Origin of the sequence: Vibrio agarivorans (assembly GCF_030409635.1) — a bacterium.
GTDB lineage: Bacteria > Pseudomonadota > Gammaproteobacteria > Enterobacterales > Vibrionaceae > Vibrio > Vibrio agarivorans.
Map to the genome: position 1 here is coordinate 461372 of NZ_JAUFQF010000001.1, position 115343 is coordinate 576714.

Below are 115343 nucleotides of genomic sequence, written 5' to 3' on the forward strand. Positions count from 1 at the left end.
CCTGAAAGACTGCCATCTCTCGCTGCCTCTTCGAGTTTCTTTAGATTGGGTGTAATTTCAAACTCACACAAGTTATTGAGCGTCCCGTACAGCGTGTGACAGATAAAGAAGAGCTGTTCAAAGTCGCCCTGCGAGGTGTATGTCTCTACTTTTTTATGTGTCGTCGAGATACGCTAAGAAAAGCGCTTGTATCAACTCTTCGTCCCCTTCAAACATCTCTTCTAGCTGCGTTATATCGATCATGTTTGTATCCTTACATTTTTCCTCTAGTAGTAGAATAGAATAAATCTGTTGTTTTCAAAGTAAAATATAGTGTTCGTTTCCCGCAAGTCAGCAAAGTGTTAATTCGATCTCCTAACAGTTGTTTTTTCTTCTATCGGTCCTAGTTTATTTACAATAATCGTCGTTAGGAGTGAGGAATGTACAAGTACGTATCGTGTCCGAGAGCTTTACATTACATAAAGCCTCCGCCTGTTGACGTAAGCCTATCTCCAGCGGATGTCCCCGAAGCAGAATTAGAGATCCGTGAGGTGTTTGTAGAGTGGATAGAGCATGGGCTTGGTGCGGTTGTTGACAAGCCGATATCGGTCATAACTGAACGCGAGCGTGTCCGTTTCGATAACTTAAATCATGTGCTCTGTACCTTGTTTAAAAATCCTGACTACTATTGTGCGGCGATGAGAGTTGTTAATCAGTGGAAAGACAACACGGTAGCCAAGACTTATGTTCGTTATTTGTTGATCTTGAGCCAAAAAAATACTCTTCTACTGTAATATCAAACTAATCAGTGTCTTATTTGGGTTTAGCAATTAATGTGTCCTAAAATGATTTAAGCTGCATATATTTGGATGATGTATGGATTTAGAAATCACCTTACCGCCAGGTTCTGTTATTGAATGGAAGTTACTTAGACAGAGTATGGAAGTTGAATACTCGATGGTAGACCAAACAAACCACCGGTTTGGCCCGGTAGAGTTGAAAAAATTTCTGTCACGAATGTCCAAGCGCACTCGTACTCGATTACTCTCTCTGCTTAAAGCGCCATCCACAGAACACAAAAGCAAAGGAACACTGATTTTTGATATGGACGTTTCGCGTAGAGCAATTGTTCACGTAGACGTGATGTCCTGCAATGACACAGAAGTTGTTGGTCGCGCTTGTGTAAAATCGATTATTCCGCAGCAGGTTGACTCTGAATGGATTTTGATGAGCTTTCTCAAAGACCACCGCAAAGGGGTCGTCGTTACTGACTCTGAAATGAATATATTGTGTGTTAATGATCATCTTCTTGGTACTTTTGGTACGACAGAAAGTCACATTGTTGGTCAGCATCTCTCATGTTTAACCAACAGTAGAGAAACTAAAACAGCCATAGAGCGCCTGTGTGATAGCCATAATGGTGAAGACGGGTGGGGAGGTGTTGCAGAATTCGTGACGCATGATGGGAAAAGCACAACACAAGATATCGACATCAAAAAGCTATACTGGTGTACCGAAAATTTGGTGTATTTAATTAGGCTGACTGAGGTGAGTGGCCGTCAGTTTAATTTAAGCCATGAAAAGGAAGAACACTGGCAAACAACATTAGAGATGCCAAACAAGCAATTTTTATTAGAACAGGTGAATCAGTCTGAATGCAAAGATCAAGTCTTACTGGTGGCCTGTATCCAACCCGATTTCTTTAAGTCTGTACGTAAAGAAGCCAATCGCCGCTTAGCACTTGCTCTAAGACAACTGACCTTAGCCATTACCATGGCACGACTCGAAGACGGCGTGTATTGTGTGGTGGCAAAGTTGTGTCCAGATAACTTTAAAGATACCCATGCAGTCACTAAAGTGCTCAGGAAGCTGCGCAAAGACTTAAAGTCAAACGTGCATGACCTGATCTATCGCGACATCGTAAATGGCTTATGGGGTGTCGATATTTATGGCGTCGATGGACACTCCATAGAACAAGTTGTCGATCGCGCTTACCAGACGATGAAGATACATGATCGCCGTAAAAGCCCTTACTCTTTTTTTAACCCAGAACTGATTGAAATTGCGACTAAAGAACAGCAGCAAACGTCACTGGTGCTTGAAGCTGTACGCTTGAGAAAACTCGACATAGCTTATCAACCGATTGTTGATTTAATGACAGGGAAAATACACCGCTTTGAGGCCCTTTGCCGTTTTTGTGACGCAGGTGAGACGTTCTCGGTACAAAGTCTAATTGAAACAGCAGAGACATTGGGTGTCGTACACGTATTAGACAAAATAGTGGCAGAAAAAGCGCTACAAGGGTTCACGCAAATTCAACAAAAGTTTTCTGGGCATCAAAACATCTCACTGAACTGCTCCTTAGTTGATTCAGATGAGAAGCTGCGAATCTTTGATGAGCTGTGCGCGGTGATTCAAAAATTTAAACCTGAACACACCAATGTAACTGTTGAAATTACAGAGTCCGCCTATTTTGATAACAGCCTAATGGACTCCAAAGAGGTGATTAAAGCGCGAAAAAATGGGATCGATATTGCTGTTGATGACTTTGGATCCGGCAACTCGTCTTTTCAGTACTTTAACAACCTGCGTTTTGATTGTATAAAAATCGACAAGAGCTTTATTTCAGACATTGATACTATTCGTCATAAATTTTTGGCCGTTAAAATGCTTACCCAGTTGGCGCACGAGCTCAATGTGAAAGTCGTCGTCGAAGGGGTAGAGACTGTATCTGAACTAGAGACGGTTAAGAGTTTAAGTGTGGATTATGTTCAGGGCTATATCTTTAGTAGACCACGGCCACTGGACGAGATTCTGGCCTGTGACACACTCGATAGTCTGATCCAAAATCAAGTGCTTAACAACGGTGTTATCGTGATGTCATAAAGCACTATCTCGTTAACGGGCTTCCAAAGTTAATACCAAAACAGGTATATTGCTAACAACGACCGTTCTTCAAGGAGGTAGGGGTGAACGTTGTTATTCTTCACGGTTTGTATATGCATGGCATCGTTATGCAGCCTTTAGCGACCAACTTAGAAAAGCATGGCTATAAAACACGGCTAATTACTTATAACTCGGTCGCAATAGATACTCAGCGCATTTTTAGGCGGATTGATAGAGCCCTTGACGAAAACGGACCAAATGTGTTGGTCGGCCATAGCCTCGGTGGGCTTATGATTCAGCGTTATCTGGACGACAGACAACATGGAACTGACAGAGTTTCTCACGTTGTAACGATAGGCTCTCCATTGCAAGGCGCATCCATTGTCTCGGTGATAGAAGAGATGGGGATGGGGGTATTTCTTGGCAACTCCCCACAACATGGGTTAGCAACCCAAGATAACCGGTGGAACCTCCCACAGCCGCTAGGCAGTATTGCAGGTAATTTCGATGTCGGCGCGCGACGTCTATTATTGGGAGAGATGGAAGCCTCTGACGGCACTGTCACCGTTGAAGAGACTCGTATAGAAGGAATGACTGACCACATCATTACACATTTCAGCCATACAGCGCTGATATACAGTCAGGTCGTCCCTAACCAGATCGATCATTTTATCCAAAAAAACCAGTTTCAGCACGCCAGCTAATGTGGCTGGCGCCTGTCTATCAAAGATTGTCACCTTATAAAGTCAGAGCTTTTAACTCACTCAATAACACATCAATTTTATTTCGATTGACGTCTTGATGAGTAACAAAGCGAATCGGGTTACTTGCTGACACAAGAATCCCTTTTGCTTCGAGTGACTTTGTTAATAGGTCAATATCAATGCATTCGTCTACTTTGGCGAAGACAATATTGGTTTGTACGAAGTCTACATTTACGTTAAATCCATCAATGTTATCTAGCTGATGCGCTAAATATTGAGCATTGCTGTGGTCTTCTGCAAGGCGTTTGGTTTGTTGGGTAAGGGCAAGTTTTCCGGCCGCGGCAAGGATACCCGCTTGACGCATACCTCCTCCAAGCATTTTACGAATTCGACGCGCTTTGCTAATTAACGCTTCGCTACCCAATAGTAGCGAGCCGATCGGTGCACATAGGCCTTTAGATAGACAAATGGTCATCGAATCAAAGTGCTGTGAAATTTCGTTGATGTCGACGTTTAGCGCTGCAGATGCGTTGTAGACGCGTGCGCCATCTAAATGAAGCGATAGCTTGTGGTGGTCACAGAACTCACGTGCTTGGGCTAAGTAATCGAGAGGGAGTACTTTACCATTAATAGTATTTTCTAAACTCAAGAGCTTAGTGCGCGCAAAATGGAAATCGTCTGGCTTGATGGCGGCTTTCAATTTTTCGAAACACAAAGTACCGTCAGGATTGTTCTCAATGGGCTGTGGTTGAATAGACCCTAATACTGCGGCACCGCCGGCCTCGTATTTGTAGTTATGAGCTTGCTGACCACAAAGATATTCATCACCACGTTCACAGTGCGCCATTAGCGCCAGTAAGTTGGCTTGTGTGCCTGATGTGGTAAAAAGCGCAGCTTCAAATCCGTGTCGGTGCGCGGCATAAGACTCTAGGTCATTAACGGTTGGGTCGTCGCCATAAACATCATCGCCAACAGGTGCTGACGCCATGGCGTCTCGCATTAGTTGTGTGGGACGCGTTACCGTATCGGAACGAAAGTCGATCATAATGAAATCCTTTGATTAGAGAGCTTGCAAAATCGCTGTCAGTCCACTCACGGCACACAATACAAGTGCGCCAATACGAATCTTCTCTTTGGGAAGTGACTGCGTGGTTTTATTTGCGATTATATAACCGAGCCAAGCTGCGGGTAGCAGTGGCAATGTCATATAGAGGTGATACCAACCAAAATACCCAGTAGGGATTAAGATCATGAGAGATATCATTGAGCTAAACACAAAAAAGGCTGACAAGTTACCTCGTAACTTACCGGCATCCTGATGCTGCAATAGTAAAGCCATTGGTGGTCCGCCAATAGCGGAACTGGTACCAAAGAAACCAGAAAAGAATCCAGCTATGCCCATACGTGTTGGCGTGGGTTCGATACGAAATGGCAGTAAACTGATGACCACCGCAAGCAATACAATAACCCCAAGCAATAGAGAGAGTTGCTCGCCTGACACAACCACGAGTAGCCATGCACCCGCGAGCGAGCCAGGCACTCGTCCTATCAATGCCATTTTAAGCCCGCCAATTTCAATATTGGCTCGGTTCTTCATCGCATTGACTACCGATAAACATAACGCGACAAAACAAATTGGGCCGGGTACATAGGTCGGGTCTATTTGAAACAATAGTGGTGCTGCGACAATCGCAAGGCCGAAGCCGATCGCGGTTTGCACAAAAGCACCGAGAAATATAAGGCCGAATGCAATCAGCGCGCTGGTGGTAAACCAATCGTCAAACATCATGTTAAGTAAACCTACAGCGGCATGACGCGATTTCGACCAAGCTGCTTAGCTTCATACAGCAGGTGATCGGTGCGCTCAACGATGTTTTCAGGTTTATCCCCGGGCTGAAATTCACTGACCCCGAAAGAGGCGGTGATGTTACTGACGGTTTTACCTGTTCTGCGATCCTTGATGCTGATCTTCTCGATGGAGCGGCGCAAGCTTTCAGCAAACTGACGAGCGATACGAACAGATTTATTTGGAATGATCAGCGCAAACTCTTCACCACCATAGCGATAAGCGTTGATCCCGTCGCGGCTCGCTTGGCTAAGACGCTTAGCAATCGCTTTGATAACGGTATCACCTAATAAGTGCCCATATTCGTCATTGAACCCCTTAAAGTGGTCGATATCGAGCAGGACAAGAGACATTGGCTGTTCACTATCACACAGTGCATGAATATCGGCATCAAAGGCGCGGCGGTTATACAGGTGTGAGAGGCAATCGAAGAGCGCATCTTGCTGTACCTGTGCGAGTTGTTCTTTGAGTCGGCTAATTTCGTCACTCGCCGTGGAGAGTTGATTATTTAAAAAACTTGTGGAATGACGAATTTCTCGCGAGTCTTTAACCAAACTGCGCACTACCGTCATCACTTCATCGAATGAAAGGCTCTCTTTCTCAACTCTTTCTAGTTCAGAAAATGACTTATCCAGTGAACGAGAAAACTCGCTGGTATCATTGATGGTGTCAGTCATCGATGCATCGAGCTCACCCACCAAAAGTTCTACACTCGCTTTGAGTTCGTTAATGTCAGTTTCAGATTTTAACGCAATGTGTTTCTGATAGATTGATTTAGCCTGACTCGGAGGACACTCCCCATAGCTCTCCAGTATGGAGTCCATTTCGGAATTGAGTTGAGGATTAACATGATCAACATAGGTGTACCAGAGTGCATAGTTCGCTGGTGTGGTGGCTACCTTGTTTTTCATCATCAATGGCACGGCTTTTTTAAGGTTTTCCGTGGCCTTTACAAATTCATCTTTGCTCATCGATTTCTTCGGTCAATGTGTCCTATCTTTAGACAAAGAGCATACCTAATTTGCTGATAAATTACTGCTAATAAATAGGGTTATAACGATGTTTGATGATCGTAAACAGCTCTTTGTCGTAACGAAAACTGTGTCGCAACTAAAATAGTGTCGGGCTCTAGGTTAGGGAAGTCTGCGAGAGGCATAAGACATCAAGTCACAATATAAATAACGAACACTTGGAGAAGGAATATTGAAACGTATCGCTTTGTATTGCTTTACTCAAGACCTGCGCATTGAAGATAACTTGCAACTACAACGAGCGTTGAGTGAGTGTGATAGTCTGCTTTTTGTCTATATTCATGCTTCTCAAACGCACTTTCATCAGCACTTCTCCCCTCATCAACGGGAGGGAGAACACAAGCGCGCTTTTCGCCAACAGTCTTTGCAACACCTAAAAGCATCTGTCGGTGAATTTGGGCATGTTCTGCACCAGTTTGTTGGTCAACGCAGCAGAATCATCACTCAGCTTCTCTCATTAAACGAGGCCATTACTGACGTTTATCTGTGTACGGGTGCCGATTGGGATTTACTTCGTTTAAAAGAGTATGTCGAGAATAGACACTCTAACATCGCAGTTCACAGTGTGTGTAGCAATGCACTATTTAATCAGTCTGACCTACCTTTCGAGATTGAACTATTGCCGAGTAGTTTTTCGTCGTTTCGAAAAATAGTTGAAAAGATACCAATTTTACGACCTCTAGAGTCGCCAACACTCAATGATGTAGAGCCTTATGTTTGCAATATTCAAGGCATTGAGCCGTTTAGCGATAGCAACGAGAGTGCAAACCTGATTTTTTCAGGCGGTGAGTCATCAGGTGCTGACCATTTAAAAGCATACTTTGAAACTAACAAAGCATCCTCTTACAAAGAGACACGGAATCACTTTGATGAGTGGCAACATTCAACGGTATTTTCGTTATGGCTAGCATGGGGTTGTATTACGCCACGACAAATCGTTTCAGCGCTCAAACAGTATGAGCATGAAAATGGACAAAACGACTCTACTTATTGGATCTTGTTCGAGCTACTGTGGCGCGAGTATTTTCGCCTCTATGCTGAAAAACACGGCGCTAAGTTGTTTGCTTTTGATGGTATTCAACAAAAGCGCCCCCTTACTACGTTTTATGCTGAACAGTATCGTGCGTGGTGTGCGGGCCGTACCGGCTATGATGTGGTGGACGCGTGTATGCGTCAGCTAAATCAAACAGGCATGATGTCGAATAGAGGACGTCAGTTAGTGGCTAGCTGTTTCGTGCATGAACTCGGCTTAGACTGGCGTTATGGCGCGGCTTACTTTGAAGCGATGCTCATTGACTATGATGTCTCTTCAAACTGGGGCAATTGGCAATATCTCGCGGGGGTAGGGGCTGACCCTAGAGGTCATCGCAAGTTTGATTTAGAAAAACAAACCCAATGGTACGACCCAAACAGAGAGTTCATAAAGAGATGGGTGGAAGCGTAACATGACCAAAATACGTGATATTAAGGCTTACACTCACATTAAATTCATATTGGGCGACCAACTCAATAGCCAGCACTCTTGGTATCAACAACAGGATGACACCGTTTTATTTGTTATCGCTGAACTAAAACAAGAGCAAGCTTATGTTCATCATCACGCTCAAAAACAAGTGGCATTCTTCGCAGCAATGAAGGCATTTGCTGACGGGCTCATTGAAGAAGGGCATCAGGTATTGCATCTCACCTTAGATGACACTCATACATATGCTGTGTTGCCTGAATTGCTAGATGCTATTTGCAAGCAAACGGGCGCGTCATACCTTCATTATCAACGTCCAGATGAATACCGTTTATTAGCGCAGTTGCGTCAGCTTACATTGACTGATGTGGCAAAAATCGAAGCGGACACCGAGCACTTCATGTGCGATTTTGATGGGTTACTAAAGCAATTTCCGAGCAACAAAGCTGTCCGATTAGAGAGTTTTTATCGCCGAATGCGCAAGCAGCATCAGATTCTATTGGAGCAAGATGGAGAACCAGTGGGAGGTAAGTGGAACTATGATGTTGAGAATCGGAAAAAGCTCAAAAAAACCGACATTGATGCCGTTCCTGAACCGCTTGTTTTTGCCAATGACGTTAGTGACATTGTTTCGCGCTTGAAGAGTCATAACGTTCTTGGTTTTGGACATGTTGATGATCATCTTTTGTGGCCGATAAATCGCAATCAATCACTGAATATACTGGCGAACTTTTGCCAAATTTGCTTACCCTTATTCGGCACCTTTCAAGATGCAATGACACAGAATACACCCAACCAATGGAGCCTCTACCATAGCCGACTTTCGTTTTCTTTAAACAGTAAAATGCTTTCTCCAAGAGAGGTGTTCGATGCTGTGCTCGCGGTTTATCAAAGAGCTCCAAGCCGTGAGCTACTCGCGCAAGTAGAGGGGTTTGTACGTCAAATCCTAGGCTGGCGAGAGTATGTCAGAGGGATGTACTGGGCTAACATGCCCAATTATGAGTGTAAAAATCACTTAAACCACACAAACTCATTGCCGAGTTATTTTTGGGACGGCCATTGCAAAATGAGTTGTGTAAAACACGCGATTGATCAATCGTTGGAATATGCTTACGCGCATCATATACAACGGTTGATGATAACGGGTAATTTCAGTTTATTAGCAGAAATCGATCCGAAAGCAGTGCATGAGTGGTATTTGGGGATCTATATCGATGCGATAGAGTGGGTCGAACTCCCCAATACCATCGGGATGGCGCTTTATGCCGATGGTGGTTTAATTGCTTCAAAGCCTTATGTTTCGTCGGGGGCCTACATCAATAGAATGAGTGATTACTGTAAAGGTTGTCACTACAACATTAAGCAACGCAGCGGTGATGGGGCTTGCCCATTCAATGCGCTCTACTGGCGCTTCATGGTTAAGTATCGTGATACCCTCACCAGAAACCCACGAATGAATATGGTATTTCGTAACTGGGATAACTTAGCGCCCCAAGAGCAACAAAACACGCTTCAAACTGCAGAGACATACTTGCAAAACTTAGAGGATTTGTAGGACTGTAGCAATATGAACTATCGAGCACTCGCGCAGCGTTTAGAGCAATAGATAACCGTGTCCCAGTTCAACCGCCATTTTTTACGCCACGTAAAAGGCCTTTGGCAAACCGGACAGGTTTTTTGGGGTAGATTGAGTTTCTTGTGAGTCATAACGCTTACTTTCAGTTGAATCGTAAGCGTTATACGCAGATCAAGCCATCATCTGATCATTGATGGTTTTCGCGCCAATAAGCATCGCCTTAACCAGTTCTGCCGCATTAAATTTCTCAAGTGCATCATGTGCGCCAACCTGATGGGCGCGATCAACCGAGATTTCACTTGATAAAGAGGTATGGAGAATACGGTAACAGTGGTTTAGCGCTTTATCATTTTGTACTTCAAATGCCAGTTCGTAACCATCAAGACCCGGCATTTCAATGTCACTAACCAGTAAATCAAAGGCTTGGCCATCAGCAGCGGCTTTGCGCATTCGCTCTAGAGCATCCATACCATTATGCGACATTTGGTAGCTAATATTAATGCTATCAAGGGCATCGGATAGCTGTTTACGTGCGATAGTTGAGTCATCAACCAATAAAATATTCATCTGCTTTAAACGCTCACGTTCTACATCGGTAACGATTGGAATCGAAGCAGATTCATACTGAGGATAAATTTTTGAGAGCAACAGCTCGACATCGAGCATTTGCACAATGTGATCTTCAAATCGAGCGATACCCGTAACAAATACATTCTTGCCGGCACTTTCAGGCGCTGGTTCAATAGAACGCCAATTACACTCAATAATTTTTTCTATCGAGCGCACCATAAACGCAACAACGGTACGTAAGCAATCCGTGACGATCAGATAAGTCGATTCATACTCGTCTGGCTGGATAGGACGAAATCCAATAGCCGCAGGCATATCAATGACAGGTATTGTCTTACCGCGAATGGTCACTGTACCAACTACATGGTGATGGGAGTAGGGAATCTGAGTGGTTGGCATATAGGGTACAATTTCTCGTACTTTGAGTGTACCGATAGCGAACAGCTGTTTTTGCATGTTCAAGGTAAACATCAACATACCTTGCGACTGATTCGCTTTGCTTTCTACTTTTGCCATATTGATTCGTTCCTCTACTACGAACGCCTAATTGTATTACTTTTTTCAATGTATTGCGTTACAGATTTCGATAACTATTCAAAATACCTCAACCTTGTTTCAGCTAGAGAGTCAGACATGAAAAATGATATAATGATCACACATTTTTATTAAGGGCTTCTTACCATGGCGAACACCGCAGCAGCACTTCACATCTTGGTCAAGCACAAAGAGCAGGCTGAAGACATTATTAAGCAACTAAAAAAGGGCGCAAAATTTCAAACGTTAGCGCGCAAATACTCGACTTGTCCATCAGGCAAAAAGGGCGGTGATTTAGGTGAGTTTAGACGCGGCCAAATGGTTCCACAATTTGATAAAGTCTGTTTCTCGGGTGAAACATTAGTTCCGCATCTTGTAAAAACTAAATTTGGTTGGCACGTTGTGAAGGTGCTATATCGAACATAAATTAATCAAGTTTGGGTAAATGATGAATTCGGTAAATATGCTCGACTCATCTGTAATATATTGCCCAAATCATTAGAGTGATTGCTCTCACAAATCTCTTACAATAAATGACGCATTTTTGGCGTCATTTTTTTGTTGTATTTTGTAGCTTGCTGATTTGTATGAATTAATGTGTAAATTGGTGGTATTTCTGACATTCGTCAAATAAATGGGTGATATTTTTATCAAAATAGGCCTTTTTTTTACCAACTGCTATCTGATATATTTCGATTTGTAACAATGTGTACTGAAACAATAATAATATTTAAACATTTGTCGTATCGATAAATGTTCCAAAGGCAGTTAAGGAAGACTATGTTGTCGTTGTCTATTAAGAATAAGATCGTAGGATTGTGTCTACTATCGGTTGCTGGTTTTGGCGGGGTTTTAACGGTTGGTGGTAATGCGCTATTAAGCAATACTGACCAAGTTACCGACATTGATAAAGTTTATTACCCAGTAATGAACTCGGCATCATTGAACAGTGTTCTCATCAATCAGCTCGCTGAGCGTTTTAATCTCGCCGTTACTATTGGTGATGAAGAGATGCTTGAGGCGAACCGCAATACTGTTGAACAAATTGTGCGTAATTTCCAGTTGCAGCAAAAACTGCAACCAACACTGTCTTCTCAAGTAAATCAGCTAGAGCGTGAAATTAACGTCTATTTCGAGTCAGCCTATAAAGTGGCATTTGGTATGATTGAAGGTGATATTAACCTTCAACAAGCGGCAAAGCTTGCAGCTGATAACAGTGTCATGCTTGAACGTATTACTACAGCAATGGACGATTTTTCAATCGCTCGTCAGGCCGATTTTGAAACTTCTGTAGCGACACTAGAAGCAAACAACTCCCAAGCGCAGGCATTGATGCTGATTCTGGGTGGTTTAGCCTTGTCTCTTATTTCTGTCATGAGTTTCTTTGTTGTGCGTGGCATTCGTGCTGACCTCGGTTCAATCACCGACAAAATGCATGATATTGCCAAAGGCGAAGGGGATCTTACTGTACGCCTAGTGCACGACAAGAAAGATGAGTTGCGTGACCTAGTTGACTCATTCAATGCTTTTGTTGAAAAACTACAAAATAACGTGACTAACACGATTCAGAACGTGAGTCAGTTAGATATGATCTCAAACTCATTGGTGGACTCAAGCCGTTCAACCAGTGCGTTAACCGTAAAACAAAACCGTTCAATTGAAGAAGTCTCTGATTCATTAGGTCAGCTTTTTGCGGCAGCACGTAATATCGCCCAAAACGCTAATGATGCCTCCACCTCTGCAATGAGTGCAAGTGAGCAAGCATCTCACGGTGAAGAGCAAGTTAAGAGTACGATTACTGCGGTTCAAGAGCTAACTAACGATGTGCGTAACGCCTCTGAAGTAGTACAGCAGCTCGACCAGAATACCCAGAGCGCGGGCTCAATTCTTGATGCCATCAGTGCGATTGCTGAACAAACCAACCTATTGGCGTTGAATGCAGCGATTGAAGCGGCGCGAGCGGGTGAGCAAGGTCGAGGCTTCGCGGTTGTTGCCGATGAAGTACGTACGCTTGCATCGAGAACTCAAACGTCTACTCAAGAAATTCAAACCGTTCTGCATCAATTGCAAGAACAGACAAAAACTGCCGCTGCGATCATCGCAGAGAGCGCAGCTAAAGCTGAAGAGTGTGTTGATAAATCACTGGTAGCGGAACAGTCATTGATCCGTATTACTTCTGATGTAGCTGAAATCAGCCAACGCAATGAAGTGATTGCCGCTGCAACAGAAGAGCAGCAGCAAACCTCGTCGACCATTGAAAGCTTTGTTGATGATATTCGCCATATGGCTCAAGGCACAGCCGCGAGTGTGGGTGAATTAGATCAAGTTGCAAATGATATTAACAATATCACGGCGAACCTATCTGAATTAACGGGCCACTTTAAAGTCGGTTAATTCAAGCTCAACCATCCCCCTACGTATTTATTATGTGTGACATGAGGTTGCGCAGGGGGTTGTCTATTCAAAATTCGTTCATAGAACGACAAAACAATAAAAACTATTAACGTAGTGGAGTTACAAAATGAAAAGAACGCTTGTTGCGGCTCTAGTGGGTTTATCACTGGGCGCGAATGCTGCTGGATGGGATGATCTAAGAATCAGTGGTTTCGGCTCGGTTGGTATTGGTCAATCAGATAATGCGGTTGGCTATGCAGGTTACACAGACGAGAAATTGGATTGGGAACAAGAGACGCTTGCAGGTCTACAATTTGATTTCCGTATTAATGACCGTGCAAAGTTCGTTACACAAGTTGTGGCTAACAGCCGTTACGACTACGAGCCTAAAATTGAAATGGCTTACGCTAGCTACGCGTTTGATTCTTTCACTGCGCGCGCAGGTAAACTGCGTCTTCCGCTGTTCTTCTACTCAGATTACACGGATGTAGGTTATGCATACCCAATGATTCGTCCATCGCAAGAGCTATATGAGAACCTTGTTCTTAAAGGCTATACGGGTGCGGATCTACTGATTCCAGTTGATTTTGAAAACTCAACACTTCTATTCCAACCGGTAGTTGGTATTGCACAAATTGATGAAGATGACTCAGAGCTCGGTGAAGTTAAACTAGACAACATGTATGGTCTGAGTGCTCAGTGGATTTATAACGACTTTATGCTTAGAGGCTCTTACTTTGCTGCTGAAGCGAATCCAACCAATAGTGTTTATAACGGCACTTCAACGGATATGATTGCTGGTAAAGATGGTCAGTTTATTTCGATCGGCGCCCAATATGATAATGGCGACTTCTTAGCGAATGTGGAAGCTGCTGACGTTCAACTGGACGGGGAATTTTATGATTATCGCTCCGTGAACGGCTTGCTAGGTTATCGAGTAGGGAACTTTACACCTTACCTTGCAGCTGGCTGGGTAGAAACTACTGATGATGAAGAACGTAGTGGATTAAGCGCTTTAGTCATGAATTATGAGCGTATGTCATATTCGGTTGGTTCTCGCTGGGATTTTACAAAGAATATGGCACTTAAATTGGATGTTACTTACGTTGACTACAAAGACACCAGTGGTGGATTTGCTTCAAACCTAGAGTTGGTCGAAATGGGCGGGGGGTCTATAGTACCGACGGGCAATTTTAATGAAGATAGCTCACTTGTCTACTCAGCACGTCTAGACTTCGTATTCTAAGGGGAAGGGAACTATGAAAAAACTATTGACTCTTCTTGCAACAGCAGCACTAGCGTTTAATGCAACAGCGGGTATGGTTGTGATTGGCAACAGCGCAGGTGTAGACGCACTGAGCGAAGGCGATGTTAAGAAGCTATTTATGGGTAAGAAGACTCAGCTGCCGAACGGTCAAACAGCAAAAATTATTGAGCTGAATGACGGTGCAGAAGGCCGCCTAGCATTCCACTCGGTTTCAACTGGCCGTAGTGAATCTCAACTGCAGTCTGCTTGGTCTCGCCTCGTGTTTACGGGTAAAGCAGAAGCGCCAATCCAAGTCGCAGATTACTCGGCCGTTATCAACGCGGTGAAGAGCGATACAAACGCGATCGGTTATGTTGATGCATCAGCTGTGACAGGCGATGTAAAAGTGCTGACTCAATACTAATTGAAGTCAAAATAAAACCTTAAAGCGTTTTAGTTGTCACAAGACCAGTTGGGAAACCGAAAGGTCAGATGTATCACTTTGTTCTATACTAAAGGCAAGCCAAACGGCTTGTCTTTTTTTGTATCTAACCAATAGGAACAACATGAAACCAACCCTTATTAGCTATTCGAGGGTATCCAGTGCCAAGCAGTTAGAAGGTACAGGTATCGAGCAGCAGCAAGACTATAAATTACTGAACCAGTTATCCAAAGAGTACGGTTTGCCGATTGATGAGCGTACTTTCAGTGATGAAGGTCTATCTGGCTTTCACTCTCACAACCTCCAAGGTGAGTTTGGTCGGATACTTCAGCTTATCTCTACTGGTTCAATCATCAAGGGCTCTATCCTTGTCATAACGTCCCTAGACCGTCTATCGAGAGCCAAAACCAACGATGCTATGGAACTTATGTTATCGGTGATTAACCGAGGCATACGTATCTACACGGCTATGGACAGTAAGCTCTATTGTAGTGATTCCCCAAACCTTACTGCTGACCTTATCGTGTCTGTCATCATCATGGCACAAGCTCACGAGGAATCACTGAAGAAGTCGAAGAGAACCAAGGGTAATGCACTTGCCTTGATTGAAAGGTTTCACAAGGGGGAACGTGCTGCTGATGGCAATCCGATTGCAATTAAGTCGGTAGGCTCCTTGCCTTGGTGGGTGGAATCATCCGATGGTTCAGTAAAACCACATCCGTATTACTTTGGTGTAGCTCAGTGGATTGCTCAACAGTCTCTGAGTGGTGTTGGTACTACAAAGCTGCTTAGTGACCTTAACGAGCTGTACACACCTCCGAATGGTAAGGGATGGTATCGAACCACTGTTACTAGGTTCACCAAGAGCAAATCTCTAACTGGTTTAGCTGTGTTTACTCTTGATGGTGTTGAGCACGAATTATCAGGTTATTTCCCTCAGGTGATTACTGAGGATGAGTTCTATCAAATCCAAGCTAGGAAGAAGACTGCTACGCATTCACGAACCAGTAAGAACAAGCCTACTATCTTGAATGGGTTGCAGGTACTGAAGTGTCGTAGCTGTGGTGGTGGTATGAACTACTACACTGCTGGTGGACGTAAAGCCTATCGCTGCATCAATGGCATGACTAATCGAGCCAAGTGCAAAGGTATGAGCTGTAGCTCAGAGCCGGTACACGAAGCTGTGAAGCGTTCTCTGACTTGGTTCTCTGTTCAGCCTAAACCAGTGAAGGAAGACAAGGTTACGCCTGTGGTAGCGCGACTGGATGAAGCACAAGCTAAACTTAACCAGATGGAAGCTGACTATATGGAGAGTCCATCTAACATCATGGCTAAGATGCTTGCTCAAGTTGAACAGGATGTAGAAGCCCTACGCATCGAACTCGAAGAAACAAGACTGTCACAGGCAAGCACAGACGACTTTGGTACGTTTGATGAACCAGAGACAACTGACGAGTACAGGGATGTGATTGTTCGGTCTGTTAATACCGTGCAGGTCCACAAGATGGGTAGGAAAGAGATGCTAATCAGCATCTACTTCAAGTCTGGTTTGAACAAGCACTACTACATTAAGAACAACGAGGTTCTGCAAGAGGGTATTCTGTACTATGAACCACAAGCAGAGCTAGACCTACTGGATAAAGCCAACTGGATGCTGTTTGTTGCCGATGGTCGATTGAACCAATGGATTGATACAGGTAAGCCGTTGGATGTGTTACCTGACCCTTGGGAAGAGTGAACCAGATATAAGTAAGGCTACCGTTTGGTAGCCTTTTTTCATTACAGATTACCTGCGGTGTTGCCTCTACGGACTTCATCATAGGCTGCACTCTGTGCATCTCTACGGTCTCGTTGGTATTCATAATCTGCGCGTTGAAGAGCCCAAGCATCTTGCTGCATTGCCAATCGGTCTTGTGCAATACCTAAGCCTTGGAAGCCAAGCCAGCTATTAGCTAACACACCTGCACCTTGAATAGCCGGAGATACCCAACCAGATGAACGATTGCCTTGACCATCACGACCACCGAACATTCTATCGAAGCTGAACCATGAGTCACTTTGGTTGCCCGGTAAGTTAGCAATGTTGTTTTGCTGCTGGGTAGTAAACTGTAGTGGTTGTGTGTTCTGTGCCAAGGTATTGGCTGAATACATGTCTGCTGGATTGCCTCCACCATACATTGAACCAAATTGTTGTGGTTGCATTGGATTGTAGTTTGGGTCCCATTGACCAGTTGTTGGGTTAATTCCCGCCATAGTTAAGTTTCCTGTGTTGTATCGATACTAGTTCATTATGATACAGGCAAGCGTACGGTTAAATACCCATCGATAAACTCACTCAGGTATACGAGAAACAAACACAGGTTAATGTGGATGTGAGTGAGTTTATCCATAGGTATGAAAAAGCCAACCCGAAGGTTGGCTAATCACGTGAGTTCACTACGCTCACTAGGGACTGCCATCTGTCTAGGAATGGCAGGAGTGTTCATTATGTTAAGAGATGAACCATAGAGCAATAGGTCATGGGGTAGATTTCTCGACCATTCTCCAATATTGCATCACTCGTCCTCGTTTGACTGGTTCAATGGTTCTGTCCAGTTGCATCTTGAACTCTGCTAGCTGCTCATCAGATAGGTTAGGGTAGAGCTTCTTCAACGCGTCTGTATGGTCTCTGTCGTGGTTGTATGACCTAGGACGACCATTTGTCCTATTATCTCGTTCACGTTGCTTACGTTGCTGCTCAGTTAGCTTTTGCTGCTTACGTTGGAGGACTTCTTCCGGTAATGACAAGTCTAGGTAGGTTAGATCTGTCATTTGGTGAACCATGGTTTATCTAATCCGTTGGTCTGTTCCGTGTAGTAGCGGTTCGCTTTAACCGTGTTGTTTGCTTGTAGGCAACTCGCAGGATCTAAATCGATAGTACCTAATGTGTTGCGTGCTGCTTCGATGAACTCTGCAGGTGTGAACCATAAATCGTTCTTGTTGGTAGAGTGTTGCCCTACCATTACTGCTTTAGTCATTGGTACGTTCCATTAAGATCTGGGTAAACTTCATCTTCTTGAACTTGAGGGTAGCCCCTCCTGAAAATGAACCAACGAGCTCTAGGGCTGCGATAAGGTCTAGTTCGACCATTGGCATCATTCCAGTCTTGTTGCCTTGGTAGAAGCTGTCTCTGGTTTGATTGGCTTGGTAGATACCTTCCTTTTGTCGTGCACGAACCAGAGAGATAACGTGACGATGTTGCTTGCCGAAGTAATCAGCTATTTCTTTTGTGTTGGTAATCATTTGGTATGTTGCCTCATTGCGTGCTCTGCTAGTCGCAGTTTCTCACGAAGTTCGTTAAGCTGCTCTGCTGTTAATCCTGCCGAAGGCAATAACGTTGGTAGGTTAACCTTGTAGTGGTCAACTAAAATTGGCCACCGCTTTATAAGTTTCCCAGTACTGCCTCTCCGATTCATTCGGTGTTAGGCCACCATTGTACTGGTGCGGTCTGATTTGGCTGTAATATCTAATGATGTAGCCAACAATGCTCTTCCAAGCTTCGGATAAACTACTGTAGCCACAAGCTGGCACCCACTCAGTTTTTAGGCTTCTAAAGAAGCGCTCCATTGGACTGTTATCCCAGCAATTTCCTCGTCGAGATAGACTCTGTTTTATCTGATATCGCCAGAGCGTTTGGCGGTACTTACGACTCGTATAGTGACTGCCTTGATCGCTGTGAAATAACACATTAGAGGGCTTACCGCGTGACTCATAGGCCATCTTAAGTGCTTTTCCTGTCAGTTGGCTATCGGGTGAAAATGACATCGCCCAACCGATTGGCTTACGTGCAAAGAGGTCGATTACAACGGCAAGATAACTCCAACGATTTCCAGCCCACACATAGGTCACGTCACCAACCCAGACCTGATTAGGCGCAGTCACAGCGAACTGTCTATCTAAATGATTTGGGATTTCAATGTGCTCCTGAGCTGCTTTGCTGTAGCGGTGTTTGGGAAGTTGTCGGCTAACTAGCCCAAGCTTTTTCATCAGTTTAGTGGCTCTGTAGCGAGAGAACTTGATGCCCGAGTTCGTTATGATACTCGCAATAGTTCTAGCACCGGCTGAGCCATTACTAACGCTGTGAGCTTCTTGAACTAGGGCTCGTAGACGAACATCTTCTTCAGATTGAGTCTTGGGCTTCTTACACCAATACTTAAAACTGCTTCGATGGATACCGAACACTTTACACAGCTTGGCTACGCTGTAGCTCTGTTTGAGTTTCTCGATTATCGAGAATTGTTCAGTGAGTCCGACATCAACAGAGCAGTAGCCTTTTTTATGATTTCATTGTGCTCTTCCAGCTCAGCAATCCGCTTTTTAAGCTCACGGATCTCGATCTGTTCGGGGGTGAGCGGTGAAGCTTTTGGCGTGACACCTTGCCTCTCTTGCTTGAGTTGTCTCACCCACTTGTCCATGGCTGACTTGCTTACGTTCATCGCCTTCGCTGCTTCAACAACGGTATAGCCCTGGTCAGTGACTAACTGAGCGGCCTCTAGCTTAAATTCGGGACTAAAAGTTCTTCTTGTACGTTTTGTCATAGTTTCACCTGTTGTGTACGAGGTGCATTCTAACACCTCTAATCAGGTGGCCAAATTAACTATGCCACTACAAACACACATCTCGTTAAGATAATGGATACGTGTCACAAGAACTACAGCCCTAAGATCTTCACTCAAGTCTCTTCAAATATAAATCTACGACTTTCATTGACTGGTCATCTTCGGTTAGATTTTTTGTGCCTATTTCCCCTCGATTGTTCGGTCTCTTTTTATTCTTAAACGAATAGCATTCATCAACGAAATTCAAAAATACAAGCGGTGAAAAAGATATTGGTGTGGGGTGTTATTCCATATGGAATAGTTGATATTCAGATAAGAATATTTGTTGCCTGTATATTGCTCTGCTCTCGTCATAGATAGGCTTAAATCATGAACAAACGAATCACACTTATCCTTGCATCACTTGTACTTGTTGGTTGTGGTAGCGATAGCTCATCATCACCCGAACCACACTGCTCAGACGTGAACCGTATTGATGCTAGCGGGAATACTCACCTATTTAGGGTTAACGAGTGTAATGATGTTACCTCGTACCGCATCAAGTATGACTACTACCATCAAGTAGGTGCAGCTGGCGATAGCCTTACATTCTCAGACACTACAGGAACCCTCAAGCCTTACTACATTGTTAAGCGCGGTAATTGGTATCACTGGACAATCCAGTACTCAAACAATTCACTATGCTTTACGGAGACTTACCAGAAGTCATATGAAGATGATCGAGAAGTAAATCACTACTGCGATGACCACATGTACTATCACCAAATCATGAGCGAGTACGACTATGGTCATTGGGCAGATCAAGTAGATATTGCACGTAAAAACGCAAAATATTTTTAACCATGCGGGTACTTCAGTCCCAAAATTGATGAAATAAAATAGAGAATTAATATTCGCCTTGAGCATGGGTAAGACAGCATCACTTGCTCTGTAACATTGTCGAATTAAAACGAGAAATAATCATGAAAAAACTAATCACACTTGCACTATCACTCGTACTTGTTGGCTGTGGTAGCGATGACGCTACTAGCTGTAGTAACGAATGTCACGTACCAGAACCACCTAAACCAATGCTTCCTATTGAAGCTGTACCTGTGCCACCTATCGAAGAGGCAGAGCCTGTCTTACCTATGGAGCACTGCTCGCTGTACAACCACTACACCGTAAATAAGCACACTGACCTCATTACATTCGTGAACAATGAGTGTAATGGTGTGACTCTGGCAAGCTTTCAAGATGTACGAGGAACGTCTAAGTTAATACAAGGAACTTACGTAATTGAAGATGAAGATGCTCAATACGAGATTATCATCCAGCCGGTGTATTCAGCAGGTGAGCTGCTCAGAACTACTTACTACTACTATACGTTCCCACACGGTCAGGAATGCTATAGTAACTTCGTTAGCATCACTCACCAAGCACAGTACCATAACTTCCTAAGCGGTACTCACTACACTCAAGATGAGTGGTGTGATGGCGGTGAAACAATCTCACTACCAACTAGTATGGAAGGTGATGAAGGCCACGAAGAGAAATTAGCATTCTTTACTAGACAACGTGAAGACATGGAAGACTACGCGCGTGAAGCACTATTCATGGCAACTGAACTGTAAACCAACCTTGAGGGTACTTCGTACCCTTAAACTGAAATACGCGCACATGTGCTCAAGGCTCGTTTCTCTCTCTAAAAAAGAGCCACCTAAATGGTAGCTCTTTTTATAATTGAAATAGTTTGTGTTCTCTTTCCCAGTACCAGAGTATCCGGTCTCGTTTGCCAGAATCTTTGGTGCCATCCAATTGATGAAGGACATCTTCAATCTGTTCATCATCAAACTTAGGGAACATCTTCATTAGAACGTCTGTGTAGTCCCGTGAAGGGTCATAACTCTTTGGTCTACCGTTGGCTCTGTTTTCTTTCTCTCGTTCTTTCTGAGCTTGTTTACAAAGCCTCTGTGCCTTGGTTCTGGCAATACGCTTATGAACTTCTAGCGGTAGTGCCAGATCAATGTTCATTACTTCTGCTCCTCTGCGTAGATACCGGTCTTATTTAGGTAATTGGTAACAGTCACCCGACTTTTACCGATAACTCTAGCAATCTCTGCTTTGGACTTACCTTCAGCATTAATTTCGTCTGCGACTGCGAACCATGAAGGATTAGCGCGTTTACCCTGTAGGTCTCTCACTTCCTCTCTGAGTACTTCTACATCCTTAGCAAGTGTATCGTTGATAAGGTACTGCTCGCCTAGGCGCTGCATTACTTGGAATAGTAGAACCTCAACACCTTGCTCTTCTATTGCTTGTTGGTAGTTTTCAGGTAGGTCTTGTAGGTTCATGCTATTTCTCCTGCTTCACGTAGTGCTGCGATGTCTCGTTCAATGGTTCTAGTTGTTGCGCCAAAGGCTTCTGCCATTTGGGCTATTGTCATTCTTGAGTGGTGCTTTACTACCTGCTCTCTGCGAGTAATCTTGTTCAACTTGCCCATTGAAGCAACATTTGATTCAACTGAATCCATTCTCGCTCGTAGGTCTTGGACCTCGTGGGTAAGCTCCATGTTACCCATCGCTCTAAGTCCTGCATGAAAGTTACCGCTGTGCTGCTTGGCAAAGGTGATTGTTTGGTTCAATTTACGTCCTACTCGTGTTCGTGGGTTGTCGATGGCAGACACCCAGAGGTCGCCAAGATGTGACTGGTCGAGCTCATTAAGGAAAGGGGATATTTTCGCTGCTTCTTTTGCACAGGCATAAGCTCTTGTGTAAGGGTAACCAACAACTCTCAAGGCGTAGCGTTCCGGGTCAGGTATTTCGTGATGGATTGCTGTAGCTATCAAAGCGTCAACGGCTGTCGCTTCGTAATTACCCTGAGCTACGTGCTCACCTGCAACAGCCAAGGCTGTAATCATATGTTCGTGAAGGAACTGAGGTGCATACGCTGAACCAGTGGGCTCTGCTGCTTCGTGCTTGAGGTATTCCTCGTCTGTTTGGCTATCGATTTGTGCAATCCAACTAGATAGTTGAAGTTCCTTCTCAGTAGTGCGGTCAACCTTAGTGCGCATCTCCTGACGAGATTGCTTTAGGTGGTCCAGCATTGCCTGACGTTCACTGATAAATGACATTTAAGTCTCCAAGTCGTTCTTGTTGTCGATGGAGTAATTAAACCTACACTTAGGTATAGGTGTAAAGTAAAATAGTATAATTATTTTACTGTATTTGTTTGTGTCGGAAAAATGTCGGGTTTTTGTCGGTTTACTATATGAGTACCCTTACTAGGTATTAATCACAGGGGTAAGGTTAGGCTGGTGGAGAGGTTGGTAGATGTACATTCCTACATAGAGAAACATGCTTGTCCACGGCTGTTCACTCTGTTCAGTGAAACTGAACAAAACCCAAGATAGACGCGAAAAAAAAATAATATAACCCCTATATTACCAAATTGGTTCAGTTGGCAGATGTACGCTCCTCTATAGAGAAGAGGGTAAAGAGGTTTTCAGACCTTCGGACAGTCGAGTGCTGCTTTAGGGCTTCACCTACAGACTACGCCTCGACTGTGCGAGTCTACTGACTCACTCGGGTAGCCTTCGGCTTGTCTCTGCTACGCAGAGCCACCCCCTTAGTGAATCAGAATCCTCACCCATTCGATTCCCCTGTAGGATTGCCCTACACAGCCCTCTCAGGGTAGTGAGTGTGTTAGTTGAGCCATCACACCCCTTAGCTATTCCCAAGGCGTAAGGACAAGCGAGAATGTTCTACGATGGTTCTACCGATCTGAACCCGAAGACGGTGCCGGTGCGAAGCACTGGCAATGCGACAGCATAGTATTCTGGTTCGGGTTAGGTAGGTTCTCGTAGGTTATTCGAGTGCAGTCCTGATAGCCGCAGGGAATATTCGGACGAACCATTACTTACATCAAATATTAATCAGTCGGTACTGTAAAAAAGCAGTTCTCGTAAAACACGAGAACTCACGACAGGCAGGTAAAATAATCCCAACCCGTCCATTTAACGGGTTAGGTTGGATCGAGCATGAAGGCAAACCATACTTCATCGGTAAGGAAGTAGCTGAGAAGCTTGGATACTCGAATACAGCAAAAGCAATCAGCACTCACTGTAAGAGGGCTGAAATCCTACCATCCCAAAATGGGATTTTAGAATCAGCATCAAATCGAGGCACACAGATCATCCCAGAAGCAGACCTTTACCGATTGGTTATCAAGTCAGAGCTACTGTCGCGATTCGCGACGGCAGATAGCTGCCCCGTCAAATTGACGGGTTGGGAAATGCAGAACTTAAAATCAAAGGCATGAGCACATTAGAAAGAATAGCTAATAGGCTAGTGATTGAACCAAAATAAGAGAGGAGCATCCTTGCTCCTCTTCTTTAACCCTTCACGAGTGAACCAGATGTAAACCTGATAGGTTATTAACCTAGCTCTCTCTTCAGTAGTGTAACGCATACTAAATCATCGATATGTACTTTCAGCTTAGATGCTAACTGTATGCCCTTCCAAAGAGGGTCTTCGCCTTTAACGTGGAAGGCACAGTATTCACGTATAGTCATGGTAGCCTCCTATGGCTCTCTACAAGGTGTAAATGCTTAGTTGCTTATATTGTATAGCATTCTGTATGCAAATGCATACAAGCCCATACAGAGCCATATAGCACCCACAAAAAAGCCTCCGTACTGTGAGGAGGCTGATTCGTTCGATGAGCAAGGTAGTTTAGGTGTCTAGACAAAAGGCTACCTTGCATCAATCGAGTCCGAAGCCAGTGTAGTGAATGTGAACCATAGGTGCAATAGGGTCTGTTTTCGTTAGGAGAGAGAAACCACACTCTGTTAGTCAGAGTCAGGCTGTTGATTTTGTATAGGTGGTATTATTAACCCATCAGCCAAGCAAGCAATGACCTAGAGTTACCTTCGTATTGGCTGTAGCGAACCATCAAGCTCTCCTGAAGAAGTAGGTGGTTATCATTGGTCATCGAACCAATGAGTATCAACTTGTAAGTTGCAGAGTCCCTTAAGTGTAGGAACGTAAGCCGACCTCTTGAAAGATTGATAGCCCTAGATACGAGAAACCCCCTGAACCATATTGGCTAAGGGGGCTAAGTTCAACAACTGGGTAATCGCTGAATGAAGTCAGAATACTTCTCCGTTACCCTGCTTGCAATAGGGTAATCCGAATGAATAACCAATTAACTACAACAGTTCTAAACAATAACCTAACTATGTCGTCTGTAGAGATTGCAGAGCTGACAGGTAAGATTCACAAGAACGTACTTGTAGACATCCGTAAGATGTTTGATGAGCTTGAAATTGACTCGGCTGAATTTTCAGCCCAGTACAAAGATGGCTCAGGTAAGTCGAATGTAATGTTCAATCTTGACCGTGACCTAACTGATTGCCTACTAACTGGCTACTCCGCAATCCTTCGTATGAAAGTTATCAAGCGATGGAAAGAGCTGGAGAGGCAACAACAGTTCCAACTACCCCAGACAAAGGCAGAAGCTCTACGTGCTCTTGCTGATAGTGAGGAAGAGAAAGAACGTCTACAGCTTCAACTGGCTAAAACTGAACGTGAGAAGCATGTGTTAGCAGTCGAGAACGCAGACCTGTTCTTCGATGGTTCAAAAGCAGTGAACCAACTTATCAGCAGCATCGAAGATTACGAGTCATTCATCAACGATAAGTGCGACAGCATTGCCAAGGCAGTAGCAGATGCATTTAAACCAGAGTTCTATGGTGAAGCACGTTGTTCATCTATCGGTGTTAATCGTGCTCTTGAAGCTATCGGCTTCATCCAACGTAGTCCTGATGGTTCAATTCGCATCTGTCGCCAAGTAGTTATGACAAACATCGGTAATCACGAGCATGACGGCTACCCAGTATGGAACATTAATGCTCTTAAACGTTGTGAACCATTCCGTGAAGCTCTTGAGGCGTACATCAACAAGGAACTGAAATAATGAACAAAGGTATGAAGATTCGACTAGCTATCATCGAGCAACTAAAGAAAGCACATCAAGACATTGCTGATGAGACAGGTATGCCTCTATCAGTAGTTAACAGTATCGCAATTCAGCTGGTGGAAGATCAGGATGAAGAAGACTATGACTATTCGTAAATACCAACCCCCTAAGGGTGAACCAAAGTTCGCAAATGGTAAGTCAGTTGCCACGCATCAACGAGAATACCTAAATCCAAGAGGCATCTTTGACGATTTGCTCGATAGCGTCTTTAACTAAACAAAAGGCTCCTAAACAGGAGCCTTCTTTGTATCTACGAGTGGTTCACTTTACTTGAACACTACTGCCTTATCCGTGAAGCCTTTGTGCTTGGCAGCGAACATCGATGCCTGTTGCTTCTGATACTCGAAGTATTCAGCAGGATAAGCTACATCACCTAACTTGGTTTGAACCTCAAGAGAGTAAGGTAGCTTCACTACTTTACGTTGAACCATAGATAGTAGTTGGTCGCCTTTGTGCTCGAAGTACCACCAAGCAAGTGCTGGACCCATTGTAGCCTTAACCTTCTTCAGTGCTTCTGGTTTCCATACCTTCTCGAAGTATGCACCATCTGCACCAAACTTCTTCTTATCCTCGAACATATCCTTGGTCAACTTAACTACCACTGGTTCTAGCTTATCAAGCTTCTCTTGGGACTCATCACTGAGCTTAACCAAGAACTCACCAAGAGTCTTGATTGAGTGTACTTCTGGGTCTGCACCCTCGAAGAACTGCCTCATACGTTTGTATTCGTCTTTGTTTAGGGAACTGCTGAATACAGCAGCTACAAACTCGTTTAATTCTTTAGTCATGTCTCTAATCTCGTTCACTGGTTTAGATATGGAATAGCATACGGTATTGCTTACTATCTGTGCAATAGGGTAGGCTTACCTTACTCGGCTAGGTTTAGCGACTGAAAGACTGGAAACGTTCACTGGTTTGCCGAGTATCTTCCCTGAACGCATAGCCAAGAACGAGGTTATTACATGGCTAAACAAAGAACTCCTTCAGAGGCTCGTCCTCACACTGCCGTAGCTCTACAACCATTCAGCTATGCGATTCTATCTACCTTAGCTAAAGAGCGTGATATGAGCGTACAGCAGCTCATTGAAAGCCTGTGCGATACATATGCTCAACGTTGGATTAGTCAGCAAGCGAAAGGTTGAGCCAGATGTCAGTAGGTGAGATTCATTACGTTGATGATGACAAGTGTATGGTCATCAGTCAGGAAGGGCAGACCCTAACACTACGTTCATTCAAAGATGGTTCACTCTACACGGTTGGGGCAGAGCCAGAGCCAAAGAAAGATGTGCTTGATGTAGGTCGTATTGGTGATGGTCCATTCAAGACGGGTGGTGAGCATAGAGGTATGTATAAGCGTTGGTACAAGATGATGTACCGATGCTACATCACTGAAGACATCACACAGATTACCGGGGTTGAGGTTGTCCCTGAGTGGCATGACTATCAAGTTTATGCTCAATGGTTCGTTGATGCATGTGCTGGTCTTGAGGACTCTATTCATACTCCCCGTGCCACTGTGAAGAGACATAGAATCAATGCTGACTTTGGTCCTGCCAACTGCTTTGTTAATGCTCCCGAAGCCCCTGCGCCATATAAGCCAAAGCCTAAACCAAAGACAAAGAAGTACACCTACTACTACAAAGGTGCCAAGCTAGTGGTTAAGGACATCGATGCTTTCTGTGAGTATCACGGTCTAAGCCGCAGGTGTATGGTTGCTGTTCACAATGGCAACTACAAGTCTGACACATACAAAGGCTACTCTCGATACCTTGAGAGCTATTCAGTAGTAAGCCAAGGTGAAGTAATAACAATCACTGGTTTGTATTCGTTCTGTAAGCAACACGGACTTAGATACGAGACCATGCATAAGTTGTGTACCGGTAAGCGGAAGACTGCCTACAAAGGCTTCTCCCCTGTTGAACCATAGAAGATGAGGCTCCCGATTAAAGGAGCCCTTTTAGTAGTTGGCGTGGGGTTGCTTCACCTGCAGTGTTCTGTGCTGCCACATTTGAACCACCTACAGTGAACGTGTTGAAGAATGTTCTTAGTACATCTGTTGGCACCTTCTCGAACTGGAACGAGAAAATGTTATTGATGTATTCATTCTGTGTTGCACGATCACCCGGTAATGTCTGATATAGCTCCTTCTGCATTTCACGGTATACACGTTGCTGTGAGATTTGTGATGCTTCAGTCGCAATAGCGCGGTTAACCATCCAAGGAACAGCTACAAGGTTAGGGCTAGCAAGACCTGCCATAACTGTAGCCATTGCCAAGTCATCTTGACCTAGAACAGTACGTAGAGCACTTTCAGCTTCTGCACCAAGACCTTTGGCTGTAGTGATGTCAGCTAGTGCCTGTGTTCGAGCCATACGAGCTTCAGTGTTAATCAATCGACCCAAGGTAGACTGCTGTGCATTCCATGCATCTGGTTCAAGTAAACGAGTGTAATTGTCTACTTGCTGCTGTGTAAGGATGGCTCCATCAGCTGTACGGGCACCAGAATCAAGGATGTCAGAGATTTCACGACCAATACTTATGGATGCAATATCAATATCACCTTTCGCCACGTCAGTGATTACATTCGATGCATCTTCTGCGTTCATATTGAAGTAGTTGCGAGAGTTCTCGAACTGGTTGATGTACTGCTGACGGTAGGTAGATTGAATGGTGTTCGCGTTAGCAAAGTCAGGTGATGCTGTTTCCATCACTTGGTTCAGTTGATTACGGATTGCTACCAAGTCTGCACGAGTACCTCCATCTGCACGTCTAATCTGCTCATCTAGAGCACGTTTGGTGTAATCGAGCTCTTGGAACTGTGATGGGTTAGAACGATTATTACGTGCTGCCTTGCGTCCTGCATTCCATGCTTCTTTGAATGCTGGTGTATTGGCTAGGTCATTTGGCACTTCTTGTGGTGGAAGATTACGACTGTTATTACCTGCCTGAGTCTTACGAGGAGTTAGCGTAGTGTTGTACGCATTCGTGTAGAGATTGCTTGTGTAGTTGTTCAGATCACTCTTCATATTGCCTTCAAGCTGAACCAAGTTAGGCATTGCTTCATCAACAATCATGGTTTCGTTTACGCCTTGAGAGTTCTGGAATACACGAGAGTTATCTGGTGTAGCAATTAGCTCATCATTCGCAATAGGACGAGTCTGACCTGTATTACCTACGGATGGGTCCACTTGTGCTGGTGTTGGAACCACAGAATCACCGGGCATTACTTGGTTTGGTGTTAGATCATCACTTACACGTAGAGCACGAATACCTTCTTGTTGAACTTGCTGGCGATTAGCTAGGTCATCTACAAGTGAACCATAGGTAGGTGATGTGCCTCCTGCTTGTAGGTTTGCTTGGTCAGCCGGAGTTAGGCTCGATGGTCTACCTGCTTCTTGGTTCACTCGTGCGGTTAGTGCTTGTAGTGCGTTTAGGTCTGCCAAGCTAATGTCAGCACCCTCAACAGCACCAGAACGTAGCTGGTCAATCTCAGAGAGGATTTGATCACGGTTCATTCGACCTGCATCAACTTCACCTTGGATGTATCTGACAAGACTGTTCTGTGCTCTTTGACGCTCTGTGCCTTGGAGTCTATTCAAGCCAGCAAATGGTAAGCGCGATAGGGTACGAATACCTGCATCAGCAGCACCACCAATAACAGGAGCAGCTAAACCACCGATAGCAGCACCAACACCAGTATCGATAGCTGCTTGACCAACTTCACCTTGAGTAAGGTCTGCTTCACTGCCACCTAAGGCAGCAATACCACCTTCAACGGCACCAACACGAGCAAGGTTTAGTAGGTTGCTTCCTAGGCCTACACCTGTTGCCGGAGCTGCAGGGAGTGCTGCACCAACACCACCAACCACTTCCCCGGCAATACCTGCTGCAGGAGCTGCTTCATTGGCTGCTGCTACATTGGCACGAGATTCATCACGAGCTTCACGGTAGTTATCACCTAGAGAGCCTTCACCAAAGATTGTGTTGATTAGACCACGAACACCACCACTCATCTCATCAGCAAAACCAAAGGTAGCACCTTGCGATACACCACGTTGGAATGCTTCACGAGTCTCACCTGAGAACAGATTTCCTTGCTCTAGGGCATCGTTTAGCTGTGTATTGTTGTTTAGTCGGCTACGCAATGAACCAGTTTGAGTGAACTCCTCAACCATGGCATCAGCTTCTGCTTTCACTTCTGCTGTTGCCTTAGGCATATTGTTTTGGTTTGCAGCATGAATAGTATGAGCATTTGCAGGATTGTTGATTTGCATCTGATTCAACTTCTCCTGAGTCTTATTGCCTACCTGTTCTACACGCTGGTTCTGTGCAAATGCCTTGAGGTCTTGCTCTTGCTGGAATGTTGTGTAGTCGAAGTTCTCTAATGTACCGCCATTGCCTAGGTGTGTCTCAAGTGCTTCTAGTTGTGCACTACCATCCTGTAGGTCTTGGGCTACTGTGCGTTGCTGTGTTGGCTGTTCGGTAGATGGTTGAGCTTGTGATTGTGGTTCATCAAACTGATCGAAGACGTTGCCAGAAGCCCCCGAATGGGCATCCACTGCGTTAGTATTAATAGCTGGTTCATCGAATTGGTCAAAGATATTGGCCATATTAGAAGCCCTCCGGTCTGTAGCCGTACTTGGCTTCAAACGCATCAATCTGGTCTGGGTTAGCAGTTAAGTAGTCCAGTGCTCCTTGTGGTGCCGTGATCTGTGCACCTACTGGTTCAGGTTGTTGCTGTGGCTGACCACCATTGGCTGCACGAGATTGAAGGTCTGCAGCAGTAGCCTCTGCATTACCGATTGCTTCATTGGTCTTCTGTTCAACTTCAGCCTTGGATTCGTACTGTGGTTTGGTCCAGTTAGGAATGTCTGGGGCTAGATGGGCTTCAGCTACATCTAGTTCTTCAGCAGTCTTAACCAGTGAGTTATGTCCAGAAGCAATATTGTCACGAGTAGCTTTTACGGTTTGTAGTTGCTCTGCCAGCGTATTCCCCGACAGAGAATCGATGGTTAGACTCATTGCTGTATCTGATACAGGAGCAAATGCACGTACAATACTGCGAACGACCTCCAGTTTGCGAGATTCACTCTGTGCGTACAGGTCGTTAACTTCTGCATCACCAAACTGCATACCTAAAGGTTCAGCATACTTGTTGAGTAGTTGTCGTAGGCTATTACCAAATCGGGATGAGTCAGATTCCTGCAGCAGACTGATAATCTCAAGACTTTCATCGAGGAACTGTATATCACTTTGGATGTTGTTCCTTTCTGTCACGTAGTCTACAAACTGAGACTGACTGTACTGACCACGGTTACTAGCTAGAGCTGACTCAGCATTCAAGAATTCACGAGAAGCTGCTACTTGTTCTGCAGAGTAGTCTTGTTGGTTTGCTAATACTTCAGAGTGGAAGTCTACCATCGTAGGCTGTACTTCCTCGAAGTCCTCACCCATCTCGACTACCTGACCATTACGGTCATAAACACGTCCGTCTTTGCCTTTTGACCCATTGAGTAAGTTACCTTCACCATCACGGTACTTAATGTCAGTGGCAAACACATCTGCACCAGTTCCATTTAAGCCGGGTACTGACCACGCACCAACCTGCTTAGTTTCACCAGTAACATTGTTGGTTTGGGTCATTACTTGGCTATCACCGTATGTCTGTGTCACTGGGTCACTCCATTGAGGACGTAAACCTCGGTCTACTTCTAGCTGTGTAGTGTACTGCTGTAGTGCAACTTCTTTAGCCTGAGGAGACATGGTTTCGTCATTTCGTAGCTGTGTGCGAACGTAGTTCAACTTAGCATTGTCTGGTAGGTTTGCTACGGTTTCAGGCAGTTCAAGGTTGCTTACGTATTCTGTAGCTGCTGATTGAGCACCTACTTGCTGCTGTTCTTGGTTGAATCGCCACTGGTTGATGGTGTTGTTGGTAGCTTGTAGTTCAGCTGCGTTTACACGGTCTAGGTCAATCTGATTACCGTATTGAGCCAAGTCCTGACGGAATGCCTCAACATCTAGCTGACCATCACCTTGAGCTGCCTCTGCTGCCAATTGGTTCAATCGAGCGACTGCTTGAGATGTGTTCTGAGCTACACCTGTTTCGTAGTTCTGTTGAGCAATGTCTGTCTGCTCTCGCGCCATATCACGTAAGCCTTGGACTGCTTGGTTGATGTTCTTACCTGCTTGGTTTAAACCCTGCATAGGGTTCTGACTAGCAGCAATTCTGGATAAGTTGTTTAGTGCGTTATTCACACCTCGGGTAGCCATGGTAGTAAATTCCTTGTGTCTTTTTGGATGCATATCATCTTAATCGGACAAGGTAGGAAATGCGATAGGGTAGAGGGAAACAGATGTGAAAAAGCCGACACTAAGGTCGGCATTCTCAAGGAGCTTTGAACCATAGAGAAGTCAGCACGAGCTTCCCTACGTTCCGGTGTACTAACTGAGTGCTAATCAGCTACTAAAACCTACCTTCTAGGCTCACAGCGATAGTTTGGCTTGGTTGGTTCAACTATGGGCAGGTAGCTACTCCTACGTACATGGTATCGGCAATTCCACCCCAATATGCTCTTGGTCATTGGCATTAAGCATAACCGTCTAGAGCTCCATTGGTTTGCGTATCTAACTTGGTCCCTTGCTGATGAGCTAAACCAGAAGAAACAACTATGAGTTTCAGGCTATCTACCTACGTATGGTAGAGGTCAATCCAACACACCTATACAAACACTGGTTTGAGAAGCTATCTCTGCACAGAAGTCTATACGTCTGCGTTGGTATGGCTACATCCTACAAGGACAGGGAACCGGAGTGCAATAGGGTAGGGTGAAATAGAAAGCTATACCCTATAGCGTTCTGTAAGTGGGTTTGAGATGATTAGGATTCAATCGATTGAAGGAGTTTTACCGATGAAAGAAGCTAAACATATCGAACTTTCGCAGAAGGAAGTTTATACCCAACTACAGGAGCTATTGAGCCAGTCTCAATCACAAGCTACTGCTTACCAGACATACGTTCGTAATCTGATGACTCGTGCAATGTATAAAGGCGATGTAGATGTATCAGAGATTCCATCTCGTCCAACACCTGACTTCTCTGTGCCATACTGTGTTGTTCAGCCAGCAGACGTATCTGGTGCCGATGGTTCAACTCAAACCATGACTACTGAGTGGATTGGTGAGAAGGCTGTTCGCTTCCAGTGGTTCTTTAATGATGGTGGTGGTACGGACTTCCGTCCTATTGCAGATGGTGCAACATATACCGGTACAGATACTGCAGAACTGACCATTAACAATCTGTCTGCTACTTCAGAAGGCAACTACTTCTGTCGTGCATTCTCTCGCTTTGGTAATGCTGACTCGAACACAGCCAATGCTGCTGTAGTCTAATATGGTTCAATTAAGGAGATCCCCAATGAAAGACATCTTTGCTATGAGCGATGACGAGTTTGAAGCAGCTAAACCAAAAGACCTAATGAAGTTAGAGGTGGCTATCCGTGAAGCATCGGAAGATGAAGACGAAGTGGTAGTTGAGCCATGGTCTGTTACACAGGAGTTCAACACCCTGACTCTAGAAGACCAAGCTAAGTTTGGTGAAGCTCTCGGTGTAGAGAAGTCAGACGATGTTTATGCTGTTGTCGAAGAGATGGACAACAATGAACGTAAACACCTACTGAAACAGCTACTGCAGAAGCGTCTAGAGATGCTAGGCTAGCCTATCGCATTTGAACCAGTAGTTAGATAGACTGGTGATGTCGTAGTAGTACATTCCCCTTGGATTAGATAGGCACCTTTCGAGGTGCCTTTTCTATTTATGCCCATAAAGCTGTGTAGCCTTTGTATTGGGGGATGCTGCCCATCATTAGGTCTCGGATAACTTTTGTTGGTAGAGGTAGTTCGTCCATTAACTTCATGGCAACCTCTGTTCGAGCTGTTGAACCATCTGGCTTCATTACTGCAACTACCTTACTCTCTTTCCGGTATTTCCTGTCCTTGTATTGGTGCAGGTAGCCTACTTTACCGTAGCGACCGTCAGTCTTGAGTTTTGAACCAGATTGGTAAGTCTCCTCGAACTCGTACTCATACATAGCCATGTCCAAGGTGTCTTGGCTTGGTGTGTTATTCTCCACCCAATGTGAACCAGTATCGATGAAGAACAGCACCTTGTTTGGGGTGATGATGTAGGCTTCATTCTTGTATGTAAAGCAGTTCTGCCATCCGTGTAATTGAACCAATTCTTGTGTGGTATGCGTCATGCGAATGCCCTCTGTGTTTGCCTAAGTAATCCCATCTCTTGCTGTTCAATAGCATCAGTATCTTTCTGTGCTCGCACTGCTGGGTCCATAACGCGCTTGTGGTAAAGGCGTTCCTCGTTCACCTGCAGAATTGAACCAGTGTTGATGAACTTGATTGTGTAGATTGAGCCTTTGCCTCGGTAGCGTGGAGCCTTTAGAACCATATAGCTACCACATGTATTGGTCCCATGCTTAGTGCCTTCATCAAATCTATGCTTTCTCACGCTATGTCTCCTTTTGGCTATGAACAGTAGTGTAAATGCTACTTAAACCGAATGGTATAGGGTGAAATGCAGGAAATTTCGAGGGTGTGAGCGCAATAAGCTACCTAATACAGAGACTATATTCTGTTCATAATTTTACACACCCTGTTCATATTCTTTCACATTCAACACCCACATAGCATTTTGATTTAAATCAAGTTATTACCTACACCCCCTACATTAACTCGACTTCTAACTATCCCAATATCACTACTTTGCTCACTATCAGTGCCATAAGCTATAAGCCTCTGTAGAGCCCTCTACGAGGTGAAACCAGAAAGAGATACAAATGCTCGGATGTAGGGGAAATAAGCCTACATTGAGTCTTATGGTTCGCAGGTTTTGACGAATATCTCTCATATTATTTTGCAGGTTTTTCTCTCATCTGAAATCTAGGTGTGAGTGTAGTACTTATAGATATATCTTGGTGAGAACTTTATACCCCCCCCCCTATCAACTTCTCAGCTCCTCAATATCGAACCCCATAGCTACCCCAACTATCTAGTAAGCCTTGATACATAAGGGCTGGCTCAATCGTGAGAACGTTTCATATCTCTTTACTACCTTTATATGTGTATAGCAAATACTATACATCCATACCAACGAGGTGAGCCAACGGGCTAGAGAGGATAGGGAGCAAAACCTTATCAGTCACAGACACTCTCAATGATGCAACGACCTGACCTCAAGTGTACTGCTCTTTAACAATCTGAACCATTAGGAACAAGTATGGACTTAGACCAAACCAAGCGACTCACAGAGTCAAAGGAACGTTGGGACGAGGCAAAGCAAACGATACTGACCAACATACAGCGTAGAGCTTTGGACGTGATTAGACGTGCGGAGATTGCCTACGTTGAGGGACGTATCGACCATGTACCTGACTATGGCTATGTGATTGAACCAAACATCATTCAGCACCGTGACATAGACAGATACGAACAGCGACTCAATACGCTGATTGCCAAGTCTCAAACCAAGTAGGGATTTATTCATAGGCATTGGCTAACAGTGTCTATGGCTGAATGAACCAACAGAGAAATGAACCAATGAAACGAATAGGCGAACGCATTGCATGCTGGCTTAACCGTAAGGCCATTGAGCAGTACTTGTTTGAATTAGCCGAAGCTAAGTACCCAGACAGACACGTCACGGAATATCGAAGGTATGTGCACAGTGTTTGGAGTAACACCTCAAACCTTAAATACCGTCCAGACATGCTACCAATGACACGTTGGGCAGCACTACACCTTTACAGCTTGAACCGCTAACTAATAGGGCAATCCTGCCCTCATTTGAACCAAAGAGGAAACGATATGCGAATAGCACGAACACTGGCTCACGTAGCGTTAGAGCTACATAGGCAAGGAAGCACAGAGCAAGCAGAGAGGATATGGCAGGAAGCCAAGGGAATATTTGAAAGAGAGCTTAGGCTGACCAACTCCAATCAGACAGCCTAAGCAGTACCAACCTTAACCAAAAAGTCAGTATGCGAGAGTGTACTGACTTCCTTAACCAAAGGAAAGTCGAATGACTACCATGAACAACCTTCTAACTAGCCTACGAACCTCACTTGAAGATGCATACAACTATACGAACGAAGTAGATACATACTCTGTTGTTTGCGAATGGGCAGACCGTGAAACCATCCAGAACCATGATTGCAGAAGCATTATTGACGATACAGAGCTTTACCGACTTATCGACTTCTCAGATGAGCAAGAAGCTATGCAAGGTGCAGAGAGCATCAACGAAGCAATCACAGCAGTAGCTTATCGAATCGTTAGAGAGCTTGGATTAAATAAAGCTGACTCAATCCTCACAGACATTAAAGGGGGGAACGAGTAATGCACAGTTACGAGATACCAACAGAGAACGACTACGAACTAAACGAGTTCTGGGACAACTTCTTCGAGGATGACGAAGAGTGAACCAACCAACTGTACTACTTATCGCACTTGTCCTTGGCATTGTGTGGGCTGCAATTGTCATTCGTAGCAGTGGTGACTAACCTTAACCAATGAGTAAAACATGAACAAACTACTACCACTTTCCCTAATCTTCACAGCACTAAGCGCACAAGCAACAGAATACGAACCAGAGAACGCTATCTCTGTTGCCTACGGTGACAAGATGTTCAGCACTACCTTCTACCTTAATAATTCCTTTTACTTGGGTGTAGCGACTAATCAAGAAAGCACAGATTCGATACAGCCAACACTTAGCCAAGAAAGGTAAGTGAACCATATCAAAGAAGGGAGCTACGGCTCTCTTTTTTATTACCTAATGTGTATAGTGTGGGCTATACAATGAACCAGAGGAAAGAATATGCTCGATGTGAGTGACGAAGCTATCAAGGTGTTCTTAGCGAACCTGAGCGATAGTCAGAAGAAGAAGCTACAAATAGTTGATGACCTGCTTGCAGGTGAACCAGTGAAAGATATTACTGTCAGACGTAGTGTTACGCGTGACTACGTGTACCAAGTGAAGCGTAAGCACAAAATCAACTAATGAATCAGGAAGATACCTACACATAATCTGATAAATATCTTAGACTCGAATGTGTGGGTAACTACTGAAAAACCTCCGAATTTTATACACAAGTGATACAACGTATCATCGGTGAAACCAACTGGTCTTTTTCTTTTTCAGTAGGTTATACTCAAATTCTATCCCTGAAGGAACATAAGGAATGATATATGGGAAAAATGAAACAGGTGGTGTTGGGTGTGTCAATGACACTCGTTGCGTTGTCGGTTCATGCACAAGACCAACAACCCCAAATTATAGAAACCACACGCCTTGTTGGTTTTGGAGAGGCTAAGTATCCAGCCGATTTTTCTCATTTCGATTATGTTAATCCGCAAGCACCTAAATACGGCAAAGTGACCTATGGGCAAGTAGGGACGTTTGATAACTTTAACCGCTACGCATCACGCGGTGTCGCAGGTGCGGCAACCGGTCAGCTTTATGACACCTTAATGTTTAGCCCAGCAGATGAAGTCGATGCGTACTACCCACTCATCGCCGAAAAAGTACGCTATGCCGATGACTACTCATGGCTAGAGGTGGATATCAATCCAGCGGCAAAATTCCACGATGGTCAGCCGATCACGGCACACGATGTTGAATTTACCTTCCAAACCTTTATGACTAAAGGGGTTCCGCAATATCGTGTTTATTATCAGGACATTGAGAGCGTCAAAGCCATCAGTGATACTACGGCACGAATAGAGATGAAAAATCCCAATCGTGAAAAGCTGTTTAGTTTAGCGCAGTCAATGACCGTACTTCCAAAGCACTTTTGGCAAGACAAAGATTTTTCAGAGCCTCTAGATACGCCTCCAGTAGGCAGTGGTGCTTATAAAGTGGCAAGCTATAAATCTGGCCAGTCACTGACTTACGAGTTAGTTGAGGATTACTGGGCTAAGGATTTACCGGTCAATGTTGGTCGTAATAACTTTAAACACGTTCAGTATGATTACTACCGCGATGAAACGGTAATGCTTGAAGCGTTTAAAGCGGGTGAATTTGATTACCGTGAAGAATCATCTGCTAAGTTTTGGGCAAACTCCTATACGGGTGCTAACTTTGACCGTGGCTTCATAAAAAAAGAGGAGATCCCGCACTCCAAGCCAACGGGTACTCAATCTCTTGTGTTTAATATTCAAAAACCGGTTTTTTCCGATCCGAAAGTGCGTGAAGCCCTCAATTACGCTCTCGATTTTCAGTGGATGAATGCAAACATGTTCTACAACCAGTATGAACGTACACGCAGCTATTTCCAGAACACAGAATATGAAGCTAAGGGTTTACCAACAAAAGATGAAATCGCGGTACTTGAACCTTTTGGCGACAAGATTCCACCACGTGTGTACAGCGAAGATTATCAACCACCAGTCACCGATGGCTCAGGTCGTATTCGAGCGCAAATGCGCACTGCATTTGCTCTGCTAAAAGAAGCAGGTTGGGAGTTACAAAACAAAGTAATGACCAATGTTGAGACTGGCGAAATAATGAGCTTTGAGCTGCTTATTTATAGTCCAACCACGGAACGTATCGCGATCCCAGTGCAAAAGAACCTGAAGCGCATGGGTATTGACATGAAAATCCGTACCATCGATACCACGCAATACATCAAACGCTTACGTGAACGTGATTTTGACATGGTGTCATCCGCGTACCCAGCGTTCACCCATCCAAGCCCTGATATGATGATCGTTTGGCACTCTTCTTATATTGATTCAACCTATAACCGTGCGGGGGTTTCTGACCCAGTGGTGGATGCGTTGACAATGGAGATTGCTGACAATCAAGAAAACCCAGAAAAACTGTTATCGCTTGGTCGAGCGCTTGACCGTTATCTCCAGTGGAACTTCTATATCATTCCGCAGTGGCACAGCAGTATCTATCGCGTCGCGACTTGGGACAAATTTGAACGCCCAGAGATCACACCGAAATACGATTTGGCGATTGATACTTGGTGGGTATCGAAAGAGAAAGCCTCAAAACTCCCAGCTAAACGCCAATAAGGAAGTGACGCACAATCATGGCAGCTTATATTTTTCGAAGATTGATTTTGGTGATCCCCACGCTTTGGGCGATCATCACCATCAACTTCTTTATTATCCAAATTGCACCAGGTGGGCCGGTTGAGCAAGCGATTGCCCAATTAGAAGGCCACTCCTCTGGGATCATGGAGCGATTCTCTGGTGGCGGGGCAGAAGTGGATCTCCCTTCCGGTCAAGATACTTCAGCTACTGGTTATAAAGGCTCTCGTGGTTTAGACCCCGAAGTGGTCGAAGAGATAAAAAAGCAGTTTGGTTTTGATAAACCCATACTAGAACGCTATTGGGACATGTTGAAAAACTACGCCACCTTCAACTTTGGCAACAGCCTGTTTAAAGGCGGTAATGTCATTGACCTGATTATCGAAAGGTTGCCAGTCTCGATCTCATTAGGGCTTTGGAGTACGTTGATAATCTATATCGTGTCGATACCGTTAGGCATTATGAAAGCGATTCATCATGGTTCTCGCTTTGATATTTGGTCAAGTGCGGTGGTGATTGTCGGCTATGCAATACCTGGGTTTTTGTTCGCGATTATCCTGATTATCTTCTTCGCCAGTGGAAACTATTTTAGCTGGTTTCCGCTTAGAGGCTTAGTCTCTGATAATTTTGAACAGATGACGATGCTGCAACAAATCGGTGACTATTTCTGGCACTTGACACTACCAACGTTAGCAATGGTTATTGGTGGTTTCGCGACTTTAACTATGCTGACAAAAAACTCGTTCCTTGATGAGATCAATAAGCAGTATGTGGTTACCGCTCGAGCCAAAGGGCTCGATGACAACAAGATTCTTTACCGACATGTTTTCCGTAATGCGATGCTGATCATTATCGCAGGCTTCCCGAGTGCGTTTATCAGTATCTTCTTTACCGGATCAATGCTCATAGAAGTGATGTTCTCTTTGGAGGGGATTGGGCTGCTTGGTTTTGAGTCTACGATTCAACGTGATTATCCAGTGGTGTTCTCGTCTTTGTACATAATGACGTTACTAGGTTTGATTCTCAGCATTATCTCCGATTTAACTTACACCTGGGTTGACCCACGTATTGATTTTGAGGCACGTTAAGATGCTATTGAGTGGTAAAAATAGACACAGAAACCCTATTTGGGAGGCTCGTTGGGCAACGTTTCGCTGCCATAAGCGCGGTTTTTATTCGCTATGGATTTTCTCGATATTGTTCTTCTTTAGTCTCTTTGCCGAGCTTATCGCTAATGATACGCCACTTGTGGTTAATTATGACAGTGGATGGTATTTCCCTATCGCGACACAATACGCTGAGACAGAATTTGGTGGCGAGTTTGAGACCGAAGCGGATTACACCGACCCTTATGTGATTGAGCTCATTGAAGAGAAAGGCTACTTAATTTGGCCGCTTATTCGATTTAGTTACGACACGATTAACTTCGATGTTGTTGGCTCAGTACCATCAGCACCGAGTGACGTGAACTGGTTAGGAACGGATGATAAAGGCCGTGATGTTCTAGCTAGGGTTATTTATGGCTTTAGAATATCGGTCTTGTTTGGTTTTGTGTTAACCATTGTTTCTAGTGTTATTGGTGTTGCCGTTGGGGCCAGTCAGGGGTATTACGGCGGTTGGCTCGATCTCTTCGGACAACGATTTATAGAAGTGTGGTCGGGGATGCCCACACTCTTCTTGTTGATCATCTTGAGCAGTTTTGTAGAGCCTAACTTTTGGTGGTTGCTGGGCATCATGGTGCTGTTTAGCTGGATGGGCCTTGTTGGGATCGTTCGAGCAGAGTTTCTTCGTTGCCGTAATTTTGATTATGTTCGTGCAGCGCAAGCGATGGGTGTTGATGATAAACGTATTATGTGGCGACACATGCTTCCTAATGCGATGGTTGCCTCCCTTACGATGATGCCGTTTATTTTGTCTGGTTCTGTTACCACGTTAACTTCACTCGACTTTTTGGGTTTCGGTTTACCAGCAGGCTCGCCGTCTTTAGGTGAATTACTTGCACAGGGTAAAGCTAATTTACAAGCGCCTTGGTTAGGGCTCTCAGCCTTTGCCGTACTATCTATCATGTTAACGCTGTTGGTCTTTATTGGTGAAGCCGTACGCGATGCATTCGACCCACATCAAAAAGGACACTAAGCCCATGAATGATTCTTTACTTAGCGTCTCAAATCTGACGGTTGGCTTTAAGAGTAAGGGCGGAACTCGTACCGTTACTCAAGGCGTATCACTCACCATTTGTAAGGGAGAAACGCTTGCGTTGGTGGGAGAGAGTGGCTCGGGCAAATCCGTTACTGCTAATTCGATTTTAAAATTGTTGCCTAAATCTACGGTCGAATATCAAACGGGTGAAATTCATTTCGATGGTAGTGACATGCTGAGTTGTTCAGAGAGACAACTACGTGGTATCCGTGGTGGACGCATTGGAATGATATTCCAAGAGCCAATGGTCTCTCTTAATCCTCTGCATAAAGTTGGCAAACAGCTGGTTGAAACCTTAGAGATTCACCGAGGCATGCGCGCAACAAAGGCGAAAGTAAGAGCATTAGAGTGGCTAGGAAAAGTCGGTATTCGCAATCCAGAGCAGAAAATTGAAGCTTATCCACACGAATTGTCGGGTGGTGAGCGTCAACGTGTGATGATTGCGATGGCACTGATTAATGAGCCAGAACTGTTGATTGCCGATGAGCCAACAACGGCACTCGATGTCTCGGTTCAGGCACAGATACTTGATCTTTTGAAGTCGCTACAGCAAGAGCTTGGCATGGCGATGCTGTTCATCACACACGATCTCAGTATTGTTAGGCAGATTGCGGATCGCGTCGCTGTTATGAAATCCGGAGAGCTGGTTGAGGTGGGTGAATGCAAGCAGGTATTTCACTCACCGACACACAGTTATACAAAAATGCTTATCGAATCAGATCCAAGAGGCGAGCCTGTCGCGCTGGCAGAAAATGCAAAGACGCTGATGCGGGTAAATAACCTGAAAGTTTGGTTCCCGATCAAAACCGGGATATTTAAACGCACAACTGATCATGTAAAAGCCGTGACTGATATGCAGTTTGAGTTGAAGTCTGGCCAAACCATCGGCGTCGTCGGTGAGTCAGGCTCAGGCAAATCAACTACAGGGCTTGCGATCCTAAAGCTGGTTAATTCTGAAGGTGAAATTTACTATGACCAGCAGGATATTCAGACACTAGACCGGAAAGGCATGCTACCTTATCGAAGCCGTATGCAGGTGGTGTTTCAAGACCCGTTTTCAGCTCTCAATCCAAGAATGTCAGTAGCGCAAGTGATTGGTGAGGGGGTGCGTGTTCATCAAGAGATCGGCGAGGTTGATCTCGATGAGCAAATTAAAGGAGTGATGCTGGAAGTGGGGCTTGACCCTGAAACACGTCATCGTTACCCAAATGAGTTCTCGGGAGGCCAGCGTCAGCGGATTGCGATTGCTAGGGCGCTCATCTTAAAGCCAGAGTTTATCTTGTTGGACGAGCCGACTTCCTCACTCGATCGAACTGTACAGGCGCAAGTCCTTGATTTGCTCAAATCACTGCAAGAGAAATACGGCCTGACCTATTTGTTTATCAGTCATGATTTAAACGTGGTGAAGTCTCTGTGCCACTATACGATAGTGATGAAAGCCGGTGAGATTGTTGAGCAGGGTGATACTCAAACCTTGTTTGCGACCCCTAAACACGATTACACTAGAACGCTTGTGTCGCTTTCAGCGATGTAGTTAGATAATTTTTGAGGTTTAGTGTGGAAGAAGAGTACCAAGAAGAGATAGAGATTGAAGCGATTGGTGTAGAGGTCTCATCTCAGCCGATAGAGCTGTATAAGGTGCTTAAATTGGCTAACGTCGTCGACGGAGGCGGTCAAGCGAAACACTATATCGCTGAGGGCTATGTCGCGGTTAATGGCGAGCTTGAAGTCCGTAAACGTCGCAAAATGTATGATGGCGACTTCCTAGAGTTTAACCAAGAATACTACGTTGTTGTTTGTGATCAGCCGCCGATCGAAGAGGTAGAACAGCCTAAAGCTCAAGTGCAACCTAAGGCTGAAAAGAAGCGCAATGAGAAGAAGGCTAAACAGAGCCAGTCTCGTGCTTCTTCTAACAAGCCAGCTGAGAAGACGAATAGCGAAACCTCTGCCGAGCAAGATAAGCCGAAAAAAAGCAGTGGCGGGCGAGGGGAGATCAATTTCTTCTAGTCGCTGTAACGATACTAACGGGGTCAGATAAATAACTGACCCCGTTTCTATTTATTGTGTCTTTATATGAACTAAAATCACTCAAAACAGTGAAATTGCTTGCTCCGAAGTGCGAGCCTATCGATGGGTCAAGTCATCCATGATCGGGCATTCACTTCCTTCATCTCCTGGGCAGCTCATCACCCAAGCTTGCAGTTGACTGCGAATAGCTTCGAGTTGCTGAATTTTTGTTTCCACTTCTTTTAGTTTTTCTTCGGCATGAGCACGCACCTGTTTACTGGTTCTATTTGGGTTTTCCGCAAGTTGTACGAATTCTTTGCACTCGACTAATGAGAAGCCCGCAGTTTTTGCTCGAGCTACCAGAATGAGCTGCTGAATATGTTTGTCGCTATAGTCGCGATAACCACTTTCTGAGCGTGAAGGTGGAAGAATAAGGCCCTTTTCTTCGTATAGACGGATGGATTTCGCTGTCAATCCCGTCAACTTTGCTACTTCTCCGATATTCATCGTAGTAATTACGCTCCTTGATGCTATGATAGAAGGCGAGTGTTCATATTGTCATACAACTCAAATTATTTTGAATTCAAATTGTGAGTTATTAGCGGCATGCAATTGTGTTCACACCACAGTGTTTCTTGGCGCAACCGATTGCGCAGTATTTATATAATTTGAGGTGTGAAGAAATTATGAATTTGATTTATGTCAAAAAAAGCTGTTAACTTTTGTTGATATCACCAAATAAAAGTTGAAACACTCAAAAATTATTGAATAATAGGCTCAACAACACAGGGTGCTCCACACCTTTCTATATTACAGGATTATACTCATGTCGAAATCTTTTGTACTGGTTATCAACTCAGGTAGTTCATCTCTTAAGTTTGCTGTTATCGATGCAGCAACAGGTGATGATGTTCTTACTGGTTTAGGTGAATGTTTTGGTCTTCCAGAGTCTCGCATGAGTTGGAAATTCAACGGTGAGAAAACTGAAATCGCTATCGAAGGCGATGACAGCCACCACAAGATTGCTATCGGCAAGCTAGTTGGTCTAACTGAAGAGCTTGGTTTCTCAAACGACATCGTAGCTATCGGTCATCGTATCGTGCACGGTGGTGAGAAATTCACTACGACTGTACGTATCGACGAAGAAGTAACTGCAGAGATTGAAGCACTTTCTGATCTTGCTCCTCTACACAACCCTGCAGGCGCTATCGGTATTCGTGCAGCGATGGAAGCTTTCCCAGCACTTCCACAATTTGCAGTGTTTGACACAGCCTTCCACCAAACAATGCCAGAAAAAGCATTTACAGGTGCTATTTCTAACGAGCTGTACACTAAGTACGGTATCCGTCGTTACGGTTTCCACGGTACTAGCCATTACTACGTATCTCGTGAAGCAGCTAAGATGCTGGACAAGAACATTGACGAAGCAAGCTTTATTTCTGTTCACCTAGGTAACGGCGCATCAGTGTGTGCGATTGAAAACGGTAAGTCAGTTGATACCTCAATGGGCTTTACGCCACTCGCTGGTCTTATGATGGGTACACGTTCTGGTGACCTTGACCCAGGCGTTATCGAATTCCTAATCAAGAAAGGTTGGTCAACTGAACAAGTATTTGACGCACTAAACAAGAAATCTGGTTTCTTAGGTGTTTCTGGTCTAACTTCTGATGCACGCGGTATTCTAGATGCGATGGAAGAAGGTCACGAAGGCGCTAAGCTAGCGTTTGAAGTCTTCACATACCGTGTAGCAAAATACATTGGCTCTTACATGATCCCACTGTCACATCTAGACGCAGTAATCTTTACTGGTGGTATCGGTGAGAACTCACTCCCAATTCGCCGTGAAATCTTGAACAACCTAAAACTTCTAGGTTTTGTTGAAGACGAAAAAGGAAACGAGGCAGCTCGTTTCGGTGACTCAGGCATTATTGCAAAATCTGACATTTTGGATGCGGTAGCGATGGTTATCCCAACAAATGAAGAGTTTGTAATTGCACAGCAGTCTGTAGAGCTTCTTTAATCTCTCGTACTGCGCCAAACCTACTTAGGGAAGTCATGCTCCCTTAGGTTTTACCTCGATTTAGTATTGATAGTTTTATTTTATCCTTGCCCAAGCGGTCTTTGCTTGGGCTTTTTTTTATTCAAAATGCCTGTCTATTGACCTCGCCAAAGACAAACGACCAAAAATTGCTTTTCTTAAGCTAATCAAATGTCAAAATTTATGTTCTGAAACTGACTCACAAAACACGCTAATAGCAGTCATTTACGACGCCGTTATTGACGTAAACTACTGAATATATTTAAGTATTAACGTTAGTTTGTTGGTAATGAAAGACCAAATAACCATTTCGATATCGTCAGTTTCAGGTTCACGTCACTGGCATCTTGATAAGCGAAAGCGCGATCGTATCAAAGGTATGGGTTACGCTTTTGTAGCGATTTTAGTCACGGTTATATCAATTACAACATACCTCTATTTCGCAGTGGATCACGTTCATCTACGCAACTCCCAGCTCATTGTTGAATCGAGTAACTTAAGCAGTGAACTAGAAGCTTTATCTTCGATGAAGGAGCAACTTGAAGATGAACTGATGGAGCGTGAAGCACAGGTTGCTATGGTGTCAGATAGGCTATCAGACATTGAGTTATTGCTTAATCCGGCTGACAACTCGGGCAGTGGCTCATCGCTAGAGGCACGTTTAGATATTGCTGCCATCACCATGAGCACGCGTGTAATGATGCTGTCTAAAATCCCAAACGGCTCTCCTGTCGGTAAAGCACGTATCTCCTCGGGATTTGGGGCGCGGGTTCATCCCGTTACGCGTGAAAGGCGTATGCATCGCGGTTTAGACTTCGCAGTGAATACAGGGACGAATATTTATGCGCCTGCAGATGGCGTCGTTGAGGTTACGAGGCGTAGTGATCAAGGCTCAGGTAACTTCTTACGTCTGCAACATGCTTATGGGTTTTCAAGCTCTTACTCCCATTTACACCAATTTAAAGTGCGTCAGGGGCAGATGGTAAGAAAAGGCGATTTAATCGCAGTTTCCGGTAATAGCGGTTTATCTAGTGGTCCACATTTGCACTATGAAGTGCGGTTTGTTGGTAGAGCGTTAGATCCCCTCAATTTTGTTGAGTGGGGGTTAGATAATTTTGAATTAATAGTCGAAAAGGAAAAGGTCATTCCATGGGAATCTTTAGTAAACACAGTAGAACTGAGACTAGCACAACTATTGCAACCCTCATCGCAAAAGGTTGCCACGCTAACGGGCAGTTAAAAGTCGAAGGCGATATTCAGGTTGATGGTTTTATCGAAGGCCGTATTGATGTCAAGGGAACGCTTGTCGTATCAGAATCTGGACGAATAAAGGGTGAGGTGTTTAGTAGTAAGCTAGTGGTGAATGGATTAGTCGAAGGGGAATGCACTTCTTCAAATATTGAGGTACTAGCCAAAGGGCGTTTGAATGGTAAGGTTTCTTGTCATGAGTTGTGCATTGAGCCTGGCGGCAAGTTCATTGGTGAAAACTCTGAAATGGCGCCAAACGATGTGACCAGTATTCATGATAAAAAAGTCTCTTCAGGCCCCGAGGCCAAAACAAACAAGCCACAAAAAAAGCAGGCTTAGAGTGATATTTCTAGGCGATTGAGTTGGTTGTAATTTAATCTGTGCTAAATCTGTGATTTGCCACATCAAGCTAGTCTATACGAGCTCATTTTTGTCACAGATACTCCCTCAAACATTTCGTTCTTGGTATACGCTTAATTGAGATATGCAAAAGCTTCAAGAATCGAATGTTTGAGAGAGTTATATGGATGTAGTTTTCTTTGTCGAAGTAGATGGCGTTGTCTGGAAGGTACTGGAAAACGGTGCTTGGGTTCAGGTCAACAATTCAGAAGTGCTGTCAGCTGACATACCGGTACTAAACGCAACGGTTGTACAAGTGGATGGTCAAACCAATCCAACGGAGAATCAGGATGCGGTAGGGGAGCAGGATAACCAACAAGCCGCCAATGATATCCCAGATGAGTTAGCCCAGCTTTTTCAAAACAGCCTTGTTACAAGCCCTTATGCCAATAATACCAACTCACTTGATAATGCCTCGACTTCCAGTTCTGGTTTAATACTGACTGGATACGTCCGTCCGGATCTAACCGAAACGCTTGCTCAAGCGGGGTTTCAAACTCGTGGCACTGTCAGAGACGATAATGATGATGCGCCTGAATATGTAGACAACACCTTTTTACTTTCCAATTCTTCATCAATTACCGTTGAGATCTTAGACGGCGGAGACGGTTATGAAAACCGTTTTGAAGTCCCGAATGTCACCATTTTAGGGTCTACCACTGACGTCAGAGATGGTATCTCTATTCAGGTGACGGTGACAGATATAAATGGTAACCAAGTTGTGTTATCAACGGTAGCCGAAAGTGACCAATACCGAATAGATAACGTCGACTTAACGGGCTTAGCCGAGGGCGATTTAATTGTCACAGCCACTGTGTCTGATGTGACAGGAAATTCTATATCTGCCAATGATCAAACGATCAAAGATACGCTAGCAGATATTCAAGGTGGGCTTGATGGCTTTGGTGATGCGGCCATTAACCAAGTTGAACAATCTCAAGACCGCTTGTTTGGTACAGTAAACAACGTTGAAGACGGTCAGGCGATTACGATTGTCGTTCAAGATATTCTTGGGAATCAAATCCAGTTTGAGAGCACGGTCAATGGCAATGTTTGGGTAATCCGCGATGTTGATCTTTCTGATCTCGTTGATGGTGTGCTCACGGTCTATACAGAGACCATTGATGTTGCGGGTAACCCAGCGGTTGACGTTTCTACCATAGTTAAAGACACCTACGCCCAAATCACGATTCAAATCGACGATGGTGATGGACAAGTTGACCTTTTTGAAGCCCCTTCAATGCGTTTGCTTGGCTCTGTAGATGGCATAGAAGATGGGCAACCTGTTGAGGTCACGGTCACTGACGAAGCAGGCAACACCCTAACTTATAACACTGTAGTTGTGAATCAAGCATGGGAAATCACAGGGGCTGACTTTACAGGGTTTGTTGATGGACCTTTGTCAGCAACAGCAAGCAGTGTTGATTCTGTGGGCAATATAGCAAGTGCAGAAGATACCTCACAGATTGTGTTAGATGGTGAAATCACCGTCGACATCCTTGATGGTGGGGATGGTTTTGAGAACCAATTTGAAGTTCCTGCCGTGACGATTGAAGGCACGACAAACTTAGTTCCTGACGGTGCAACGATAAATATCACCATTACCGATATCAAGGGTGGCACCGTGACCACCAGCGCTATTGCGAATAATGGTGTTTACAGCGTTTCGGATGTTGATATCTCTTCTTTAGCCGAAGGAGATTTATCTGTACGAGCAGAAGTGGACGGTGCGTTCAAAGTTATCGAAGCGTTTGATGACACAATTAAAGACACACTGGCTGAGGTGACAGGGGAGCTAGATGGTCTTGGTGATGCCTACATTAACTTTGTAGAGCAAACGGATGCGACAGTGTTCGGCACTGTTGACTATGTCGAGGATGGGCAGACAGTCGATGTCGTTATTTCAGATGAATCTGGAAATACAGTTTCGCTGACCGCGCAAGTTGTTAACCAAGCGTGGCAGATCAACAATGTTGACTTAAGTACCTTACAAGACGGCATTTTAACCGTCAATTCATCGACGATTGATATTGCCGGAAACCCTACCACTAATACTTCAACCCTTAATAAAGACACCTACGCCCAAATCACTATTCAAATCGATGACGGTGATGGACAAGTAGACCTGTTTGAAGCCCCTTCAATGCGTTTGCACGGCACTGTAGATGGCATAGAAGATGGGCAACCTGTTGAGGTCACGGTCACTGACGAAGCAGGCAACACCCTAACTTATAACACTGTAGTTGTGAATCAAGCATGGGAAATCACAGGGGCTGACTTTACAGGGTTTGTTGATGGACCTTTGTCAGCAACAGCAAGCAGTGTTGATTCTGTGGGCAATATAGCAAGTGCAGAAGATACCTCACAGATTGTGTTAGATGGTGAAATCACCGTCGATATCCTTGATGGTGGGGATGGTTTTGAGAACCAATTTGAAGTTCCTGCCGTGACGATTGAAGGCACGACAAGCTTAATACCTGATGGTGCAACGATTAATATCACCATCACCGATATCGATGGCAGCACCGTGACCACCAGCACTATCGCGAATAATGGCGTTTACAGCGTTTCGGATGTTGATATCTCTTCTTTAGCCGAAGGTGACTTATCTGTAAGGGCAGACGTAGACGGTGCGTTCAAAGTTATCGAAGCATTTGATGACACAATTAAAGACACCCTCGCGGAGGTGGCAGGGGAGCTAGACGGTCTTGGTGATGCGTACATTAACTTTGTTGAGCAAACTGATGTGACTGTGTTCGGAACTGCCAGCAACATCGAAGATGGTCAAGCGATCACAGTTGTGATTAATGACGAACAAGGCGGGGCGCTCACGTTAGAGGTCACGGTTTCAGGTAGTGTATGGCAGGTGAGCAATGTTGATTTATCTTCCCTCGCTGATGGTACGTTAACGACAACCGTGTCCAGCACAGACGTAGCAGGAAACCCAGCGGTCAATCAAACTGAAATCATTAAGGATACTCAAGCGTTCATTAGTGTGGACATCGATGATGGCGGTGATGATGTCCTGAACATTAGTGAAAGAAATGATGTTCGGGTGTTTGGTGCTGTTAGTAACATTGAAGATGGCCAGACAGTTGAAATAACGCTGACTGACAAAGAAGACAGTACACTGACATTCAGTACCATAGTCGTCGATGGGCAATGGGAAATCTCTGGCATAGATCTCTCTGGGTTTGCCGAAGGCGACATTACAGCAAACGCAAGTAGCAGTGACATCGCGGGCAACGAAGCAACTGCAGTTTCAGATGTATCCACTATTGATTTGACTCTCCCAACCATTGATATTGATACCCTAACAGGCTTTGATATTTTCTACTTTAGAGATGGTTCATTAACTTCAATTCAAGGTACAACGACTGGCGTAGATGAAGGGTTACCTGTCACTGTGTTGATCAGTGATGGCGTAAATGACTTTGAGTTTAGCGCCAACGTTGATGCGCTTGGCGCATGGTCACTAACTGACCTTGACGTTTCGGGTCTCGATAGCAGTTTGACTTGGACCATGACAGCGTCTGTGGCAAACGCGATTGGAAATGTTGTTGAAGATGATATGCCGACATTAGTGTTCCCAGACTCTGTAGTGTTGTCTGAGAATTTTGTCGGTATCTTTGGTGAAGATGACGCGACATCATCAATCAATATCGACAACGCAGAGTTCACCTTTGATGACACACAAGACGCACTTCTTCGCCTTGAATCATCAGGGCAGGCACTTTCGTTTACGCTATCCGCTGACAAAAAAGAGATGGTCGTAACGCGCTTTGGTGGCGAAGTTGTTTTAGAAGCAAAAATTATCGACGGCGAAGTTGATATTACGCTATTCCAAGGCCTAGACAATGGGCGACCGGGCGATCTACAAACCGAAATTGTGATTAGAGGTACTCAAATCGACTCGGATGGTACGATTGAAGAGGTGCTCGCGCCGGTCATTGTAGCGGTTCAAGATTCTCGACCATTAGCACTTGATGATAGTTACACGGTAACCGAAGGTCAATTAGCTACCGGGAACCTCTTAAGTAATGATGCGGATTTAGATGGTGGCTTGGAAATCCGAAATGTCTTGATAGGTTCAGATTCTCAATCGGTATCGAAAGGCAACCCTGCAGTCTTTGACATTGATGAGGGCAGGCTGTTTGTATTTGCTAATGGTCAATGGCTACTTGAAACATCGCGAAATTTAGACCATCAAGATCTACAGGCTATCAATATCACCTATATCGCGGGTGATGCTAGTGTTGATTATGATAGCGCCAATGCGACCATTACCATTGTTGATGGCCATGCTGGGACTATATTTGATAATGATACGCTCATTGTCGAGAGCGACTTAACGCGTGACGCCGTCATCAATAGCGGAACGATCGAGGTCAATGGGGGTTCTGATAACCCAGACCCTGACACGATACGATTTGATGAAAGTTCACTGGCCACATTGGATTCACTCGGTCTTACTTCGGGCACCAGTTATTTATCACTCGACTACCAACTCAGTGCGGACGGAAAAACAATAACAGGCGCTGTCGGCGGCACTGCGATTCTTACAATCTCAATCAGTGCTGTTGCCAATGGTAATGATGCTGTCGCTACCACAGAAATTACGTTGCACTTTCCTCTTAATGAATCAGCATCCAACGATATCATTTACTTACCTTTAAAAGTTATTGGCGAAGACACAGATGGAACGCCTTTAAAATCCGGTGAATTTGTTTGGCAGATTCAAGACGGTGTCGACCCAATAGTGACTGAAGGGACTTCTGTTTCAGTCAGTGAAGATGAACTCGGCGCACAAGCGGTGATCAAGAGCGGAACGTTCAACCTTGCAATAGGTAGTGACCCGATACGAAGTGCCTATTTCGATTTGAGTGATTTCCCTTCGTTGACGAGTGAAGGCAGAGACGTCGTCTACACAATCAACCCTGATGGTAGTTTAGTCACCGCATATCAAGACGATGTCCGTGGAGAAGTGGTTTTTCTTCTCTACTTTGATCAACCGGACGGCAGCATTGACGAAGAGATAGCTTACTACTTTGCAATGGATAAACCCCTTGATCAGGACGGTATAACCGATACATTGAGCTTCCCAATCACCGTCTCAGATACCGATGGGGACATCACAAAACTCGATTTAAAGGTCGAAGTGACTGATGCGACTTCGGGCAGTTTAACCGCTGATGATATGGAAGTGTCTGAGCGACCCGTAGACCCAGACAACTCTGGCATTACGGATGTTGATGTGGCAACTGTGACCGTCAATGCGAGTAAAGAGCCGATTGTCGATATCGTTCTGGACGTGATCAATGGGCAAGTTGTAAAAGATGCTAACGGAAACGAGATTTCACACAACGGTGAGCCGGTTTATTGGAGCGACAACGGGGATGGTTCGTACAACGGGCAACTCGCCGACGGTTCAGTCATTTTTGTTGTGACACTTCCAGATGCTCTTACTGTCGATTCAGGCGAGGTTGAGACGGTCGACATACAGTTTCAATTGCGTGAACAACTCGACCACGATCAGGCTGGTCAGGACGAACAACTGACTATCGAACTTCCTATTTCTGCTATTGATACCGATGGCACTCGACAGTCTGGCAGCAGTAATGTCATCGTTTACGATGGCAAGGTTCCAAGTATTACCGTCAATGGTGATATCAATGTCACAGAAGATGGTCTACTTTCAGATGGAGAAGAGGCGGGAAGCGAGCAGAGCCCACCCACGATAACCGTAGACTCAGGCTCTGATGATTTTAGCGAGCTTGAGCTTGATGTTGATGCGTTTAACAGCCTGCAAATCAAATCGGGCACTGAGATGGTGACACTTGCTGATAAAAATGGTGACGACTGGTACATTGCCAACAATGAAAGTGGTGATGAAGTATTCAGAATACGCCTTCTAGAATCGGGAAATGTTGAGTTTGAACTGTCGAAGCCCATCGATCATGATGCGCCCGGTAGTGTCGATGCTGATGGATTGCCTATCGATATCACAGATAAACCGCTTGAATTCAAAGTTGCAGCAAAAGACTTTGACAACGACGTATCAGATTATCAATCAATATTTGTTAATGTCACTGATGATGTTCCGGTATCGCGAGAATCGACAATAGAATTGGTAGAAGGGGATGATGTTACCGACAACCTGCTGACTGAACAATACACTGGTGCTGATGGTGCGAGTATCCAGGGTGTGCTTTACAACGGAACTGAGTACGACATTGATGATTTTGTCGATGGAAAATTGACACTCGATCTGTTTTATACACCAGACAGTACGCAGGTAAAATATGGTGAACTGGTTATTGATACAGATGGTACGTTTAGCCTGACAACCAATGAGTTCGTTGATAATGAAGTTGCATTAACAGACTCTGTTGAATACATTGTCGTCGATACCGATGGCGATACTGTGAAAAGCATCGCTAACCTTATATTAGATGATGCGAAAGGTGTATTGAGAACCCCTGACCGTGAAACAAAAGAGGATGAAAGTACCGAATTAAGCATCACCGTTATATTGGGTGACTTAGACCAAGAGGAATTCGTAGAATCTATAAAGATTAGTGAAGCTTCACTTAACGGCGGGACTCTCTATTTAGATGGTGTCGAACTGAGCGCGGTGGGCGGTTTCGTTACATTATCAGGAACGCAGTTACAATCGCTGGTTAATGATGTCTACATTCCTAATGGTGCTCTCACATACTTACCCGCAGAAAATCAGTCCAATACCACCACCAGTCTCTCACTAGACGTAACAGCCACCATTCGTAATGCAGATTTAAGTGCTAAGACACTGTCGAATACCTTGAACGTATCGGTATTGCCTGTTGCCGACGCACCTGACTGGGCTGATGACGCGCGATTCGAATACGATACGATTGAAGATGCTGCAGATGTTGTCGAACTTGAACTATCAGCAAGTCTAGTCGATGTAGATACATCGGAGGAGTTATCGTTTGAAATTTCAAATATTCCGGATGGTATAACCCTTTACCTCAATGACAACATCGTAAAAGAGGGCAAGTCGTACTCGCAGACACAGTTAGATAAAATGACCGTAGTCGTTGATGACAATCTTGCAGGTGTGTTTGAATTTAATATTACGGCTGTTGCCACTGAACAAGGCAATAACTTTGCACAGCCGGAAGATGAAACCGCAAGTATTACACACACCGTCACCATTAATGTGTCCCCCGATGCAGATAAACCGGAATTGTCTGTGCGTAATATTGACGGGCTAGAAGATACCTTTATCCCATTAAATGAAGCGATTAAGGGTAATTTGACCGATACCGATGGTTCGGAATCTTTATTCTATGAGATCGTTGTTCCAGACGGGTGGTCGATACAAGGCACCATAGTGAGCCAATCTGGCAACACCTATTTGGTCGAGGCGAGTGACGTTGAAAGTGGAGAAGTCAAACTCATCTCTAAAGCCGATATAAGTTCAGTGACTGAATCATTAAGTATCGATGTTACTGCAGTGTCAAAAGAATCAACGATAGATGGCCTTACGCCGATCACTGAAGAAGCAAGAAGTGAAACCAAGACGATAACCATTGATCTTAAGGGTGTTATTGATGAGCCTGTTGTGATTGATGGAGGTAACGGCCACTGGCAATTTGATGATAATGCTGGCGATAAAGATGGCGAGATATCCGCTATCACACCTTTCAACGAAGATAGTCTTATCGCGTTGGACTTCCTCGTGAATACGACAGATGACGATGGTTCTGAAGTCATTAATATCTTGTTAACTGGACTAGCTAATGATATCCGCTTAGTCGATTCTGAGGGTAATCCTATCTCCCTTACGATAGCAGAGGTTGACCCAGTTACTGGGCCGATCTTCCAGTTCGATAATCAATTACTGTCTGAGACGTATATCAAAACTCCGCAAGACTTTAGCGGTCGATTAGAGCTGATTGTTCGAGCAATTACGACCGAGCCTGATGGCGATACGGGCTCTTTTGATTATGACTTGAAGGTGGATGTCGCCCCCGTTGTTGATCAATCTGACGATCAAGTCATATCAACGGTTGGGATTGAAGATAGAAGCATCGCCTTAGATCTAAATTTGAGTATTAACGAGGATATCGATGGCAGTGAATCCCTCATTGCGTACTACATCGATGGGGTAAGTGATGGTATCACTCTGTTTTTTGATGATGTTGCACAAGAGATACCCAATGGTGGGTTAAATCTAGCTGACTTACTGGATAGCGAATCACCTACGTTAGATGTACTACTCACAAGCGGTCGAATTACTGTTAAAGCTGATCGGGATTTAAGTGGAGATTTTGATGTTCAGTTGAGATACACGGTTGAAGATACTTCAGAAACGGGCGTCACAACCACAAAAGAGCTGAACGGAACTGCAAATGTTGTCGTTGAAGGACGCGTAGAATTCGATACACGACTTCAAGCAACGACCAGGCTTTTAGAAAGTACCGATGGTTCACCGATTGATCTTTCAAATGCGGCTTGGTTTGTCGAAGAAGATGTCGATGGCTCAGAGTTGCTCGATTATATCGTTCTAGAAATTCCTGATGGTGCCAACCTGATCGTTGATCACCCGAATGGCGCGGCACAAAATGCTTCTGGAGATTGGATTATTAGTGCTGAGGGGCTGACATCCGATTCTGTCCAAGACACCATGGCGATGATATTGAAGGATGCAACGATTCGTAGTCCACAAAATACCGATATCATAACCATTGGCGTGAAAGCTCGCGTGCTTGATGACCCAGATGCAGACTTTATTACAACCCAGTTTGATATCCGTATAACAGGACATGATGGCGGAGGCGGAAGTTGTGGTGACGTCGGTGAGCCGGGTGATATTACTGATGGTAGTGATATTCAGTTTGACGAAGGCGAGACCATTGATTTATCTGGACTGTTAAATAGTGATGTCGCCGATGATCCTGACAACACCTTATCCTTCTACGTGCCATCCGAGTCTCTACCTGAAGGTGTGTATTTGGAAGGCGACGGCATTATCGTTGAGTACAATGAGGATGGGACAGTCGCGGGTTACTCAGTTAGCCCTAGTGCGTTATCAACACTGACACTTTATGGCGTCGATGAAGATTTTGCAGGGTGTATAGAATTTACCATCGTTACGGTTGAGACATCGACTTGTAATGGCACGAGTAATGAAACCGATAATACTATCAAGCTAGAAATACTGCCTGTTGTCGATGACTTTAGCGTTGTCGTTGGTAATTCTGTTATTCAAGAGGATACTACCACGGCGATTAACCTTGAGCTCATTCTCGGCGATAGTATCGAAGATGGACAAACTATTTCGGGAGAAGGGAATGAGGCAACGGGTAAGGAGTCAGTGCTGTCAATGGTCATTACTGTGCCTGATGGCGTTGTCCTTTCCGATATTTCTGGTGATAGCAGTTATATACAAGACAATGGTGATAATACCTACACCATCCATGATGAGTCGCGCTTAGCTGACCTTGCCTTAACGCCACCCGCTCACTTTAGTGGCGAGCTTACTGTAAGTGTGACAACTGAGATCATCGATGAAGCAACCTGTGTCGATGAAACAGATACACAGACAAAAACCAGTGAGTTTACCATTACAGTAGAACCGGTCGCTGACCAAGCAAATCTGACAGTCGAAACTGTAACGGGTGATGAAGACAGCTATATCTCATTAGGGGCGCTTAAAGCGGAGTTAATCGACCAAGATGGCTCGGAAAATATGTCCCTGTGTATCACTGGTGTGCCAACGGGTGCTGTGCTGGTCATTAAGATCGGGGAAGAGTATCAACTGTTGCCAAACAATGGTGCTGATGGTGGCTCATTTGGAGGGAATCCAACCTATGAATGGCAGGTCACGGTCGATCAATTGCCAGATGTCTACCTACTTCCACCACTCGATTATAGTGGTGATATCCCGCTCGCCTTAGAGGCCATAACGCAAGAAATTGGCACCACTGATATACGTTATACGACAGGTAACTTCACCGTTGGTGTCAACCCAATTGGTGATGATGTTCAGTTCTTTGATGTGCCTAGCCATGTCAGTGGTAATGAAAATGATGCGATAGAAATTGCCACTAACCTTATTAGTCAAGAGACGGATAGCGATGAATACATTCAGCTCACTGTGATTGCCGAAGCTGATTCTGAACCAAGTGCCTTAGTCGGGTTAAATAGAATTCGGGCGGGGGGGAATGAAGCGAAATTTACTCAAAATGACGACGGTACATGGACTGCCACTCTCACGGTGACTGCTGCGACTTTAGCGAGTTTCGAGCTTTTTGCTGGTGACGCTTATGGAGAGCTCAACTTGACGTTGCAAGCGAATACCGTTGATCAACAAATCGTATTGGGCTCACGCGCTTCTGACCAGGGCGATGTCACTTCAGCGTCGGTTGTTGTCAACATTACACCAGAGCCGGATCTACCTGAGCTCACGCTAAATTATGACTCAATCATTGCAGAGGCCGCGGGTACGATACCATTAGGTCTCACTATGGCGATGATTAACCCGGTGGCCAATGACGAAGTCGGCGAGTTAATTATCACCGGATTACCGAACAATTTGATCCTGACTCATGGTACTCGTGAGGGTAATGTCTATACCGTGCCTGTCGAAGATGTAGAGAACTTAGCGATACAAGAAGGCTACAGTGGCGCTCAATCGTTCACATTGGCACTGGAAGCCCAATCTACGCTTGGTGGTGAAACAGCAACCGCACCTTTTGAAACTCTGAGTGTCACTTTAGAAGCTGTGGGGGAGACAGAGTTCACCGCCACCAGTGGCAATGACATTTTTGTATTTCAAACTGACGGAGTGGGAAGTGCTGATACCCCAACCATAGATACCATCATTGACTTTGACTACGCAAAAGATACTGATGTTATTGATTTAATGGCAATATTTACTAATCTCAATATAACGATAGCGGATGGTGCAAGTGCTGAGCAATACCTCACGCTAGACGAGCAAGGCGGGAATGTTGAACTGCTTATTAATACAGATAAAGCGGATGATCCCAATGCTGATGTAGTAAACCAAAAGATCGTTCTCGAAGCCGTGTCGCTTGAACAGCTTTATGGCACAGGCGCAGATGCCGCCTCCCAGGCTGAGTTACTGCAAAAGATGATTGATGATAACAATTTGAATGTCCCTATGGGCTAGATATGCGAAGCCAGTCTCATTGCTGGCTTGCTAAGGAAGTAGATACGTGGGCAAGGATGTCAAAAACGTACAGAACAACTTGGTACAGTGGCTAGCGCAGCAGTTTGGTGTTCGCTCTCACTCTAGCCAGTTTGAGCAAGATCTACCGGCAGACTTAAACAGTCACTCTGTCGACTATTGGCTGCGTGTCTGCGATAACATGCAAATTGAAGCGACATTGTTTAGCCTTGAGCAGGCCAAGAAGATGTCGAGCCCGTGTATTCTCCTATTTGAACATCGATGTTTGATGTGCGAAGCATTACCGAGTCTAGGCAAGGGACGTTTCTTTGATGGCGAAGAAGAACACCAACTAGAGCTTAATGATCTCAATCTTGATGACGTTAAATCAGTAATTGTCCTAGCGGCTAAACAGAGAGAGAACGATACTTCAAGTCATTCGGCCAAATGGTTATTTTCGGTTTTACGTGAAGTAAGACCTTGGTATCGCGACTTGCTTATCGCTTCATTTGTCATCAACCTTCTTGCGCTTGTTATCCCTTTGTTCACGATGAACGTCTACGATAGGGTGGTTCCAAATCAAGCGACTGAAACACTGTGGGTGCTTGTTGTAGCAGTGGTTGTGGTATTGATTTTTGAATGGGTACTGAAAGAGTCGCGCAGCTCGATAACCGATATGGCTGGGCAGTATGTCGACAACAAGCTTTCCGCGATACTCTTTCAACGGGTGCTGGGAATGAAGCTTGAGAACAGGCCTCAGTCGATTGGTTCATTTACGCGCCAGATCCAAGACTTTGATAGTGTTCGAGACTTTTTTACCTCAGCGACGCTGGTTACGCTGGTGGACCTTCCTTTTACCGTTTTATTCCTGTTACTCATAGGTTGGCTTGGTGGGCCAATGCTATGGATTCCTGTTGGTGTTATGGCTTTTGTATTGTTGGTCAGTTTGGTGATGAAAAAGCGCATCGCAGATACGTTTGAGCATACCAGTCAACTTTCGATGCAAAAGCAAGCCCAGCTGTTTGATAACATCACTAATTTGTCCGAAATAAAGCAGTTTAACGCCCAGCGAAACGTTCAGAGTCGTTGGGAGAAAACTTCCCTTCAATTGTCTCAATGGCAAGTTCGCTCTCGATTCTTTTCTAACATTGTCAGCCATACGATTCAGTCGAGTCAGCATATCGTTACGGTCGGGCTCATTATTGTCGGTGTGCATCTGATTATTGCAGGCGAGCTAACGATGGGCGGTCTCATAGCGACAGTGATGCTCAGTGGCCGCGCGGCAGGTTCGGTTAACCAGATCTCTATGCTGCTGCTTCGCTACCAGCAAACCAAAGCGGCGGTAGAGAGTGTCAGTGGTGTGATGGAACTACCTCAAGAGCAAGATGAAGCCCAAGTGCTCTCAAGTGGAGAGGTGAAAGGCAATATTGAACTACATCAACTCTCTTTTCACTATCCAGCCTGTGAAGGCGTTGCACTGAAAGAGATCAACCTGACGATTACTGCCGGAGAGAAGATAGGGTTAATAGGGCCGTCTGGTGCTGGCAAGTCAACTTTACTCGCGCTTCTGGCGCGCCAGTATTGTCCCTCTTCTGGACAAATCGCCTTTGAAGGTGTGGATGCGAGATTATGGCCCCTGCCACTGTTACGACAAGGTATCGGCTGGGCGGGACAATCACCTATTCTGTTACAGGGTAGCGTATTTGAAAATCTATTGCTCGGCCAACAAGAGGTTGATGAAGCGTCTTTGAAATACGCTCTGGAAACGTCAGGTTTAGCGTACATTATCCCACGATTAGAAAAGGGGCTTGAAACACAGGTCGGTGAGTTAGGACGAAATGTGTCAGGTGGTCAGCGACAAGCGATATCTTTAGCGCGTGCATTTTACAATAAACCTAAGTTGATGCTACTTGATGAGCCAACAACCTCGCTTGATCAGGCGATCGAAAATCATTTTCTCAAATCTTTTTCTACCTTGGATACTAATACAACCTGTGTTGTGAGCTCCCATAGCCGAAGTTTGCTCCAGTTGTGTGATCGTATAGTAGTGATGGATGGTGGTCGTATTGTCTCGGTGGGCACACCGGATGAGATTCTTGTTAGTGGCGGCCGCTCAAGAGTTAGGAATGTCAGTATCGTCCATCAGGAGGTGAAGTCATGAGTCAGCAAGTCGCCTGGTCAAATTACGCTCACGCACAGCGCTCCCGCAAACTGGTGTGGATTGTAGCAGTTTTGGTGGTTTGCATTATTGGTTGGGCAAGCTTGGCAAAACTCGATGAGGTGATAATCGGCACAGGGAAAGTCGTTCCAACAGACTCAGTGCAAACCATACAGAGTCTTGAGGGCGGTATTATTCGCCAAATAAGCGTGGTTCAAGGGCAAACCGTTGAAAAAGGGGATCCATTAGTTGTTCTCGACAACACACGTTTTAAAGCGGCGTTTGAAGAGTCACAGTCACAGATTGATTCCTTAAATGCTCAACAACTGCAACTGAGGTTAGAGCTCGATAGTGTATTGATTGATGCTTCTCAAAAGCGCTGGGAAGATCAGGTACAAGTCGATGTGTTGGATTTCCCATTAAGTGCTGAACCGTCACAAATCCAATTAAACGCTATGGATAATTACTTAGCACGCTTAGCTCAGCTCAAGGTGGAGTTAGAAGAAGCTGAGCTGCGTATCGTGCAGCAGCAACAGGTTCTGCAAGATGCGCAACTCAACCTGCGAACTCAACAAAACAGCGTTGCCATTGTTAAGCGAGAGATGGACATGCTGGAGGATGTTGTGGCGAGTGGTGCAGTTGCAGAAGTGGAACTACTGAAACTCAAAAGAGATATGATCTCGCTGCAAGGAGAGATATCGAGCACACGAACTTTTATCCAAAAGCAGCAAGCAACGTTGACCGAATCCATCGCAGATTATCGAAGTCTTGCACAGAATTTTCGCTCGACCGCTCGCTCAGAAATTAATGAGGTTGAAAGTCGACTCGATCAGCTAGGGGAAAGCCAGTTTGCGATCAAAGATCAACTCAACCGCACCGTGATGGTGGCGCCCGTGTCAGGGACAGTCAAAGAAGTGTTCATACGAACGCAAGGCGGGGTTGCGAAACCCGGTGAACCGATCCTCGAGATCGTACCCAAAAATAGTAACTTGATCATAGAAACGAAAATTAATCCTCGTGATATTGCGTTTATTACTAATGACTTGAATGCAATGGTTAAATTCTCTGCCTATGATTTTGTTATCTATGGGGGAGTTGAAGGGAAAGTCGTGTATGTCAGTGCTGATGCACTACAAGATGAAGAGGGTGAGACCTTTTACCGTGCCCACGTCGAACTAGACCCAGATAACAACACATTCGATGTCATTCCTGGAATGCAAGCCAGTGTCGATATTCTTACAGGTAAAAAGACCGTCCTCCAATATTGGCTAAAACCAGTGTTGAGAGCAAAGGAAAATGCGCTCAGAGAGCGATAAAGGAGAATCATGAAACCTGTCAAAACGTTATGTTGCACAATAATGCTCGGGAGTACGCTCGCGTCTGGTGTAGCGTCAGCGTTAACGTTAGAAGAATCCGTGGCCTTTGCCATAGACTACAGTCCCGAAGTCTTAGGGCAATACGCTCGTTATCAGTCGGTCATTCGTCAACAAGACTCGATTCGGGGTAACTATTTACCTCAAGTCAATCTTTACGGTGCAATTGGTCAAGAGCAGATATGGACATCAAGTGACGTTGATATTGATGATAATGGAACACGTAGTGAGATTGGTTTGAAAGTCTCGCAGCTCATTTTCGATGGTTTTGCTACTACGTCAGATATTGATCGTTTGGGCTACGAGGCAGAGTCAGAGCGCCTTACATTAATTTCCCGATCCGAAAACGTGGCATTGGATGTCGCTCGTATCTACCTAGAGTTGCTAAAAGCTCAAACGGTACTGGAACTCACTGACAGAAATGTACGCGAGCACGAAGAAATTTATGCGGATATTGAAGACAAAGTGGCCAAAGGTTTAAGTAGCCAATCTGATTTAGCTCAAGTGGCGGCACGTGTTGCAACGAGTAAGACGTCCTATATATCTGCTTTGAACAATCTATCTGATTTACAAGCGCAATATCGTACACTTGTCGGTCGCAACGTCAGTGGGCTGACCTCTCCCAAATTTGACCAAGGTCTAATTCCAAGCTCTCTTGCAGTAGCACAAAAGCAGGCTGTAGAGAACCATCCAGAAATTCGAGCTGCTATTGTTGATATGGATGCGGCTCGCAAAGAGATGAAACGAGAAAAGGGGGGCTATTACCCTGAGGTTCGTCTTGAAGGATATGCCAACCGTAATGACAATGTCGGGGGTGAGCTTAATGGTTTAGACGAAGATGCTCGTATCATGCTTGTCGTTGACTATGACTTATTTAATGGGTTTTCTACTAATGCCAACGTCGAAGCTTCTGCATGGCGAGCTGAAGAAGCAAGAGCTATACGTCTAAGAGCCGATAGAGAAGTACGTGAAGGCACTGAACTCGCTTGGAATGCCTATAGTATGCTCGACCAACAACTCGATCTGTTAAAACAAAATGTCGATGCAGCGAAAATTGCTGAAGTCGGTTATTTGCAGCAATTCAATGTAGGACGCAGAAGTCTTCTTGATGTTTTAGATTCTAAAGTCGAGGTGTTTCTCGCACGGCAAAACTATGTGAACACGCTCTATGATCACTCCTTTGCTGCGTATCGATTACTAAATGCGATGGGGATACTGACTTACGCACTTCGTGTCGAGCATCCTCAAGAGTGGCAAGAGGAGGCGAAATAATGAGACTGATTGTTTTAGCTTTACTTGCAGGTGTGATGTTAGTGGGTTGCGCTCAAGAGCCAGATATCACCATGACACGTCACCAAATTGATGATCTGCGTGACGATGACGGAGATGGCGTGATTAATCAACGCGACCTTTGTTCAAATACGCCAAGTGGCACTATTGTCGATAATAAGGGATGTACTCAGTGGCAAACCGTCAATGAGCGTAAGGTGATTACCGTTAACTTTGATATGGCGCGCCATGATATTCGTGACGATCAAATCGCTGCACTTGACGCTATCTATGAGTACCTATTTGAACATGATAATGCCAATGTCGTTTTAGTCGGGGACACAAGTCCAGAAGGAACAGAAGAGTATAACCACCAACTTGCGCAAAAGCGCTCGAATGCCATTCGCCAGCAGCTTGAGGCACGAGGTATTGATGACGCACGAATTTCAGAGCAAGAGTATTATCAAATCACCACGATTACCGAACAAATGGATGAGCGCAATCGTAGAACGATTGCGGTTATTGAGCACCCAACAACGGAGCATCAAATAGCGTGGGATATCTTCACAAGCGAACGTATTATAGAGGGGGCGCGAAATGATTAAGATTAATAACCGCAATATTCTTATATCGTCCCTGCTTGCTGTATGTTTTAGTGTTCAAGCCAATAGTTCGGAGACTGTCATTGTTGAGCCAGAGCTGGTGCCTTTGCTTACTAAAGCGATAGAACAGTATCAGTATGATGTTGTGATTGAGCCAGAAAATGATGTTCAGCAGGCGATGCTTGCAGGACAAGCGCGGATAGCCATCAGTTCACGAAAATGGACAGATGAGGAAGTCGGTAGATTCTACGAAAAGTATGCCCAAAACCCTGTGATGCTCTATTTTACTGCCGACGTTGCGGCGATATTGGTTAATCCTGATAACCCAGTCAAGGCTGTTGCAATGTCAGACCTTAGAACCATCTTTGGCTGTCATGAAAATGAGCAATTTATTCGGTGGCAGGGTAGAACGGAGGTCGGAGACTACGTGCAACCTTTTACTGTAGAAGGTGAATTGGCAAGTCATAAAAACTTCACCAAGTTGGTAGAGTGCCAGCCGGGTACATACTCGACAACCCATTACCTTGCAGATCGTGAAGCGCTTGACGATAAATTGGATGATGAACCTAACGCTCTCGCCTATACTGTTCAAGTTGATCCTGACCGAGCGGAACATGCACTCGAAATTATCACAGATGAAGGAGAGAGCTACTCCATCGATAAAGAGACGATCTTGTCTGGACGATACCCATTGTCCAACGTCTATTACCTGTATTTAACGCCAAAATCAGCACAAATCGACAATGACAAACCAGTGCTTCCATTCGTTGAATTGGTGACGCAGGAGCAAGATAGCGATTTGTTTCAAGGGAGTGGTTTTATGAGCTTGCCGGCGACAGCTATTGTGCGTAATCGTGTTGAACTGAAGCTTCAAACCCCTATTGTAGAAGGGGGGTATAAATAACTGATAGACCATAGTCTTCTGATACAAAGAGCCATAGTGTATTCTTCTCTTTCGAGTCTATGCGTTATGGCTCTTTATAATTTCATGTTATCAACAAAATAATTATCAATAATTATATTATTGGTACTGAAAGGCGTATCTTGTTCCCATCAAAGAATAAAACACGTTTGATTTACCGATAACAATCGGGTTTTCACGACTGTTAGTGTTTATCAAAATGGTGTTTTTACAACTGTTAGTGTTTTTCACAACATATAGGTGATACGCATGTCTCAATCTCTATTCCAGTCAGTCAAACTTGGTCAATTAACGCTAAACAACCGTATTGTCATGCCTCCGATGACGCGTTCGCGTGCTTCTCAGCCGGGTAATGTGGCCAATGAAATGATGGCTACGTACTACGCACAGCGTGCAAGTGCGGGTTTGATCGTGGCAGAAGGTACGCAAATCTCACCAATGGGTCAGGGCTATGCTTGGACTCCGGGTATCTATTCACCAGAGCAAATCGCTGGCTGGAAGAAAGTGACAGATGCAGTACACGCTGAAAATGGCGTTATTTTCGCTCAGCTATGGCATGTCGGCCGTGTGACGCATCCAGATAACATTGGTGGTGAACAGCCAATTTCGTCATCAGCCCTTAAAGCTGAAAATGTGAAAGTATTTATCGACAATGGATCGGATGAACCAGGTTTTGTTGATGTCGTAGAACCGCGTGAGATGACGAAGGAAGACATCAAATCTGTGATTCAAGAGTATCATCAGGCAGCATTGAATGCGGTAGCGGCAGGTTTTGACGGCATCGAATTGCACGCAGCCAATGGATATTTAATTAACCAGTTTATCGATTCAGAATCAAACAATCGTACTGATGAATACGGTGCTAGCTTAGAAAACCGTCTACGTTTCCTTGATGAAGTTGTGGCGGCACTGGTTGATGCCATTGGTGCAGACAAAGTGGGTGTGCGTCTAGCGCCACTGACAACACTAAACGGTACCGTTGACGCGAATCCATTTGAAACTTATCCAGCAGCAGCAAAAGTGTTAGATAAACACAACATTGCTTACATGCACATTGCGGAAGTTGATTGGGATGATGCGCCAGAAACACCAGTATCATTTAAGCGTGATATGCGCGAATCATTTAAAAATGTGCTCATTTGGGCAGGTAAATACGACGCAGACAAAGCTGAACAAGCAATTAATGATGGTCTTGCAGACATGGTCGGTTTTGGCCGTCCATTTGTTGCAAACCCTGACTTACCGGCACGTATTGAAAATGGTTACCCACTAGCGCCGCACGATCCAAACACTCTGTTTGGTGGTGGTGAAGCGGGGCTAACGGATTACCCTGTCTACGCTAAGTAATAGCAACAATAAATGTTAACAAGCCGCTCTTTTTTGAGCGGCTTGTTTCTTTCCAATTGAGTTGATTGATAGATGTCACACATTGGTTAAAAGTTGGTTAAATTGCGACCAAGGTCTAGTATACCCGCATTGAGCGTATGGGATTATAGGAGGGTAATAATCATAAGAAGGAAAGTCGCATGCATAGGAATGATCTCTTCCCGCTCCCTACCAGCACAAGAGAGTGGTTCTTACATCGTAATAGCTTAATTGTACTTGCTGATATAGCCCTATTTTTAACCCTCTATTACACCTTGCCATTTGAGCAAAATGTCGTACTCGGACTTAGTATTCTGGCATTTATAGCTATCCTTTGGCTAACCGAAGCACTTCACGTTACGGTCACCGCTATCTTAGTGCCTGTACTCGCTGTCGTTATGGGGGTATTTGATACTCAGACGGCCCTCAACAACTTCTCAAATTCGATCATATTTCTGTTCTTAGGCGGGTTTGCCCTCGCAGCCGCCATGCACCGACAAGGGCTGGATAAAGTCATCGCCGATAAAGTTCTCATTATGGCTAAGGGCAAGATGAGTGTGGCAGTATTCATGCTTTTTGGAGTCACGGCCGGACTTTCAATGTGGATCAGCAATACAGCGACAGCAGCGATGATGCTCCCACTGGTTTTGGGTATCTTGAGTAAAGTTGATGCTGACAAAGAACGAAAAACGTATGTATTTGTACTTTTAGGCGTTGCATATAGCGCGAGTATTGGTGGTATTGCGACGCTGGTGGGTAGCCCACCGAACGCCATTGCCGCCGCAGAGGTAGGTTTAACATTCAGTGATTGGATGGCATTTGGCCTACCTACTGCACTTATTTTATTGCCTATCTCGTTACTTGTTCTCTATTTTACAATGCGACCGAAGTTGCAAGGTAACTTCGAACTTAACTATGAGCCCGTTGAGTGGGACAAAGGTAAAGTAGTGACTCTTGCTATCTTTGCTTTAACAGTCTTTTTCTGGATTTTCAGTAAACCGATCAATTCTATGTTAGGCGGTATTTCTAAGTTCGATACTATCGTCGCTCTCGCCGCTATCATCGCCGTCAACTTTGCGCGAGTAGTGCACTGGAAAGACATTGAAAAAACCGCCGATTGGGGCGTTTTAATCCTATTCGGTGGCGGTATTTGTTTAAGTAACGTATTGAAAGCAACAGGTACAAGTGTATTTCTCGCGAATGAGTTAAGTGAACTTATTGCGCATTTTGGTGTGTTCTTTATTGTTGCGGTTATCGCTGTGTTTGTTGTGTTCTTAACCGAGTTTGCGAGTAACACAGCAAGTGCGGCATTGCTTATTCCAGTCTTCGCGACCGTTGCTGAAGCTTTTGGTATCTCTCCCGTAATCCTCTCAGTATTGATTGCCGTTGCGGCATCTTGTGCCTTTATGTTGCCAGTAGCCACTCCACCAAATGCGATAGTATTTGGTTCAGGCTATATCAAACAAGGTGACATGATGCGTGTCGGTATCATTTTGAACCTGATGTGTATTGCCGCACTGACAGTTATCGTCATGATGTTCTGGTTGTAACGGTGAGTGATAAAAGTAGATTACTTTAAACAGTAAACAAAGATAAACGCCCTTGTTGCCGCTCGGCACAAGGGCGTTTGTGTATTCTGAGTAAGGTGTTAGGGCTGGGCTTTAAAGCCTCGGGTAATGTTGGTTAATGTGATGCACGCAAACACAATAATGACGATCGCTAATTGCCATGTAAACTGCAGACCTAATTGCGTCAAACCCATACTGACGACCGCAGAAGCAACCATTTGACCACCACCCGCCATAGCTGCTGCGGCACCCGCTTGCTTTTTATACGGCTGCAATAGCATCGTTTGAGCACATGGAAGGGCGATACCGTTACCCAGTATCATAAACAGTTGGCCTATCATCACATACAGTGGCTCAAGTGGGCAGAAGATTAACCAGATAGCGGCACATAAGTGCAATACTGGCGACCAATAAAGCATTTTTTGCGTGCCAATCTGAGGGCGAAGTCGATTGCATAAGCTTGTACCTAATAACATGCCAATAGCGGGAATCAATGCCCAGAGTGCGTATTCATCAGAGTCCATGCCAATCTGATTTTGCATAATAAACGGCATCACAGAAATCGTGGTAATCATTAGGCTGAAGTTTAGCCACGTGATCATTGCAAAGCTGACAAAGTATTTTGATTTCAGCAGAGTTTGATACTGAAGTAGCATTGCCTTAGGAGAGGGAACTTTGGAGCGTTGCGTGCGTGTTTCGTCGAAAAAGCCTAACAGTAATAGCCAAGCAATAAAGACGTAACCAAATAAAGAAACAAACACCATCATCCAGCCAAAATGGTGGTTAATAAAACCACCAATAACGGGCGCAAACAGTGGAGTAATTGACGCTGCCATTGCGATATAGCCCAGAGCTTTTGCGAGTTGATCGCCACTGTGGCTATCACGAATCGTCGCACGGGCTAGAACGGCACAGCAACCCGTACCAATCCCCTGCAGTAAACGGCCAAGCACTAACGCTTCAAACGAATGATGGAACAAAATAATACTTAATAATCCGGCAAGCGCGACGGTTAGTCCAAAAAGCAGCACTTTTTTGCGTCCAAGTGCATCGGAGACTGGACCATAGATAAACTGAGAGGGGCCAAATCCGAGCAAATAGACACTTACTAGCAGTTGAGCTTGATCGAGTGATACCGAAAAATCTTTGGCTATCCAAGGCAATGATGGGAAAACAAGTCCCATAGAGAGTTGACCGATACTGATAATGAGAACTGCAAGAGCTAATACGCGAGTATGAATTTGGCCGGGCATGATCGTGACTTTTAATGAGCAATTGTCTTAGGATACCATTATTAATCGCAGGGATGTATCAGCGATTATTCATTTGAATCATAACGATACAAAAAACTCCCTTAGCATTCTATTTATGCCTTCTGCGTAAGGGAGTTCAGTAACTTTAGGCTTTCACGGGATCAGAGCCAATGGTGAGATCTTTAACCCAGATAAATTGGCGATAGCGGTAATAGCACAGAGAGAGTTTCACAACCTCTTCGCACAGCATTGCAATATAGACCCAATGAAAAGGCAATCCGATCAAAAACGCGGCAATGGCAGTAAACGGTAAACCTACTACCCACATGGCGATGAAATCCATTCTTAAACAAAAGCTGTTTTCGCCACCAGCGCGTAAGATGCCGTTAATGATCATCAAGTTACTCATTCTTAGCCATAGCCCCCAACACACCACCACAATTGCCGGAGCAGAAAGGGGAAGGTATTGCTCACTATCAAGGCTGAGCCAACGGAGTATGTCACCTCTGAATACAAACATTAGCGTGCTAATAAAGAGCCCAGTCACTATGTTGAACTTCAAAAATGTCTTGGCAATCTGCTTTGCACCTTCAAAATCTCGCTGCCCGAGAGACTGCCCAATTATAACTGAACAAGCGACAGATAAACCGAAGAACACTGAATAACACAGAGACTCAAAAGGCCCAAACATACTGAATACCGCAAGTTCAGTCGTGCCCATATGACCAAATATTATCTGGTACACAAGCGTGCCAGCCCCCCATAAGACGGCGTTGCTGACGCCTGGAATTGCTAACTTAATAAATGAACGCTCAACCGCTTCGTCACGCTGTTCAGTGTTAAGCTTTTTGAGCCAGTGATTACGTTTGCTTAGGTAGATCACAAACACTGCAATTTGAAACACGCGTGCGATCGTAGTGGCCAATGCAGCCCCCGCAACGCCCATTGCGGGAAAGCCAAAGTTCCCCTGAATCAAGCAGTAGTTAAGCGCGATGTTAACAGCAATCGTAACCGCTGCGACGTTGAGTGGCGTCACTGCATTGCCAGTCGAACGCATGCTTGACTCAAACATGATAATGACATGAGTGAGCAGTAACACAGGAGCGGCGTACAGCAGGTAGTCTTTACCCAGAGCGATAACATTCATATCAGGTGTTTGTAGACGCATTATCCATTCAGCAAACACAACGATAGCAATTGAAATCGGTATCAACAAAACAATACCGGCTTTAATGGCAAAACGTGTTATTTTCCGGCATCGACTAATATCGGATTTTCCCCAATATTGAGCGATAAGAATACCGTTAGCCATCCCTAATCCTGCCATCACCATGATCGCGACAAAGTGCCATTTTGATGCGATTCCCACCGAGGCGGTGGCTGCTTCACCAAAGCTGCTTACCATTAAGACATCAGCGAGAGACAGTATGGCTACCAGTGCACTTTGAACAGCAACGGGTATACCGAGCTTAAGTGTGCGGCTGATTAAAGAACGAGACTGTGAAGTTATAGAAAGACTTTTCATCATGGACCACCTCCTGTCTAATGGATTGGTCGCTACTCTATAGCCATTGCCAAGGAACTAAAATGTTTAAACAAGGATTAAACCTGTGCGAATCTGTCATTGGTCAAAATGAAGTCGATCGACAGTGGCAAGATGGTGTATTTTTAAGTCCGGCATGTCACGAACGTTTTTTGGTCGATAGTGATATTCCCGAAATGCGGGAGTTTGGTTTCCATATGGCGGGTATGGCGGAACTGAAAGAGGAGTACTGGGTAGAGCGCACGACGCCGGAAACTCATACTGTTTTGATCACGATTGAAGGACAGGGGCAGCTCGCGACAGAGCAGGGTATTGAAAGCATTGTGCCTCACAGTATGACGGTTCTCCCTGCAAATAGGCCGTTTAGATTTGAGCTCGCGCCACTGGCTTCGACTTGGAAAATGATCTGGATTTTATGTAAAGACATTGATTCGTGGCAGGGTTGGCATGAGCGAGCTAAAAGAGTGACGAACTTTGAAGAAGCAGAACGAACATGGTCAACGGTGCAACTACTTCATGCTGAAATTGGTGGTCGAAAAACATTTCGACGCTTTCTTTTGTCGGAGCTGACACGGGTATTAACCCGAGTTGAGCCAAGTGATTATGATACGCCAACACGGGTGATGGCTGTATATAACGTTATTGAGTCACAATTGCACCTTGATTGGCGGGTTTCTCAAGTAGCACGCCGCTGCTTTTTAAGTGAAGAACAATTGAATAGGGTGACATTGTCACTTTATGGGGCGAATCCACGCTCGTATCTAGTCAAGTTACGTATGACGAGGGCTGCAGCATTGCTAGACCATACCGATTGGTCAATTAAAATGATCAGTTCACGTTTGGGTTATCAAGACCCAAACAACTTTTCTCATCGATTCAAAAAGTATCACGGTGTGTCACCGAAACATTATCGTGCAAATAAAAAGGAAAAAGGATCACTTTGATAATAGAAACTTTGAGCTTTGATTAAAATTAAAAAATAACAGTGAAAATAGGCGGTTAAAATTCGCACTATATGCATCCGTATCCTATATGTGTAAAGGCATAATGCTCTAACAAAGGACATAGAGGTGCGTATGATAACGAAATATGGCGTTAAACGCCGGTTGGCTGTTCTCACCGCAGTAATGATTGGCGCGTCCGCTGCTGCTCATGCTGCTGATAAACCCAACATTCTCGTCATTTGGGGTGACGATATCGGGCAATCCAACTTAAGTGCTTACACTTTTGGCTTAATGGGTTACCAGACTCCAAATATCGATAGTATCGCTAAAGAAGGTATGATGTTTACCGATTATTACGGCGAGCAATCATGTACTGCCGGCCGCTCAACTTTCATCACAGGTCAAAGTGTACTTCGTACAGGGTTGAGTAAAGTAGGGCTACCTGGGGCAGAGCTTGGTTTACAAGTCGAAGATGCCACCATTGCTAGTTTGCTAAAACCGATGGGTTACATGACAGGTCAGTTCGGCAAAAACCACTTGGGTGATAAAGACGAACACCTACCTACAAACCATGGTTTTGACGAATTTTTTGGCAACTTATATCACTTGAATGCTGAAGAAGAGCCTGAAAACGTTGACTATCCGAAAGATCCTGAATTCCGCAAAAAGTTTGGCCCACGCGGTGTCATCCGCTCCTTCTCTGACGGTAAGATTGAAGATACAGGCCCTCTAACTCGTAAACGCATGGAAACGGTTGATGAGGAAACCCTCGATGCTGCTTTAGACTTTATGGACCGTGCAGTCAAAGCCGAAAAACCATTCTTCGTTTGGTGGAATGCGACTCGTATGCACTTCCGAACTCACGTCAAAGATGAAAACCTCGGTAAAACGGGGATCAGCTACTATGCCGATGCGATGGTGGAACACGACAGCCATGTCGGGGAGTTACTGAAAAAAGTTGATGATCTCGGTATCAAAGACAACACCATTGTTTTCTATTCAACGGATAATGGGCCACACATGAACACATGGCCTGACGCTGGCTTAACCCCATTCCGTGGAGAGAAAAACACCAACTGGGAAGGTGCCTACCGCGTTCCGGCGATGGTTCGTTGGCCAGGAAAAATTGAAGCCGGTTCGATTTCCAATGAAATCATGCACCACATGGATTGGTTACCGACTTTCGTAGCCGCAGCTGGCGAGGCAGATATCAAGCAGAAACTGCTTGATGGACATACTGCCGGAGACCGTTCTTATAAAAACCACCTAGACGGCTACAACTTCTTGCCGTATTTAACTGGTGAAGCTGAGGAAGCACCTCGTGAAGAGATCTTCTATTTCTCTGACGATGGTGACTTAACCGCATTACGCTACAATAAGTGGAAGATTGTGTTTATGGAGCAGCGTGCACAAGGAACACTGCGTATATGGGCAGAACCCTTCACACCGCTTCGTGTTCCAAAAATCTTTAACTTGCGTATGGATCCGTATGAGGTCGCAGACGTGACTTCCAATACTTATTACGATTGGATGATAGATCGAGCTTACATGCTAGTTCCTGCACAGGCGTATGTAGGGCAGTTCTTAGAAACATTTAAAGACTACCCACCGCGCCAAAAAGCCGCGAGTTTCAGTTTGGACGACGTAATGATCAAACTGCAAGAACCGCAGAATAAGTAATCCTAATAAACGACAAGGTTAAGCATTGTATTTCAAGGGGCTCATTGAGCCCCTTTTTGCTGCTCAATCAATCAGATTGTGATGTAACACACTATAAATCCAGCTAAATAGTGGTGAAAAAAACGGCTTTTACTACAGTTAGTTAATAGAGATTGACCCAGATTAGTTGTACAAGGATAAGTATGCTTAGGGCACTATCGTTCATAGGATTGAACGCGGTATTTATGTTCGCGGTTTTAGCCTCTACAGACACAGCTGCTCAACAATTTGTTGGGTCGGAGACGTGTATTGATTGCCATCAAGCAGAAGTAGAAGCATGGCAGGAATCTCATCATGATATGGCAATGCGACATGCTGATAGTGAATCAGTGTTAGGTGATTTCAACAACGTCAAAGTACAACATAACGGTGGATCTAACCGCTTTTTTCAGAAAAATAACGAGTACTGGGTAAATATCCAGGGGCCTGATGGTGAGTACACAGACTATCAGATCAGTTACACCTTTGGTTTTGAGCCGCTACAGCAGTATATGGTCTATTTTCCTGATGGGCGTATTCAATTAATACCGTTCGCATGGGATAGTCGCAGTCAACAAGAAGGTGGCCAGCGCTGGTTTCACCTTTATCCTGAGCAAGATATTTACGATGAGTTCTATTGGACCAACAGTGGACAAAACTGGAACTTTATGTGCGCCGATTGCCATTCCACTAATCTAAAAAAGAACTATGACCTGGCCAGTAACACTTATAACACGACGTGGAGTGAGATTAATGTTTCTTGCGAGGCGTGCCATGGCCCAGCAGCCCAGCATCTAGAGTGGGCAGGGCAGAAACAACAATCGACTTTACAACATTTTGGCTTTGATCGTGACTTATCACAAGCGGTTAAAGAATGGGTCTACAAGGAAGGTCACTCAACGCTACAACCACAAGAGATTGTCCCTACCGATCAAGTGAATACGTGTGCGCAGTGCCATAGCCGTCGTACTCAACTTAGTGAGGAGTATGATCATGTGAAGGGCAGTATTTTTGACCGTTACCGATTGAGCTTAGTTTCTGATGAGCTTTACCACTACGATGGCCAAATATATGACGAGAACTATGTCTATGGCTCCTTTTTACAATCGGCAATGGCGACGAAAGGGGTGACATGTACTAACTGTCACGACCCACACACCGCCAAACTCAAAATTCCTCAGGAAGCCGTCTGTTTACAGTGTCATGTGGCGACCGAGTATCAAACGCCTAAGCATACGCTGCACGAGCTCAATACAGAGGCGTCGCAATGTACGACCTGCCATATGCCTGAGACAACCTATATGCAAGTTGACCCAAGGCGTGATCATGGCTGGCATATCCCAAGACCGGATCTGAGTCAGCATATTGATACTCCGAATGTGTGTATGGATTGTCATGCAAGCGAAGGTAAAGACAACCTATGGGCAATAGAACAGTTGAATAGACATTTCCCGCAATCGTCATACCTTAATCAGCAACATTTTTCTGTCGCGTTTTACGCTGATGCTATTGGGCATAGAGGCGCTGAAGATGCGCTCTCATTGACGTCGCAAAACCATACCATAGCGCCAATTATTCGAGCATCGAGCCTTGAAAGAATGGCCGGCAACACAGGTACTAACACCACACTCGCGCTTGCAAGAGCGATAAAAAGTAATCAAGAGATGTTGCGCTTAGGCGCAGTCGCTGGGAGTTCAGGATACCAGTGGCAGGATCGTTGGAAAATGCTTGAGCCACTTCTCAATGATCCTGTTTTAGCGGTTCGCTCGGAAGCTGCAGCCGCATTGGTTACTTATTGGACTCAACTGTCAGCGTCACAAAAAGAACAGCTCAAACCGGCGTTAGATGATTACATTATGATCCAAGAGTTTAATGCCGACCGAGGTTTTGGCCGCACGAATTTGGGTAATGTCTATGCGGCGATGGGGCAATACGAGCAAGCGATAGAGTTGTATCAAGGCTCAATGCTAGTAGAGCCCTATTTCGAAAATGCTTATGTCAACCTCGCAGATTTATACCGGCAAATGAATAAAGAGACCCTAGTGGTTGAAACACTGACACAAGGTATTGACGCTCAACCAAACTCTCATGCAATACGATATAGCCTTGGTTTGAGTTATTTAAGACAGCGTGATTCTGCAAAAGCGGCGCAGCAGATTGGGCTTGCGGCTTATATGGCGAGGACCAACCCACAATATTGGTACATTTACGGCTTATTAATGGAAGCGGAGGACATACAAGCATCGCAATCTGCACTGCAGACGAGCTATGAGTTAAACCAAAACCCAGAGACGCTGTATGCACGGTGTGAAGTATTAGCACGAAACTATTCTGATGAACTGGCAAATTACTATCAAGATTGCCTATCTGAGATGCGAAAAATAGCGCCAATAGAAGTCATTGAGCAACTTGAAAGCGTAAGACTAACGGCAGCCAAATAATAATTGTTGTTGTCGCGTCGCGAAAGGACACAAAGATGAATGAGAACCAAACTGCGTTAAATCAACTCATTAAACAAACGGAAGAGACAGTTATTGGTCAAAGTCATGTGATCAAAGCATTGGTCATCGGTTTGCTGACCAATGGCCATGTTCTTTTAGAGGGGCTGCCCGGTACGGCCAAAACGCGGTCGGTAAAGTCTCTCGCCATGTTGCTCAATGCGCCCTTTGGTCGAATTCAGTTCACACCCGACTTATTGCCTTCTGATGTGACGGGAACCGATGTTTACCAAGAAATTGACGGCAAGCCGCAACTCCATTTTCAACCAGGCCCTATCTTCAACAGTATTGTATTGGCTGATGAGGTCAATCGTGCGCCGGCTAAAGTTCAGGCTGCATTGCTAGAAGCAATGGCTGAAGGAACAATTACAGTGGGCAAACAAACCCATGTCTTGCCAGATATTTTTATGGTTCTCGCGACACAAAACCCGATCGAACAAGAGGGCACATACCCACTTCCTGAGGCGCAGATGGACCGATTTATCATGAAGGTGACAGTTGACTATCCCGAAGACGAAGCGGAAAAAGAGATCATTCGCTTGGTAAGAATGGAAGAGCTTGGGGCTAGTGTCGATGAAACGCAAATGGCAAACGAACACATTGCCACTGAACGGATCCTTCAGGCAAGGAGAGAACTCCCCGCAGTTGAAGTATCTTCGATGGTGGAAAACTACATCGTAAAACTGGTGATGGCGACACGCCAGCCTGATCGCTATAGCGATGTACCGTTGTCCCAATGGATAAATATTGGTGCAAGCCCTAGAGCTTCGATTGCACTAGATAAATGTGCACGAGCAAATGCTTGGCTTGCAGGTCGAGAATATGTTGAGATTGATGACGTGCGCGAAGTTGTTCCTTATGTGTTAGGTCATCGTTTCAGTCTGAGCTACGACGCACTAGCAGACGGTGTTGATCATCAACAAGTGATTGATACGCTGCTCAATGTTGTTGAAATCGGCTAGGGCGGTCACATGCAAAATCAAAGCACACGCTCCATACCGAACGTAAAAACACTAGATAAGCGTGTTTACAGCTCATACGCTGATTTAGTGAGGCTACAAAATCAGGCGATGTCATTTACATTACTGCCGCACTTACATGCAGCAAATTCGATGTCTGGACGTCATTTGTCTCTATTTCGTGGTAGAGGGTTAAATTTTGAAGAGCTTAGGCATTATCAACTGGGTGATGATATTCGCAGCTTAGACTGGAAAGTCACCATGCGTACCGGCAAACCCCATGTGCGTGTCTATAGTGAAGAGAAAGACAGACATTTTTTGATCTTAGTCGATCAACGTAGTGGTATGTTCTTCTCATCTCAACATACTATGAAGTCGGTGGTCGCAGCCGAGATCGCAGCGCTCAGTGCGTGGCGCATTTTGAAAGATGGCGATCGTGTCGGTTTATGTATCGCTGGAACACGACAACTTCAATGGCAAAGTGCCTCCCGTTCGCAAGCCAAACTACTTACTCAACTAAAGCAGCTTGAAACCTATAATCAACGCCTTTCTGTTGCAAGTGTTGATGAGTCACAAGTCTCGTTCTCACACTGGTTACGTGAACTATCAAGTCGCGCTCTTAAGCAGACCACGATTCTGATCATTTCTGATTGGAGCGGTTGCAGTGAACAAGACATTCGCCATTTGAAACAACTTCAGCAACACAATGACATTCTTTCTGTCATGGTACTGGATCCATTTGAAGCTCAGCTACCAGAAGAGGTCGCTTATCAAGGTTGGGTCGTTGGGGATGGTACGCATCAACTGTCTCTAGACAGTCGCCAGAAGGTGAGCAAAGCGAGTCAATATCTATTTGATCAAAAGCGCAAACAGTTACAACATCTCACGCGCTTAATGGCGATAAAGCAACTGCCAAATATTGTATTGTCTACAGACGGAACGCACATTTCTGCCTATAAACGGGCTGTAGGAGGAGTGTAGATGTCGCTAGGCAGCCAAGAGCATACTGTACCCACTTCCTACATTCTTCGCGATTTGCAAGATGTCGTACCTACAGAAAGTGTGGCATGGATTCCGCAAACGATAGGATGGAAAGTGCTATTGTCTCTTTTCATTGTGTATGGTTTTTATCGCTTGATTCTACAAATTCGTTATTGGTGGATTAACCGCTACAGGCAAGAGGCAACCGAGTATATCCTTGCAATAAAAGCGGAAACGACTGGGTATGAGTATGAGCTTTTTTATATCGCCAAACAGGTACTTGCACATATAGAGCCAGGCTATCGTCGTTTGCATGGGGGAGAGTTTATCTCTGTGCTTAAACAAACCGCGCCAAATTTAGATTTAGATGATGATATCGCCAGCCAGTGGCTTGCGAGTCTGAATACCTCCAAAGCCATACTAAATGAACAACAACGCGAAGAGCTGAAGCGGTTTCTTATCCTGTGGTTGCGCGATCATCAACCTATCACGATAGGGCAAGAATCATGTTAGTTCAGTGGTGGAGCTCCATAGAACTGACTTATCCATACTGGCTATTGGCTTTACCACTGCCAGCGTTGATGTTTTGGTTGGCACCTGTGTATAGAACCAAACAAGTCGCGATCAAAGTGCCGTTTTTTCAGCAGTTGATTGCCGCCACTGGCGATAAACCGAGTGAGGGAGCAAGTGAACTCAAGCCGCAGTGGTGGCAACGTATTATCTTGACGGTTTCGTGGGTTCTGGTTGTGTTGGCCCTCACTAAGCCGATTATTTTGGGAGAACCACAACTGAAAGAGAGCATTGGTCGAGACTTAATGTTTGCCGTTGACCTATCCGGTTCGATGGACGAGCGAGATTTTACCGATAGCCAAGGCAGTAAAATCACCCGATTAGAGGCAACCAAACAAGTGCTGAAAACGTTTGTAGAGGAAAGAGAGGGCGACAGACTTGGCCTTATTTTGTTTGGTGATGCTGCGTTTTTACAAGCGCCGTTTACCGCAGATAAACGTGTTTGGCTTGAACTGCTGAATCAAAGTGAAGTGGGTATGGCTGGACAAAGCACCCACCTTGGTGATGCGATTGGGCTCGCCATTAAAGTGTTTAATGATCAAAACGACAGTGCACAAACCGATGATAAACAACAAGTGGTGATAGTTCTAACCGATGGCAATGACACCGGGAGCTTCGTTGAGCCGATAGAAGCCGCAAAAGTGGCCAATGCGAAAAACGTACGTATCCACATTATTGCTGTCGGCGATCCACAAACGGTGGGTGAAACAGCGATTGATATGCAGGTGATCAAGCGAATTGCGCTGGAGTCAGGGGGAGAAGCTTTTCAAGCGCTTGACCGCAATCAGCTTACGCAAGCTTATCAAGTGATAGATGATTTAGAACCAGAGCTCTACGAGAGCACGGTGTATTACCCGAAAATCTCAATACATCATTATTTGATCAATACGATTCTGGCAATGTACCTCTGTGCATTTTCATTTGTGATTCTTTCTCGTCACTTGAGAAAACCTTCACACGGTGAGGTGCCACATGATTGACCTTGCCTTACTGTCGCAGTTTCAGTTCATTCGTCCATGGTGGTTGTTAGCACTTATTCCGATAGCCATTCTTGTCATGTTGCGATTTCGTCAAGAGAATCGACCGGATTGGATTACGATTTTACCAAAACACCTTAGGAAGGCGTTAACCATTGGCGAGCAAGGTTGGAAAAAAATGCTCCCGCTTAAAGTGCTCGCTGTCTCTATGGTTCTCGCTACCATCATTGCTGCAGGGCCAACATGGCAACGTGAGGCGTCGCCTTTTGGAGAAGATAAAGCCGCACTTGTGATGGTGTTGGATGTGAGTCAATCAATGCTAGAAGCGGACGTTTCACCTTCGCGCTTGGAAAGAGCAAAGCATAAAATTCGTGACTTACTTGAACTAAGAGGAGGTGGTAGAAATGCGTTGGTCGTTTTCGCCGGGTCTGCTCACCTTATGATGCCATTGACGCAAGACAACTCAGTTCTTATTCCGTTTCTTGAAGCTGTAGACCCGACCGTTATGCCTGAGCAGGGTAAAAACGCCATAAGTGCGTTACCGTTAGTGGATGCGCTACTAGAAAGTGAACAGGGTGGTAGTGTGTTATTAATAACCGACCAAGTGTCTTCTTCTGTGAGTGATGCATTACAAGCGGAGTGGAAAAGTCGCGAACCACAATTGTTGGTATTGGGTGTGGGTAACTCTGATGTTGCGTCGATTAACCCGGCTGATCTCGATTCGGTTAAGTCACTTGCTCGCTCGGTAGGGGGGCGTTTTGTAGCGCTTAGTGTCGATGAATCAGATGTAACGACACTCAGTCGTTACATTGAACGAAACATGGCGTTAAATGGCGATTCCGCTATGCCATGGAAAGACATGGGCTATTACGCGCTTTATCCATTGGCATTGTTACTGTTGCTGTGGTTTCGTCGCGGTTGGCTAGTGCAGTGGTTGTGGATTGTTGTGGTAGTGCCATTGGCGACGGTCAGCCCTCCAAGCTTTTCGCAAGCGGTCGAATCAATCTCCGCGCAAGCTGTGGTGATTGAGCAACGTTCGTATTGGGATAAAGCAAAGCAGTGGTGGCTAGACATATGGCTTACTGCAGATCAACAAGGGCAGTGGCTGTTCAATCAAAAAGCGTATCTCGATGCGGCCGCGGCTTTTGACGATCCACTGCGCAAAGGCATCGCATTTTACTATGGGAATGATTACGCACGTGCTTACTCTGAGTTTGTGCAGTTAGATACACCGTTAGGTGTCATCTATGCAGCTAACGCTCTGGCTAGGCAGCGAGAATATGTCAAAGCAAGAGAGCGTTTGACGACACTGTTGAAACTGCAAAATTTACCTGACGCGACACGCCAGCAAGCCGAACACAATTTAGCAGTGATCAATGCGATTGTTGAGGAGGTGAACCGAATGAGTGAAAGCCAAATTGGTACACCTGACGGACCAGAGCAATCAACAGAATTAGCGGACGATCAACCACAAACAGGCGATGGTGTAGACGAACAGACGACGAGTGATTTTGTTACTGAGCAAACGCTAAATGCTGACGATATTCTCGGCGATATAGCGGTTGCGGATAAATGGCTAAAGGGAGTTGAAGCAGATCCTAAGCGCTTCTTAAGAGCTAAGTTTCAAATTCAATACAATGAAAAGGAGGCGCAATGATGGCTAATGCTCATGTAAATGCTCAACGCCTTATACTCATTGTATTGAGCTGTATCTTCTATTTTTCTGTTGGTGGTGTGGCGGCAGAGACAGCCGAACAACTGCTTCAGACAGATAATCTGCGTATTAAAGCATGGTTAGGTAAGGATGCATCGACACCAACAGATACATTTATGGTTAATCAACAGGCAACGCTGTATATCGAGGTAGGCACAACACGCTGGTTTACTGCCGGCACTCGTCTCGGTCATCTTGATATAGCAAACGCTATCGTTAAGCAACGTTCCTCAACCGCAACAAACTATACTGAGCAGATAAATGGCGAGACTTGGTCGATACAGTTATGGGAGATGCAGATCTATCCGCAAGTTGAGGGGGATTACATGGTTCCGTCAATACCTGTACAAGTGTCGGTGTCAGTTGCCTCTCGTCAATCTGTGACAGATCAAGTCCTGACGCAACCCACCTCTTTTGTTGCAGAAATGCCGAAACCATTACCCAATCAAGCTTGGTTTGTCGGTGAACAGCTAGCCTATAGTCAAAATTTACTAGACATTAGTCGCGAGCAATTTAAAGTCGGTGACAGCGTCACGCGTGAGGTTAAAATCAGTGCAAATAACACGTTGTCGATACTGATCCCCAACTTGCTATCAGAGCAGATTGATGGTGTCAGACTCTATAACAGCCCTGCAACTCGCTCAGATAAGTATGAACGGGGCGAATATACTTCGAACTATTCCCAGAAACAGACTGCCATTTTACAGACTGGCGGGGAGGTTACTTTTCCTGATATCGAATTTCAGTTCTGGAACACACAAACGAATAGTCTCGAAACGATCAAAATAGAAGGGCGAACCCTCACCGTTACTCACACGTCATTGTCATTTTTGAAGGCTTACCGGACTGAATTAACGCAATTGATTATCGTGATTATCGTGTTGTTTGGTCTCTACACGTCGGTAAAACGACGTTGGATTAAGGGAATAGAGAGTCAACGGTGGGAGCTTGAAAAACGGTTGTTTAAAGGGGAGTTCAAGCAAGCTCGATTATTACTATATCGACGAGAAAAATCACGATCGGGTGATAACACGATTAGTGACAAACTGGATGCGGACATTAACCAAGCAATTCAAACGGATAGGGCTGAAGCTAAATACTATCGCCGAGCTTGGAAGGTGTTACGCAAACCTTGGTGTTGGTATCAATTACCTCGCGCGTTGCCACAGCTAGCGGATAGAAAACGGGAAGCCGACATAGACCGGAAGAGTGAGTAGGTGATAAAAAAGGGCCGCTTAAGCGACCCTTCGATTATTGGCTAACTATTTTCTAATCTAAAAGTGATTAAGCCAAAAGCTCTTGCGCTGTTTCAACCACGTTTTCTACGGTGAAACCAAACATCTTAAACAGTTCACCCGCCGGCGCTGATTCACCAAATGTTGTCATACCGATGATGCGACCGTCAAAACCAACGTACTTGTACCAGAAGTCTGCAATGCCAGCTTCTACGGCGATACGTGCTGTCACGTCAGATGGAAGAACAGACTCGCGGTAAGCAGCATCTTGCTTATCAAATGCATCTGTTGATGGCATAGATACTACGCGAACTTTCTTACCTTGCGCTGTTAGTTGAGCTGCTGCCTCAACAGTGAGCTCAACTTCAGAACCCGTTGCGATAAGGATAAGCTCAGGCTGGCCTTCGCAATCTTTGAGAATGTAAGCACCTTTAGCGATATTGGCCAATTGCTCTGCATCACGTTCTTGCTGAGCAAGGTTTTGACGAGAGAAGATCAACGAAGTCGGGCCATCTTTACGTTCAATCGCCAGTTTCCAAGCCACCGCAGATTCAACTTGGTCACACGGACGCCACGTGCTCATATTCGGCGTTAGGCGCAGTGAAGCAATTTGTTCTACAGGTTGGTGAGTCGGACCATCTTCGCCCAAGCCAATTGAATCATGCGTGTAGACTTGAATGTTCTGAACTTTCATCAAAGCGGCCATACGCATTGCGTTACGAGCGTATTCCATGAACATGAGGAAGGTTGCACCGTAAGGCACGAAACCACCATGCAGGGCAATACCGTTCATGATCGCTGTCATGCCGAACTCACGTACACCGTAGTGAATGTAGTTACCAGCAAAGTCATGCGCTTCTAGAGATTTAGAGCCAGACCAGATAGTTAGGTTTGAAGGCGCTAGGTCAGCAGAGCCACCCATAAACTCAGGTAGCATTTGACCAAATGCTTCTAATGCATTTTGTGACGCTTTACGTGACGCAATGTTTGCTGGGTTTGCTTGTAGATCTGCAATGATTTGGTTCGCTTTTGCTTCCCACTCAGCAGGTAGTTCACCGTTTACGCGGCGCTTAAATTCAGCTGCCAACTCAGGGTACGCTGCTTCATAAGCTGCAAGTTTCTCGTTCCACGCTGCTTCCTTAGCTGCGCCTGCCTCTTTCGCGTCCCACTCTGCGTAGACTTCTGACGGAATTTCAAAAGGACCGTGCTCCCAACCTAATTGTTTACGTGTTGCTGCAATTTCTTCAGCACCCAGTGGCGCACCGTGACAGTCGTGTGAACCAGACTTATTCGGTGAACCGAAACCAATGATGGTTTTGGTACAGATAAGCGTAGGGCGAGGGTCTGCTTTTGCCGCAATGATAGCCGCATTGATCGCTTCAGAATCGTGACCATCGACTGCTGGAATAACATGCCATCCGTAAGCTTCGAAGCGTTTAGGTGTATCGTCAGAGAACCAACCTTCTACTTCACCATCGATTGAGATGCCGTTGTCATCCCAAAACGCGATTAGCTTACCAAGACCAAGTGTACCCGCAAGTGAACACGCTTCGTGTGAGATGCCTTCCATCAGACAGCCGTCACCCATAAACGCATAAGTAAAGTGGTCAACAATATCGTGACCTTCTTTATTGAACTGAGCCGCCATCGCTTTTTCAGCTAAAGCCATACCCACTGCGTTAGTGATCCCCTGGCCTAGAGGGCCTGTTGTGGTTTCAATACCAGGCGCGTAACCATATTCTGGGTGGCCCGGTGTTTTAGAGTGAAGCTGACGGAAGTTCTTTAGGTCGCCAATTGACAGTTCATACCCCGCAAGGTGAAGCAGAGAATAGATCAGCATTGAACCATGGCCATTGGATAGTACGAAGCGGTCACGATCAGCCCATTCTGGATTTGACGGGTTGTGATTTAGGTGTGAGCGCCAAAGTACTTCAGCGATATCCGCCATGCCCATTGGTGCACCAGGGTGACCAGAGTTTGCTTGTTGTACACCGTCCATGCTTAGAGCACGAATTGCATTAGCGAGTGTTTTTCTAGATAGAGAAGAACGATTCATAGTAGTTACCGAATATGAATAAAGTGATTTAGTAGATAGAAAAAAGGGAACGCAAACGTTCCCCTAAAATATTGAGCGATTATAGTTTCGCTTCGATCATGCTTTCTAGTTTGCCTTGGTCAACGGCGAAGTTGCGAATACCTTCTGCAAGTTTCTCAACCGCCATTGCGTCTTGGTTATGCTCCCATAGGAACTCTGCATGAGACATAGCAGCAGGGCGAGCTTTAGTGCCTTTAGAGTCAACAAGCTTCTCAACAACTTCACCCTCAGCGGCTTCAAGTTCTGCAAGTAGAGCAGGAGCAATAGTTAGGCGGTCACAACCTGCAAGCTCAAGGATCTCGCCGATATTACGGAAGCTAGCACCCATCACTACGGTGTTGTAGCCGAACTCTTTGTAGTAGTTGTAGATTGAAGTTACAGACAGAACGCCTGGGTCTTCTTGCGCTTCAAAGTCGCGACCTTCTTTAGCTTTGTACCAATCCATGATTCGGCCAACGAAAGGAGAGATAAGGAATACACCCGCTTCAGCACAAGCACGAGCTTGAGCAAATGAGAACAGTAGCGTTAAGTTACAGTTGATGCCTTCTTTTTCGAGGATCTCTGCAGCGCGGATACCTTCCCATGTAGAAGCCAACTTAATTAGGATGCGGTCATTAGTGATACCCGCATCATTGTACATTTTCACAAGTTGACGAGCTTTAGCTACACTGCCTTCAGTGTCGTAAGAAAGACGTGCGTCGACCTCAGTTGAAATACGACCAGGAATGGTTTTAAGAATCTCTTTACCAATGTTCACCGCCAGCATGTCACAGGTGTCTTGAACTTGCTGTGCTTTGTCACTGCTTTGTGTTTTAGCGTAATCAATAGCCGCATCAATCAGTGGAGCATACTCTTCAATTTGAGCCGCTTTCAATATTAGTGAAGGGTTAGTCGTCGCATCTTCTGGTTGGTATTTTTTGATTGCATCAATTTCACCAGTATCAGCTACAACTGTGGTCAGTTTACGAAGTTGCTCTAGCTTATTACTCATTGTAGTCATCCTATCTCTCTGCAACGAAGCGGTCGCGGGCTTAATTAATTGTTGCTGTTCGACTTTTGCCCAACAGCGAAAATGTCTGTTTTGTCCGTTTACTCACTGCCATTGAACATTTGCTCTCGCCTTGAGTAATTGATAAATCCATATTTATATTAACCAAAATTATTGTCAACGCTTGATTAGCAAAACCGAGCGTTTTTGACCATTAAACGAAAAAAAATAACTCAGGTAGCCAATATATAGTAATTTCTATGATATTTAGTAACCAGACAGGGTAAAAAGTGAATGCAAAAATGCGTGAACATTTGTAATAATAGTGCGCAAATATCACGGTAAGGGCGTTTTGTTACACATGCTTAGTCAATGAGCGTTTGTCATACAAGTCGCTTTATTGTTGAACTTCAAGGTTTTAATTAGCAAGGTTTCAGTTTAATAGGAATGTCGATGTCGATACCTGAACAGAGTAATACCGATCTTCTTACCGAGGTAGCCGTCGCTTACTACCAAGACGGAGCGACTCAGGAAGAGATCTCGAAAAAATTTGCCGTATCGCGTGCCAAAGTCGGACGGATGCTAAAGATGGCGAGGGACGAGGGGATTGTCGAGATAACGGTGAAATACCACCCGGTGTTTAGTGCCAAGATTGAGCAAAGGCTGATCGAAAGGTTTGGCATTAAGCGAGCACTGATCGCGTTGGATCAACCCTCAGAGGACAAGCAACGAGATTTAGTTGCAGGTCTTGTGTCGAGTTATCTAGATGCAACGTTGAAGAATGGCATGGTGGTTACCGTTGGACAAGGGCGTAACGTTTCTTCTATTGCACATCATATTGGTGTGAATACACAAAAAGATTGCAAGTTCGTTTGTGGCATTGGCGGAATCCACCCAAAAGGGGGGATGTTCAATGCAGACCATATCTGCCGACAGTTCGCCAAGAAATATGGCGGCAGTTCAGAGACGCTTTACGCGCCGGCTTATGCAGAGAACAAAGAGCAGAAGAACGCATTTTTGCAGAACTCCACCATTAAGCAAACGTTAGATATTGCACGCAAAGCAGACGTAGCGTTAGTCGGTGTTGGTGATATGAGTGAGAATAGCTACATGGTAGACCTCGGTTGGTTTACGCCAGAAGAAGTGGTGCAATCGCGTTTACATCAGGGGGTAGTTGGGGATTTTGCAGGTTATGACTTTTTCACTATCGACGGTCAAATAGCCGACACAGTGATGAATGATCGCGTGATAGGGCTTGGAATCGAAGAATACACACCAATTTCCGAGGTCATTGCGATCGCAGCTGAAAATAGCAAACCTCTCGCAATGCTTGGTGCATTAAGAACTGGCGCTATTGATGTGATAGCCACAAGTGTGAGTAACGCACTGACGGTATTAAATCTTGATGAGCAGATGAAGTAAACGTGTTCACGAACGTGTTCACGAACGTGTTCACGAACGTGTTCACAGTCGTGTACATGCTTTAATTGTTGCTAATGAGCTACTTAGTCATGGTGTGCATATATTGCACTGCAAACGAAAAGATACATATTTCAGTGGACAGGCAGCTCTACATCATTATAAAGGACGCTAATTACCAATTTAGGGTTTACCTATGAACAAAGCCTTTGTTATCCGTGCTCGAGCGGCTTCGACTGACCATCAAACTTTCCTAGAGGGTGTAGGCGCAGATGCCCACTCCGAGATTCTCGCTCATGTATTGATGAATTCAGTATTTACCGCTCAATCTCATCGCGATGATGTCACAGTGTATCTGGTTTTAGAAAGCACGTCAGACTTCTCAAGAACATTGTGTTTTCACTCCTCTCAACTGCGTAATATTGGCGGCTTTCATGAGTCAGCTTTGATATCGATGATTGTTGAAGCACTGAAAGCTTCTATCGGCATGAAAAAAGAAGAGTCACGTAATGTGATGGAAGGCTTAAGTGTCGAAACCATCAGCTTTGAAAAACTGGTGCAGCGCCTAGCAGAAGATTACACGCTTTACTTACTCGATAAAAAAGGGACCGACATTCGTGATGAACCATTTGAAGGTGACCCTTGCTTCATTTTAACTGACCACATACCGATGCCAAAGAAAAGCTGGAATAGCCTGAAGCGTTTAGGTGCTCAAAAGGTCAGCCTTGGACCGCAAATGCTATTCGCTTCTCAATGTATTGTGCTGATACATAATGAATTTGATCGACGCGGGTAGTTATTCCTTTACAGTAGAAGGCGCTGTATGCCACTTCTGTAGATAAATATCACCCTGGCGGTAAGCAAGTAGACATTTGACTGCCACCAACTGCATATCCTAATTTTCGCTCAAATTAGGAACAGGAGCCACCTATGTGTGGCTCTGTCTACTTTTCTATTTTGTTGGAGTGGCAATCGGCCTGTGATGTTCTTGCCCCCATTCCGTCCATGAACCATCATAAACAGACAGGTTTTTATAACCGCAAATCTCGGCAGCAACCGCAACAATGCATGCGGTGACGCCAGAACCACACGAGAATAGATAGCGCGCTTTGTCGCACTCAAGAGCCGTTTCAAGAATTGCCTGAAGCTCATTTTGTGGCTTGAGTTTGTGACTATCCATGAGCGTTGCAAACGGCAAACAGAGTGAATTCGGAATATGTCCGCTGCGCACACCTTCTCGAGGTTCAGGAGTCTGCGCCATAAATCTAGCAAGGCCGCGTGCATCGACTGTCTGGCTTGAGCTATTGTTAATCTCGTTTTCAACGGTATCCGCATCAACAAAGTAGTGTGGAATTAAGCGACCCGTAAAGTTGTCCGATTTCGCCATATTACGATAATACTGAACAACAGGATAACCCGCACGTTTCCATTCGGTTAGGCCACCATCCAATATAAAGACCTTCTCATGTCCCATTGCTTTAAACATCCAATACGCGCGAGGAGAAGCAAAGGTACCGGAGTTGTCGTAAACCACAATAATCGAGTCATTGTCTAAGCCTAGTGCCTGTGCTTGCTCATTGAATCTCTGCTCAGATGGCATCATATGCGGTAATGAAGACTCAACATCACAAAACACTGTGTCGTAGTCGAACCTTAAGCTGCCGGGAATCACATTGGTTTTGTCTTTTTCAGTTTCCGCTGGAATCTGAAAATCGATACTGCTATCAAGAACGACCACATCAGGATTATCTAGATTGTCATAAAGCCATTTTGTACAAACGAGTGGGAATGTCATAGCACCTTCCTTGAGCGTTAAGAATTATTTGCAGGAGACAAATTGATAGTGAGGTCGAGTAGGGAAGTCTTTTCCCTTTATCACCTTTGCGTGACTTGCATGACCGCAATCAACGGCGAGCGGAATCGTCACGACAAAAGGCTCACCCTTGTCATCAAACAGTGTCAAATACCGCCTTTGTCCGTCGAGTGATTGTGTCGATGTTTGTCCAACAATGGGAAACGTCACTGTCTCCTCAGAGCGCTGGCTGACCATAATTAGTACGATCAACGCCAGTGCCATCAAAGCCAATGCAATAATAAATACTTTCGGTTTATCCATTTACCTAGCCATCGTTTTTGCGGTCGTTGTTATTATTGAGCTCTAATCAGTGACAAGAGCCCATGTGGTCTAACTGCATGTTGGGCAGTTTGGCATTTTCATCAAATTCATCTCACGCCATGAGAGACTTAATGCATCAAGCATTAAGATTTTTCCTTGTTTCGGCTGACCGTAGTCGGCAAGCACTTTAATCGCTTCCATCGCCTGAACGGCACCAATGATGCCGACAACGGGAGCCATAACGCCCGCTTCAACACAGCTTAGAGCGGTATCACCAAACAGTGCACTCAAACATTGGTAACATGGTTGAGATTCATCTTGATAAGTAAATACGCTGACCTGGCCTTCCATGCGGATTGCCGCCCCGGAAATCAAAGGTGTTTTGTGTTGAAAGCACAATCGATTGAGTTGATTGCGTGTCTCAACATTATCCGAAGCATCGAGCACGAGATCATGAGATTCAACTAGCGCGTTAAGCTCATCATCATTTAGACGACCATTAATGGTACCGACTGTAATGTGCGGGTTGAGTTGTCTCAAAGATTGCGCAGCTGAATCAACTTTGGCTCGGCCAATATCATCATCATGATGGAGAACCTGACGTTGCAGATTTGATAACTCCACAACGTCATCATCAATCAATGTTAGTTTTCCAACACCAGCAGTGGCGAGATACTGTGTCGATGCACAACCAAGGCCTCCCGCACCTAAAACTAATATCGAACTCTGTTTTAGCGCCTCTTGACCATCAAAATCAAAGTCTCGTAACACGATCTGACGGTTATAACGCATCATCTCTTGATTAGAAAGAATATCCACCAGCAGGCCTTAATAGAGGGTATTATTGAACAGTTGAATTTGAACAGTTTCGCCCGCTTCAACACGACCGCGCTCTCGTTCTAAAACCACAAAGCAGTTGGCTAGACTCATTGAACGAAACGCACCAGAGCTCTGGTTGCCAGTCGACTCCACAACGAACTGACCGTTTTCAATACTGTAGATCCCGCGCTGATAGTCTGTGCGACCTGGTGATTTATTAAAGCCCTGTTTGGTTATTGCTGGAATCATTGGCTCTGGTTTCCATTCAGAGCAGCCACCAAGTTTTGCTAATAGTGGTTGAACCAAAACATACATGGTAAGCATAGCTGAAACAGGATTGCCTGGCAGGCCGCAGAATAGAGCAGACTCTAGCTGACCGAAAGCAAAGGGTTTACCCGGTTTGATAGCTAATTTCCAAAAGCCAATTTGCCCAAGCTCTTCAAGAATATCTTTGGTGTAGTCCGCTTCACCAACACTCACTCCGCCAGACGTAACCACAACGTCCGCCACAGCTTGTGCTTTCTCAAATGTTGCTTTTAGCGTCTCAGGGCAGTCAGGAATAATGCCTAAGTCTATAGCCTCGCAGCCAAAGTTTTCAATGAGCGCCGCAATGCCATAACGATTGCTATCGTAGATATCACCCGACTTCAAAGGCTCGCCGAGCGGTCTAAGCTCATCACCCGTAGAGAAAAACGCAACGGTAGGCTTGCGATACACTGTCACTTTTGCAATGCCCAGCGAAGCTATCATAGGAATATCGCGTGGAGTTAAACGAGCCCCTTTCGGCAGAACTTGCGCCCCTTGCTGAATATCATCACCCGTTGGGCGAATATTCTGGTTCGGTTTTACGTTATCAACAAGGAACTGGACGCCGCTCTCAAGCACTTTCGTTTGCTCTTGCATAATGACGGCATCACAACCAAGCGGAATTTTTGCCCCAGTCATAATACGAATACAGGTTCCTTGTGGCCAATCACCCTCAAAAGGTTGGCCTGCAAAGGATTTACCCGCCATTGGCAGCGTATCTGTGCTGGATAAATCTTGTAAACGAATAGCGTAGCCATCCATCGCGGAGTTATCAAAAGGAGGGACAAAGATAGGAGAGGTGATTTCTTCTGCTAATACATAACCTAACGCTTCTGGAAGCGGCAAGCTCAAGGTTGTTGCAATTGGACTCACAGGCTCAAGCATTTTGAATAGAGCATCTTCGATTGGCATAAGGCCAGGGGCATCACAGCATCCCATTGGAAATCCTATTTTCTAGTTATATTGGCGACAACTTTACCACTCGGCTTCATTTAGCACAAAGAAAGCATCACCATGGGTAATTTGTGGGTGTAATTATTCAAAAATCCGAGTATTCTTGTCAGCCATCCGAAAGGGGTAATATCAAGAGGTAGTGGAATGACAGGTCTTAGTGAGTCGGCAAAACTCGTAAAAGCAGCGCTCGAAGAGAGAGGGCTAGAAACACCCATGAGTGCCAATTCTTATAGCCGTGATGAGAAGAAAGAGAAAATTCAACATCACATGCGCGAGATTTTGTCTCTGCTAGAACTTGATTTAACCGATGACTCTTTGGAAGAAACGCCTCAACGAATTGCGAAAATGTACGTTGATGAGATCTTCTCTGGTCTTGATTACCAAAACTTTCCTAAGATCACTGTGATTGAAAACAAGATGAATGTGAGTGAGATGGTGCGTGTGAAAGACATTACGCTGACCAGCACGTGTGAGCATCACCTTGTGACCATCGATGGCAAAGCGGCTGTTGCGTACATTCCGCGTGGTAAAATCATAGGCCTTTCAAAAATCAATCGTATCGTTCGCTTCTTTGCACAACGCCCTCAAGTTCAAGAGCGCATGACCCAACAGATCTTAGTGGCGCTGCAAACGCTACTTGAATCAGATGATGTTGCCGTCACCATGGATGCGACACACTACTGTGTGAAATCACGCGGCGTTATGGATGCAACAAGCGTAACGACGACGACAGCGCTTGGGGGCATTTTTAAATCCAACCCAGCGACTAGACACGAATTTTTACACGGTTTGCGTTAACCCGATTTCGCCAACCGTTCGATTTTAAGCCGCTTCAATTGAAGCGGTTTTTGTTTTCTATGCTAAGTTAAAAAGCAATTACTTAGCTTTCCTTAAAGGAACACACTTTTGAGTACTTCATTCAAAACGCTAAATCTACGCCCCGAGCTGTTAGAGACGCTAGACACTCTAGGCTATACCGATATGACCCCAATCCAACAACAAGCATTACCGAAAGTTTTGGAAGGCAAAGACGTGATTGGCCAAGGTAAAACAGGCTCTGGTAAAACCGCGACGTTTTCACTAGGGTTGCTAACAAACCTCAACGTAAAACGTTTTCGCGTGCAAACATTGGTACTTTGCCCAACTCGTGAGTTGGCGGATCAAGTGGCCACTGAAATCCGAACCCTTGCTCGTGGTATCCACAACATCAAAGTATTAACTCTATGTGGCGGTATGCCAATGGGACCACAGATTGGCTCATTGGAGCATGGTGCGCACATTCTTGTGGGAACACCGGGGCGTATTCTTGACCACTTGTCAAAAGGGCGTATCAACTTATCAGAACTCAACACTTTGGTGCTTGATGAAGCCGACCGAATGCTTGATATGGGCTTTGAAGACGCGATCGATGCCATCATTGAACAAGCGCCTAGTGAGCGACAAACACTGCTATTTAGCGCTACGTTCCCAGAGAATATCGAGACACTTTCCGGTAAGGTGTTAAAAGATCCTGAAATGGTGAAAGTTGAATCAACACACCAAGGCTCAACCATTGAACAGCGTTTCTATCGTTTAGATACGACTCAAGAGCGTGATGACGCGCTTGAAGCGCTATTGTTGACTCACAAGCCTGAATCATCCGTTGTATTCTGTAATACCAAAAAAGAAGTACAAAATGTGACGGATGAGTTGATGCACCGTGGCTTCAGTGTGATTGAACTTCACGGTGATATGGAACAGCGTGAGCGTGAGCGCGCTTTGACCATGTTTGCTAACAAGAGTATCTCTGTGCTGGTGGCGACCGATGTTGCTGCGCGTGGTCTTGACGTTGATAATCTAGATGCCGTGTTCAACTTTGAACTGTCGCGTGACCCTGAAGTACACGTTCACCGAATCGGTCGCACAGGCCGCGCTGGCTCAAAAGGCTGTGCCTACAGCTTCTACAGTGAAAAAGAGGAGTATCGCGTTGCTCGTATTGACGAATACATGGATATCGCGATCACTCCTTCACAATTGCCAGAAAAGCCAGTTGAACGTCCATTCTATCCAAAAATGCAGACGATTCAGATCCTCGGCGGTAAGAAGCAAAAAGTTCGCGCGGGTGACATCTTAGGCGCTTTGACTAAACAAGCGGGTATTGAGGGTAAACGTATCGGCAAGATTAATATCCTAGCAATGGTCTCTTACGTTGCTGTTGAACATGACGTTGTAAAACCAGCCCTCAAACAGCTGCAAAATGGCAAGATGAAAGGGCGTCAGTTTAAAGCGCGAGTTATGAAATCTGGTGTTTAAGCTTAGATAGCTATTTTTCGCACCGTGAGAGTGGGCGCTAAAATAACAAAAGGGGCGACAGTGTTAATCACTATCGCCCCTTTTCAATATATGTTTCTCGGTAAATTAAGCGTTGTTTGCTTGCTCAACCATCGACAGCGCCAATGCTTCCGCGACTTTAATTCCGTCAATACCCGCAGACAAAATACCACCAGCGTAACCCGCGCCTTCACCAGCAGGGAAGAAGCCTTTCAAGTTAACGCTTTGGTAATCTTTACCACGCTTGATAGAGATAGGTGACGAAGTACGTGTTTCAACACCAGTTAATAGGCCATTCGAATCAGCAAAGCCTTTGATCTTCTTATCGAATGCAGGAATCGCTTCACGAATTGCTTCGATCGCAAAGTCAGGTAGCGCTTTTGAAAGATCGGTCAGTTTGATACCAGGAGTGAATGAAGGCTCAACATCACCAATAGCACTTGGATCGCTACCTTTTAGGAAATCACCGATTTTCTGTGCTGGTGCATCGTAGTTCTCACCACCAAGCACGTATGCGCCTTTCTCTAACTGACGTTGAAGACGAATACCCGCAAGAACATCACCTGGGTAATCGGTTTCAGGTGAAATACCAACGACAATAGCGCTGTTTGCGTTACGCTCTGCACGAGAGTATTGGCTCATGCCGTTAGTTACAACTTGACCTTCTTCAGAAGTCGCCGCTACCACGGTACCACCTGGGCACATACAGAAGCTGTAAACAGTACGGCCATTCTTACAGTGATGAACTAGCTTGTAATCTGCAGCGCCAAGAATAGGGTTGCCGGCATTTTTACCGAAACGCGCTTCGTCGATCACTGACTGTTTGTGTTCAACACGGAAACCAACTGAAAATGGTTTCGCTTCCATGTAAACACCACGCTCATGCAGCATTTCAAACGTATCACGAGCACTGTGACCAACAGCTAGCACAACATGACGAGATTTAAGCTCTTCACCATTTGATAGTGTTAGACCGGTAATTTGACCGTCTTCCATATGGATGTCATCAACACGTGTGCTAAAGCGGATCTCACCGCCGAGTTCGATGATCTTCGCACGCATCTTCTCGATCATGGTGACAAGTTTAAATGTACCAATGTGTGGCTTACTTACATAGCGAATCTCTTCAGGAGCACCAGAAGCTACGAACTCTTCGATGACTTTGCGGCCATAATGTTTCGGGTCTTTTACTTGGCTGTAAAGTTTGCCATCAGAGAATGTACCTGCACCGCCTTCACCAAACTGTACGTTAGATTCAGGGTTAAGCGCACGTTTACGCCAAAAGCCAAACGTGTCTTTTGTACGCTCGCGCACTTCTTTGCCACGCTCAAGAACGATTGGCTTAAAGCCCATTTGAGCCAGTACAAGAGCCGCAAATAGACCACAAGGGCCAAAGCCGATCACGACAGGGCGTTCAGTTAAGTTTTCTGGCGCTTGAGCAACAAACTTGTACTCCATGTCCGGCGTTTCGCGAACATGTGGGTCGTCAGCAAATTTTTCTAGGAGTTGTGCCTCATTGTCGACAACAACATCTAGTGTGTAGATAAGCAAAATCTTACTTTTTTTACGAGCATCGTAGCCACGTTTAAACATGTTGAATGAAAGGATTTCTTCTTTCGCTAAACCAAGTTTATTGGCAATAGCATCAAGGATAGCGCCTTCTTCATGATCAAGAGGGAGCTTAATTTCGGTTAAACGTATCATAGGGATGTCTCGTGTTTTCAATTGGTGTCTTAGCCAGCAATTTATGTAATTACCGACCTATAAGTCAGTAGATTCAGAAAATGACAGCTCACAATGGCGCGCATTTTACGTTAACTTGATTTGTCTGTCATACTTAATTGAAGGGTTAGGGGAGATAAAGGTTTGGCGCATATTGAAATTTGTTGCTGAATCAGTATTATCGCCCCTCCACAATTTTGGCTAACTAAGAGTTGATGATCATGGCGTTTGTCGTAACAGATAATTGTATACAGTGTAAGTACACCGACTGTGTGGCGGTTTGCCCAGCCGATGCCTTTCATGAAGGTCCAAACTTTATGGTGATCAACCCAATAGAGTGTATTGACTGTGGCTTGTGTGAACCAGAGTGTGATGCACAAGCGATCTTCCAGGAAGATGAGTTGACAGATGATCAACAAGTGTTTATTGAGCTCAATGCTGAACTATCAGAAGAGTGGCCCGTTCTAACAGAAGTTAAGCCAGCGATGGACGAAGCGGAAAAATGGAATGGTGTGCCGAACAAGCTTGATATGTTAGAGCGCTAATCTACATCTATATTCATAAAAAAGCGCAGCTTGTTTACAGGCTGCGCTTTTTTATTGAAGCTTAATGAACAAAACAGTGCTTAACTGTGCTGACGTCGAATATTATCGATAATAATCCCAGTCGCCATAGCAACATTCAAAGACTCCGCACCACCGAAAGCAGGAATAGTAATTTTATCCGTCACATACTGCTCAGCTTCTGCTCGTACACCGTGAGACTCACTGCCCATTAACAAGATACCTTGCGATGAAAATTCAGTGCTGTGGACACTTTGCCCTTCAAGAAATGCGCCGTAAACGGGAATATCAGCACGCTGTAGATAGTCAGGTAGGTCAGTCAAAAACACAGTGACACGGCCAAAGCTGCCCATTGTTGCGCGAATCGTTTTTGGGTTGTATGGATCGGCGCAGTCGCGACTTGCGACAATATGCTTAATGCCATACCAGTCAGCGATACGAATAATGGTGCCAAGGTTGCCTGGGTCAGACACACCATCAAGTGCGATCATCAGCCCTTCAGCTTTTGGTGTTGCCGTTTGAGGAATCTCAACAATCGCCACGGCCGCATTGTTACTCACTAAGCTGCTAGCTTTAGTCAATTCATCTAGCGATGCTTCGATACATTCATAAGGAGCTAATTGAGCTTGATGCTGTTGTAAGAATTCCGCGGTGGCGAAAACCTGTTTTACAACCAACGGCGTATCGAGTAATTCAAGTACGTTCTTTTCACCTTCAACTAAGAATAGGCCATGAGCTTTACGCTGCTTTTTTTGGCCAAGAGCGCGTAACATTTTAAGTTGGTTTTTTGAAATCATAAGTCTCTTGTCGTAACGATTATGTCGTTGAGGGTGCAAAACGAGTCGCATTATATACTTAAGCTTACCCGCTTTGCGAGCGTACTGAGCCTAGTTGGTCCTTTATCGCTCGCTCACCCTTGAGCCGATAAACATAAAAAGCCCGAGTTAATTATAACTCGGGCGAATAGCAACATGAGAGTTTCGTTCTAGCTACCCATTAAACAAGAACAGGTAGTTAGCGTAACCATTTTTCTCCATGTCTTCTTTAGCCACAAACTTCATGGCTGCTGAATTCATGCAGTAACGCAAACCTGTTGGAGCGGGCCCGTCTTTAAATACATGGCCTAAGTGGGAATCACCATAACGACTGCGTACTTCAGTTCTTGGGTAAATCAATTTGTAATCGGTTTTTGTGACAACGTAATGCTCATCGATAGGCTTGGTAAAGCTCGGCCAACCTGTGCCTGATTTATATTTATCGGTAGACGAGAATAGGGGCTCACCCGACACGATATCCACATAAATTCCTTCTTGCTTGTTATCCCAGTACTCATTATTGAATGGGCGCTCAGTGCCTTCTTCCTGAGTAACGTAATATTGCAGTTCTGTTAGCTGCTCTTTGATGATGCTTTCGCTTGGTTTAGCATAACGAATTCGAGTAATGCCTTTGCTTTCATCAATCATCTGGCGAAGGGTTATAGGGTTATCTTCTCGGTCATCACCAAATACCTCATCAAGATAGCGATCTCGCCCGGAAGCGTTGCGGTAGTACTTATAGCGAAGCTTATTTCGCTTGTAATAGTCCTGGTGATAATCTTCCGCGACATAAAACTCAGTGAAGGGTATCAGTTCGGTTTTGAGCGGTTTTGGAAAAACGCCAAGCGCATCAACCTCAGCCATAAAGCTTTGTGCAATCTGCTTCTGTTCATCATTGTGATAGAAGACAGCCGGTCGGTAGTGGCGGCCTCGGTCAACAAACGAGCCCTGATCATCAGTTGGGTCGATATGACGAAAGAACTGGTCAAGCAGTTGCTCATAGGTCACTTTGTTGGGATCGAACGTAACCTGAATCACTTCAATGTGCTCTGTTTTTCCTGACGACACCTGCTTATAGGTTGGGTTTTCAAGAGTGCCACCTGCATAGCCCGATATCACATCAATCACACCTGGAAGTCGCTCCAAATCCGATTCAGTACACCAAAAGCATCCCCCCGCAAGTGTGGCGATTTGTGCATTTTTGGTTTTGTTTGCCTTCATATCATCATCGGCACTGACGTTAAAGAAAACGCCGCCTAGCGCAACGCTACAAAAGGTCAGTAGGGCAATTATTCGCTTCATTGTGTCACTCCTTCACAGTGGCTCTACTCATAAGAACGAGTGAGTTAAGAATAACTTTCACCAATTTTGATACGAATCGCTCCGATTTAAGATACAAAAAAGGCCCGGGTATTAACCGAGCCTAGTAAAACAGGGGAGTTTGATTAGCTTAAGCCAACAATATTGCCATCTTCATCGATGTCTAAATTCATAAACGCAGGCTTATCAGGTAAACCAGGCATTGTCATCACGCTGCCACTAAGTGCGTAGATAAAACCAGCGCCCGCGCACAGCTTCAGTTCTCGAATTGGCACATCAAAACCTTTAGGAGCGCCTTTCACTGAGCCATCAGTTGTGATTGACATTGGTGTTTTAGCGAAACAGACAGCCATATTGTCAAAACCATGCTTCTTCAATGCAGTGAGTTGTTGTTGTGCTTTGTAGCTCATCACAATACTGCCGCCATAACCCACTTCTGCAATAGTCGATAGTTTAGACTCTAACGAATCTTCAACCGAGTACAGTGGGGTAAAGCTCGACTCTTTATCACACTGAGCAACGACCTTGTTTGCTAGTTCAACGGCACCGTCACCACCTTTACCGAAGGCTTCACTGATAGCAACTTCAACATCCATTGACAATGCTTCAATCATTGTTTTTAGCGTATCTAGTTCTTGTTGTGAGTCTTGCGGGAAGCGGTTGATGGCAACAACAGCAGGGACGCCATACTTGCTCACGTTATTGATGTGCCATTTCAGGTTCTCAAAGCCCGCTTCTAATGCTTTTTGGTCTGCATCGAACATAGATTCTGGGATCGGCTGACCTGGTTTTAGATCGTATAGTCCCGAGTTCGCTTTCAAACCACGCAGAGTTGCAACGATAACGGCACAGTCAGGTGCTTGCTTAGAGGCTTGCGCTTTGATGTTACAAGCTTTTTCAAAGCCCATATCTGAACCAAAACCACCTTCTGTCACCGTGTAATCTGCTAGGTGTGTTGCAACTCGATCGGCAATAATAGAAGAGTTACCGTGAGCGATGTTTGCAAATGGACCCGCATGAATTAAGGTAGGCACGCCTTCTAGTGTTTGCATTAACGTTGGTTCAATCGCATCTTTCATGCTAACCGTCATGGCGCCAGCCACATCAAGCTCTTCAGCCGTTACAGGTTCACCTTCAAGGTTGTACGCGACAACGATGCGGCCGATACGCTTGCGCAGATCTTGTAAGTCTTCGGCAAGTGCAAGAATCGCCATCAATTCAGAAGCAGCAGAAATATCAAACCCATCTTCGCGCTCGAAGCCGTTAATGGTTTTGTTGTGTTCGTTTTTACCGACAGTGATCATGCGTAGAGCTCGGTCATTGTGGTCAATCACACGCTTCCAAACGACGTTCTTAGGGTCGATTTTCAGTGCTTTCAAGCCAGTACGTTGCTCAAAGGCATCGTAACCTTGACGTTGCTCATGGTAGATACGTGCATCAATCGCTGCAGAAGCGAGGTTGTGTGCCGCTGTTACCGAGTGAATATCACCTGTCAGGTGCAGGTTTAACTCTTCCATTGGTGCTACCTGAGAGAAACCACCACCGGCAGCACCGCCTTTGACGCCAAATACTGGCCCCATTGAAGGCTGGCGGATACAAGCTGCTGCGTTCAGGCCTATCTTTTTTAGACCTTGAGACAAACCAATGGTTGTCACTGTTTTACCTTCACCCAGTGGAGTTGGTGTGATAGCGGTGACGAAGATCAGTTTCCCTGTTTTATTGCCTTGAGTCCGTTTAAGGCTTGCGAGTGACACTTTAGCTTTGTGTTTACCAAGTGATTGGAACTCATCTTCGAGCAATCCAAACTCTTTAGCAACTTGGTTAATTGACAACAGTTCTGTCTGACGACAAATCTCAATATCTGGCAGCATAATATCTCTTTTACTAGCGATTTTGACCAAGGAAAACGTTTGCGTGAGCATAATACGAGGATTTTTCGTGATGTAAAGCAAATCATTGTTGGTTATTTGTAAACAAAAACGCACCCATAAGGGTGCGCTGTTGAATCATTAATCAATAAGAAAAACTAAGCAATCGCTTGCTCGAGGATTTCTTTACTGGTTTCTAGTGAGATTGCTTGGTTTTCACCGAGAGCCACCATGCCGTGATGCTCAAGTTGAGACAAGACTTTATCGACGGCAGCGACTTTTGTTGCGCCATGCTCTTTAAAGACAGTCGCAACTTCTAGGTGGTGGTAGAACAGTTCAATCGAATCGATTGTGCGTTCCGCCAAGTCTGCAGAGTCAGTAAGGCCAAATACATTTTTACCCATTTGCTCTAGCTTGCTACGTTTTGTTTCTATCTGGTTTCGTAGCAGCGACGGTTGTACGATCGCTAACGAGCGAGCATGGTCTACACCCCATAATGCGGTAAACTCATGACCAATCATGTGAGTTGCCCAATCTTGTGGAACACCACTACCAATTAGACCATTCAACGCTTGGTTTGCTGTCCACATTAGGTTGGCACGCCATTCATCGCTGTCACGATCGGCATAGCCTTCACCCAAACGTTTTAGATTGCGAAGTAGGGCTTCGGCATAACCTTCTTGCACCCAAGCATCTGTAGACGTCGTTAAGTACTGCTCACAAACATGAACCCAAGCGTCAACAACACCGTTGATCAATTGACGTTCAGGAAGCGTCTTCATTGTATCTGGGTCAAGCACGGCGAATTTTGGTTGAACAAAAGGACTCAAGAACGGGAGTTTGTCTTGTGTTTCTGCTTTAGTAATGACAGCTCCAGAGTTCGATTCAGACCCCGTAGCAGGCAGTGTTAGAATAGCGCCGAGCGGCAACGCCTTATCCACCACATACTTGCCAATCAAAATATCCCAACCGTCTCCGTCATAAAGTGCAGCAGCCGCAACATACTTAGAACCATCGATAACCGAACCACCACCAACAGCAAGGATGTAGTCGATACCTTCTTGTTTTATTTTCGCTACGGCTTTGTCTAGCGTTTCTTTAGTCGGGTTTGGCTCGACACCTGAAAACTCTGTCCAACGGTGATCAGCCAGTGCGGTTTCGATTTGATCGTAAACGCCATTGCGCTTGATTGAACCACCCCCGTAGATCACTAAAACATGACGGTCTTGTGGGATGGATTGTGCTATCGCGGAAATCTGACCTTGCCCGAAGTGAATTTGTGTAGGGTTTGCATAGCTAAATTTCATTGTTATTTCCTTTTGAACACTTTGTGTTCTGCTTACATGCAGCGGAACAAAGACGCTGTTCGTGCACGTTTTTCCAGTGACCTATTCAATATGTGAACGCTATCGGTAAAGATCAATCCATATCAGGACAAAATATCGATCTTTTTCACTGGCTGTGAAGCGTTTAACTAATTTCACTACAGAAAATAAATTATCGATGCAAAATAAGCGTGTGCTTGTTACATCTAAACGACAAACTGCTGCGAGTCACTGTTCACTTTGAGCAATCAAAATGGTACTCACTGATAGTTTTTTCTACTGTTTATTTTCATCGAACAACAAGTCATCGAACTGACTGTTAGGTGTTATTTCATAAACAAAGGACGAACAAATGAAATCAGTAGAACGATTAGGGCATCGCGCATTTACCCTAACCACGTTGAGTGCATCCTGTTTACTGGCCTTTAATAGCTATGCGGCAGTTGACTGTTCATCACTCACAGAGTGGGACAGCAGCACAGTCTATAACGGTGGCGATCAGGTTCAAAATGCCGGGAATGCTTACAAAGCTCGTTATTGGACTCAAAATAATAACCCAGCGGAGTTTTCTGGCGATTGGGGACAATGGCAACACTTAGGCGCTTGTGAAACCATTGAACCCGTTGAGCCGCCTTTTACTCCTGAGCCACCCGAAGTCGAGCCACCAGCGACAGAGCCTCCGATCGTTGAACCTCCGGTTACTGAGCCGCCTGTAACACAACCCCCTACAACGGAGCCACCCACCACTACAGCTAACTGTCGCCCAGATGGTTTGTATCAAACGCCAGGAGTCAATGTACCTTATTGCACAATTTACGACCAAGATGGGCGTGAAGATATGGGCGCCGATCACCCACGTCGTGTTATTGGCTACTTTACCAGTTGGCGCAGTGGCGATGATCCCCAAGCCGCGTACTTGGTGAACGATATTCCTTGGGAACAGTTAACCCATATTAACTACGCATTCGTCAGTATTGGTTCAGATGGTAAGGTCAATGTAGGTGATGTGACCGACCCAAATAACCCGGCGACGGGTAAAGAGTGGCCGGGAGTCGATGTCGACCCATCACTGGGCTTCAAAGGACATTTTGGCGCGTTAGCGACATACAAGAAGCAACATGATGTCAAAACGTTAATCTCTATCGGTGGCTGGGCTGAAACAGGTGGACACTTTGCTACGACGGGTGAGCGTGTTGCCGATGGTGGGTTCTACACAATGACCACCAATTCTGATGGCAGCATTAACCATGCAGGAATTGAAACCTTTGCGACATCTGCTGTGGAAATGATGCGCCAATATCAGTTTGATGGTCTTGATATCGACTATGAGTATCCAACTTCGATGGCGGGCGCTGGGAATCCGTATGATAAAGACTTCATGGAGCCAAGAAGGGCCTATCTGTGGGCTTCATATCAAGAACTGATGAAGGTATTGCGCGAAAAATTAGACATAGCATCCGCACAAGATGGAATTCACTACATGCTAACCATCGCAGCACCGTCATCAGGATACTTACTTCGTGGTATGGAGACGTTTGATGTCACTAAGTATTTAGATTACGTCAATATCATGACGTACGATTTACATGGCGCTTGGAATGACCATGTTGGCCACAACGCAGCACTGTTTGATACCGGGAAAGACTCTGAGTTGGCACAGTGGAATGTGTATGGCACTGCAGCGTATGGCGGTATTGGTTATCTCAACACTGACTGGGCATACCATTACTTTAGAGGTTCAATGCCAGCAGGGCGTATCAATATTGGTGTCCCTTATTATACGCGCGGATGGCAAGGTGTGACTGGAGGTGATAACGGACTTTGGGGACGTGCCGCGCTGCCAGATCAAACCCAATGTGCTCCCGGCACGGGCGAAGGCGAGAAGAACAATTGTGGCTATGGTGCGATTGGCATCGATAACATGTGGCATGATCTCGACGAACAAGGTAATGAAATGGGCGCCGGTTCTAACCCTATGTGGCATGCGAAAAATTTAGAGCAAGGTACTTGGGGTTCTTATGCGGATACTTATGGTCTTGACCCGATAAATGATACCGACGATGTGTTACGCGGTCACTATGTTCGCCACTACGATGATGTCGCTGTTGCCCCCTGGTTATGGAACGCAGAGAAGCGTGTCTTTATCTCGACTGAAGATAAAGCGTCCGTCAGCGTGAAAGCAGACTATGTGATAGACCAAGAGATTGGTGGCATCATGTTTTGGGAGCTAGCGGGGGATTACAACTGTTACCAACTTGATGCGCAAGGTCAGCGAACCAGCGTCGATTTGAGTGAACAAGCTTGTTTGACCGGAAATGGTGAGTACCACATGGGTAATACCATGACCAAGGCGATTTACGACAAGTTTAAGTCTGCAAGCCCGTATGGTCATCGTGTTGCAACCGGCGCTATTCCATCTGAAGCACTCGATATTGATGTCTCTATTGGTGGATTGAAGGTAGGCGATCAAAATTATCCAATCAATCCGAAAATTACATTCACTAACAACACTGGGCAAGATATTCCAGGTGGTACGGAGTTCCAATTCGATATTCCCGTCTCTGCGCCAGATAACGCTAAGGATCAGTCAGGTGGTGGTTTAGCGGTCATATCGTCAGGACATACTCGCGCTGATAATATTGGCGGACTTGACGGAACAATGCATCGCGTGGCGTTTACGTTGCCGAGTTGGCAAGCGCTAGCGACAGGTGAAGTTTATGAACTCGATATGGTGTATTACTTACCTATTTCAGGTCCCGCCAATTACAGCGTGTCGATCGGTGGGGTTGATTATGCGTTTGCCTTTGAGCAACCCGACCTTCCATTAGGCGATATCTCTACTGGTAATAACCCAGGTGGAGATAATGGTGGCCAACCAGGAACATGTGATACGACCGGCTTAGCTGTTTATCCTAATTTCCCACAAACCGATTGGAAAGGGGATCCAAGTCATGCCAATCAAGGAGATAAAGTGGTGCATAACGGGGCGGTATATCAAGCTAACTGGTGGACAGCAAGTACACCGGGAAGCGATGGCAGTTGGAGCCAAGTTTGTGCTATTTAGCCAATTAAAAAATTGGTTCTGCACAACAAAAGATTAGTGACACCTTTGCTTGCATAATCAATGGGCGCTCTTATTTGAGCGCCCATTTCTTTGTCTAAGTTGAGTGTTATTCAGGCTCGAACACATACTCTTCAGGGACAACCACAATCCCTTTTTCGGAAATCTTGAACCTTTTTCCATCCTCAACTGCGTTAATACCGATACGGGTATGGGGTGGTATTTTCACTTTCTTATCAATAATGCAGTTTTTTAACTCACAACCTTCACCGACTTCAACATGGTCAAAAATAATGCTATCGGTTATAACTGCGCCATCGTGAATTTTTACATTTGAAGAGATGACAGAGTGATGAACAGAGCCACCTGAATTGATCACACCTGAAGACACAATTGAGTTGATAAAGATCCCTTCGTTGCCGGTGGCAGAGGAGACAGTACGTGCTGGAGGGAGCTGTCGTTCATAGGTTCGCACCGCCCAGTTGGGTTGATACACATTCATTGGGGGAACTGGCTCTAAAAGGTCCATATTCGCCTGATACAAAGAGTCTATAGTACCCACATCTCGCCAATAGCAATCTTTCGCCACTCGGCCCTTATCGTTACAAAAGTTATACGCAAACACAGACTCGCGGTCGATAAGCTTAGGAATGATATCGTGGCCAAAGTCATGGGATGAACTTGGGTTATTTGCATCTTCAGAAAGGATATTGATGAGGGTATCAATATTGAAAATGTAGATACCCATTGAAGCTAGGCTATTTTCCGGATCATCAGGCATTGAGGATGGCGAGTCTGGCTTTTCATCAAATTGCGTAATCTTGTTGTCACCATCCACAGTCATAACACCAAACGCACTGGCTTCCGGTGTTGGGACGGGAATACAAGCAATAGACAACTCAGCTTGCTTTTCGATGTGCTCTTCAAGCATAGCGGCATAGTCCATACGATAAATATGGTCTCCCGAGAGCACAACGACATACTTGGATGTACTTCGCTCCAATAGCCACAAATTGTGGTAAATCGCATCAGCAGTGCCTTCGTACCAGTTTTCACCTTTACGCATCTGTGGGGGAACAACGGTAATAAACTCGCCAAGCTCTGGGTTAAAAATTGACCAGCCATCTCTCAGATGTTTGTGTAGAGAGTGAGATTTATATTGGGTAAGAACTAAAATTTTGCGGATACCAGAATGCAGGCAGTTGGTGAGGGTGAAGTCGATAATTCGATATTTACCACCAAAGGGAACCGCTGGCTTCGAGCGATCGTCTGTGAGGGGACTTAATCTCGAACCCATACCACCGGCCAACACGATGGCAATTGTATCATCCATAACTATTTATCCTTTTTGCTTAGGTAAGAAGAAACGCCATCACCGATGCGGGGGAGTTGCATTCTGTTCGCGCTTACTATCACATTTTCTATTTCTATACTTGCCAAGGTCTTTACTAATCTGACGCTTATTGAAGTGGCAAAGTCTTGACTAACAAAGTCAACATAAACTGGTAATCAAGAACTACGCCACAATGCATGCCATTTATATAAGTTAGGATATAGAAGCCAAATGTTTTGAAATTGATTGAGTTAACGTGAACTTGTTATCGATTTGTACAATGCACGACTATTATCATTGCACCATGATGGTGCGCACTTGTAGCGCCTCACCATCATAGTGCGTATTGCCCGCCTTTGGAGTGCTACAGCAGCTAATACGTAGGGGCAAATTCAAATGCAGTGTGAAGCCGAGGGCTAGTCAATATTTGTTGATAGCCATGTTCAATCAAGGCATCAACTTGGTCAGACTCTAAATTAAAGTCGGTCGGAATCTGGTAAAGAAACGATGTGTTACTGGCGTTTGCCAAATTCACATCAATAAAATAGGTTTCTCGATGATCCGCTGCACTTTTCCACTTCTTGAGCCTCTCTTCAATCAACAGCTTGCTCATATCATTGTATCGATGAAGCTGAACATCCGTCACTGCACCGAGCATATTTCTTGCTGAAGGTGTTTTGGGAGACTGATCGATGCCCCAATTAGGTTTGGTTGACGCATCGACTGAAATGATCACCACTTTATTAATGTGGTCGAGCTTTTGTTGTAGGGTGGCGTTATTACTTTCAAAAATGTCATAGAGCGCCATCAAGCCGAGGTTGTCAGTGATACCACCATCAATAAGATGAACGTATGGACGCCGCTCTTTGTCGGCATAACTCTCTAATCCACTGATGGTTGAGCGTGACAATGTATTGCTATCAGACCACTGGCTACTATCAAAAAGAACATCGCAGTCGCTGTGGTTTTCAAGCAGAACAGGCGTAAAGATAAACGGAACAGCCGAAGACGCAGCCACCGCATCAGCAATAGAATAGTCGTTAACGTCTGAACACAACAAATCGAAATACTCTTGAACAAAACTAAAGCGCACTCCGCCACCGAGATCAGTGGCGTTAATGAGTACTATCGGCCCATCTTCTTTAATCTCTGAGAATGTTGCACGGCTAAAGAGGTTTTCATTGTAAAAGTTCGCTGCCGCTGCAGACCGACTATTGCTCGATAACACATATTCAGGGCTGGTGAGTATGCTTAATAGATCTCGAGAGATGTCTTTGTATAGAAACTCCTCTTCATAAGTATCAAACAGCTTGTCTTGATACAGACCGTAATACGCAGACGTAAAGCTACCGCCTGAGACTGAACTGATCACATCAAGCTGCTCAATCAAAGAGTATTGCTGACCGGCTGAGTAATACTCTAACTCTCGCATCCCTTTCATCACACCATAGGATAGGGCGGCTGCACGTGTACCGCCCCCCGAAAAGCTCACCAATATCAAAACATCACTGTCTTGAGCATCATCCGTTTTGAGAGTAATCGAGTAGGGCGCTTCAAGCGACTTGTTGCTCACTGTATCGTTGGTAATTGTATCGGTTGAATTGGTGACGTGTGGAATAGAGCCACATCCAATTAAGTTTGTGGCCAACGATATGGCCATAATTTGACGCAACACATTTGGCTTATGCACTATGGACACTCCTTATAAAATTCGCCGGTGTAGACACGACAAACAAAAAAGAGTGAAGCTCCTGAGATATGAGAGAGATGGAGCTCCACTCTTGTTACGCTTTATTAGCTGATGTTGGTGAGGTTAATTGATGGCGGCTAGTTCAACGCTCTCTCCAGCGTTGACGTCAGATACTACCCAGTTACCCCCAATGGCTTTATGGACTGCCACGGTTGCTTGCACAGATTGAAGCCTTGCTGCAACTTGTCGGTCTTGCAGCATGCGTTTTTGTCGCTGAGCATCAAGCACCGACAAATAGTCAATCAAGCCGGCTTTATATAGTGACTCTGCTTTCGAAACCGCGTTTCTAGCCGCATCAACCGCGTTATCGAGCTGAACTTGATTTTCTTGGCTACGACCATAAGCAAAGAGGGTGGTATCGACCTCTTTAATCGCTGAATCAACAACATGCTGATAGTTCAATGCAGCAGCATCAAAACGCGCTTCGTTCATGTCGACTAACGCATCCGAGCGTCCACCATCAAACACATTCCAGTGCACACCAACCGCACCGGCCCATCCAAACGAGTCACTACTAAACAGATCGTCAAAGTCGCTTGCTGTCACGCCAGGTGCACCTGTTAAGAAAAACTTTGGATACTTATTGGCTATACTCATGGCGACTTCTTCGTTGATGGCTGCCATTTCACGCTCTGCCAGTCGGATATCTGCACGGCGCTTAAGAAGTTCTGAAGGCATTCCTACTGGAATAACACCAGAGATTTGTGGTAGCGCTTGCGAACCATCAAGTCGAGCATCCAGTGTTTCTAGGGGCTCTCCTAATAAGACAGCAAGACGATGTTTATGCACTTGTTCTGCAATCTCTAACTGAGGAATTACTGATTGAGTGGCAGCAAGCGCTGCTTGTGCTTGTGCTAAGTCCAGCTCTGAGCCGTAACCACTGCGAACGACTTTCTCAACCAGATCCAGCGTTTTTCGTTGATCAGCAATATTGTCTTGTGCAAGCTCACGACGTTCTTGAGCCCCACGAAGTTGCAAATAATTGCTAATCACGTCGGCAGTGATCAGAGTGTAGAGACCATTTTGATAAATCTCGGCCTGTTCAACTCGAATCATAGCGGCATTGGATTGACGATCGAGACGACCAAATATGTCGGCTTCCCAAGCAATCGAAGCGCCGAGAAACGCGCCATCGTGCTGGCTATCTAGTAACGACACTCCAAGCGCGTCTTGGGCTCCGAACACAGGACCAAGCAAAGAGTCGTTCTCACTCAATTGATAGTTAAAATAGCCACCACCTACACTAATGGTGGGTACTTTTAGCGAGTCCACCATCTGTTTGTAGGAGTTCGCCATCTTAATTCGTTCAGCTGCGACTTTTATCGGTATGTTCTGCGCTTGAACATCTTCAACCAGTTTGGTTAGGGTAGGGTCACCGAGTGATTCCCACCAAATTGGATTGTTGTCGATCGCCTGATTATTGGAGTGTAAGTACGCCTGACTTAACTCAACCGTTGGCTCTTGATAATCTGGTCCTACCGCACAACCAGTCAACACGAGCGCGAATGCAATCGGAGTTAACGTTGTTTTAATAAATGATTTCATACGTGCCTACCTATGCCTGTTGCTCTGTTAATGCTGCTTGTGTCTCAATTTCTGTTTGTGGTTTATCTTTCACAAACAGTTTGTACAGTGCAGGCATCACCACGAGTGAAAGTACTGTCGCTGCAGCCAGACCACCGATGATGGTTGCTGCCATTTGGTCAAACAGTAGGTCACTTAACAATGGGATCATACCGAGTGCGGTAGTGAGTGCCCCCATTGAAATCGCCATGGTTCTGTTGATGGTCGCTTCTTTGATAGCATCCGAGAACTCACGTCCGTTTTTACGCTCAAGCTCGATTTGATCCATCAAGACGATACCGTTTTTGATGATCATACCAATCAAGGTGACAGCGCCAATCAAGGCCATAAATCCAAAGGGCTTATCAAAAGCAATCAGAGCAAACGTTGCGCCAATCGAAGCTAGCGGCAGTGTGCTAAGAATAAGTACCGGCTGAATAAAGCCATTAAACATCGCCACCAGAATCACCACCATAATGATCATTGCTTTCGGTAGTTGCTTTAGAATATCGGTTACCGCCTTGTGTTCGTCGTAATATTCACCACCCCATTCCACTGAGTAACCAGTTGGTAGTGCGATAGCCTCAATATCTGCTTTAATCGCATTACGCACGTTTGCTGGCGTTGTTGAGCGTTGAATGCCCGCTTGAGCGGTGATAGTGCGCACACGATCGCGGCGCCAAATCATGCTTTCTTCGGCTACGAGCTCAAAACCATCAACCACTTGACCTAACGGCACCGTGTGCATACCAAGTAGAGAGTTCACTGGCAACGTCTCTAACGAGTCCATTGCATTACCCGGGCTCGTCAGTTTGATCGGGATAAGCTCATCATTGAGGTTCATTTGTCCAAGTGGCATGCCATCAGATGAACGTTTCATCGCAAATGCAATATCCGCACGGTTAATGCCTGCTTGACGTGCTTTCTCTTGGTTAATGATTGGTACTAGTGTATTACTCTGTTGACGCCAGTCATCTCTTACATACTTAGCATCTGGGTGAGATGCCATGATCGCTTTTGCTTGATCAGCTAGCTTATGTAGCACGACTGGATCTGGGCCAGAGAAACGCGCTTCAACAGAGAACTTGTCAGATGTCGCCAATTTTAGTGCTCTGAAGCGGGGCTCTGCATTTGGGAACTCGCTGGCGAGCCATTGATCTCCACGGTTGATGAGCGATGAGATAGCGTAAAAATCCGTTGTGTTTACCAATATCTGACCATACGCAGGGTCTAATGGCTCTGGCTCAACCGTCACAGAAAATCGTGGGACACTTGCGCCGACAGCGGTAGAGATGCTTTCTACTTCTGGCTGCGCCAGTAACCACTCTTCGATTCTGCGCATGTCAGCTGACGTTTGTTCAATCTTGGCACCATTTGGCAACCAATAATCTAAGAACACAATTGGGCGGTCAGATTGCGGAATAAAGTTCACCGCAACATAAGGGACAGCAAAGACAGTTGCCACGATCAGTGGTAACACACCGCTCAGAGCTTTTTTCGGATTGTCGACTGTCCAATGAATGAAGCGATGGAATAGATTCGGTTTCGCGTCAGCATCCACTTTTGTTGGTTTGATAAACAGCCAACACATTAGGGCAGTGAAAGTCATTGCCACAAACCATGACAATAGTAGCGAAGCCGCGACAATATAGAACACAGAGTTAGCAAATTCAGCTGCATCAGTTTGCGAGAATACGACTGGACTAGAACCCATAATCGCAATCACCGTTGCGCCAAGAAGGGGCACTGCGGTTTCCTTAACTGAATCTATCGCTGCTTGAGTGCGCTCAATACCTTTGTTCATCTTCGAGATCATCATATCCGTAATCACGATAGCGTTATCTACCAGCATGCCCAGTGCCAGAATAAACGTACCTAGTGAAACACGGTGTAAGTCAATCTCATTGATATTCATATAGATAAGAGTCAATAAGATGGTAAGCAATAAACTGCTGCCGACAATCGTAGCGCTCTTGAAACCCATGAAGATAAGTAGCACGACAAATACAATCGCGACACTCTCTAGCAAGTTCATGACGAAATCATCAATTGATTTCACCACTTCTTCCGGTTGGTAAGCAACCGTAGAAACCTCGACACCCATCGGCAGCTCTTGCTCATACTGGTCGATGATATGACGAATTGTGTCACCTAAAGAAACAACGTTGATACCACTAACCGGACTGACAGCAAGCGTGACCGCAGGCTCACCGTTAAAACGGTTCTCTGTAAGCGCTGGCTTTTGGTAATCCATCGTGACGTGCGCAATGTCTCCAAGGCGCACTAGGCCAGTACCAAGTTCGCTGATACCGCTTTTGATCACAAGGTTATTGATGTCTTCAAGGTTCTTGAACTCGCTACTTTGCGCTATGCGGATACGTTGTTCACCCACATCAAACTTGCCCGCCTCAAACGTCATGCTTTGGGTGCGTAATTGGTTCCATACTTGCGAAATAGACAAACCATATTGAGTCAGTCTTTCGTCAGGTACCTCAATATTCACCACGCGGGGTTGAACACCGTGTAGCTCGATTTTCTTAATCCCATCAACGGTTTTAATGCGTCGTTGTAACTCTTCCGCATAGCGGCGAAGCTCCTCCGGGGTTGCATCGGTACTATGAATAGAAAAAAGCATACCGTAGACTTCAGAGAACTCATCTTGGATGATATTCAACTGTGCTGTCGCTGGAAGTTGCAGGGCAACATCGTTAACTTTTCTGCGCAGTAAGTCCCACTGCTGTGGTAGCTCTTTAGAACTTAAACTCTCTTTAAGATCAACAAACACCATCGATAGACCGGGCTTAGACAGGGAGCGCAGTCGATTTAGCTCGCCCATTTCTTGCAGCTTGGTTTCAATGGTATCTGTTACTTGAAATTCAACTTCTTCGGCAGACGCGCCAGGATAAAGCGTCACAACAACCGCGGTTTTAACCGTGAAGCTCGGGTCTTCCAATTTACCTAAATCAAAATAGGAGTAGATACCGGCTATAACACTTAGCACAGTAAAAAACAGCAAAAATGTTCTCTGCCTGATGGCAAATTCAGCTAGATTCATTCCAATTACTCCTCGATTGACTTAACAATCAAGTTGGCGACGTGATCACCTTGTTGCAAATAGTGACTACCGCTAACTACGACATAGTCATTTGACTCGAAATCGGAGTTTAAACACGCATAGCGTGAGTTTAAGTTAATCACCTCTACACGCTGATTAATAACTTGATTATCGCGTACAAGGTTGACGTACATGTCGTCATTTTCTCCCACCAAAGAGGAGTAGGGTAGACAATAACCTGCATCATCATGAGAGATGTCCGTACTTAAAGTGACGGCACGTCCCGGAAGTAACGCTAATTGAGGTGCATCGATGGCAAAAGTCAGCGAATAAGTCTGTCGGATAGGGTCGGGTTGTGTGCTGATCTCATTGAGTGTCGCTGCAAGTTTTTCATTCGACTGATACCAACTCACCTTCCCTTGTTGACCGAGCTCAAACTGACCGATTAACGTATCTGGCACGTCAATATCCACTTCGAGTAATTGATTATTTTGCAGAGTCACCACGGCAATGCCTGGAAGAACTTGTTCATAAGCATCAAAGTTAACTTGTGCGACAACACTATCAAATGGTGCTTTGATTTCTGTGTAGCTTAGCGTGTCTTTTGCGCGCTGAATGTTTTTATCAACCACCTTAATGGCAGATAAGCTGCGCTCATAACCACTGATCGCACGATCTCGATTGACACTGGCAATCGCGTTGTCTTCTAGCGCTTGTTCAACTCGGGCTAACTCGGCCTTGGCTAATTTGTGGGCAGATACCGCTTCGAGCTTGCGCGCTTCTAATTCTTCAAGCGCAACGGTGTAGTCGTGTTGGTCTAAACGCGCAATCACATCACCTTTCTTTACCATTTGGCCTTTTTTTACCAAGACTTCTTCAAGCGTACCGGGGATACGGAAAGCCAGTCCCGCTTTTTCTTGTGATTGAACGGTACCGTGAAAGGTTTTTTGGTTGCTTAATACTGCTTGTTCAACCGCAACAACATGAACCGGTTTTTTAAAATCAGTATTTGTTTCTGCCGATTCACTGGCTTGTTGGCATCCTGCCAATGCTATACAGCAGCCCAGTAGTAGTGAATGTTGAATTGTGTCTCTCATATCTCTAATCCATATATAAAAATCTCACGCTGAGTTTACAATTGAACGCTGTTCAAATAATTATCGATTTCTGATAATCACTGTATCGATATTCGAGACAATAAATTTAATGGCAGTGAAAATTACAGTAAAACAATGGCTTAAAGTGCTTTAAGTCGAATTTCATATGGAATAATCACTATTCCAAATGGAATTTTACTAAGGCTGGATCTGTCGATGATTAAATAATTAGCTAAATATCAATGACATACAACGAAATCTAAGAAGCAAAATATCATGCCAAGTCAATTAATGACTTGATTTAAGCCGGCTTGTGCTATTTCATAAGTCGAATACTAATTCAATAATCTGCCGCAACGGAACAGCTTCCGACTTATAAAAACATTGAAAAAGGTAGATTCATGAAAAACTTACAATCACTAACCGCAGCAGGTCTTGCACTCACCACACTACTCTCAACAAACGTTTTGGCGGGTGAAGGGGAAGTGCATGATGCAGATCCACGTAACACAGCATGGCGCGGCGGTATTGCGACTGATGACAATGGCGAAATCAAGCTCGTTGCTGGTGGCGGTTTCAATAACCTATACGGCGGTGGTGAATACAAAACACAAACCATCATGATTGGTGAGTACTTTAGTCAATCGGAAGATTTTCGCTTTCGTCTAGCGAATTTTGATGAACGTTTTGGCGGCGTATATGCGGATTTTTACTTAACCGACACAACAAACATGTACACAGGTGGATATATGCTACCGCTGACTGCAACGAATGGAAAAACATTGCTATTCCCGTCTGTTAACTACTCTTATGTCGACTTTGATACAGACCAAATAGCACAAAATATTCGTGGAACTATCGTTCCTAATGCTGCAAGCGACTATTCATCAGGAACAGGCATGGCTTCAAGCCTAAGTGCAGTGATAGGGATTAACTCTGGGGCAGTCAAACAAGTCCTAGGTGGTGATGACGCACATATGTTTTCTGTGAACCTGTATGGTCTGCAGCCTTGGAATGAAACCTTCTATACCGTTTTCCAAGCGTTCGGTGGCTCTACTTATGGCGGAGTGGAAATGGAAATGGTTGATCTGGTATTACTGCAAGGGACACGTACTAAAATCGGTGACGCAGTGTTCAATATATATCTAGAAGGTAAGTACACCAATATCAAAATCAGCGAGTTGAACAATCCTATCGGCTCAAAAGACTACTTGCGTGGAGAAGAAGCCAAGGTGTCGATTGGCTTTGATTGGCGCTTCTAGAAATCCATTATACAAATTTGCGACACAGATGGATCTGTGTCGCTCAACTTTTAATGAGGACAGTTTATGGACAACTTAGACTTAAAGGCGATACGTGTATTATTGAACCTCAGCCACACGTGTAATACTTATCAAACAGCAGAGCAGCTCGATCTTTCTCAATCAGCAGTAGCAAGGATGCTTGCTAAATGTCGCACATCCTTTAATGACCCTCTATTTATCCGTAATGGCAATCAATTAAGCCCTACGGCTTTTATGGAAGTGCTGCAAGAAAAGCTGCCGAACTTGATCGATAGCCTAGAAGGCATAGTTGCTATGAACAGAGAGTTCAACCCGCAAGATCTCACTGGCACATATCAAGTCTTCCTAAACAGTAAGATTCTGCATATGTTTGGTTCGGCGCTATACAATCAACTCGAGGCCGAAGCGCCCAACGCCACTTGGTATTTAAAAGGTTGGGAGTCCAACTCCTCACATGCACTGCTGAATGATAATGCAGTATGGGGCATCAACTATTACAGTGAAGATCTAGCAAACTCTATTGTGCAAGAGCCAGTGTGGGAAGATGAAATTGTTATTCTGGCAAATGCAGACCACCCAATCCACGCTATCGATAATATCGAAATCGAACATCTCGCGACTTATCCCTTTGCAAGCTTATCTATCCCAAGCCTGGATGAAAAAAACCGCTATTTAGAAGATGCGATGCGAAAATTTGGCTTGAAGCCAAATGTTAAAATACAGACAGACAGTATTATCCTAGCGCTGGAAGTAACGCAGAAAAAGGGGCTGCTGCTACCTTGCTCACGTGAGTACGCAAAAAACAACTTATCGAATTTGAAAGTGGTTAATTGCAAAACGAAAAATATAGAAATACCGGTAGCACAAGTGGTCTGCACTTACGCCAGAAAAAATGCCAATAAACCGATGGTGAAGTGGCTAAAAAAATTAACCCATCAGTTAGCGAGCACAATCAACTAAATGGTCAATAGAGAATAAAAGAGAGCGGTTTTTCCGCTCTCTTTTATTCTTCTCCAGCGAGCCGAATAGAGTCATTGACGATCCAATCAATTAATGTCCGACTTGCCTGATTCAGTGTTTGTCTTGGTGGGTATAATAACCAACCATCTTCACGATACACATCCTCACTTGGCAGAAAGTCTACAAGAGACCCATTAGCGAGCTCTTCCAAAATCATGACTCGAGGTAAATAGCTAATGCCGCGACCTTCCATTGTGGCACTCATAATGAAGCCAACACTGTCACAAACCAAACGAGGCGAAACAGGAACAACGATACCGTTCATTGGCCACTCTTCTTCTACATGCCCTGATGGATGTCTAAAACACACAGCATCATGCTCAACTAGTTCTGAGCTATCTTGTGGTGAACCATAGCGAGCAAGATATTCGGGAGAAGCGACTAAACAGCGCTCAATCGCCAACAGGTGTTTCGCAACCAGGTTAGTATCACCTAATGATCCACTGTGAAATGCGATATCGAGCCCTTGATTTATCAAGTCCTCAAGACCATTGGTTATTGTACGAATATCAAGTTGTACTTCTGGATAAGCATCTTGAAATTTAAATAAGGTGGGTTGAACGTGTGTGTAGGTTGACGGTAAAAGACCAAGCTTAACACGCCCTGTTAACGCTGGGTTGTCTCGACTGACTTGTGCCCCTGCGCTATCAATAATATCGATAGCCTGAATAATTTGCTTATAATACGTTTCACCATGGTTAGTCAGCGAAAGTGAACGTGTTGTGCGATGAAACAGCTTCGTATTAAGGTGCTGTTCAAGCTCATTCACTTTTCGACTTACTTTTCCACGAGGAATATCAAACGCTTTTGCCGCTGCAGTAAAGCTACCAAGCTCAACCACTTTGGAGAATATCTTAATATCCTCTAATTTCATTAAGTTAACCACCATGTCAAATATTGTGTATATTCTAACATTGAAATGACCAAAATTAACAATGGCTAGCAGAAAGAACAAATTAAATGTTATTTGAGAACAATCGCAAAGGTGTTGTTAAAGCAAGCTCGTATAACAAGCCGAAGTTTCAGTTTTATAAGAGAATGTAGCGTGAAATGGGAGAGGGGAAATAGGAGAGTTAATCGCTGAATGATAACCCAACGGATTGGCTCTCATCAAAAACTGAGAGCCAACAAGTTCGTCGGTTAAGCGAGCATTAGAACTGGAAACGTACACCGAGTGTTGGCTGAACGCCATAAACGCCGTTATTACGAATATCCGCAGACAGCACCAAGGTTTCCGTTGAGTGGAACTTGATACCGGCATGAAAAACGGTTTTATCTTTTAATACACCAATGCGGCCGGTACCTTCCAATTGATTGGTTAGCCACACACGCAGGCCAACATTGAGCTCAGGTTTGAAATCTGTTCCGCTTTTATCTTTCTCGCTGATGTTGTGTACCAACATTTGGCCGAAAATGTCAGTGAACTGATTAATTGGACCATTAAAGCCGATACCGCCTGCGAGATCCCAA

At 45.0% G+C, this 115343-nt stretch carries 98 protein-coding genes (2 of these 98 running past the window's edge); 57 read left to right on the forward strand and 41 right to left on the reverse strand.

What is annotated here, in order from left to right:
• Positions 1 to 71: the start of a hypothetical protein gene (locus tag QWZ05_RS01900; protein WP_290296185.1), read on the reverse strand. 73 nt of this gene lie to the left of the window's left edge; 71 of the gene's 144 nt are visible here — the first part of the coding sequence; the start codon lies at positions 69 to 71; the stop codon falls past the left edge of the window.
• Positions 72 to 419: 348 nt separating this feature from the next.
• On the opposite strand from QWZ05_RS01900, the gene QWZ05_RS01905 reads away from it, so the two are divergent.
• From QWZ05_RS01905 to QWZ05_RS01915, 3 genes are all read left to right on the forward strand, one after another.
• Entirely contained in the window at positions 420 to 773 is a 354-nt protein-coding gene (locus tag QWZ05_RS01905) for a hypothetical protein (RefSeq protein ID WP_290296187.1), read from the forward strand.
• Positions 774 to 855: 82 nt separating this feature from the next.
• Complete coding sequence (locus QWZ05_RS01910; protein WP_264875558.1) at positions 856 to 2865, forward strand: EAL domain-containing protein; 2010 nt, start codon at positions 856 to 858, stop codon at positions 2863 to 2865.
• An 83-nt stretch (positions 2866 to 2948) separates the two neighbouring features.
• Entirely contained in the window at positions 2949 to 3569 is a 621-nt protein-coding gene (locus QWZ05_RS01915; RefSeq protein ID WP_264875557.1) for an alpha/beta fold hydrolase, read from the forward strand.
• Positions 3570 to 3603: 34 nt separating this feature from the next.
• Here the strand turns inward: QWZ05_RS01915 and ltaE are convergent, their stop codons facing one another.
• From ltaE to QWZ05_RS01930, 3 genes are read right to left on the reverse strand one after another with little or no spacing between them, the layout of a single operon-like run.
• Positions 3604 to 4611, reverse strand: coding sequence for a low-specificity L-threonine aldolase (gene ltaE, locus QWZ05_RS01920; protein ID WP_290297099.1), 1008 nt, complete (start codon positions 4609 to 4611; stop codon positions 3604 to 3606).
• An 18-nt stretch (positions 4612 to 4629) separates the two neighbouring features.
• Positions 4630 to 5355: a sulfite exporter TauE/SafE family protein gene (locus QWZ05_RS01925; RefSeq protein WP_290297102.1), complete on the reverse strand. Its 726-nt coding sequence runs from the start codon at positions 5353 to 5355 to the stop codon at positions 4630 to 4632.
• A 14-nt stretch (positions 5356 to 5369) separates the two neighbouring features.
• The gene (locus tag QWZ05_RS01930) at positions 5370 to 6386 is read right to left on the reverse strand and encodes a GGDEF domain-containing protein (protein WP_264875556.1); all 1017 of its coding nucleotides are present in this window, start codon (positions 6384 to 6386) and stop codon (positions 5370 to 5372) included.
• Positions 6387 to 6618: 232 nt separating this feature from the next.
• Here QWZ05_RS01930 and QWZ05_RS01935 point away from each other — a divergent pair, with 232 nt between their 5' ends.
• Together QWZ05_RS01935 and QWZ05_RS01940 are read left to right on the forward strand one after the other, a co-directional pair.
• Positions 6619 to 7890 (forward strand): DASH family cryptochrome, encoded by a 1272-nt coding sequence (locus QWZ05_RS01935; protein ID WP_290296191.1) that lies wholly within the window; start codon positions 6619 to 6621, stop codon positions 7888 to 7890.
• A 1-nt stretch (position 7891) separates the two neighbouring features.
• On the forward strand, positions 7892 to 9463 hold the full coding sequence (locus QWZ05_RS01940; RefSeq protein ID WP_290296193.1) for a cryptochrome/photolyase family protein: 1572 nt from the start codon (positions 7892 to 7894) through the stop codon (positions 9461 to 9463).
• 17 nt (positions 9464 to 9480) lie between these two features.
• Here the strand turns inward: QWZ05_RS01940 and QWZ05_RS01945 are convergent, their stop codons facing one another.
• Positions 9481 to 9615 (reverse strand): DUF2256 domain-containing protein, encoded by a 135-nt coding sequence (locus tag QWZ05_RS01945; RefSeq protein ID WP_264875553.1) that lies wholly within the window; start codon positions 9613 to 9615, stop codon positions 9481 to 9483.
• 40 nt (positions 9616 to 9655) lie between these two features.
• Positions 9656 to 10570 (reverse strand): chemotaxis protein, encoded by a 915-nt coding sequence (locus QWZ05_RS01950; protein WP_264875552.1) that lies wholly within the window; start codon positions 10568 to 10570, stop codon positions 9656 to 9658.
• A 165-nt stretch (positions 10571 to 10735) separates the two neighbouring features.
• On the opposite strand from QWZ05_RS01950, the gene ppiC reads away from it, so the two are divergent.
• The 5 genes from ppiC to QWZ05_RS01975 all read left to right on the forward strand — a co-directional run bounded on the left by ppiC (position 10736) and on the right by QWZ05_RS01975 (position 16408).
• On the forward strand, positions 10736 to 11014 hold the full coding sequence (gene ppiC / locus QWZ05_RS01955; RefSeq protein ID WP_264875551.1) for a peptidylprolyl isomerase PpiC: 279 nt from the start codon (positions 10736 to 10738) through the stop codon (positions 11012 to 11014).
• Positions 11015 to 11515: 501 nt separating this feature from the next.
• Positions 11516 to 12982 (forward strand): methyl-accepting chemotaxis protein, encoded by a 1467-nt coding sequence (locus tag QWZ05_RS01960; protein WP_264876218.1) that lies wholly within the window; start codon positions 11516 to 11518, stop codon positions 12980 to 12982.
• A gap of 127 nt (positions 12983 to 13109) precedes the next feature.
• On the forward strand, positions 13110 to 14228 hold the full coding sequence (locus tag QWZ05_RS01965) for a hypothetical protein (RefSeq protein WP_290296196.1): 1119 nt from the start codon (positions 13110 to 13112) through the stop codon (positions 14226 to 14228).
• Between the two features lie 13 nt (positions 14229 to 14241).
• On the forward strand, positions 14242 to 14652 hold the full coding sequence (locus tag QWZ05_RS01970) for a type 2 periplasmic-binding domain-containing protein (protein WP_264875549.1): 411 nt from the start codon (positions 14242 to 14244) through the stop codon (positions 14650 to 14652).
• 142 nt (positions 14653 to 14794) lie between these two features.
• Positions 14795 to 16408, forward strand: a complete 1614-nt coding sequence (locus QWZ05_RS01975) for a recombinase family protein (RefSeq protein WP_264875548.1) — start codon at positions 14795 to 14797, stop codon at positions 16406 to 16408.
• A 41-nt stretch (positions 16409 to 16449) separates the two neighbouring features.
• Here the strand turns inward: QWZ05_RS01975 and QWZ05_RS01980 are convergent, their stop codons facing one another.
• The 5 genes from QWZ05_RS01980 to QWZ05_RS02000 all read right to left on the reverse strand — a co-directional run bounded on the left by QWZ05_RS01980 (position 16450) and on the right by QWZ05_RS02000 (position 19247).
• Positions 16450 to 16923 (reverse strand): hypothetical protein, encoded by a 474-nt coding sequence (locus tag QWZ05_RS01980; RefSeq protein ID WP_290296198.1) that lies wholly within the window; start codon positions 16921 to 16923, stop codon positions 16450 to 16452.
• A gap of 264 nt (positions 16924 to 17187) precedes the next feature.
• Complete coding sequence (locus tag QWZ05_RS01985; RefSeq protein ID WP_290296200.1) at positions 17188 to 17481, reverse strand: hypothetical protein; 294 nt, start codon at positions 17479 to 17481, stop codon at positions 17188 to 17190.
• Positions 17478 to 17687, reverse strand: coding sequence for a DNA N-6-adenine-methyltransferase (locus QWZ05_RS01990; protein WP_290296202.1), 210 nt, complete (start codon positions 17685 to 17687; stop codon positions 17478 to 17480). Before QWZ05_RS01990 ends, QWZ05_RS01985 begins: the two co-directional genes overlap by 4 nt.
• Positions 17680 to 17952 carry a Rha family transcriptional regulator gene (locus QWZ05_RS01995; RefSeq protein ID WP_290296204.1) on the reverse strand — a complete coding sequence of 91 codons (273 nt, stop codon included), beginning with the start codon at positions 17950 to 17952 and terminating at the stop codon, positions 17680 to 17682. The genes QWZ05_RS01990 and QWZ05_RS01995 overlap by 8 nt, the downstream gene beginning before the upstream one ends.
• Positions 17953 to 18069: 117 nt before the next feature.
• A protein-coding gene (locus tag QWZ05_RS02000; RefSeq protein ID WP_290296012.1) for an IS3 family transposase occupies positions 18070 to 19247 on the reverse strand; the annotation gives its coding sequence in 2 pieces (ribosomal slippage) (positions 18070 to 18980 and positions 18980 to 19247; 1179 coding nt in all).
• A gap of 390 nt (positions 19248 to 19637) precedes the next feature.
• Between QWZ05_RS02000 and QWZ05_RS02005 the strand changes: the two genes are divergently transcribed.
• A complete protein-coding gene (locus QWZ05_RS02005) occupies positions 19638 to 20108 on the forward strand; it encodes a hypothetical protein (RefSeq protein ID WP_264875544.1) in 471 nt (156 codons plus the stop codon).
• Between the two features lie 122 nt (positions 20109 to 20230).
• Entirely contained in the window at positions 20231 to 20881 is a 651-nt protein-coding gene (locus QWZ05_RS02010; protein WP_290296206.1) for a hypothetical protein, read from the forward strand.
• Between the two features lie 103 nt (positions 20882 to 20984).
• On the opposite strand, the gene QWZ05_RS02015 is transcribed toward QWZ05_RS02010, so the two are convergent.
• From QWZ05_RS02015 to QWZ05_RS02025, 3 genes are read right to left on the reverse strand one after another with little or no spacing between them, the layout of a single operon-like run.
• Complete coding sequence (locus QWZ05_RS02015) at positions 20985 to 21281, reverse strand: hypothetical protein (protein ID WP_290296207.1); 297 nt, start codon at positions 21279 to 21281, stop codon at positions 20985 to 20987.
• Positions 21281 to 21601, reverse strand: a complete 321-nt coding sequence (locus tag QWZ05_RS02020) for a hypothetical protein (protein ID WP_290296208.1) — start codon at positions 21599 to 21601, stop codon at positions 21281 to 21283. The genes QWZ05_RS02015 and QWZ05_RS02020 overlap by 1 nt, the downstream gene beginning before the upstream one ends.
• Positions 21598 to 22380 (reverse strand): HTH domain-containing protein, encoded by a 783-nt coding sequence (locus QWZ05_RS02025; RefSeq protein WP_290296209.1) that lies wholly within the window; start codon positions 22378 to 22380, stop codon positions 21598 to 21600. The genes QWZ05_RS02020 and QWZ05_RS02025 overlap by 4 nt, the downstream gene beginning before the upstream one ends.
• Before the next feature lie 899 nt (positions 22381 to 23279).
• Between QWZ05_RS02025 and QWZ05_RS22280 the strand changes: the two genes are divergently transcribed.
• A complete protein-coding gene (locus tag QWZ05_RS22280; RefSeq protein ID WP_353958878.1) occupies positions 23280 to 23567 on the forward strand; it encodes a BRO-N domain-containing protein in 288 nt (95 codons plus the stop codon).
• A 115-nt stretch (positions 23568 to 23682) separates the two neighbouring features.
• Here the strand turns inward: QWZ05_RS22280 and QWZ05_RS02030 are convergent, their stop codons facing one another.
• A complete protein-coding gene (locus QWZ05_RS02030) occupies positions 23683 to 23820 on the reverse strand; it encodes a hypothetical protein (RefSeq protein WP_290296210.1) in 138 nt (45 codons plus the stop codon).
• Between the two features lie 620 nt (positions 23821 to 24440).
• Here QWZ05_RS02030 and QWZ05_RS02035 point away from each other — a divergent pair.
• Both QWZ05_RS02035 and QWZ05_RS02040 read left to right on the forward strand, forming a co-directional pair.
• Positions 24441 to 25223, forward strand: a complete 783-nt coding sequence (locus QWZ05_RS02035) for a Rha family transcriptional regulator (protein ID WP_290296211.1) — start codon at positions 24441 to 24443, stop codon at positions 25221 to 25223.
• Positions 25223 to 25381: a hypothetical protein gene (locus QWZ05_RS02040; RefSeq protein WP_290296213.1), complete on the forward strand. Its 159-nt coding sequence runs from the start codon at positions 25223 to 25225 to the stop codon at positions 25379 to 25381. Before QWZ05_RS02035 ends, QWZ05_RS02040 begins: the two co-directional genes overlap by 1 nt.
• 171 nt (positions 25382 to 25552) lie before the next feature.
• Here QWZ05_RS02040 and QWZ05_RS02045 read toward each other — a convergent pair whose 3' ends face one another.
• Complete coding sequence (locus QWZ05_RS02045) at positions 25553 to 26074, reverse strand: hypothetical protein (RefSeq protein WP_290296215.1); 522 nt, start codon at positions 26072 to 26074, stop codon at positions 25553 to 25555.
• Between the two features lie 174 nt (positions 26075 to 26248).
• Here QWZ05_RS02045 and QWZ05_RS02050 point away from each other — a divergent pair, with 174 nt between their 5' ends.
• Together QWZ05_RS02050 and QWZ05_RS02055 are read left to right on the forward strand one after the other, a co-directional pair.
• Complete coding sequence (locus tag QWZ05_RS02050) at positions 26249 to 26428, forward strand: hypothetical protein (protein WP_290296217.1); 180 nt, start codon at positions 26249 to 26251, stop codon at positions 26426 to 26428.
• Positions 26429 to 26433: 5 nt separating this feature from the next.
• Positions 26434 to 27213 carry a hypothetical protein gene (locus tag QWZ05_RS02055; RefSeq protein WP_290296219.1) on the forward strand — a complete coding sequence of 260 codons (780 nt, stop codon included), beginning with the start codon at positions 26434 to 26436 and terminating at the stop codon, positions 27211 to 27213.
• A gap of 16 nt (positions 27214 to 27229) precedes the next feature.
• Here QWZ05_RS02055 and QWZ05_RS02060 read toward each other — a convergent pair whose 3' ends face one another.
• Together QWZ05_RS02060 and QWZ05_RS02065 are read right to left on the reverse strand one after the other, a co-directional pair.
• Positions 27230 to 29896 carry a hypothetical protein gene (locus QWZ05_RS02060; protein WP_290296220.1) on the reverse strand — a complete coding sequence of 889 codons (2667 nt, stop codon included), beginning with the start codon at positions 29894 to 29896 and terminating at the stop codon, positions 27230 to 27232.
• A gap of 1 nt (position 29897) precedes the next feature.
• On the reverse strand, positions 29898 to 31556 hold the full coding sequence (locus tag QWZ05_RS02065; protein ID WP_290296222.1) for a hypothetical protein: 1659 nt from the start codon (positions 31554 to 31556) through the stop codon (positions 29898 to 29900).
• Positions 31557 to 32194: 638 nt separating this feature from the next.
• Between QWZ05_RS02065 and QWZ05_RS02070 the strand changes: the two genes are divergently transcribed.
• Positions 32195 to 32674 carry an immunoglobulin domain-containing protein gene (locus QWZ05_RS02070; protein WP_290296224.1) on the forward strand — a complete coding sequence of 160 codons (480 nt, stop codon included), beginning with the start codon at positions 32195 to 32197 and terminating at the stop codon, positions 32672 to 32674.
• A gap of 25 nt (positions 32675 to 32699) precedes the next feature.
• The gene (locus tag QWZ05_RS02075; RefSeq protein ID WP_290296226.1) at positions 32700 to 32999 is read left to right on the forward strand and encodes a hypothetical protein; all 300 of its coding nucleotides are present in this window, start codon (positions 32700 to 32702) and stop codon (positions 32997 to 32999) included.
• A 97-nt stretch (positions 33000 to 33096) separates the two neighbouring features.
• Here the strand turns inward: QWZ05_RS02075 and QWZ05_RS02080 are convergent, their stop codons facing one another.
• Complete coding sequence (locus QWZ05_RS02080; RefSeq protein ID WP_290296228.1) at positions 33097 to 33540, reverse strand: hypothetical protein; 444 nt, start codon at positions 33538 to 33540, stop codon at positions 33097 to 33099.
• The gene (locus tag QWZ05_RS02085; RefSeq protein WP_290296230.1) at positions 33537 to 33803 is read right to left on the reverse strand and encodes a hypothetical protein; all 267 of its coding nucleotides are present in this window, start codon (positions 33801 to 33803) and stop codon (positions 33537 to 33539) included. Before QWZ05_RS02085 ends, QWZ05_RS02080 begins: the two co-directional genes overlap by 4 nt.
• Positions 33804 to 34571: 768 nt before the next feature.
• On the opposite strand from QWZ05_RS02085, the gene QWZ05_RS02090 reads away from it, so the two are divergent.
• From QWZ05_RS02090 to QWZ05_RS02135, 10 genes are all read left to right on the forward strand, one after another.
• Positions 34572 to 34826 (forward strand): hypothetical protein, encoded by a 255-nt coding sequence (locus tag QWZ05_RS02090; protein ID WP_264875540.1) that lies wholly within the window; start codon positions 34572 to 34574, stop codon positions 34824 to 34826.
• Positions 34827 to 34891: 65 nt separating this feature from the next.
• Positions 34892 to 35113 carry a hypothetical protein gene (locus QWZ05_RS02095; protein WP_264875539.1) on the forward strand — a complete coding sequence of 74 codons (222 nt, stop codon included), beginning with the start codon at positions 34892 to 34894 and terminating at the stop codon, positions 35111 to 35113.
• 259 nt (positions 35114 to 35372) lie between these two features.
• A complete protein-coding gene (locus QWZ05_RS02100) occupies positions 35373 to 35690 on the forward strand; it encodes a hypothetical protein (protein ID WP_290296232.1) in 318 nt (105 codons plus the stop codon).
• 183 nt (positions 35691 to 35873) lie between these two features.
• Complete coding sequence (locus tag QWZ05_RS02105) at positions 35874 to 36080, forward strand: type 2 periplasmic-binding domain-containing protein (RefSeq protein WP_264875537.1); 207 nt, start codon at positions 35874 to 35876, stop codon at positions 36078 to 36080.
• Between the two features lie 90 nt (positions 36081 to 36170).
• A complete protein-coding gene (locus QWZ05_RS02110) occupies positions 36171 to 36353 on the forward strand; it encodes a hypothetical protein (RefSeq protein ID WP_264875536.1) in 183 nt (60 codons plus the stop codon).
• A gap of 188 nt (positions 36354 to 36541) precedes the next feature.
• A complete protein-coding gene (locus tag QWZ05_RS02115; RefSeq protein ID WP_390216741.1) occupies positions 36542 to 38374 on the forward strand; it encodes an extracellular solute-binding protein in 1833 nt (610 codons plus the stop codon).
• 17 nt (positions 38375 to 38391) lie between these two features.
• Positions 38392 to 39480 carry a microcin C ABC transporter permease YejB gene (locus QWZ05_RS02120; RefSeq protein WP_290296235.1) on the forward strand — a complete coding sequence of 363 codons (1089 nt, stop codon included), beginning with the start codon at positions 38392 to 38394 and terminating at the stop codon, positions 39478 to 39480.
• A gap of 1 nt (position 39481) precedes the next feature.
• Entirely contained in the window at positions 39482 to 40528 is a 1047-nt protein-coding gene (locus tag QWZ05_RS02125; RefSeq protein ID WP_290296237.1) for an ABC transporter permease, read from the forward strand.
• Between the two features lie 4 nt (positions 40529 to 40532).
• Entirely contained in the window at positions 40533 to 42125 is a 1593-nt protein-coding gene (locus QWZ05_RS02130; RefSeq protein WP_290296239.1) for an ABC transporter ATP-binding protein, read from the forward strand.
• 23 nt (positions 42126 to 42148) lie between these two features.
• Positions 42149 to 42598, forward strand: coding sequence for an RNA-binding S4 domain-containing protein (locus QWZ05_RS02135; RefSeq protein WP_264875532.1), 450 nt, complete (start codon positions 42149 to 42151; stop codon positions 42596 to 42598).
• Positions 42599 to 42715: 117 nt separating this feature from the next.
• On the opposite strand, the gene cueR is transcribed toward QWZ05_RS02135, so the two are convergent.
• Positions 42716 to 43105, reverse strand: coding sequence for a Cu(I)-responsive transcriptional regulator (gene cueR, locus QWZ05_RS02140; RefSeq protein WP_264875531.1), 390 nt, complete (start codon positions 43103 to 43105; stop codon positions 42716 to 42718).
• 319 nt (positions 43106 to 43424) lie between these two features.
• On the opposite strand from cueR, the gene QWZ05_RS02145 reads away from it, so the two are divergent.
• The 11 genes from QWZ05_RS02145 to QWZ05_RS02195 all read left to right on the forward strand — a co-directional run bounded on the left by QWZ05_RS02145 (position 43425) and on the right by QWZ05_RS02195 (position 66701).
• The gene (locus QWZ05_RS02145; RefSeq protein WP_264875530.1) at positions 43425 to 44618 is read left to right on the forward strand and encodes an acetate/propionate family kinase; all 1194 of its coding nucleotides are present in this window, start codon (positions 43425 to 43427) and stop codon (positions 44616 to 44618) included.
• A 307-nt stretch (positions 44619 to 44925) separates the two neighbouring features.
• A complete protein-coding gene (locus QWZ05_RS02150) occupies positions 44926 to 45876 on the forward strand; it encodes a M23 family metallopeptidase (RefSeq protein ID WP_290296242.1) in 951 nt (316 codons plus the stop codon).
• A complete protein-coding gene (locus QWZ05_RS02155) occupies positions 45786 to 46223 on the forward strand; it encodes a bactofilin family protein (protein WP_290296243.1) in 438 nt (145 codons plus the stop codon). Before QWZ05_RS02150 ends, QWZ05_RS02155 begins: the two co-directional genes overlap by 91 nt.
• A 184-nt stretch (positions 46224 to 46407) precedes the next feature.
• The gene (locus QWZ05_RS02160; RefSeq protein ID WP_290296244.1) at positions 46408 to 57465 is read left to right on the forward strand and encodes an RTX toxin; all 11058 of its coding nucleotides are present in this window, start codon (positions 46408 to 46410) and stop codon (positions 57463 to 57465) included.
• Positions 57466 to 57511: 46 nt separating this feature from the next.
• Entirely contained in the window at positions 57512 to 59623 is a 2112-nt protein-coding gene (locus tag QWZ05_RS02165) for a type I secretion system permease/ATPase (protein ID WP_290296245.1), read from the forward strand.
• On the forward strand, positions 59620 to 60936 hold the full coding sequence (locus QWZ05_RS02170; RefSeq protein WP_290296247.1) for an HlyD family type I secretion periplasmic adaptor subunit: 1317 nt from the start codon (positions 59620 to 59622) through the stop codon (positions 60934 to 60936). The genes QWZ05_RS02165 and QWZ05_RS02170 overlap by 4 nt, the downstream gene beginning before the upstream one ends.
• A 9-nt stretch (positions 60937 to 60945) precedes the next feature.
• Positions 60946 to 62265 carry a TolC family outer membrane protein gene (locus QWZ05_RS02175; RefSeq protein ID WP_373875517.1) on the forward strand — a complete coding sequence of 440 codons (1320 nt, stop codon included), beginning with the start codon at positions 60946 to 60948 and terminating at the stop codon, positions 62263 to 62265.
• Positions 62265 to 62867, forward strand: coding sequence for an OmpA family protein (locus QWZ05_RS02180; protein WP_290296250.1), 603 nt, complete (start codon positions 62265 to 62267; stop codon positions 62865 to 62867). Before QWZ05_RS02175 ends, QWZ05_RS02180 begins: the two co-directional genes overlap by 1 nt.
• A complete protein-coding gene (locus tag QWZ05_RS02185; RefSeq protein ID WP_264875523.1) occupies positions 62860 to 63768 on the forward strand; it encodes a PstS family phosphate ABC transporter substrate-binding protein in 909 nt (302 codons plus the stop codon). Before QWZ05_RS02180 ends, QWZ05_RS02185 begins: the two co-directional genes overlap by 8 nt.
• 267 nt (positions 63769 to 64035) lie before the next feature.
• Positions 64036 to 65133: an alkene reductase gene (locus QWZ05_RS02190; RefSeq protein WP_290296253.1), complete on the forward strand. Its 1098-nt coding sequence runs from the start codon at positions 64036 to 64038 to the stop codon at positions 65131 to 65133.
• 179 nt (positions 65134 to 65312) lie between these two features.
• A complete protein-coding gene (locus tag QWZ05_RS02195; RefSeq protein ID WP_264875521.1) occupies positions 65313 to 66701 on the forward strand; it encodes an SLC13 family permease in 1389 nt (462 codons plus the stop codon).
• A 98-nt stretch (positions 66702 to 66799) separates the two neighbouring features.
• On the opposite strand, the gene QWZ05_RS02200 is transcribed toward QWZ05_RS02195, so the two are convergent.
• On the reverse strand, positions 66800 to 67972 hold the full coding sequence (locus tag QWZ05_RS02200) for a multidrug effflux MFS transporter (RefSeq protein WP_290296256.1): 1173 nt from the start codon (positions 67970 to 67972) through the stop codon (positions 66800 to 66802).
• Positions 67973 to 68117: 145 nt separating this feature from the next.
• Positions 68118 to 69500 (reverse strand): MATE family efflux transporter, encoded by a 1383-nt coding sequence (locus QWZ05_RS02205; protein ID WP_290296258.1) that lies wholly within the window; start codon positions 69498 to 69500, stop codon positions 68118 to 68120.
• A gap of 59 nt (positions 69501 to 69559) precedes the next feature.
• Here QWZ05_RS02205 and QWZ05_RS02210 point away from each other — a divergent pair, with 59 nt between their 5' ends.
• The 9 genes from QWZ05_RS02210 (at position 69560) to QWZ05_RS02250 (ending at position 81073) form a co-directional block, all read left to right on the forward strand.
• On the forward strand, positions 69560 to 70459 hold the full coding sequence (locus tag QWZ05_RS02210; protein ID WP_290296259.1) for an AraC family transcriptional regulator: 900 nt from the start codon (positions 69560 to 69562) through the stop codon (positions 70457 to 70459).
• 132 nt (positions 70460 to 70591) lie between these two features.
• Positions 70592 to 72139, forward strand: coding sequence for an arylsulfatase (locus tag QWZ05_RS02215; protein WP_290296261.1), 1548 nt, complete (start codon positions 70592 to 70594; stop codon positions 72137 to 72139).
• A gap of 224 nt (positions 72140 to 72363) precedes the next feature.
• On the forward strand, positions 72364 to 74598 hold the full coding sequence (locus QWZ05_RS02220; RefSeq protein WP_290296264.1) for a multiheme c-type cytochrome: 2235 nt from the start codon (positions 72364 to 72366) through the stop codon (positions 74596 to 74598).
• A gap of 35 nt (positions 74599 to 74633) precedes the next feature.
• Positions 74634 to 75617, forward strand: a complete 984-nt coding sequence (locus tag QWZ05_RS02225; RefSeq protein ID WP_264875516.1) for an AAA family ATPase — start codon at positions 74634 to 74636, stop codon at positions 75615 to 75617.
• A gap of 9 nt (positions 75618 to 75626) precedes the next feature.
• Complete coding sequence (locus QWZ05_RS02230; RefSeq protein ID WP_290296268.1) at positions 75627 to 76595, forward strand: DUF58 domain-containing protein; 969 nt, start codon at positions 75627 to 75629, stop codon at positions 76593 to 76595.
• Positions 76596 to 77108, forward strand: coding sequence for a DUF4381 domain-containing protein (locus QWZ05_RS02235; RefSeq protein ID WP_264875514.1), 513 nt, complete (start codon positions 76596 to 76598; stop codon positions 77106 to 77108). It abuts the gene before it with no gap.
• The gene (locus tag QWZ05_RS02240; protein ID WP_290296271.1) at positions 77102 to 78145 is read left to right on the forward strand and encodes a vWA domain-containing protein; all 1044 of its coding nucleotides are present in this window, start codon (positions 77102 to 77104) and stop codon (positions 78143 to 78145) included. Before QWZ05_RS02235 ends, QWZ05_RS02240 begins: the two co-directional genes overlap by 7 nt.
• Positions 78138 to 79799, forward strand: a complete 1662-nt coding sequence (locus tag QWZ05_RS02245) for a VWA domain-containing protein (RefSeq protein WP_290296273.1) — start codon at positions 78138 to 78140, stop codon at positions 79797 to 79799. Before QWZ05_RS02240 ends, QWZ05_RS02245 begins: the two co-directional genes overlap by 8 nt.
• Positions 79796 to 81073, forward strand: a complete 1278-nt coding sequence (locus QWZ05_RS02250) for a hypothetical protein (RefSeq protein WP_290296275.1) — start codon at positions 79796 to 79798, stop codon at positions 81071 to 81073. The genes QWZ05_RS02245 and QWZ05_RS02250 overlap by 4 nt, the downstream gene beginning before the upstream one ends.
• 67 nt (positions 81074 to 81140) lie before the next feature.
• Here QWZ05_RS02250 and tkt read toward each other — a convergent pair whose 3' ends face one another.
• Together tkt and tal are read right to left on the reverse strand one after the other, a co-directional pair.
• On the reverse strand, positions 81141 to 83147 hold the full coding sequence (gene tkt, locus QWZ05_RS02255; protein ID WP_264875510.1) for a transketolase: 2007 nt from the start codon (positions 83145 to 83147) through the stop codon (positions 81141 to 81143).
• 79 nt (positions 83148 to 83226) lie between these two features.
• Positions 83227 to 84177: a transaldolase gene (tal, locus tag QWZ05_RS02260; RefSeq protein ID WP_264875509.1), complete on the reverse strand. Its 951-nt coding sequence runs from the start codon at positions 84175 to 84177 to the stop codon at positions 83227 to 83229.
• 450 nt (positions 84178 to 84627) lie between these two features.
• On the opposite strand from tal, the gene QWZ05_RS02265 reads away from it, so the two are divergent.
• Both QWZ05_RS02265 and trmY read left to right on the forward strand, forming a co-directional pair.
• A complete protein-coding gene (locus QWZ05_RS02265) occupies positions 84628 to 85596 on the forward strand; it encodes a sugar-binding transcriptional regulator (RefSeq protein WP_390216737.1) in 969 nt (322 codons plus the stop codon).
• Between the two features lie 193 nt (positions 85597 to 85789).
• On the forward strand, positions 85790 to 86389 hold the full coding sequence (gene trmY / locus QWZ05_RS02270) for a tRNA (pseudouridine(54)-N(1))-methyltransferase TrmY (RefSeq protein WP_264875507.1): 600 nt from the start codon (positions 85790 to 85792) through the stop codon (positions 86387 to 86389).
• A 156-nt stretch (positions 86390 to 86545) separates the two neighbouring features.
• On the opposite strand, the gene QWZ05_RS02275 is transcribed toward trmY, so the two are convergent.
• The 4 genes from QWZ05_RS02275 to moeA form a co-directional block, all read right to left on the reverse strand.
• Positions 86546 to 87388, reverse strand: a complete 843-nt coding sequence (locus QWZ05_RS02275; protein ID WP_290296280.1) for a sulfurtransferase — start codon at positions 87386 to 87388, stop codon at positions 86546 to 86548.
• Between the two features lie 24 nt (positions 87389 to 87412).
• On the reverse strand, positions 87413 to 87709 hold the full coding sequence (locus tag QWZ05_RS02280; protein WP_264875505.1) for a hypothetical protein: 297 nt from the start codon (positions 87707 to 87709) through the stop codon (positions 87413 to 87415).
• 69 nt (positions 87710 to 87778) lie between these two features.
• Positions 87779 to 88528 carry a molybdopterin-synthase adenylyltransferase MoeB gene (gene moeB / locus QWZ05_RS02285; protein WP_290296283.1) on the reverse strand — a complete coding sequence of 250 codons (750 nt, stop codon included), beginning with the start codon at positions 88526 to 88528 and terminating at the stop codon, positions 87779 to 87781.
• Between the two features lie 9 nt (positions 88529 to 88537).
• Positions 88538 to 89773, reverse strand: coding sequence for a molybdopterin molybdotransferase MoeA (gene moeA, locus QWZ05_RS02290; RefSeq protein WP_290296284.1), 1236 nt, complete (start codon positions 89771 to 89773; stop codon positions 88538 to 88540).
• Between the two features lie 159 nt (positions 89774 to 89932).
• Here moeA and folE point away from each other — a divergent pair, with 159 nt between their 5' ends.
• Positions 89933 to 90586 (forward strand): GTP cyclohydrolase I FolE, encoded by a 654-nt coding sequence (folE, locus tag QWZ05_RS02295; protein WP_264875502.1) that lies wholly within the window; start codon positions 89933 to 89935, stop codon positions 90584 to 90586.
• Between the two features lie 108 nt (positions 90587 to 90694).
• Complete coding sequence (gene dbpA / locus QWZ05_RS02300; RefSeq protein ID WP_264875501.1) at positions 90695 to 92080, forward strand: ATP-dependent RNA helicase DbpA; 1386 nt, start codon at positions 90695 to 90697, stop codon at positions 92078 to 92080.
• A 105-nt stretch (positions 92081 to 92185) separates the two neighbouring features.
• On the opposite strand, the gene QWZ05_RS02305 is transcribed toward dbpA, so the two are convergent.
• Complete coding sequence (locus QWZ05_RS02305; RefSeq protein ID WP_264875500.1) at positions 92186 to 93802, reverse strand: NAD(P)/FAD-dependent oxidoreductase; 1617 nt, start codon at positions 93800 to 93802, stop codon at positions 92186 to 92188.
• A 239-nt stretch (positions 93803 to 94041) separates the two neighbouring features.
• Between QWZ05_RS02305 and fdxA the strand changes: the two genes are divergently transcribed.
• A complete protein-coding gene (gene fdxA / locus QWZ05_RS02310) occupies positions 94042 to 94365 on the forward strand; it encodes a ferredoxin FdxA (RefSeq protein WP_264875499.1) in 324 nt (107 codons plus the stop codon).
• Between the two features lie 80 nt (positions 94366 to 94445).
• Here the strand turns inward: fdxA and QWZ05_RS02315 are convergent, their stop codons facing one another.
• The 4 genes from QWZ05_RS02315 to QWZ05_RS02330 all read right to left on the reverse strand — a co-directional run bounded on the left by QWZ05_RS02315 (position 94446) and on the right by QWZ05_RS02330 (position 99693).
• Positions 94446 to 95180: an RNA methyltransferase gene (locus QWZ05_RS02315; RefSeq protein ID WP_264875498.1), complete on the reverse strand. Its 735-nt coding sequence runs from the start codon at positions 95178 to 95180 to the stop codon at positions 94446 to 94448.
• A 192-nt stretch (positions 95181 to 95372) separates the two neighbouring features.
• Positions 95373 to 96500, reverse strand: coding sequence for a peptide-methionine (R)-S-oxide reductase MsrB (msrB, locus tag QWZ05_RS02320; protein WP_290296288.1), 1128 nt, complete (start codon positions 96498 to 96500; stop codon positions 95373 to 95375).
• A 143-nt stretch (positions 96501 to 96643) separates the two neighbouring features.
• Positions 96644 to 98389: a formate--tetrahydrofolate ligase gene (locus tag QWZ05_RS02325; RefSeq protein ID WP_290296289.1), complete on the reverse strand. Its 1746-nt coding sequence runs from the start codon at positions 98387 to 98389 to the stop codon at positions 96644 to 96646.
• A gap of 155 nt (positions 98390 to 98544) precedes the next feature.
• A complete protein-coding gene (locus QWZ05_RS02330) occupies positions 98545 to 99693 on the reverse strand; it encodes an iron-containing alcohol dehydrogenase (protein ID WP_264875495.1) in 1149 nt (382 codons plus the stop codon).
• 370 nt (positions 99694 to 100063) lie between these two features.
• Between QWZ05_RS02330 and QWZ05_RS02335 the strand changes: the two genes are divergently transcribed.
• Positions 100064 to 102775: a chitinase C-terminal domain-containing protein gene (locus tag QWZ05_RS02335; protein ID WP_290296290.1), complete on the forward strand. Its 2712-nt coding sequence runs from the start codon at positions 100064 to 100066 to the stop codon at positions 102773 to 102775.
• A gap of 106 nt (positions 102776 to 102881) precedes the next feature.
• Here the strand turns inward: QWZ05_RS02335 and glgC are convergent, their stop codons facing one another.
• The 5 genes from glgC to QWZ05_RS02360 form a co-directional block, all read right to left on the reverse strand.
• On the reverse strand, positions 102882 to 104105 hold the full coding sequence (gene glgC, locus QWZ05_RS02340; protein WP_264875493.1) for a glucose-1-phosphate adenylyltransferase: 1224 nt from the start codon (positions 104103 to 104105) through the stop codon (positions 102882 to 102884).
• A 373-nt stretch (positions 104106 to 104478) separates the two neighbouring features.
• Positions 104479 to 105795, reverse strand: a complete 1317-nt coding sequence (locus QWZ05_RS02345) for a patatin-like phospholipase family protein (protein ID WP_290296291.1) — start codon at positions 105793 to 105795, stop codon at positions 104479 to 104481.
• A 123-nt stretch (positions 105796 to 105918) separates the two neighbouring features.
• Complete coding sequence (locus QWZ05_RS02350) at positions 105919 to 107400, reverse strand: efflux transporter outer membrane subunit (protein WP_290296292.1); 1482 nt, start codon at positions 107398 to 107400, stop codon at positions 105919 to 105921.
• Between the two features lie 10 nt (positions 107401 to 107410).
• The gene (locus tag QWZ05_RS02355) at positions 107411 to 110473 is read right to left on the reverse strand and encodes an efflux RND transporter permease subunit (protein WP_290296293.1); all 3063 of its coding nucleotides are present in this window, start codon (positions 110471 to 110473) and stop codon (positions 107411 to 107413) included.
• A gap of 5 nt (positions 110474 to 110478) precedes the next feature.
• The gene (locus QWZ05_RS02360; protein ID WP_264875489.1) at positions 110479 to 111570 is read right to left on the reverse strand and encodes an efflux RND transporter periplasmic adaptor subunit; all 1092 of its coding nucleotides are present in this window, start codon (positions 111568 to 111570) and stop codon (positions 110479 to 110481) included.
• A 401-nt stretch (positions 111571 to 111971) separates the two neighbouring features.
• On the opposite strand from QWZ05_RS02360, the gene QWZ05_RS02365 reads away from it, so the two are divergent.
• Positions 111972 to 112832 carry a hypothetical protein gene (locus QWZ05_RS02365; RefSeq protein ID WP_290296294.1) on the forward strand — a complete coding sequence of 287 codons (861 nt, stop codon included), beginning with the start codon at positions 111972 to 111974 and terminating at the stop codon, positions 112830 to 112832.
• Between the two features lie 66 nt (positions 112833 to 112898).
• Positions 112899 to 113813, forward strand: coding sequence for a LysR family transcriptional regulator (locus QWZ05_RS02370; RefSeq protein ID WP_290296296.1), 915 nt, complete (start codon positions 112899 to 112901; stop codon positions 113811 to 113813).
• 43 nt (positions 113814 to 113856) lie between these two features.
• Here QWZ05_RS02370 and QWZ05_RS02375 read toward each other — a convergent pair whose 3' ends face one another.
• Positions 113857 to 114747, reverse strand: coding sequence for a LysR family transcriptional regulator (locus QWZ05_RS02375; RefSeq protein WP_264876263.1), 891 nt, complete (start codon positions 114745 to 114747; stop codon positions 113857 to 113859).
• A 277-nt stretch (positions 114748 to 115024) separates the two neighbouring features.
• Positions 115025 to 115343, reverse strand: partial view of a hypothetical protein gene (locus QWZ05_RS02380; protein WP_264876264.1) — the 3' portion only. It continues 206 nt past the right edge of the window; 319 of the gene's 525 nt are visible here — the last part of the coding sequence; its start codon lies beyond the right edge, outside the window; it ends in the stop codon at positions 115025 to 115027.

Bases quoted from the DNA above. Each gene is read 5' to 3' on its own strand.
- QWZ05_RS01905 (WP_290296187.1), top strand. From the start codon at position 420: ATGTACAAGTACGTATCGTGTCCGAGAGCTTTACATTACATAAAGCCT.
- QWZ05_RS01910 (WP_264875558.1), top strand. From the start codon at position 856: ATGGATTTAGAAATCACCTTACCGCCAGGTTCTGTTATTGAATGGAAG.
- QWZ05_RS01925 (WP_290297102.1), bottom strand. From the start codon at position 5,355: ATGTTTGACGATTGGTTTACCACCAGCGCGCTGATTGCATTCGGCCTT.
- QWZ05_RS01930 (WP_264875556.1), bottom strand. From the start codon at position 6,386: ATGAGCAAAGATGAATTTGTAAAGGCCACGGAAAACCTTAAAAAAGCC.
- QWZ05_RS01940 (WP_290296193.1), top strand. From the start codon at position 7,892: ATGACCAAAATACGTGATATTAAGGCTTACACTCACATTAAATTCATA.
- QWZ05_RS01945 (WP_264875553.1), bottom strand. From the start codon at position 9,615: ATGACTCACAAGAAACTCAATCTACCCCAAAAAACCTGTCCGGTTTGC.
- QWZ05_RS01950 (WP_264875552.1), bottom strand. From the start codon at position 10,570: ATGGCAAAAGTAGAAAGCAAAGCGAATCAGTCGCAAGGTATGTTGATG.
- ppiC (WP_264875551.1), top strand. From the start codon at position 10,736: ATGGCGAACACCGCAGCAGCACTTCACATCTTGGTCAAGCACAAAGAG.
- QWZ05_RS01960 (WP_264876218.1), top strand. From the start codon at position 11,516: ATGAACTCGGCATCATTGAACAGTGTTCTCATCAATCAGCTCGCTGAG.
- QWZ05_RS01965 (WP_290296196.1), top strand. From the start codon at position 13,110: ATGAAAAGAACGCTTGTTGCGGCTCTAGTGGGTTTATCACTGGGCGCG.
- QWZ05_RS01970 (WP_264875549.1), top strand. From the start codon at position 14,242: ATGAAAAAACTATTGACTCTTCTTGCAACAGCAGCACTAGCGTTTAAT.
- QWZ05_RS01975 (WP_264875548.1), top strand. From the start codon at position 14,795: ATGAAACCAACCCTTATTAGCTATTCGAGGGTATCCAGTGCCAAGCAG.
- QWZ05_RS01980 (WP_290296198.1), bottom strand. From the start codon at position 16,923: ATGGCGGGAATTAACCCAACAACTGGTCAATGGGACCCAAACTACAAT.
- QWZ05_RS01985 (WP_290296200.1), bottom strand. From the start codon at position 17,481: ATGACAGATCTAACCTACCTAGACTTGTCATTACCGGAAGAAGTCCTC.
- QWZ05_RS01990 (WP_290296202.1), bottom strand. From the start codon at position 17,687: ATGACTAAAGCAGTAATGGTAGGGCAACACTCTACCAACAAGAACGAT.
- QWZ05_RS01995 (WP_290296204.1), bottom strand. From the start codon at position 17,952: ATGATTACCAACACAAAAGAAATAGCTGATTACTTCGGCAAGCAACAT.
- QWZ05_RS02005 (WP_264875544.1), top strand. From the start codon at position 19,638: ATGAACAAACGAATCACACTTATCCTTGCATCACTTGTACTTGTTGGT.
- QWZ05_RS02010 (WP_290296206.1), top strand. From the start codon at position 20,231: ATGAAAAAACTAATCACACTTGCACTATCACTCGTACTTGTTGGCTGT.
- QWZ05_RS02015 (WP_290296207.1), bottom strand. From the start codon at position 21,281: ATGAACATTGATCTGGCACTACCGCTAGAAGTTCATAAGCGTATTGCC.
- QWZ05_RS02020 (WP_290296208.1), bottom strand. From the start codon at position 21,601: ATGAACCTACAAGACCTACCTGAAAACTACCAACAAGCAATAGAAGAG.
- QWZ05_RS02025 (WP_290296209.1), bottom strand. From the start codon at position 22,380: ATGTCATTTATCAGTGAACGTCAGGCAATGCTGGACCACCTAAAGCAA.
- QWZ05_RS02030 (WP_290296210.1), bottom strand. From the start codon at position 23,820: ATGACTATACGTGAATACTGTGCCTTCCACGTTAAAGGCGAAGACCCT.
- QWZ05_RS02035 (WP_290296211.1), top strand. From the start codon at position 24,441: ATGAATAACCAATTAACTACAACAGTTCTAAACAATAACCTAACTATG.
- QWZ05_RS02040 (WP_290296213.1), top strand. From the start codon at position 25,223: ATGAACAAAGGTATGAAGATTCGACTAGCTATCATCGAGCAACTAAAG.
- QWZ05_RS02045 (WP_290296215.1), bottom strand. From the start codon at position 26,074: ATGACTAAAGAATTAAACGAGTTTGTAGCTGCTGTATTCAGCAGTTCC.
- QWZ05_RS02050 (WP_290296217.1), top strand. From the start codon at position 26,249: ATGGCTAAACAAAGAACTCCTTCAGAGGCTCGTCCTCACACTGCCGTA.
- QWZ05_RS02055 (WP_290296219.1), top strand. From the start codon at position 26,434: ATGTCAGTAGGTGAGATTCATTACGTTGATGATGACAAGTGTATGGTC.
- QWZ05_RS02060 (WP_290296220.1), bottom strand. From the start codon at position 29,896: ATGGCCAATATCTTTGACCAATTCGATGAACCAGCTATTAATACTAAC.
- QWZ05_RS02065 (WP_290296222.1), bottom strand. From the start codon at position 31,556: ATGGCTACCCGAGGTGTGAATAACGCACTAAACAACTTATCCAGAATT.
- QWZ05_RS02070 (WP_290296224.1), top strand. From the start codon at position 32,195: ATGAAAGAAGCTAAACATATCGAACTTTCGCAGAAGGAAGTTTATACC.
- QWZ05_RS02075 (WP_290296226.1), top strand. From the start codon at position 32,700: ATGAAAGACATCTTTGCTATGAGCGATGACGAGTTTGAAGCAGCTAAA.
- QWZ05_RS02080 (WP_290296228.1), bottom strand. From the start codon at position 33,540: ATGACGCATACCACACAAGAATTGGTTCAATTACACGGATGGCAGAAC.
- QWZ05_RS02090 (WP_264875540.1), top strand. From the start codon at position 34,572: ATGGACTTAGACCAAACCAAGCGACTCACAGAGTCAAAGGAACGTTGG.
- QWZ05_RS02095 (WP_264875539.1), top strand. From the start codon at position 34,892: ATGAAACGAATAGGCGAACGCATTGCATGCTGGCTTAACCGTAAGGCC.
- QWZ05_RS02100 (WP_290296232.1), top strand. From the start codon at position 35,373: ATGACTACCATGAACAACCTTCTAACTAGCCTACGAACCTCACTTGAA.
- QWZ05_RS02105 (WP_264875537.1), top strand. From the start codon at position 35,874: ATGAACAAACTACTACCACTTTCCCTAATCTTCACAGCACTAAGCGCA.
- QWZ05_RS02110 (WP_264875536.1), top strand. From the start codon at position 36,171: ATGCTCGATGTGAGTGACGAAGCTATCAAGGTGTTCTTAGCGAACCTG.
- QWZ05_RS02115 (WP_390216741.1), top strand. From the start codon at position 36,542: ATGGGAAAAATGAAACAGGTGGTGTTGGGTGTGTCAATGACACTCGTT.
- QWZ05_RS02120 (WP_290296235.1), top strand. From the start codon at position 38,392: ATGGCAGCTTATATTTTTCGAAGATTGATTTTGGTGATCCCCACGCTT.
- QWZ05_RS02125 (WP_290296237.1), top strand. From the start codon at position 39,482: ATGCTATTGAGTGGTAAAAATAGACACAGAAACCCTATTTGGGAGGCT.
- QWZ05_RS02130 (WP_290296239.1), top strand. From the start codon at position 40,533: ATGAATGATTCTTTACTTAGCGTCTCAAATCTGACGGTTGGCTTTAAG.
- cueR (WP_264875531.1), bottom strand. From the start codon at position 43,105: ATGAATATCGGAGAAGTAGCAAAGTTGACGGGATTGACAGCGAAATCC.
- QWZ05_RS02145 (WP_264875530.1), top strand. From the start codon at position 43,425: ATGTCGAAATCTTTTGTACTGGTTATCAACTCAGGTAGTTCATCTCTT.
- QWZ05_RS02150 (WP_290296242.1), top strand. From the start codon at position 44,926: ATGAAAGACCAAATAACCATTTCGATATCGTCAGTTTCAGGTTCACGT.
- QWZ05_RS02155 (WP_290296243.1), top strand. From the start codon at position 45,786: ATGGGAATCTTTAGTAAACACAGTAGAACTGAGACTAGCACAACTATT.
- QWZ05_RS02160 (WP_290296244.1), top strand. From the start codon at position 46,408: ATGGATGTAGTTTTCTTTGTCGAAGTAGATGGCGTTGTCTGGAAGGTA.
- QWZ05_RS02170 (WP_290296247.1), top strand. From the start codon at position 59,620: ATGAGTCAGCAAGTCGCCTGGTCAAATTACGCTCACGCACAGCGCTCC.
- QWZ05_RS02175 (WP_373875517.1), top strand. From the start codon at position 60,946: ATGAAACCTGTCAAAACGTTATGTTGCACAATAATGCTCGGGAGTACG.
- QWZ05_RS02180 (WP_290296250.1), top strand. From the start codon at position 62,265: ATGAGACTGATTGTTTTAGCTTTACTTGCAGGTGTGATGTTAGTGGGT.
- QWZ05_RS02185 (WP_264875523.1), top strand. From the start codon at position 62,860: ATGATTAAGATTAATAACCGCAATATTCTTATATCGTCCCTGCTTGCT.
- QWZ05_RS02190 (WP_290296253.1), top strand. From the start codon at position 64,036: ATGTCTCAATCTCTATTCCAGTCAGTCAAACTTGGTCAATTAACGCTA.
- QWZ05_RS02195 (WP_264875521.1), top strand. From the start codon at position 65,313: ATGCATAGGAATGATCTCTTCCCGCTCCCTACCAGCACAAGAGAGTGG.
- QWZ05_RS02200 (WP_290296256.1), bottom strand. From the start codon at position 67,972: ATGCCCGGCCAAATTCATACTCGCGTATTAGCTCTTGCAGTTCTCATT.
- QWZ05_RS02205 (WP_290296258.1), bottom strand. From the start codon at position 69,500: ATGATGAAAAGTCTTTCTATAACTTCACAGTCTCGTTCTTTAATCAGC.
- QWZ05_RS02210 (WP_290296259.1), top strand. From the start codon at position 69,560: ATGTTTAAACAAGGATTAAACCTGTGCGAATCTGTCATTGGTCAAAAT.
- QWZ05_RS02215 (WP_290296261.1), top strand. From the start codon at position 70,592: ATGATAACGAAATATGGCGTTAAACGCCGGTTGGCTGTTCTCACCGCA.
- QWZ05_RS02220 (WP_290296264.1), top strand. From the start codon at position 72,364: ATGTTCGCGGTTTTAGCCTCTACAGACACAGCTGCTCAACAATTTGTT.
- QWZ05_RS02225 (WP_264875516.1), top strand. From the start codon at position 74,634: ATGAATGAGAACCAAACTGCGTTAAATCAACTCATTAAACAAACGGAA.
- QWZ05_RS02230 (WP_290296268.1), top strand. From the start codon at position 75,627: ATGCAAAATCAAAGCACACGCTCCATACCGAACGTAAAAACACTAGAT.
- QWZ05_RS02235 (WP_264875514.1), top strand. From the start codon at position 76,596: ATGTCGCTAGGCAGCCAAGAGCATACTGTACCCACTTCCTACATTCTT.
- QWZ05_RS02240 (WP_290296271.1), top strand. From the start codon at position 77,102: ATGTTAGTTCAGTGGTGGAGCTCCATAGAACTGACTTATCCATACTGG.
- QWZ05_RS02245 (WP_290296273.1), top strand. From the start codon at position 78,138: ATGATTGACCTTGCCTTACTGTCGCAGTTTCAGTTCATTCGTCCATGG.
- QWZ05_RS02250 (WP_290296275.1), top strand. From the start codon at position 79,796: ATGATGGCTAATGCTCATGTAAATGCTCAACGCCTTATACTCATTGTA.
- tkt (WP_264875510.1), bottom strand. From the start codon at position 83,147: ATGAATCGTTCTTCTCTATCTAGAAAAACACTCGCTAATGCAATTCGT.
- tal (WP_264875509.1), bottom strand. From the start codon at position 84,177: ATGAGTAATAAGCTAGAGCAACTTCGTAAACTGACCACAGTTGTAGCT.
- QWZ05_RS02265 (WP_390216737.1), top strand. From the start codon at position 84,628: ATGTCGATACCTGAACAGAGTAATACCGATCTTCTTACCGAGGTAGCC.
- trmY (WP_264875507.1), top strand. From the start codon at position 85,790: ATGAACAAAGCCTTTGTTATCCGTGCTCGAGCGGCTTCGACTGACCAT.
- QWZ05_RS02275 (WP_290296280.1), bottom strand. From the start codon at position 87,388: ATGACATTCCCACTCGTTTGTACAAAATGGCTTTATGACAATCTAGAT.
- QWZ05_RS02280 (WP_264875505.1), bottom strand. From the start codon at position 87,709: ATGGATAAACCGAAAGTATTTATTATTGCATTGGCTTTGATGGCACTG.
- moeA (WP_290296284.1), bottom strand. From the start codon at position 89,773: ATGGGATGCTGTGATGCCCCTGGCCTTATGCCAATCGAAGATGCTCTA.
- folE (WP_264875502.1), top strand. From the start codon at position 89,933: ATGACAGGTCTTAGTGAGTCGGCAAAACTCGTAAAAGCAGCGCTCGAA.
- QWZ05_RS02305 (WP_264875500.1), bottom strand. From the start codon at position 93,802: ATGATACGTTTAACCGAAATTAAGCTCCCTCTTGATCATGAAGAAGGC.
- fdxA (WP_264875499.1), top strand. From the start codon at position 94,042: ATGGCGTTTGTCGTAACAGATAATTGTATACAGTGTAAGTACACCGAC.
- QWZ05_RS02315 (WP_264875498.1), bottom strand. From the start codon at position 95,180: ATGATTTCAAAAAACCAACTTAAAATGTTACGCGCTCTTGGCCAAAAA.
- msrB (WP_290296288.1), bottom strand. From the start codon at position 96,500: ATGAAGCGAATAATTGCCCTACTGACCTTTTGTAGCGTTGCGCTAGGC.
- QWZ05_RS02325 (WP_290296289.1), bottom strand. From the start codon at position 98,389: ATGCTGCCAGATATTGAGATTTGTCGTCAGACAGAACTGTTGTCAATT.
- QWZ05_RS02330 (WP_264875495.1), bottom strand. From the start codon at position 99,693: ATGAAATTTAGCTATGCAAACCCTACACAAATTCACTTCGGGCAAGGT.
- QWZ05_RS02335 (WP_290296290.1), top strand. From the start codon at position 100,064: ATGAAATCAGTAGAACGATTAGGGCATCGCGCATTTACCCTAACCACG.
- glgC (WP_264875493.1), bottom strand. From the start codon at position 104,105: ATGGATGATACAATTGCCATCGTGTTGGCCGGTGGTATGGGTTCGAGA.
- QWZ05_RS02350 (WP_290296292.1), bottom strand. From the start codon at position 107,400: ATGAAATCATTTATTAAAACAACGTTAACTCCGATTGCATTCGCGCTC.
- QWZ05_RS02355 (WP_290296293.1), bottom strand. From the start codon at position 110,473: ATGAATCTAGCTGAATTTGCCATCAGGCAGAGAACATTTTTGCTGTTT.
- QWZ05_RS02360 (WP_264875489.1), bottom strand. From the start codon at position 111,570: ATGAGAGACACAATTCAACATTCACTACTACTGGGCTGCTGTATAGCA.
- QWZ05_RS02365 (WP_290296294.1), top strand. From the start codon at position 111,972: ATGAAAAACTTACAATCACTAACCGCAGCAGGTCTTGCACTCACCACA.
- QWZ05_RS02370 (WP_290296296.1), top strand. From the start codon at position 112,899: ATGGACAACTTAGACTTAAAGGCGATACGTGTATTATTGAACCTCAGC.
- QWZ05_RS02375 (WP_264876263.1), bottom strand. From the start codon at position 114,747: ATGAAATTAGAGGATATTAAGATATTCTCCAAAGTGGTTGAGCTTGGT.